The 113,687-nt window shown below is 54.7% G+C and carries 119 protein-coding genes, 2 tRNA genes and 1 other RNA gene (1 of these 122 cut by a window edge); 55 read left to right on the top strand and 67 right to left on the bottom strand.

Features of this window, described 5'->3' with window-relative positions:
• The 8 genes from mzrA to HF679_RS21545 all read left to right on the top strand — a co-directional run.
• Nucleotides 1–234, top strand: the 3' portion of a protein-coding gene (mzrA, locus tag HF679_RS21580; protein ID WP_123756929.1) for an EnvZ/OmpR regulon moderator MzrA. 150 nt of this gene lie to the left of the window's left edge; the window shows 234 of its 384 coding nt (coding positions 151–384); the start codon falls outside the window, past its left edge; it ends in the stop codon at nt 232–234.
• A 149-nt stretch (nt 235–383) separates the two neighbouring features.
• The gene (locus HF679_RS21575; RefSeq protein ID WP_123756377.1) at nt 384–752 is read left to right on the top strand and encodes a DUF1090 domain-containing protein; all 369 of its coding nucleotides are present in this window, start codon (nt 384–386) and stop codon (nt 750–752) included.
• A 45-nt stretch (nt 753–797) separates the two neighbouring features.
• Nucleotides 798–1,103 (top strand): YqjD family protein, encoded by a 306-nt coding sequence (locus HF679_RS21570; RefSeq protein WP_123756376.1) that lies wholly within the window; start codon nt 798–800, stop codon nt 1,101–1,103.
• 2 nt (nt 1,104–1,105) lie between these two features.
• Nucleotides 1,106–1,504: a phage holin family protein gene (locus HF679_RS21565; RefSeq protein ID WP_123756375.1), complete on the top strand. Its 399-nt coding sequence runs from the start codon at nt 1,106–1,108 to the stop codon at nt 1,502–1,504.
• Nucleotides 1,501–1,797, top strand: a complete 297-nt coding sequence (locus tag HF679_RS21560) for a YqjK-like family protein (RefSeq protein WP_123756374.1) — start codon at nt 1,501–1,503, stop codon at nt 1,795–1,797. Before HF679_RS21565 ends, HF679_RS21560 begins: the two co-directional genes overlap by 4 nt.
• Nucleotides 1,798–2,077: 280 nt before the next feature.
• Complete coding sequence (locus tag HF679_RS21555) at nt 2,078–2,470, top strand: DoxX family protein (protein ID WP_004867955.1); 393 nt, start codon at nt 2,078–2,080, stop codon at nt 2,468–2,470.
• A 213-nt stretch (nt 2,471–2,683) separates the two neighbouring features.
• Nucleotides 2,684–3,670, top strand: coding sequence for a glutathione S-transferase family protein (locus HF679_RS21550; protein ID WP_123756373.1), 987 nt, complete (start codon nt 2,684–2,686; stop codon nt 3,668–3,670).
• A gap of 128 nt (nt 3,671–3,798) precedes the next feature.
• The gene (locus HF679_RS21545) at nt 3,799–4,167 is read left to right on the top strand and encodes a DUF805 domain-containing protein (protein ID WP_123756372.1); all 369 of its coding nucleotides are present in this window, start codon (nt 3,799–3,801) and stop codon (nt 4,165–4,167) included.
• Between the two features lie 38 nt (nt 4,168–4,205).
• Here HF679_RS21545 and HF679_RS21540 read toward each other — a convergent pair whose 3' ends face one another.
• Nucleotides 4,206–5,102, bottom strand: coding sequence for a LysR family transcriptional regulator (locus HF679_RS21540; protein WP_123756371.1), 897 nt, complete (start codon nt 5,100–5,102; stop codon nt 4,206–4,208).
• Between the two features lie 104 nt (nt 5,103–5,206).
• Between HF679_RS21540 and HF679_RS21535 the strand changes: the two genes are divergently transcribed.
• Complete coding sequence (locus tag HF679_RS21535) at nt 5,207–5,908, top strand: pirin family protein (protein ID WP_123756370.1); 702 nt, start codon at nt 5,207–5,209, stop codon at nt 5,906–5,908.
• A gap of 24 nt (nt 5,909–5,932) precedes the next feature.
• Nucleotides 5,933–6,100: a hypothetical protein gene (locus tag HF679_RS21530; protein WP_158613270.1), complete on the top strand. Its 168-nt coding sequence runs from the start codon at nt 5,933–5,935 to the stop codon at nt 6,098–6,100.
• 44 nt (nt 6,101–6,144) lie between these two features.
• Here HF679_RS21530 and mscS read toward each other — a convergent pair whose 3' ends face one another.
• The 6 genes from mscS to garP form a co-directional block, all read right to left on the bottom strand.
• Complete coding sequence (mscS, locus tag HF679_RS21525) at nt 6,145–7,017, bottom strand: small-conductance mechanosensitive channel MscS (protein WP_123756369.1); 873 nt, start codon at nt 7,015–7,017, stop codon at nt 6,145–6,147.
• Nucleotides 7,018–7,786: 769 nt separating this feature from the next.
• Nucleotides 7,787–8,165: RNase P RNA component class A (rnpB, locus tag HF679_RS21520), an RNA gene on the bottom strand.
• A 32-nt stretch (nt 8,166–8,197) separates the two neighbouring features.
• Nucleotides 8,198–9,343, bottom strand: coding sequence for a glycerate 2-kinase (gene garK, locus HF679_RS21515; protein WP_123756368.1), 1,146 nt, complete (start codon nt 9,341–9,343; stop codon nt 8,198–8,200).
• Between the two features lie 65 nt (nt 9,344–9,408).
• Nucleotides 9,409–10,344, bottom strand: a complete 936-nt coding sequence (gene garR, locus HF679_RS21510) for a 2-hydroxy-3-oxopropionate reductase (protein ID WP_227540140.1) — start codon at nt 10,342–10,344, stop codon at nt 9,409–9,411.
• On the bottom strand, nt 10,328–11,098 hold the full coding sequence (gene garL, locus HF679_RS21505) for a 2-dehydro-3-deoxyglucarate aldolase (RefSeq protein WP_123756366.1): 771 nt from the start codon (nt 11,096–11,098) through the stop codon (nt 10,328–10,330). The genes garR and garL overlap by 17 nt, the downstream gene beginning before the upstream one ends.
• A gap of 28 nt (nt 11,099–11,126) precedes the next feature.
• Nucleotides 11,127–12,461: a galactarate/glucarate/glycerate transporter GarP gene (gene garP, locus HF679_RS21500; RefSeq protein WP_123756365.1), complete on the bottom strand. Its 1,335-nt coding sequence runs from the start codon at nt 12,459–12,461 to the stop codon at nt 11,127–11,129.
• Nucleotides 12,462–12,856: 395 nt separating this feature from the next.
• On the opposite strand from garP, the gene garD reads away from it, so the two are divergent.
• A complete protein-coding gene (gene garD / locus HF679_RS21495; protein WP_123756364.1) occupies nt 12,857–14,428 on the top strand; it encodes a galactarate dehydratase in 1,572 nt (523 codons plus the stop codon).
• A 52-nt stretch (nt 14,429–14,480) separates the two neighbouring features.
• Here the strand turns inward: garD and HF679_RS21490 are convergent, their stop codons facing one another.
• Both HF679_RS21490 and HF679_RS21485 read right to left on the bottom strand, forming a co-directional pair.
• Entirely contained in the window at nt 14,481–15,428 is a 948-nt protein-coding gene (locus HF679_RS21490) for a sugar kinase (protein ID WP_123756363.1), read from the bottom strand.
• A gap of 10 nt (nt 15,429–15,438) precedes the next feature.
• Nucleotides 15,439–16,269 carry a DeoR/GlpR family DNA-binding transcription regulator gene (locus HF679_RS21485; protein ID WP_123756362.1) on the bottom strand — a complete coding sequence of 277 codons (831 nt, stop codon included), beginning with the start codon at nt 16,267–16,269 and terminating at the stop codon, nt 15,439–15,441.
• A 315-nt stretch (nt 16,270–16,584) separates the two neighbouring features.
• Between HF679_RS21485 and HF679_RS21480 the strand changes: the two genes are divergently transcribed.
• From HF679_RS21480 to HF679_RS21435, 10 genes are all read left to right on the top strand, one after another.
• The gene (locus tag HF679_RS21480) at nt 16,585–17,439 is read left to right on the top strand and encodes a tagatose bisphosphate family class II aldolase (protein ID WP_123756361.1); all 855 of its coding nucleotides are present in this window, start codon (nt 16,585–16,587) and stop codon (nt 17,437–17,439) included.
• A 24-nt stretch (nt 17,440–17,463) separates the two neighbouring features.
• A complete protein-coding gene (gene pfkB / locus HF679_RS21475; RefSeq protein ID WP_123756360.1) occupies nt 17,464–18,378 on the top strand; it encodes a 1-phosphofructokinase in 915 nt (304 codons plus the stop codon).
• Between the two features lie 10 nt (nt 18,379–18,388).
• Nucleotides 18,389–19,801 carry a PTS fructose transporter subunit IIC gene (locus tag HF679_RS21470; RefSeq protein WP_123756359.1) on the top strand — a complete coding sequence of 471 codons (1,413 nt, stop codon included), beginning with the start codon at nt 18,389–18,391 and terminating at the stop codon, nt 19,799–19,801.
• Between the two features lie 10 nt (nt 19,802–19,811).
• Nucleotides 19,812–20,627, top strand: a complete 816-nt coding sequence (locus HF679_RS21465; protein ID WP_123756358.1) for an HPr family phosphocarrier protein — start codon at nt 19,812–19,814, stop codon at nt 20,625–20,627.
• A gap of 177 nt (nt 20,628–20,804) precedes the next feature.
• Nucleotides 20,805–22,076 (top strand): tagatose-bisphosphate aldolase subunit GatZ, encoded by a 1,272-nt coding sequence (gene gatZ, locus HF679_RS21460; protein WP_123756357.1) that lies wholly within the window; start codon nt 20,805–20,807, stop codon nt 22,074–22,076.
• Nucleotides 22,077–22,090: 14 nt separating this feature from the next.
• Nucleotides 22,091–22,558: a PTS galactitol transporter subunit IIA gene (gene gatA, locus HF679_RS21455; protein ID WP_123756356.1), complete on the top strand. Its 468-nt coding sequence runs from the start codon at nt 22,091–22,093 to the stop codon at nt 22,556–22,558.
• A gap of 26 nt (nt 22,559–22,584) precedes the next feature.
• Nucleotides 22,585–22,869: a PTS galactitol transporter subunit IIB gene (gatB, locus tag HF679_RS21450; RefSeq protein WP_112213604.1), complete on the top strand. Its 285-nt coding sequence runs from the start codon at nt 22,585–22,587 to the stop codon at nt 22,867–22,869.
• A 5-nt stretch (nt 22,870–22,874) separates the two neighbouring features.
• The gene (locus HF679_RS21445; RefSeq protein WP_187042365.1) at nt 22,875–24,248 is read left to right on the top strand and encodes a galactitol-specific PTS transporter subunit IIC; all 1,374 of its coding nucleotides are present in this window, start codon (nt 22,875–22,877) and stop codon (nt 24,246–24,248) included.
• A gap of 48 nt (nt 24,249–24,296) precedes the next feature.
• A complete protein-coding gene (gene gatD / locus HF679_RS21440) occupies nt 24,297–25,340 on the top strand; it encodes a galactitol-1-phosphate 5-dehydrogenase (RefSeq protein ID WP_123756354.1) in 1,044 nt (347 codons plus the stop codon).
• 110 nt (nt 25,341–25,450) lie between these two features.
• A complete protein-coding gene (locus HF679_RS21435) occupies nt 25,451–26,224 on the top strand; it encodes a DeoR/GlpR family DNA-binding transcription regulator (protein WP_123756353.1) in 774 nt (257 codons plus the stop codon).
• Nucleotides 26,225–26,252: 28 nt separating this feature from the next.
• On the opposite strand, the gene HF679_RS21430 is transcribed toward HF679_RS21435, so the two are convergent.
• Both HF679_RS21430 and rsmI read right to left on the bottom strand, forming a co-directional pair.
• Nucleotides 26,253–27,254, bottom strand: a complete 1,002-nt coding sequence (locus HF679_RS21430; protein WP_187042364.1) for a Fic family protein — start codon at nt 27,252–27,254, stop codon at nt 26,253–26,255.
• A gap of 4 nt (nt 27,255–27,258) precedes the next feature.
• The gene (gene rsmI / locus HF679_RS21425) at nt 27,259–28,122 is read right to left on the bottom strand and encodes a 16S rRNA (cytidine(1402)-2'-O)-methyltransferase (RefSeq protein WP_187042363.1); all 864 of its coding nucleotides are present in this window, start codon (nt 28,120–28,122) and stop codon (nt 27,259–27,261) included.
• Nucleotides 28,123–28,185: 63 nt separating this feature from the next.
• On the opposite strand from rsmI, the gene HF679_RS21420 reads away from it, so the two are divergent.
• The 4 genes from HF679_RS21420 to dolP are packed head-to-tail and all read left to right on the top strand — an operon-like array spanning nt 28,186 to nt 31,806.
• Nucleotides 28,186–30,264: a penicillin-binding protein activator gene (locus HF679_RS21420; protein WP_154144108.1), complete on the top strand. Its 2,079-nt coding sequence runs from the start codon at nt 28,186–28,188 to the stop codon at nt 30,262–30,264.
• Nucleotides 30,222–30,608 carry a YraN family protein gene (locus HF679_RS21415; protein ID WP_154144109.1) on the top strand — a complete coding sequence of 129 codons (387 nt, stop codon included), beginning with the start codon at nt 30,222–30,224 and terminating at the stop codon, nt 30,606–30,608. Before HF679_RS21420 ends, HF679_RS21415 begins: the two co-directional genes overlap by 43 nt.
• 22 nt (nt 30,609–30,630) lie before the next feature.
• On the top strand, nt 30,631–31,221 hold the full coding sequence (diaA, locus tag HF679_RS21410) for a DnaA initiator-associating protein DiaA (protein ID WP_002918211.1): 591 nt from the start codon (nt 30,631–30,633) through the stop codon (nt 31,219–31,221).
• A gap of 9 nt (nt 31,222–31,230) precedes the next feature.
• On the top strand, nt 31,231–31,806 hold the full coding sequence (gene dolP / locus HF679_RS21405; RefSeq protein WP_123756348.1) for a division/outer membrane stress-associated lipid-binding lipoprotein: 576 nt from the start codon (nt 31,231–31,233) through the stop codon (nt 31,804–31,806).
• A gap of 80 nt (nt 31,807–31,886) precedes the next feature.
• Here the strand turns inward: dolP and HF679_RS21400 are convergent, their stop codons facing one another.
• From HF679_RS21400 to HF679_RS21390, 3 genes are all read right to left on the bottom strand, one after another.
• The gene (locus HF679_RS21400) at nt 31,887–32,924 is read right to left on the bottom strand and encodes a permease (protein WP_174509434.1); all 1,038 of its coding nucleotides are present in this window, start codon (nt 32,922–32,924) and stop codon (nt 31,887–31,889) included.
• A gap of 45 nt (nt 32,925–32,969) precedes the next feature.
• Nucleotides 32,970–33,614, bottom strand: coding sequence for an NAD(P)H-binding protein (locus HF679_RS21395; RefSeq protein ID WP_154144152.1), 645 nt, complete (start codon nt 33,612–33,614; stop codon nt 32,970–32,972).
• Between the two features lie 93 nt (nt 33,615–33,707).
• Nucleotides 33,708–34,145 (bottom strand): YhbP family protein, encoded by a 438-nt coding sequence (locus HF679_RS21390; RefSeq protein ID WP_123756345.1) that lies wholly within the window; start codon nt 34,143–34,145, stop codon nt 33,708–33,710.
• 55 nt (nt 34,146–34,200) lie between these two features.
• On the opposite strand from HF679_RS21390, the gene HF679_RS21385 reads away from it, so the two are divergent.
• On the top strand, nt 34,201–34,485 hold the full coding sequence (locus tag HF679_RS21385) for a GIY-YIG nuclease family protein (RefSeq protein WP_123756344.1): 285 nt from the start codon (nt 34,201–34,203) through the stop codon (nt 34,483–34,485).
• Here the strand turns inward: HF679_RS21385 and HF679_RS21380 are convergent.
• Both HF679_RS21380 and HF679_RS21375 read right to left on the bottom strand, forming a co-directional pair.
• Entirely contained in the window at nt 34,472–34,975 is a 504-nt protein-coding gene (locus HF679_RS21380) for a GNAT family N-acetyltransferase (protein WP_123756343.1), read from the bottom strand. The two genes, HF679_RS21385 and HF679_RS21380, sit on opposite strands and share 14 nt — an antisense overlap.
• Nucleotides 34,969–35,493 (bottom strand): SCP2 domain-containing protein, encoded by a 525-nt coding sequence (locus HF679_RS21375; RefSeq protein WP_123756342.1) that lies wholly within the window; start codon nt 35,491–35,493, stop codon nt 34,969–34,971. The genes HF679_RS21380 and HF679_RS21375 overlap by 7 nt, the downstream gene beginning before the upstream one ends.
• Nucleotides 35,494–35,716: 223 nt before the next feature.
• Between HF679_RS21375 and HF679_RS21370 the strand changes: the two genes are divergently transcribed.
• The 3 genes from HF679_RS21370 to HF679_RS21360 all read left to right on the top strand — a co-directional run bounded on the left by HF679_RS21370 (nt 35,717) and on the right by HF679_RS21360 (nt 38,749).
• Nucleotides 35,717–36,712 carry a peptidase U32 family protein gene (locus tag HF679_RS21370; RefSeq protein WP_154144113.1) on the top strand — a complete coding sequence of 332 codons (996 nt, stop codon included), beginning with the start codon at nt 35,717–35,719 and terminating at the stop codon, nt 36,710–36,712.
• Nucleotides 36,703–37,599: a U32 family peptidase gene (locus HF679_RS21365; protein WP_123756340.1), complete on the top strand. Its 897-nt coding sequence runs from the start codon at nt 36,703–36,705 to the stop codon at nt 37,597–37,599. The genes HF679_RS21370 and HF679_RS21365 overlap by 10 nt, the downstream gene beginning before the upstream one ends.
• A 142-nt stretch (nt 37,600–37,741) precedes the next feature.
• A complete protein-coding gene (locus HF679_RS21360) occupies nt 37,742–38,749 on the top strand; it encodes a luciferase-like monooxygenase (protein WP_123756339.1) in 1,008 nt (335 codons plus the stop codon).
• A 52-nt stretch (nt 38,750–38,801) separates the two neighbouring features.
• Here the strand turns inward: HF679_RS21360 and mtr are convergent, their stop codons facing one another.
• From mtr to HF679_RS21300, 12 genes are all read right to left on the bottom strand, one after another.
• Nucleotides 38,802–40,046: a tryptophan permease gene (mtr, locus tag HF679_RS21355; RefSeq protein WP_187042362.1), complete on the bottom strand. Its 1,245-nt coding sequence runs from the start codon at nt 40,044–40,046 to the stop codon at nt 38,802–38,804.
• Nucleotides 40,047–40,188: 142 nt separating this feature from the next.
• Nucleotides 40,189–42,147, bottom strand: coding sequence for a DEAD/DEAH family ATP-dependent RNA helicase (locus HF679_RS21350; protein ID WP_123756337.1), 1,959 nt, complete (start codon nt 42,145–42,147; stop codon nt 40,189–40,191).
• Nucleotides 42,140–42,220 carry a protein YrbN gene (gene yrbN / locus HF679_RS21345; protein ID WP_099001532.1) on the bottom strand — a complete coding sequence of 27 codons (81 nt, stop codon included), beginning with the start codon at nt 42,218–42,220 and terminating at the stop codon, nt 42,140–42,142. Before yrbN ends, HF679_RS21350 begins: the two co-directional genes overlap by 8 nt.
• Nucleotides 42,221–42,323: 103 nt before the next feature.
• On the bottom strand, nt 42,324–43,208 hold the full coding sequence (nlpI, locus tag HF679_RS21340; RefSeq protein WP_123756336.1) for a lipoprotein NlpI: 885 nt from the start codon (nt 43,206–43,208) through the stop codon (nt 42,324–42,326).
• Nucleotides 43,209–43,316: 108 nt separating this feature from the next.
• Nucleotides 43,317–45,452 (bottom strand): polyribonucleotide nucleotidyltransferase, encoded by a 2,136-nt coding sequence (gene pnp, locus HF679_RS21335; protein ID WP_123756335.1) that lies wholly within the window; start codon nt 45,450–45,452, stop codon nt 43,317–43,319.
• Nucleotides 45,453–45,693: 241 nt separating this feature from the next.
• Entirely contained in the window at nt 45,694–45,963 is a 270-nt protein-coding gene (gene rpsO / locus HF679_RS21330) for a 30S ribosomal protein S15 (protein WP_123756334.1), read from the bottom strand.
• Nucleotides 45,964–46,110: 147 nt separating this feature from the next.
• On the bottom strand, nt 46,111–47,055 hold the full coding sequence (gene truB / locus HF679_RS21325) for a tRNA pseudouridine(55) synthase TruB (RefSeq protein ID WP_123756333.1): 945 nt from the start codon (nt 47,053–47,055) through the stop codon (nt 46,111–46,113).
• Nucleotides 47,055–47,456: a 30S ribosome-binding factor RbfA gene (rbfA, locus tag HF679_RS21320; protein WP_004106092.1), complete on the bottom strand. Its 402-nt coding sequence runs from the start codon at nt 47,454–47,456 to the stop codon at nt 47,055–47,057. Before rbfA ends, truB begins: the two co-directional genes overlap by 1 nt.
• 95 nt (nt 47,457–47,551) lie before the next feature.
• Complete coding sequence (gene infB / locus HF679_RS21315; RefSeq protein WP_123756332.1) at nt 47,552–50,236, bottom strand: translation initiation factor IF-2; 2,685 nt, start codon at nt 50,234–50,236, stop codon at nt 47,552–47,554.
• Between the two features lie 24 nt (nt 50,237–50,260).
• Nucleotides 50,261–51,748, bottom strand: coding sequence for a transcription termination factor NusA (nusA, locus tag HF679_RS21310; protein ID WP_123756331.1), 1,488 nt, complete (start codon nt 51,746–51,748; stop codon nt 50,261–50,263).
• A gap of 27 nt (nt 51,749–51,775) precedes the next feature.
• Nucleotides 51,776–52,228, bottom strand: coding sequence for a ribosome maturation factor RimP (gene rimP / locus HF679_RS21305; protein ID WP_148060396.1), 453 nt, complete (start codon nt 52,226–52,228; stop codon nt 51,776–51,778).
• A gap of 206 nt (nt 52,229–52,434) precedes the next feature.
• A tRNA-Met gene (locus HF679_RS21300) sits at nt 52,435–52,511 on the bottom strand.
• Between the two features lie 454 nt (nt 52,512–52,965).
• On the opposite strand from HF679_RS21300, the gene argG reads away from it, so the two are divergent.
• From argG to HF679_RS21285, 3 genes are all read left to right on the top strand, one after another.
• Nucleotides 52,966–54,309, top strand: a complete 1,344-nt coding sequence (gene argG / locus HF679_RS21295) for an argininosuccinate synthase (protein ID WP_123756329.1) — start codon at nt 52,966–52,968, stop codon at nt 54,307–54,309.
• Nucleotides 54,310–54,478: 169 nt separating this feature from the next.
• Nucleotides 54,479–55,108 carry a winged helix-turn-helix transcriptional regulator gene (locus tag HF679_RS21290; RefSeq protein ID WP_123756328.1) on the top strand — a complete coding sequence of 210 codons (630 nt, stop codon included), beginning with the start codon at nt 54,479–54,481 and terminating at the stop codon, nt 55,106–55,108.
• Nucleotides 55,109–55,588: 480 nt separating this feature from the next.
• Nucleotides 55,589–56,140 (top strand): YfaZ family outer membrane protein, encoded by a 552-nt coding sequence (locus HF679_RS21285; protein ID WP_123756327.1) that lies wholly within the window; start codon nt 55,589–55,591, stop codon nt 56,138–56,140.
• A 41-nt stretch (nt 56,141–56,181) separates the two neighbouring features.
• Here HF679_RS21285 and HF679_RS21280 read toward each other — a convergent pair whose 3' ends face one another.
• From HF679_RS21280 to rlmE, 7 genes are all read right to left on the bottom strand, one after another.
• Nucleotides 56,182–56,583, bottom strand: a complete 402-nt coding sequence (locus HF679_RS21280; protein WP_123756928.1) for a hypothetical protein — start codon at nt 56,581–56,583, stop codon at nt 56,182–56,184.
• 147 nt (nt 56,584–56,730) lie between these two features.
• Nucleotides 56,731–56,817: transfer RNA gene (locus tag HF679_RS21275), tRNA-Leu, on the bottom strand.
• Between the two features lie 9 nt (nt 56,818–56,826).
• A complete protein-coding gene (gene secG / locus HF679_RS21270) occupies nt 56,827–57,156 on the bottom strand; it encodes a preprotein translocase subunit SecG (protein ID WP_100684841.1) in 330 nt (109 codons plus the stop codon).
• Nucleotides 57,157–57,453: 297 nt separating this feature from the next.
• Nucleotides 57,454–58,791 (bottom strand): phosphoglucosamine mutase, encoded by a 1,338-nt coding sequence (glmM, locus tag HF679_RS21265; RefSeq protein WP_123756326.1) that lies wholly within the window; start codon nt 58,789–58,791, stop codon nt 57,454–57,456.
• Entirely contained in the window at nt 58,784–59,632 is an 849-nt protein-coding gene (folP, locus tag HF679_RS21260) for a dihydropteroate synthase (protein ID WP_187042361.1), read from the bottom strand. The genes glmM and folP overlap by 8 nt, the downstream gene beginning before the upstream one ends.
• A gap of 101 nt (nt 59,633–59,733) precedes the next feature.
• Nucleotides 59,734–61,668, bottom strand: a complete 1,935-nt coding sequence (gene ftsH / locus HF679_RS21255; protein WP_123756324.1) for an ATP-dependent zinc metalloprotease FtsH — start codon at nt 61,666–61,668, stop codon at nt 59,734–59,736.
• A 99-nt stretch (nt 61,669–61,767) separates the two neighbouring features.
• The gene (rlmE, locus tag HF679_RS21250; protein ID WP_123756323.1) at nt 61,768–62,397 is read right to left on the bottom strand and encodes a 23S rRNA (uridine(2552)-2'-O)-methyltransferase RlmE; all 630 of its coding nucleotides are present in this window, start codon (nt 62,395–62,397) and stop codon (nt 61,768–61,770) included.
• A 124-nt stretch (nt 62,398–62,521) separates the two neighbouring features.
• Between rlmE and yhbY the strand changes: the two genes are divergently transcribed.
• The gene (gene yhbY, locus HF679_RS21245) at nt 62,522–62,815 is read left to right on the top strand and encodes a ribosome assembly RNA-binding protein YhbY (RefSeq protein ID WP_004139797.1); all 294 of its coding nucleotides are present in this window, start codon (nt 62,522–62,524) and stop codon (nt 62,813–62,815) included.
• 152 nt (nt 62,816–62,967) lie between these two features.
• Here yhbY and greA read toward each other — a convergent pair whose 3' ends face one another.
• Nucleotides 62,968–63,444 (bottom strand): transcription elongation factor GreA, encoded by a 477-nt coding sequence (greA, locus tag HF679_RS21240; protein ID WP_123756322.1) that lies wholly within the window; start codon nt 63,442–63,444, stop codon nt 62,968–62,970.
• A gap of 235 nt (nt 63,445–63,679) precedes the next feature.
• On the opposite strand from greA, the gene dacB reads away from it, so the two are divergent.
• On the top strand, nt 63,680–65,113 hold the full coding sequence (gene dacB / locus HF679_RS21235) for a serine-type D-Ala-D-Ala carboxypeptidase (protein WP_123756321.1): 1,434 nt from the start codon (nt 63,680–63,682) through the stop codon (nt 65,111–65,113).
• A 121-nt stretch (nt 65,114–65,234) separates the two neighbouring features.
• Here the strand turns inward: dacB and cgtA are convergent, their stop codons facing one another.
• From cgtA to rplU, 4 genes are all read right to left on the bottom strand, one after another.
• Nucleotides 65,235–66,413 carry an Obg family GTPase CgtA gene (cgtA, locus tag HF679_RS21230; protein WP_123756320.1) on the bottom strand — a complete coding sequence of 393 codons (1,179 nt, stop codon included), beginning with the start codon at nt 66,411–66,413 and terminating at the stop codon, nt 65,235–65,237.
• A 15-nt stretch (nt 66,414–66,428) separates the two neighbouring features.
• Nucleotides 66,429–67,394, bottom strand: a complete 966-nt coding sequence (locus tag HF679_RS21225) for a DMT family transporter (protein WP_123756319.1) — start codon at nt 67,392–67,394, stop codon at nt 66,429–66,431.
• 95 nt (nt 67,395–67,489) lie between these two features.
• Entirely contained in the window at nt 67,490–67,747 is a 258-nt protein-coding gene (rpmA, locus tag HF679_RS21220; protein WP_003861831.1) for a 50S ribosomal protein L27, read from the bottom strand.
• 19 nt (nt 67,748–67,766) lie between these two features.
• The gene (rplU, locus tag HF679_RS21215) at nt 67,767–68,078 is read right to left on the bottom strand and encodes a 50S ribosomal protein L21 (RefSeq protein WP_004106123.1); all 312 of its coding nucleotides are present in this window, start codon (nt 68,076–68,078) and stop codon (nt 67,767–67,769) included.
• A gap of 260 nt (nt 68,079–68,338) precedes the next feature.
• Here rplU and ispB point away from each other — a divergent pair, with 260 nt between their 5' ends.
• Together ispB and sfsB are read left to right on the top strand one after the other, a co-directional pair.
• The gene (gene ispB / locus HF679_RS21210) at nt 68,339–69,310 is read left to right on the top strand and encodes an octaprenyl diphosphate synthase (RefSeq protein WP_123756318.1); all 972 of its coding nucleotides are present in this window, start codon (nt 68,339–68,341) and stop codon (nt 69,308–69,310) included.
• 199 nt (nt 69,311–69,509) lie between these two features.
• Complete coding sequence (gene sfsB, locus HF679_RS21205) at nt 69,510–69,782, top strand: DNA-binding transcriptional regulator SfsB (protein ID WP_123756317.1); 273 nt, start codon at nt 69,510–69,512, stop codon at nt 69,780–69,782.
• A 70-nt stretch (nt 69,783–69,852) separates the two neighbouring features.
• Here the strand turns inward: sfsB and murA are convergent, their stop codons facing one another.
• The 7 genes from murA to mlaF form a co-directional block, all read right to left on the bottom strand.
• Nucleotides 69,853–71,112 (bottom strand): UDP-N-acetylglucosamine 1-carboxyvinyltransferase, encoded by a 1,260-nt coding sequence (gene murA / locus HF679_RS21200; protein ID WP_187042360.1) that lies wholly within the window; start codon nt 71,110–71,112, stop codon nt 69,853–69,855.
• A 54-nt stretch (nt 71,113–71,166) separates the two neighbouring features.
• A complete protein-coding gene (gene ibaG / locus HF679_RS21195) occupies nt 71,167–71,421 on the bottom strand; it encodes a BolA family iron metabolism protein IbaG (protein ID WP_123756315.1) in 255 nt (84 codons plus the stop codon).
• Between the two features lie 136 nt (nt 71,422–71,557).
• On the bottom strand, nt 71,558–71,848 hold the full coding sequence (mlaB, locus tag HF679_RS21190; RefSeq protein WP_123756314.1) for a lipid asymmetry maintenance protein MlaB: 291 nt from the start codon (nt 71,846–71,848) through the stop codon (nt 71,558–71,560).
• The gene (gene mlaC / locus HF679_RS21185; protein WP_123756313.1) at nt 71,848–72,483 is read right to left on the bottom strand and encodes a phospholipid-binding protein MlaC; all 636 of its coding nucleotides are present in this window, start codon (nt 72,481–72,483) and stop codon (nt 71,848–71,850) included. Before mlaC ends, mlaB begins: the two co-directional genes overlap by 1 nt.
• 18 nt (nt 72,484–72,501) lie before the next feature.
• Nucleotides 72,502–73,053 (bottom strand): outer membrane lipid asymmetry maintenance protein MlaD, encoded by a 552-nt coding sequence (mlaD, locus tag HF679_RS21180; RefSeq protein WP_123756312.1) that lies wholly within the window; start codon nt 73,051–73,053, stop codon nt 72,502–72,504.
• Nucleotides 73,054–73,057: 4 nt separating this feature from the next.
• Nucleotides 73,058–73,840, bottom strand: coding sequence for a lipid asymmetry maintenance ABC transporter permease subunit MlaE (gene mlaE / locus HF679_RS21175; RefSeq protein WP_123756311.1), 783 nt, complete (start codon nt 73,838–73,840; stop codon nt 73,058–73,060).
• On the bottom strand, nt 73,840–74,658 hold the full coding sequence (gene mlaF / locus HF679_RS21170) for a phospholipid ABC transporter ATP-binding protein MlaF (protein WP_123756310.1): 819 nt from the start codon (nt 74,656–74,658) through the stop codon (nt 73,840–73,842). The genes mlaE and mlaF overlap by 1 nt, the downstream gene beginning before the upstream one ends.
• 211 nt (nt 74,659–74,869) lie before the next feature.
• Here mlaF and HF679_RS21165 point away from each other — a divergent pair, with 211 nt between their 5' ends.
• The 11 genes from HF679_RS21165 (at nt 74,870) to npr (ending at nt 82,766) form a co-directional block, all read left to right on the top strand.
• Nucleotides 74,870–75,847 (top strand): calcium/sodium antiporter, encoded by a 978-nt coding sequence (locus HF679_RS21165; protein ID WP_123756309.1) that lies wholly within the window; start codon nt 74,870–74,872, stop codon nt 75,845–75,847.
• The gene (kdsD, locus tag HF679_RS21160; RefSeq protein ID WP_410003350.1) at nt 75,844–76,848 is read left to right on the top strand and encodes an arabinose-5-phosphate isomerase KdsD; all 1,005 of its coding nucleotides are present in this window, start codon (nt 75,844–75,846) and stop codon (nt 76,846–76,848) included. Before HF679_RS21165 ends, kdsD begins: the two co-directional genes overlap by 4 nt.
• Before the next feature lie 14 nt (nt 76,849–76,862).
• On the top strand, nt 76,863–77,429 hold the full coding sequence (gene kdsC, locus HF679_RS21155) for a 3-deoxy-manno-octulosonate-8-phosphatase KdsC (protein WP_123756307.1): 567 nt from the start codon (nt 76,863–76,865) through the stop codon (nt 77,427–77,429).
• Nucleotides 77,426–78,001, top strand: coding sequence for an LPS export ABC transporter periplasmic protein LptC (gene lptC, locus HF679_RS21150; RefSeq protein WP_123756306.1), 576 nt, complete (start codon nt 77,426–77,428; stop codon nt 77,999–78,001). Before kdsC ends, lptC begins: the two co-directional genes overlap by 4 nt.
• Nucleotides 77,970–78,515, top strand: coding sequence for a lipopolysaccharide ABC transporter substrate-binding protein LptA (lptA, locus tag HF679_RS21145; RefSeq protein WP_123756305.1), 546 nt, complete (start codon nt 77,970–77,972; stop codon nt 78,513–78,515). The genes lptC and lptA overlap by 32 nt, the downstream gene beginning before the upstream one ends.
• Before the next feature lie 6 nt (nt 78,516–78,521).
• On the top strand, nt 78,522–79,247 hold the full coding sequence (gene lptB / locus HF679_RS21140) for an LPS export ABC transporter ATP-binding protein (protein ID WP_123756304.1): 726 nt from the start codon (nt 78,522–78,524) through the stop codon (nt 79,245–79,247).
• Nucleotides 79,248–79,294: 47 nt separating this feature from the next.
• Complete coding sequence (rpoN, locus tag HF679_RS21135; protein ID WP_187042359.1) at nt 79,295–80,728, top strand: RNA polymerase factor sigma-54; 1,434 nt, start codon at nt 79,295–79,297, stop codon at nt 80,726–80,728.
• A 22-nt stretch (nt 80,729–80,750) separates the two neighbouring features.
• The gene (hpf, locus tag HF679_RS21130) at nt 80,751–81,038 is read left to right on the top strand and encodes a ribosome hibernation promoting factor (RefSeq protein ID WP_123756302.1); all 288 of its coding nucleotides are present in this window, start codon (nt 80,751–80,753) and stop codon (nt 81,036–81,038) included.
• Nucleotides 81,039–81,108: 70 nt separating this feature from the next.
• Nucleotides 81,109–81,597 carry a PTS IIA-like nitrogen regulatory protein PtsN gene (gene ptsN / locus HF679_RS21125; protein ID WP_123756301.1) on the top strand — a complete coding sequence of 163 codons (489 nt, stop codon included), beginning with the start codon at nt 81,109–81,111 and terminating at the stop codon, nt 81,595–81,597.
• A gap of 45 nt (nt 81,598–81,642) precedes the next feature.
• Entirely contained in the window at nt 81,643–82,497 is an 855-nt protein-coding gene (rapZ, locus tag HF679_RS21120; RefSeq protein ID WP_123756300.1) for an RNase adapter RapZ, read from the top strand.
• The gene (gene npr, locus HF679_RS21115) at nt 82,494–82,766 is read left to right on the top strand and encodes a PTS phosphocarrier protein NPr (protein WP_123756299.1); all 273 of its coding nucleotides are present in this window, start codon (nt 82,494–82,496) and stop codon (nt 82,764–82,766) included. The genes rapZ and npr overlap by 4 nt, the downstream gene beginning before the upstream one ends.
• Before the next feature lie 62 nt (nt 82,767–82,828).
• Here the strand turns inward: npr and mtgA are convergent, their stop codons facing one another.
• From mtgA to HF679_RS21095, 4 genes are all read right to left on the bottom strand, one after another.
• Nucleotides 82,829–83,557 carry a monofunctional biosynthetic peptidoglycan transglycosylase gene (gene mtgA / locus HF679_RS21110; protein WP_123756298.1) on the bottom strand — a complete coding sequence of 243 codons (729 nt, stop codon included), beginning with the start codon at nt 83,555–83,557 and terminating at the stop codon, nt 82,829–82,831.
• Nucleotides 83,554–84,207, bottom strand: coding sequence for an isoprenoid biosynthesis glyoxalase ElbB (gene elbB, locus HF679_RS21105; protein WP_123756297.1), 654 nt, complete (start codon nt 84,205–84,207; stop codon nt 83,554–83,556). The genes mtgA and elbB overlap by 4 nt, the downstream gene beginning before the upstream one ends.
• 231 nt (nt 84,208–84,438) lie before the next feature.
• Complete coding sequence (gene arcB / locus HF679_RS21100; RefSeq protein ID WP_187042358.1) at nt 84,439–86,778, bottom strand: aerobic respiration two-component sensor histidine kinase ArcB; 2,340 nt, start codon at nt 86,776–86,778, stop codon at nt 84,439–84,441.
• An 84-nt stretch (nt 86,779–86,862) separates the two neighbouring features.
• Nucleotides 86,863–87,798, bottom strand: a complete 936-nt coding sequence (locus tag HF679_RS21095; RefSeq protein ID WP_154144120.1) for a TIGR01212 family radical SAM protein — start codon at nt 87,796–87,798, stop codon at nt 86,863–86,865.
• A 675-nt stretch (nt 87,799–88,473) separates the two neighbouring features.
• Here HF679_RS21095 and gltB point away from each other — a divergent pair.
• Nucleotides 88,474–92,934 (top strand): glutamate synthase large subunit, encoded by a 4,461-nt coding sequence (gene gltB / locus HF679_RS21090; protein WP_123756293.1) that lies wholly within the window; start codon nt 88,474–88,476, stop codon nt 92,932–92,934.
• Between the two features lie 9 nt (nt 92,935–92,943).
• Nucleotides 92,944–94,362 carry a glutamate synthase small subunit gene (locus HF679_RS21085; RefSeq protein ID WP_123756292.1) on the top strand — a complete coding sequence of 473 codons (1,419 nt, stop codon included), beginning with the start codon at nt 92,944–92,946 and terminating at the stop codon, nt 94,360–94,362.
• 72 nt (nt 94,363–94,434) lie between these two features.
• On the opposite strand, the gene nanQ is transcribed toward HF679_RS21085, so the two are convergent.
• The 11 genes from nanQ to zapE all read right to left on the bottom strand — a co-directional run bounded on the left by nanQ (nt 94,435) and on the right by zapE (nt 103,819).
• On the bottom strand, nt 94,435–94,902 hold the full coding sequence (nanQ, locus tag HF679_RS21080) for an N-acetylneuraminate anomerase (protein ID WP_154144121.1): 468 nt from the start codon (nt 94,900–94,902) through the stop codon (nt 94,435–94,437).
• Entirely contained in the window at nt 94,899–95,774 is an 876-nt protein-coding gene (gene nanK, locus HF679_RS21075; protein ID WP_187042357.1) for an N-acetylmannosamine kinase, read from the bottom strand. Before nanK ends, nanQ begins: the two co-directional genes overlap by 4 nt.
• Nucleotides 95,771–96,460: an N-acetylmannosamine-6-phosphate 2-epimerase gene (locus HF679_RS21070; protein WP_154144123.1), complete on the bottom strand. Its 690-nt coding sequence runs from the start codon at nt 96,458–96,460 to the stop codon at nt 95,771–95,773. Before HF679_RS21070 ends, nanK begins: the two co-directional genes overlap by 4 nt.
• Nucleotides 96,461–96,509: 49 nt before the next feature.
• Entirely contained in the window at nt 96,510–97,997 is a 1,488-nt protein-coding gene (locus HF679_RS21065; protein WP_123756288.1) for an MFS transporter, read from the bottom strand.
• A gap of 160 nt (nt 97,998–98,157) precedes the next feature.
• Nucleotides 98,158–99,060, bottom strand: coding sequence for an N-acetylneuraminate lyase (gene nanA / locus HF679_RS21060; RefSeq protein WP_123756287.1), 903 nt, complete (start codon nt 99,058–99,060; stop codon nt 98,158–98,160).
• Between the two features lie 140 nt (nt 99,061–99,200).
• Nucleotides 99,201–99,983: a transcriptional regulator NanR gene (gene nanR, locus HF679_RS21055; protein WP_370453888.1), complete on the bottom strand. Its 783-nt coding sequence runs from the start codon at nt 99,981–99,983 to the stop codon at nt 99,201–99,203.
• Between the two features lie 132 nt (nt 99,984–100,115).
• The gene (sspB, locus tag HF679_RS21050; RefSeq protein ID WP_123756285.1) at nt 100,116–100,610 is read right to left on the bottom strand and encodes a ClpXP protease specificity-enhancing factor; all 495 of its coding nucleotides are present in this window, start codon (nt 100,608–100,610) and stop codon (nt 100,116–100,118) included.
• A 3-nt stretch (nt 100,611–100,613) separates the two neighbouring features.
• Nucleotides 100,614–101,252 carry a stringent starvation protein SspA gene (sspA, locus tag HF679_RS21045; protein ID WP_123756284.1) on the bottom strand — a complete coding sequence of 213 codons (639 nt, stop codon included), beginning with the start codon at nt 101,250–101,252 and terminating at the stop codon, nt 100,614–100,616.
• A 312-nt stretch (nt 101,253–101,564) separates the two neighbouring features.
• Nucleotides 101,565–101,957, bottom strand: a complete 393-nt coding sequence (gene rpsI, locus HF679_RS21040; RefSeq protein ID WP_003025138.1) for a 30S ribosomal protein S9 — start codon at nt 101,955–101,957, stop codon at nt 101,565–101,567.
• A 15-nt stretch (nt 101,958–101,972) separates the two neighbouring features.
• Nucleotides 101,973–102,401, bottom strand: a complete 429-nt coding sequence (rplM, locus tag HF679_RS21035) for a 50S ribosomal protein L13 (protein WP_123756283.1) — start codon at nt 102,399–102,401, stop codon at nt 101,973–101,975.
• A 290-nt stretch (nt 102,402–102,691) separates the two neighbouring features.
• The gene (zapE, locus tag HF679_RS21030) at nt 102,692–103,819 is read right to left on the bottom strand and encodes a cell division protein ZapE (RefSeq protein WP_154144124.1); all 1,128 of its coding nucleotides are present in this window, start codon (nt 103,817–103,819) and stop codon (nt 102,692–102,694) included.
• 190 nt (nt 103,820–104,009) lie between these two features.
• Between zapE and zapG the strand changes: the two genes are divergently transcribed.
• The 3 genes from zapG to degS all read left to right on the top strand — a co-directional run bounded on the left by zapG (nt 104,010) and on the right by degS (nt 107,095).
• On the top strand, nt 104,010–104,408 hold the full coding sequence (gene zapG, locus HF679_RS21025; protein ID WP_123756281.1) for a Z-ring associated protein ZapG: 399 nt from the start codon (nt 104,010–104,012) through the stop codon (nt 104,406–104,408).
• Nucleotides 104,409–104,581: 173 nt separating this feature from the next.
• A complete protein-coding gene (gene degQ / locus HF679_RS21020) occupies nt 104,582–105,949 on the top strand; it encodes a serine endoprotease DegQ (protein WP_123756280.1) in 1,368 nt (455 codons plus the stop codon).
• Nucleotides 105,950–106,036: 87 nt separating this feature from the next.
• Nucleotides 106,037–107,095: an outer membrane-stress sensor serine endopeptidase DegS gene (degS, locus tag HF679_RS21015; protein WP_123756279.1), complete on the top strand. Its 1,059-nt coding sequence runs from the start codon at nt 106,037–106,039 to the stop codon at nt 107,093–107,095.
• A 58-nt stretch (nt 107,096–107,153) separates the two neighbouring features.
• Here the strand turns inward: degS and mdh are convergent, their stop codons facing one another.
• Entirely contained in the window at nt 107,154–108,092 is a 939-nt protein-coding gene (mdh, locus tag HF679_RS21010; protein ID WP_123756278.1) for a malate dehydrogenase, read from the bottom strand.
• A gap of 415 nt (nt 108,093–108,507) precedes the next feature.
• On the opposite strand from mdh, the gene argR reads away from it, so the two are divergent.
• From argR to yhcN-B, 3 genes are all read left to right on the top strand, one after another.
• A complete protein-coding gene (argR, locus tag HF679_RS21005; RefSeq protein ID WP_041147448.1) occupies nt 108,508–108,978 on the top strand; it encodes a transcriptional regulator ArgR in 471 nt (156 codons plus the stop codon).
• Nucleotides 108,979–109,331: 353 nt separating this feature from the next.
• Nucleotides 109,332–109,595: a peroxide/acid stress response protein YhcN gene (yhcN, locus tag HF679_RS21000; protein ID WP_123756277.1), complete on the top strand. Its 264-nt coding sequence runs from the start codon at nt 109,332–109,334 to the stop codon at nt 109,593–109,595.
• A gap of 102 nt (nt 109,596–109,697) precedes the next feature.
• Nucleotides 109,698–109,964, top strand: a complete 267-nt coding sequence (yhcN-B, locus tag HF679_RS20995; RefSeq protein WP_123756927.1) for a DUF1471 family stress response protein YhcN-B — start codon at nt 109,698–109,700, stop codon at nt 109,962–109,964.
• Between the two features lie 50 nt (nt 109,965–110,014).
• Here yhcN-B and HF679_RS20990 read toward each other — a convergent pair whose 3' ends face one another.
• The 4 genes from HF679_RS20990 to aaeX all read right to left on the bottom strand — a co-directional run bounded on the left by HF679_RS20990 (nt 110,015) and on the right by aaeX (nt 113,560).
• On the bottom strand, nt 110,015–110,290 hold the full coding sequence (locus tag HF679_RS20990) for a barstar family protein (RefSeq protein WP_123756276.1): 276 nt from the start codon (nt 110,288–110,290) through the stop codon (nt 110,015–110,017).
• A 153-nt stretch (nt 110,291–110,443) separates the two neighbouring features.
• Nucleotides 110,444–112,411 (bottom strand): p-hydroxybenzoic acid efflux pump subunit AaeB, encoded by a 1,968-nt coding sequence (gene aaeB, locus HF679_RS20985; RefSeq protein ID WP_187042356.1) that lies wholly within the window; start codon nt 112,409–112,411, stop codon nt 110,444–110,446.
• Between the two features lie 5 nt (nt 112,412–112,416).
• A complete protein-coding gene (gene aaeA / locus HF679_RS20980; protein WP_123756274.1) occupies nt 112,417–113,349 on the bottom strand; it encodes a p-hydroxybenzoic acid efflux pump subunit AaeA in 933 nt (310 codons plus the stop codon).
• Nucleotides 113,350–113,356: 7 nt separating this feature from the next.
• Nucleotides 113,357–113,560, bottom strand: coding sequence for a p-hydroxybenzoic acid efflux pump operon protein AaeX (gene aaeX / locus HF679_RS20975; RefSeq protein WP_041147453.1), 204 nt, complete (start codon nt 113,558–113,560; stop codon nt 113,357–113,359).
• Between the last annotated feature and the right edge of the window lie 127 nt (nt 113,561–113,687).

The raw sequence follows: 113,687 nt of genomic DNA, 5'->3' as shown, positions 1-113,687 counted from the left end.
GACGGCTTCTCCGTCTGGCATCATCTCGACGCCAACGGCATTCGCTTTAAAAGCATTACCCCTCAAAAAGACGGGCTGTTGATTAAGTTCGACTCCAGCGAGCAAAGCATCGCGGCAAAAGAAGTGCTGGGCCGCGCCCTGCCGCACGGTTATATTATTGCTTTGCTTGAGGATGAAAATACGCCAACAGCATGGCTCTCTCGCCTGCGCGACGTCCCTCATAGATTCGGATAATTACCAAAATTCTGAATATTTTCACACAGTTTGGTGAAATCTCGTTTTACTTACTATGCTTAAGATTGCGGGAGCCGCCGGGCTGACGTTTATCGACTGGATCGGGCATATCTCCCGGATATGCCCTTACACAATGGAAGGTAGCATTCATGAAATACCACGTCGTTCTGCTGCTGGTGATGGGTTCGCTGAGCGCCAGCGCCTTTGCCAACTCCCCGTGTCAGGAAAAAGAGCAGGATATCAAGCGTGAGATCACCTACGCTGAAAAACACCACAATCAGAACCGCATTGACGGCCTGAACAAAGCGCTTAGTGAAGTCAGAGCACACTGCAATGACGGTCAGCTCAAGGCCGATCATCAGCAAAAAATCGCCAAACAGCGGGAAGAAGTGGCTGAACGCCAGCGCGACCTGCAGGAAGCCCGGCAGAAAGGCGACAAGGATAAAATCAGCAAGCGTCAGAGCAAGCTTGATGAAGCGCAACAAGAGCTGAAAACGCTGGAGTCGCGTGATTACTAATCCGTAATTTCTTACGTATATGGAACCACTCTACAGGAGAGAAAGATGCCTAAAGACAACGTTGCAGACGATCTGCGTGCCGAACTGAAAACGCTGGCGGATACCCTGGAAGAAGTGCTGAACTCCTCAGCGGATAAGTCAAAAGAAGAAGTGGGCAAACTGCGTAGTAAAGCGGAAAGCGCGCTGAAAGAGAGCCGCGTTCGCTTGGGTGAAACCAGCGACGCCATCGTCAGACAAACCCGTGAAACCGCTGCTCGCGCCGACGACTATGTCCGCGAAAATCCGTGGACCGGTGTCGGGATTGGCGCAGCCGTCGGGCTGGTGCTGGGTGTCCTGCTGACGCGTCGTTAATTATGGCGGATACTCAACACACGCAAGGCCCAGGCAAGAGCGTTTTCGGTATTGGTCAGCGGATAGTTAGCCTGCTGGTCGAAATGCTGGAAACACGCCTGCGCCTGGTGGTCGTGGAGCTGGAAGAAGAGAAAGCCAATCTCTTCCAGCTGTTCCTTATGCTGGGACTGACGCTGCTGTTTGCCGCCTTTGGCCTGATGAGCCTGCTGGTGCTGATTATCTGGGCCATCGATCCGCAATACCGGCTGAACGTCATGATTGCCACCACCGCCGTACTGCTGCTCAGCTCGCTGATAGGCGGGATCTGGACGCTACGCAAAGCCCGTCGTTCGACGTTCCTGCGCATGACGCGCAAAGAGCTGGCCGAAGACCGGGCGCTGCTGGAGGACGATCGGTCATGAGCAATAAGCAGGAACGTGAACGGCAAAAAGCGCTGCTGCTGCGCCAGATCCAACAACAACGGCTGGATTTAAGCGCCAGCCGTCGTGACTGGCTTGAGGCCACCGCACCGATCGATCGCGGCTGGCAGACGTTCCAGCATCTTCGCTCATGGGCGATGGTCGGCAGCGGTATCATGGCGGTGTGGTCAGTGCGCCATCCGCGGTTTTTACTGCGCTGGACGAAACGGGGCGTCGGCCTCTGGAGCACCTGGCGTATGGTCAAACGTCTGATGCGCCAGCCATCCACTCACTGATCCCCCCTCAGGCGCACCAGCGCCGCTGTACGGCTGATACACCTCATAATCCCTGACGTTCTTTCTCTGTGCCAGCGGGTAGCCGCTGCGTGCAGATACGTTCATTTGGCCTTCCCCTCACCTCTTACTCAGATTCTTTGATAAAGATCTACAGTTTTCCTTGCTAACAATTACTCCAGTGCCTCGCTAATATTCACTCCATCGACAGCAAGCCCGCGTAACTACGCAGGATTGCACTAAAAAACAAAATCGCCGCCCTTTGGGTTTACTGGAGTAAGAAATGAAAAAATTAGAAGATGTTGGTGTACTGGTAGCGCGTATTCTGATGCCAATCCTGTTCATCACCGCAGGGTGGGGAAAAATTACCGGTTATGCGGGCACGCAACAGTATATGGAAGCCATGGGCGTACCGGGCGCACTGCTGCCGTTAACCATTCTTCTGGAGTTCGGCGGCGGTCTGGCAATCCTGTTCGGTTTCCTGACCCGTACCACCGCGCTGTTCACCGCAGGCTTTACTCTGCTGACCGCGTTCCTGTTCCACAGCAACTTTGCTGAAGGCGTGAACTCGCTGATGTTCATGAAAAACCTGACAATTGCAGGCGGCTTCCTGCTGCTGGCTATCACCGGTCCAGGCGCATTCAGCATCGACCGCGTGCTGAATAAAAAGTGGTAAGCGCACTATACCCTAAATAATTCGAGTTGCTTGTAGGCGGCAAGGCCGTAGGGTGAGCCTCATCATCAATGAGGCTCATAATCCCCAGAAGCTTGCTGAAGTCAGTGACTGGGCACCCAGGCAACTTGCAGGATGAAGGGTATATACTGAGTGAACAATAAAGCGAGGAGACATCTCCTCGCTTTTGCTATCTGAAGTCTGAAGGAGGAGAGAATGGGACAATTAATCGATGGCGTCTGGCAGGATACCTGGTATGACACCGCATCCACCGGCGGACGTTTCAAGCGCTCGGTGTCGGCATTTCGCAACTGGCTGACCGCCGATGGCGCGCCAGGCCTCTCCGGTAGCGGTGGTTTTGCTGCCGAAAAAGACCGCTATCATCTGTACGTTTCCCTTGCCTGTCCGTGGGCGCACCGCACGCTGATCATGCGTAAGCTTAAAGGACTGGACCCGTTTATTTCCGTCTCGGTAGTTCACCCCCTGATGCTGGAAAACGGCTGGACCTTCGCTCACGATTTCCCCGACGCGACCGGCGATTCACTGTATCAACACGACTTTCTCTATCAGCTCTATCTGCACGCCGATCCGCACTATACCGGGCGCGTGACGGTTCCGGTATTGTGGGATAAAAAGCAAAACACCATCGTCAGCAACGAATCGGCGGATATCATCCGTATGTTCAATGGCGCTTTCGACGAGCTGGGGGCCACAGCCGGCGATTACTACCCGCCAGCCCTGCGTGAAACCATCGATGAGCTGAACGGTTGGATCTACGACAACGTCAATAATGGGGTCTACAAAGCCGGATTCGCAACCAGCCAGCAGGCGTACGATGAGGCAGTAACGGCGGTATTTGAGTCACTCGATCGCCTGGAGAAGATCCTTGGCGAGCACCGCTACCTGACCGGTAATCAGCTCACGGAAGCCGATATTCGTCTGTGGACTACCCTCGTGCGTTTCGACCCGGTCTACGTGACCCACTTTAAGTGCGATAAACACCGCATCAGCGATTACCCCAATCTGTATGGTTTCCTGCGCGATATCTACCAGATGCCGGGCATCGCAGAGACGGTGAATTTTGCCCATATCCGCAACCACTACTATCGCAGCCATAAAACGATCAACCCCACCGGAATTATCTCCGTCGGCCCGCCGCAGGATCTCAGCGAACCGCACGGCCGGGATCGGCTCTTCAGCTAAACATTCAGGCGCCCGCTGCGGCGCCTGATATTTCATCTGGTGAATATATTTACCCGCCTTCCATTCACGGCTATTCTTATTTCGATCGCTTAGAAAACAAGTGATTGACCGTTAATCGAGGCGTAAAAATGGACTGGTATTTAAAAGTACTGAAAAACTATATTGGATTTGGTGGCCGCGCTCGGCGCAAAGAGTACTGGATGTTTATTCTGGTCAACATCATTCTGACCGTTGTCCTGGGTATCATCGACAAGATGTTAGGCTGGCAGCGCGCGGGTGGGGAAGGCATCCTGACGACGATTTATGGCGTGCTGGTCTTCCTGCCATGGTGGGCGGTGCAGTTTCGCCGTCTGCACGACACCGATCGCTCAGCGTGGTGGCTATTGCTGATGCTGATCCCGGTCATTGGCTGGCTGGTTATCCTGGTGTTCAACTGCCAGAACGGCACGCCGGGAGCGAACCGTTTCGGGCCGGAACCTAAAACGTCATCCTTATAATGACTGCGCTCCTTCTGCGGCAGGAGCGCACCGTCAACTTACTTCCTGGCAAACAGCTTCGGGATCTCTCGCAGACACCATGATTTCGCTTCGCCCATGCTATCGCGGCGCCACGCCATGATAATGTCGATCTCATTGGTATATTCCGGGCTGACTACCCGTAAGCGCCCTTCGGCAATGTCCTGCTCAACCAGCGGATAGGGCATCGTCGCCACGCCTAAACCCGCCAACAGCGCCTGCCGCTTATCTTCAATGGTACTCACCGTCAGACGCGGCTGTTTATCGAGTAATTGCACCGTCAGCACCGGACGTTCACGGGCGGTATCCGCCACCGCAACGCCGCGATACTTAACCCGCGTGACTTCAGAAAGTGGCTCAGGCTCCTGATGGATCGGGTGATCCGGCGCGGCAACGTAGACGTTCATCACCGAATAGAGCTTGCGGGAGTTAATCTCCGACGAGGAGCGAAAATGCATATCCGGCGCCACGACGATATCCGCCCGCCCCTGCTCCAGCCGCTCCCATGCCCCGGCCAGCACTTCGGTTATCACCGACAGCTGGGTATTGGATTTGGTCGCCAGCTTTTCAATCAGCGGGAAGAAATCCTGCGTCGGGACCAGCGCTTCGGTCACGATGGTCAGATGCGTTTCCCAGCCGCGCGAGAGGGCTTCGGCATCGGTGGTGAGCTTATCTGCCGCTTCCAGCAGCACTCGCCCACGCTCCAGCAACATGCGACCAACGTTAGTGAATTTTGTCCGATGACCTGAGCGGTCAAACAGCACCACATCCAGTTCCTCTTCCAGCTTTTGCATCGTGTAGCTAAGGGCGGAGGGCACCCGACCGAGCTCGTCAGCCGCAGCAGCAAAGCTCCCACGCCTGTCGATAGCGTCCATTACACGTAACGCTTCCAGCGTTAATGCTCTCTCTTTAGCCATAAGACTCTCATTCAGGAAATTTGAACATACCAGGCAGAATATCTGGCTAACAATACAGCGTCCATACCTTTACCATTGATTTAGTGTAAAGAGAGGTCAAGAAAATGATTACTACCCGAACAGCCAAACAATGTGGACAAGCAGATTTCGGCTGGCTGCAGGCCCGCTACACCTTTTCCTTTGGACACTACTTTGACCCTAAACTGTTAGGATACGCCTCCCTGCGCGTGCTCAACCAGGAAGTTCTGGCCCCCGGCGCGTCGTTTCAGCCGCGGACCTACCCGAAAGTCGATATTCTGAACCTGATTCTGGAAGGGGAAGCGGAGTATCGCGACAGTGACGGCAACCATGTGCAGGCAAAGGCCGGTGAAGCGCTGCTGATATCGACGCAGCCAGGGATCAGCTACAGCGAGCATAACCTGAGTAAAGAGGGGTCGCTGACCCGGATGCAGCTCTGGCTGGATGCCTGCCCGCAGCGCGAAAATCCGCTAATACAAAAGCTGGCCATCGCCGATGCCCCGTATCAGCTGCTCGCGTCCCCGGACGGCGCGCAGAACAGTTTGCAGCTTCGTCAGCAGGTGTGGATCCACCAGCTCGATCTTGCCGCCGGCGAACACATCAATGTGCAGTTGCACGGGCCGCGTGCCTATCTGCAATCGATTCATGGCACGGTGCATGCCGTTGCTCGTGAAGAAGAGAAGCAGGCGTTGACCTGTGGAGACGGCGCATTTATTCGTGACGAAGCTAACATTACCCTTGTTGCCGATACGCCTTTACGCGCTTTACTGATAGATTTACCAGTGTAATTACAGGAGTGATGGAGTCTGTCAGTGAGTAAGCATAAGAAGAAAGCCGTAAAAGCCGTACCGTCGTCTCAACCTCTGCAGCAAGACGTACCGAAGGTCGCCAGTTTTGGCTATGACGAGATGCTCAGTGAGCTGGAAGCTATCGTTGCAGAAGCCGCCACGCGGCTTCAGGATGAAGAAAACGCCGCCTGATACACTAGATTCGGCCCCAGAAGGGGCCGATTGTGTCGCCAGGTCTAGCCGTGGGGCTGGATCAGTGGATTCCCCGCCGGACTCATCAAACGCACGTCCATGCGTGGCCCTGGCAACAGGATCTGGTGCTCATCTAACGAGTCTTTAATATTTTCCAGCAAGTCGAAATAGGTATCCCAGTATTCACTGTTTTTCACCCACACGCGCACGGTGAAATTCAGCGTTGACGGTCCAAGCTCAATAAGCCGTACCGTGGTGCCGCGGGATTTATCGATTCGCCGTTCATTATCAATAATATCCTGAATAACCGTTTTCACTTCACTGATACGGCTTTGGTAAGCCACGCCTAATAGCAGATCGATACGCCGCCACGGGTGACGTGAATAGTTGACGATACTGTCGGCAATAATTTTTCCGTTGGGAATCACCACTTCTTTGTTATCTACCGTCAACAAGGTTGTCGAGAAGACATGCACCGTTTGTACGACCCCGGAGACGGCGCCTACTTCAACAAAATTACCGGCACGGAAAGGACGCAGCGTCACCAGCAGCACGCCGGCGGCAAAGTTTGAGAGTGAACCCTGCAGCGCCAGGCCAATCGCTAAGCCAGCGGCACCAATGACGGCGATGATGGATGAGGTTTCAATCCCGACCCGCCCCAGGGCCGCCACGATCGCAAATGCCATGGTGATATAACGAACAATTGCCGCAAAGAAATGCACCACCGTGGCGTCGACATTTCGCCGCACCAGAATTTTTTCAATAGCCTTGGATAATAGTTTCGATATTATCTTCCCGACAAACAGCAGTATTATTGCCGCAGCAATATTCCAGCCGAATTGAAAAATAGTATCGCCATGACCTTTCAACCATTCTATGGCAAATTTTACTTGTGGAAATAAAACAAAATTTTTCATATCATCCACGCTCCTGCCGGGCAGCAAAGAATAAAAATACTATCCATTAACCGGTAATACGGCAGAATTCATCCCAGAAATCATTGCGCACAACGGATAGAACAGACCAACACTTATTCTGACAGTATCGCCGAGAGTTCCGTCAAACACAGCCAAAAAAACGTTTAAATTTATACATTGGCTGGTGCGGGTGAATATTTGGGAAATATAAAAAAAGCAGCCGGAGCGATTTAGTGTGAATGGTTGCATGTGTCCGTTAAAGCAAAAACCCCGCCGAGGCGGGATTTTCTTTGAATGGTGAAACTGACCGTTAAGCCGCTTGCTTTTGGGTATAGCGTCGTGGACAGTCATTCATCTTTCCCGCTGTTCAGAAAGCAAAAACCCCGCCGAGGCGGGGTTTTCTTTGAATGGTGAAGCTGGCCGTTAAGCCGCTTGCTTTTGGGTATAGCGTCGTGGACAGTCATTCATCTGCTTTTATCCACCTGACATCGTTTACCTGACATCAGAAAGCAAAAACCCCGCCGAGGCGGGGTTTTCTTTGAATGGTGAAGCTGACCGTTAAGCCGCTTTCTTTTGGGTATAGCGTCGTGGACAGTCATTCATCTTTCCCGCTGTTCAGAAAGCAAAAACCCCGCCGAAGCGGGGTTTTCTTTGAATGGTGAAGCTGACCGTTAAGCCGCTTGCTTTTGGGTATAGCGTCGTGGACAGTCATTCATCTTTCCCGCTGTTCAGAAAGCAAAAACCCCGCCGAGGCGGGGTTTTCTTTGAATGGTGAAGCTGACCGTTAAGCCGGGTTCTGTCGTGGACAGTCATTCATCTAGGCCAGCAATCGCTCACTGGCTCAAGCAGCCTACCCGGGTTCAGTACGGGCCGTACCTTATGAACCCCTATTTGGCCTTGCTCCGGGTGGAGTTTACCGTGCCGCGAACTGTTACCAGACGCGCGGTGCGCTCTTACCGCACCCTTTCACCCTTACCTGATCCCACTTGCGTGGGCCATCGGCGGTTTGCTCTCTGTTGCACTGGTCGTGGGCTTGCGCCCCCCAGGCGTTACCTGGCACCCTGCCCTATGGAGCCCGGACTTTCCTCCCCTCCGCCTGTCTCCTCCGAAGAGGACGACGACGAAGCGGCGACTGTCTGGTCAGCTTCGGCGCGCAGTATAGAAGGTTTGCACCCGGTTGTCATCCCTCCGTCGCCATCCCCACCTGCAATGTCGCCGCAATATTCCGCGACGCATGGTAAATATTGTCCGACGCACCGCGAAATGCCTCTTCCAGCGTCGTTATACCGGTCAGCACGCTGAACACCGCATCAATACCATGCTGGTGAACGATGCCCACATCGCTGGTCAGGCTGCCAGCAATACCAATCACCGGCTTATGGTATTTTTTCGCGACGCTCGCCACGCCAACCGGCACCTTGCCATTAATACTCTGGCTATCCAGCCGGCCTTCGCCGGTCACCACCAGTGAACAATCGAGGATATGCTCTTCCAGATTCAACGCCTGGGTCACTATCTCGATCCCACTGCGTAATTCGGCATGCAGGAACGCCATCAACGCCGCGCCCATCCCACCGGCGGCCCCGGCGCCCGCCACCTGCTTCACATCCACCTGCAGGTCGGCCTGAATGATCTGCGCGTAATGCGCCAGATTATCGTCCAGCTCGCGGATCATCGCTTCGGTCGCCCCTTTCTGTGGCCCAAATATCCGCGATGCACCGCGCTCACCGATCAGCGGGTTGGTCACATCGCAGGCCACGCGGATCGCGCACTCCTGCAGTCGGGCATCAAGCCCGGAAACGTCGATCGAATTGAGATGGCACAGGCTGCCGCCGCCGTGGCCAATTTCGGCACCTTCGGCATCGCACAGACGCGCGCCCAGCGCCTGCACCATCCCCGCGCCACCGTCATTAGTCGCGCTACCGCCAATGCCAATAATGATATTTTTCGCCCCGTGATCCAGCGCCTGCAAAATCAGCTCACCGGTACCACGTGACGTCGTCAATAACGGATTGCGCTGCGCCGGTGGCACCAGCGCCAGGCCACTGGCCGCCGCCATTTCAATAAACGCCGTGTTACCGTCGCCGGAAAGCCCCCAGCAGGCATCAACAGGAACCCCTAATGGCCCCGTCACACAGGCGCTCATCTCGGTTCCCTGGGTCGCGGCGATCATCGCTTCAACGGTACCCTCGCCGCCGTCGGCAAGAGGAACCTTCACGTACTGCGCATCGGGGAAAATTTCCCGAAAACCTTTTTCAATAGCCTGTGCAACCTCAGTCGCCGAGAGGCTTTCTTTATAAGAGTCTGGGGCGATTACGATTTTCATAGTTATGTAGCCTGACAGTGCCGCGCAAGGCAAGAATTACAGGGCGCGCGCCCGCGCCCTTCTTGTTAGCGAGTGACTTCCACTTTCGCCAGTTTTTCGTAGTAGCACGCAAGTGCGCTATGGTCGGCGGTACCCAGACCGTCGGCACGCAGCGCCTGCATCATCTCCATCACCGCCGCGGTCAGCGGCAGCTGTGCGCCCACCCCATGGGAGGTATCCAGCGCATTCGCCAGATCTTTGATATGCAGATCGATACGGAAACCCGGTTTGAAGTTGCGATCCATCACCATCGGCGCTTTGGCATCCAGCACGGTGCTGCCGGCCAGGCCGCCGCGAATGGCCTGATACACCAGGTCCGGGTTAACGCCGGCTTTCGTCGCCAGGGTCAGTGCTTCAGACATCGCGGCAATGTTCAGCGCCACAATCACCTGATTGGCCAGCTTGGTCACGTTGCCCGCGCCAATATCGCCGGTGTGCACCACGGAGCCCGCCATGGCTTTCAGCAGGTCGTAATACTTGTCAAAAATCGCTTTATCGCCGCCCACCATCACTGACAAGGTGCCGTCGATGGCCTTCGGTTCACCGCCGCTGACCGGCGCATCGAGCATATCCACGCCTTTGGCCTTCAGGGCATCGCTGATTTCGCGACTTGCCAGCGGAGCAATTGAGCTCATGTCGATCAGCACCGTACCCGGCTTCGCGCCTTCGATAATGCCGCCTTCACCCAGCGCCACCTCTTTGACGTGCGGTGAGTTCGGCAGCATGGTGATGATCACGTCACACTGTTCAGCAATCGCCTTCGCCGAGGTGGCGGTTTCAGCACCTGCAGCAATCACGTCGGCAATCGCTTCCATATTGCGGTCGGTAACCACCAACGAGTAACCCGCCTTCAGGAGGTTTTTACTCATTGGTTTACCCATGATGCCCAGGCCAATAAAACCAACTTTCATTGTCATAACGTTATCTCTCTCGTATCGATGGTGATTATTTTTTAAAGGAATCAGCTAATTTCTGCGTCGCCGAGCGGAATACGCCAAGGTCGCTGCCGACGGCCACAAATGTTGCGCCCCACTCCAGATAACGGCGTGCATCCGCCTCTACCGGTGCCAGAATCCCGCCAGGCTTACCGTGCTTTTTCGCACTGGCGAAGATGTGCTGGATAGCTTTCTGCACTTCCGGATGCGACGCGTTGCCCAGATGACCTAAGGCAGCAGCCAGATCGCTTGGGCCGACAAAAATACCGTCGACGCCGTCGGTGGCGGCAATCGCATCCACGTTATCCACCCCTTGCTGGCTCTCGATTTGCACCAGGATGGTGATGTTTTTGTTCGATTGCGCGAAGTAATCCGGCACGGTGCCAAACATATTGGCGCGGTGCGACACGGACACGCCGCGGATGCCTTCTGGCGGATAGCGGGTGGAAGCCACCGCATTGACCGCCTCTTCTTTGCTCTCAACGAACGGGATCAGGAAGTTATAGAAACCGATATCCAGCAGGCGCTTAATATTGACCGGCTCGTTGGTCGGTACACGCACCACTGGCGCGCTGGTGCTGCCTTTCAGCGCCATCAGCTGAGGGATAAAGGTTGAGATGTCGTTCGGCGCATGTTCACCGTCCAGCACCAGCCAATCGAAACCGGCCAGGCCTAACACTTCGGTGCTAATCGGGCTGGTCAGCGCCGACCAGCAGCCAATCTGAATCTGATGTGCCGCCAGAGCAGCCTTAAATTTGTTCGGGAAGATATCGTTGTTCATCGCTTATACCTTGTCACTTAACCGTTAATTATTTCTGCAGTTCCATACGCTTGATGTCGCCGACAATAAACAGATAGCAAACCATCGCCATCAGAGCCGAACAGCCGACGAAGACCAGCGCAGCGTTGAATGAGTGCAGCTCGCTCACCAGGTAACCGATAACCAGCGGGGTCACAATGGAGGCAACGTTGCCGAAGACGTTGAAGACCCCACCGCACAGACCGACGATCTCTTTTGGCGCGGTATCCGAAATCACCGGCCAGCCGAGTGCGCCAAACCCTTTACCAAAGAACGCCAGCGCCATTAACGTCACGACCAGCGCGGTGTTATCGGTGTAGTTACACAGAATAATGGTTGAGGCCAGCAGCATGCCGAGAACAATCGGCAATTTACGCGCCACGGTGAGAGAAAAACCGCGTTTAATCAAAGCGTCAGAGAACACGCCACCCAGTACGCCCCCGGCAAAACCACACAGCGCCGGGATTGAGGCCACCAGGCCCACTTTCAGAATCGACATCCCTTTTTCCTGCACCAGGTAAATCGGGAACCAGGTGAGGAAGAACCAAGTGATGGTGTTGATAAAATATTGGCCGAAGAACACGCCCAGCATCATGCGGTTGCTCAACAGCTGCTTGATATAGTGAAGTTTAGGACCGCTGGCCGCCGCGCTGCCCGGCTTTTTATGGTCCATATCGACCACTGCGCCGTTGTCGGAGATGAACTTCAGCTCTTCTTTACTCATACGCGGGTGGTCGGTCGGATTATGGATCAGCTTGACCCACAGACCGGTCAGTACGAAGCCGATAGCGCCCATCACGGTAAAGACATGCTCCCAGCCCCAGGCAAACGTCAGCCAGCCCAGCAGCGGTGAGAACAGCGCGAGGGAAAAGTACTGCGCGGAGTTAAAGATAGCCGAAGCGGTGCCGCGTTCTTTGGTCGGGAACCAGGCCGCTACGATACGGGCGTTTGCCGGGAAGGAAGGCGCTTCCGAGAAGCCCAGCATAAAACGCATGATAAACATGGAGATACCCGCCCAGGCCAGCGGGAACATATCCACAAAGCCCTGCAGGAAGGTGAACAGTGACCAGAAGAACAGGCTGTAGGTGTAGACTTTCTTCGAGCCGAATTTATCCAGCAGCCAGCCACCGGGGATCTGCATCAGCAGGTAGGCCCAGCCAAAAGCGGAGAAAATATAGCCCATTGAGACGGCGCTGAGCTGCAGCTCTTTCGCCACTTCCGTCCCGGCAATAGATAATGTTGCACGGTCGGCATAGTTAACGGCGGTAACAATAAATATAATAAGTAGAATTAAATACCGGGTTGGTATACCTTTTCTTTGTTCTATCGTTGCATCCAGACTCATTTAATATTCCTCAGGTACAGCACACCTACCATTATTTATTTTTGGTGTGGTTTTTTAATTATTCAGAAATCGATATTAAACTTCCTCGATTTACTCATCCGGTGCATTGCAAGCATGATTCAGTATAATCAGCCGGTGCTCATTGAACACTGTGCATATAACCCATAAACAACGATAAAAACCAGTTATTACTGTGCAAGTGCAATAACAAATGGGCGCTGATGCACAGTTCCGGCGTTTTCCCTTGTTGTCGGGTTGGCTCTCGCCACAATGAGTGATTTAGATCACATTTTAAATCCTGAACACCTGACATTCTTTATTTAACAAATCACAGTGGCACCCTTTGAATAACCGCTCTATTTAATTATTCGCACCTTGCTGGAGAATACTGGACAATGGCTGACATTGAAATTAGACAAGAATCGCCGACGGCGTTTTATATAAAAGTACACGATACCGATAATGTGGCGATTATTGTTAACGATCGAGGTTTAACGGCCGGAACGCGTTTCCCTGATGGGCTGACGTTGATCGAGCATATCCCGCAAGGTCACAAAGTGGCGCTGGTCGATATTCCCGCACACGGCGAAATCATCCGCTACGGCGAGGTGATCGGTTACGCCGTACGCGATATCGCACGCGGCAGCTGGATTGACGAATCCATGGTTGAGCTCCCGAGCGCGCCGCCATTAAACACGCTACCACTGGCAACAAGAGTGCCGGAGCCCCTTCCGCCGCTTACCGGCTACACCTTCGAGGGGTACCGCAATGCGGATGGCAGCGTCGGCACCAAGAACCTGCTGGGGATCACCACCAGCGTTCACTGCGTAGCTGGGGTTGTGGATTATGTCGTGAAAATTATTGAACGTGATCTGCTGCCAAAATATCCGAATGTCGATGGCGTGGTTGGCCTTAACCACCTGTATGGCTGCGGCGTCGCGATTAACGCCCCCGCCGCGGTGATCCCTATCCGCACCATCCATAATATTTCGCTGAACCCGAACTTTGGCGGCGAAGTGATGGTGGTGGGTCTGGGCTGTGAAAAACTCCAGCCAGAACGTCTGCTGCAAGGAACCGAGGATGTTCAACCGATTGCCGTCGACAGCGCCAGCATCGTGCGCTTACAGGACGAGCATCACGTCGGTTTTGAATCGATGGTGGAAGATATCCTGCAGGTCGCCGAGCGTCATCTGGCGAAACTGAACGCCCGTCAGCGCGAAACCTGTCCGGCTTCTGAACTGGTGGTCGGCATGCAGTGTGGCGGCAGCGATGCCTTCTCCGGCGTGACCGCCAACCCGGCCGTAGGCTATGCCTCCGATCTGTTGGTTCGCTGCGGCGCAACCGTCATGTTCTCTGAAGTCACCGAAGTTCGCGACGCCATTCATCTGCTGACGCCGAGGGCGATCAACGAAGAGGTCGGCAAGCGTCTGCTCGAAGAGATGGCCTGGTACGATAACTACCTCGACCAGGGGAAAACCGACCGCAGCGCCAACCCTTCTCCGGGCAATAAAAAAGGCGGTCTGGCGAACGTGGTGGAAAAAGCGCTGGGCTCTATCGCCAAATCGGGTAAAAGCGCGATTGCGGAAGTGTTGTCTCCGGGCCAGCGCCCGACGAAACGCGGCCTGATCTTCGCCGCCACCCCGGCCAGCGATTTTGTCTGCGGCACCCAGCAGGTGGCCTCGGGAATTACCGTGCAGGTGTTTACCACCGGGCGCGGCACACCATACGGTCTGGTGGCGGTACCGGTCATTAAGATGGCGACCCGCACCGAGCTGGCAAACCGCTGGTATGACTTAATGGACATCAACGCCGGGACCATCGCCACCGGCGAAGAGACCATCGAAGATGTCGGCCTGAAGCTGTTTGAGTTTATTCTTGATGTGGCGAGCGGTCGCAAGAAGACCTTCTCTGACCGCTGGGGCCTGCATAATCAGCTGGCGGTGTTTAACCCGGCGCCGGTGACCTGATTAACTGAAAGCCTCTCTCCCGCTCGAAGCATGTCGAGCGGGATCCCCCATCTTATTGATGGTCGTTGAGAAAGGCCTCTATCTGCATCTTTGTTGAAGTCCCTTCCATTGGCCCGCGTTGGGCTATCGCCAGAGAACCGCTGGCGTTGGCCCACCTCAGCGCCTCCTGCGGCGATGCACCTGACAGGAACAGGCTGACGAAAGTCGCTCCAAAGCAGTCGCCCGCTCCCGTTGGATCCACTACCGGAACATTAAATCCGGCAACATGATGCGTTTCCTCAGCGCTGAAATAGCTCGCGCCACGCGGGCCGCGTTTAATCACCACATGCTTTACGCCGCGCTTTTGCAGTTTATCCACCAGCACCTGTTCATCCCGTCCTGGATTGAGACCAAAGTAATCCAGTTCGCCGTCGCTTGGCAGAAAGATATCTGTGTAATCAAGAATATATTCAAAGGCTTGCGACATTTCAGGAATGTTGAGCATCTCTTTACGGATATTCGGATCGAACGACACCGTCCCGTTGCGCGCTTTGATATTTTCTATCGCTTTGCGCATCGCATCGATCATGCGAAACGAAAACAGTGATGAACCCATAATATGAAAATGGTTGCACTGGTTAAGCAGGTGGTCATCAATATGGTCGGCGGTTAACAAGCCACAGGCGCTGTTCGGCAGATTAAAAATAAAATCGCGCTGCGCCTGGCTCCGATAGCTGACAAAAGCGCTGCCGGTCGTTGCTTTTTGCAGTATGGCGATACCGTTGACGTTAACGCCATCAGCATCCAGCCGCGCGATATTCATTTCACCAAATGCATCATTACCCACGCAGCTAAAAAGAACTGAACCAAAACCCAGCCTGGCTACCTGGTCGGCAAAAATTGCCGGCGCACCGCTGGGATATGGCCCCCAAAACTCTCCCGGGCGAGAAAACCCCTGGTTCTCTTCTTTCGCCAGAAACTCCACCAGCAGTTCGCCGATGGTGCAAATGGTCACGTTCATCACCACTCCTTCACTTTGCCTTTTGCAAAGCAGGGTTGAGCCATGTCAGGCACTCATTATTGGTATAGCTGTTAGTCAGTCCGGCCGCGAGAAGACGGGAATGATATTCCGCCGCCACCACCTGTGGCGTCACGATGCCGCTCATCTGCCGTAATTCACCAATCGCGTAACGCTTGTCACCATAAACCGGACGGTTCGCCACCACCGCAATAACCCGCTCACTTTGAGTCACCGCTTCACTCAGCAGACGGGCGCTGGCCTCTTGTCTGACGCTTAAGGTGCCATCGTCGGCAATATGGTCGACGGCAATCAACGCGCGTGAAGGGCGATAATGGCCCAGCGCACTCAACGCCAGCTCGCCTTCAACTATTTTGCCGGTATTCCCCAGCACGCCGCCAAGCAGCACGGTTTCACCATTCAGAAACTCCTGTGCCAGTGGCACATGCGCCAGATCGTTTAATAGCAGGCAGAGTTCGTCATAACCTGCAAGGAAGGGGATCACTTTGCGTAAGATAGATCCCTGCCCCAGAAACAGCGTCTCGCTATCTTCGATTTGCGCGGCAATCTGGCGAGCCATTTCAGTTTCCAGCGCCTTATCGGTTATCACTGAGGTTTCCGGAGTCCGGGCGACCGGAGCTCCTGCCTGAGACGTATATATTGCGCCGCCAAAAGAACGTTTCAGGTAACCCTGCTGTTCGAGGTAATTCAGATCGTTACGAATCGTCACCCCGGAGACAGCCAGCATTTCAGCCAGATCATCGACCTTAATCTCTCCGTTTTTGCGCACGATCTCCGCGATGTCTAAACGCCTTTTCAGCAGGCTGGTTGACGGTTTTGCCACAGTGTTGCGCCTTCTTAATGATCTCCAGGATTAACTTTCATTTTTAAATTTCCCCATCACATTGTCAAACGCCACGCTGCCATAAGGCACTACATTGAAAATTAAAACCATTAAATTCAACTAATTAAAAACAACCAGCCCGTTCAAGATACTTTTAAAAAAGAAAACAAACAAGAGCTTATAACTTTCATTTTTAAACAAATATGATTGTTGTGTGCAGTTGATCACAACAATTCGCCGAGACGATCGCTACATTACTTTCAAAACGAAGGTTAAATAAATACATTAACTTACAATATGAAAATAGAGGTATAAATGTACATCATCTCCACGAAAAATATGCTGTCGAAAGCCCAACGCCTCGGCTACGCCGTGCCAGCCTTTAACATTCACAACCTCGAGACGATGCAGGTTGTGGTTGAAACGGCTGCGGAACTACGTTCCCCTCTGATCCTTGCCGGTACCCCTGGTACCTACAGCTATGCGGGAACTGGTAATGTCGTGGCGATCGCTCGCGATCTGGCAAAACTCTGGGATCTACCGCTGGCGGTGCATCTCGATCACCATGAAGATCTCGGCGATATCACTCGTAAAGTGCAGGCCGGGATCCGCTCCGTCATGATCGATGGTTCACACTCTCCTTTTGAAGAAAACGTGGCGTTGGTCAAGAGCGTGGTCGAACTGAGCCACCGCTATGATGCCAGTGTAGAAGCCGAACTCGGCCGTCTGGGTGGCGTGGAAGACGATCTGGTTGTTGATGCCAAAGATGCGCTGTATACCAACCCGGAGCAGGCTCGCGAATTTGTAGCGCGTACCGGCATCGACTCGCTGGCAGTGGCTATCGGTACGGCACACGGTCTGTACGCTGCGGAACCGAAACTCGATTTTGAGCGCCTTGCCGCCATACGCGATTGTGTTGACGTGCCGCTGGTATTACATGGCGCATCAGGCCTTCCGGATAGCGATATCCGCCGGGCAATCTCGCTGGGCGTCTGTAAAGTCAATGTCGCCACAGAACTGAAAATCGCCTTTTCTGATGCGTTGAAACAGTACTTCGCGGAAAACCCAGGCGCCAACGATCCCCGCCATTACATGAAGCCGGCTAAAGCGGCGATGAAAGATGTTGTGCGTAAAGTCATTCACGTTTGCGGCTGCGAAGGCCAACTGTAACTTTCGGATCAAAGGAGCAATGTCGTGATCCATACCCTGACTCTCAATACAGCGATCGATATGAATATCTTTTGCGATCCGTTGCGGCCTTCTGTGGTTAATCGAACCCAGCGCACGGAATATTGCCCAAATGGCAAAGGGGTCAACGTCTCTCTGATATTAAATCATTATCAGCAACCCACCCATGTTATGGGAATTTTCGGTGGTTTTACGGGTCGCTATATTGTTGAAGAGCTACGTCAGAAGAAAATTAAAGTGACGCCGGCATGGGTCTCAGAACCTACCCGAATTAATATATTTATTAATGATGGAGCGGAAGAATACAAGCTTGTTAACCCCGGTGCAAAAATTGATGATGACTGCAAGCAGCAGATTATTTATCACCTGCAATGCGTCGCGCCTGGAGATTATTTAGTGATCAGTGGCAGTTTACCGCCAGGAATGGAAAGCCGGTTTTATGGTGAAATAATCGAACTATGCCAGCAGAAAGGGTGTGAAGTTATTCTCGATATCAGCCATCCGATCCTGCGCCAGCTCCTGGAATTACAGCCGTTACTGATCAAACCCAACAATGATGAACTGAGGGAAATCTTTGACCTGGAGGTCAGCAACCATCAACAGGCAGAGGCGGCGATGTATACGCTTCACCAGTTGGGCGCCCGCAACGTGCTGCTGACCATGGGGGCTGAAGGGCTCTATTTCTCTAACGGTAAAGGGGTATGGTTCTGCTCCGCACCAAAAATTGAGCTGGTGAGCTCGGCCTGTGCCGGTGATGCCGCGCTGGGCGCTTTTCTCAGTCGCTGGCTTAACAAAGAAGATGTCGCTCATGCGCTGGCATTAGCCAGTGCGACCGGGGCTGATGTTGCTGCATCCGCTGGATTAGGAACGTTACAACGCACAGAAGAATTATTACAGCAAATTCAGGTCGTCCAATTATAAAGGTCCGATTATGAAAAAAATTATAGCAGTTACCGGCTGCCCTACAGGTATTGCCCATACGTTTATGGCTGAAGAAGCCTTAAAAACCGCAGCAAAGAAATTAAATATCGATATTAAAGTTGAAACCAATGGGGCTTCTGGCGTTGAAAACGCCATTACCCCAGAAGATCTCAAAAATATTTACGGCGTGATTATCGCCGCAGATAAAGATGTTAATGTTGAGCGTTTTAATGGTCTTCCGGTAATTGAAGTTCCGGTAAAAGAGGCCATTCATCATCCGGCCGATTTAATTAATAAAGTGATCAACGGTCAGGCGACGCTTCGTCAGGGTATATCGTCTTCTCAGGAGTCGACGGAGAAATACGAGCAAGAATCTTTCGGTCGCCAGGTCTATAAGCACCTGATGAGCGGCGTGTCTAACATGCTGCCGTTTGTCGTCGCCGGAGGGATTTTGATTGCCATCTCCTTCTTATGGGGCATCTACTCCGCCGACCCCAATTCACCACAATACAATGTTATCGCCGCTACCTTGATGAAAGTAGGTCAGCAGGCCTTCTCCATCATGGTACCGATATTCACCGCCTATATTGCCTGGTCTATCTCCGGGCGCCCCGGGATGGTGGCCGGCTTCGTTGGCGGACTGCTGGCCAACGCGACTGGAGCTGGCTTTCTCGGCGGGATTATCGCCGGCTTCGCCGCCGGTTACTTTATGTTGCTCATCCGCAATATGCTCAACGGTCTGCCGCGTCAGTATGAGGGCCTGAAGTCTATCTTCATTATGCCGCTCGTTGGCGTGCTGGTGATTGGCGTGATGATGGTACTGCTGGGACAACCGGTCGCCGCCATCAACAATGCCATGATGAACTGGTTGAGCTCATTGCAGGAAGCGAACCCAATTCTGTTGGGTATCGTGGTCGGCGCGATGTGCTCCTTTGACTTCGGTGGCCCGGTGAATAAAGCCGCCTATGTCACCGGCACCCTGCTGCTTGGCCAGGGTAACTACTTCTTCATGGCCGGCGTTTCCGCTGCTTGTATCACGCCACCGCTGGTGATTGCCCTTGCCACCACCTTTTTCCCGAAAGGATTCAGTGAAGAAGAGCGCGCCGCCGGGATGGTCAACTACATCCTCGGTTGTACCCATATCACTGAAGGCGCCATTCCCTTCGCAGCCAAAGACCCTTTACGCGTCATTCCTATGATGATGATTGCTTCATCCATTTCAGCAGTGCTGAGCTATAGCCTGCATATTCAGGTTCCTGCGCCGCACGGTGGATTCCTGATCCTGCCGCTGGTGAGCAAGCCGCTGATGTGGGTGTTGTGTATTCTCGCGGGTTCCGCCTGCGGGGCAGTCATGCTGGGTTGCTGGAGACTATGGCAAAAACGGACCCAGGAAGCGACGGCCCTTGCCGGAGCCATTAAATAAGGAACATGTTATGCAACTGACTTCCGCAGATATCTATTTCGACCATGAGGTCAAAACGAAAGATGAGGCGCTGCAGCACGTCGTCAGGCGTTTAACCGAAGCCGGGCATACCACCCCCGCCTATCTGAACGGTATGCGCGATCGCGAAGGGCAAATCAGCACCTATCTCGGTAACGGTATTGCCATTCCCCACGGTACGCCGCAGAGCCGCGATGCGGTATCGAAAACCGGCGTGAAGGTGCTGGCCTGCCCGCAGGGGGTGGACTGGGGAGAGGAGCAGACGGCCTATCTGATTGTCGGCATCGCCGCCCAGGATAATGAACACCTCGATATTCTGCGCCAGCTCACGCACTCCCTGAGTGACGATCGGGTACCTGGCGCGCTATCGCGCGCCGAGAGCCCACAGGCGGTGCTGGACATTCTGGCGGGTCATATTTTTCCCGCCGAAGGGGAGGAAATCGTGCCGCCCCCCGAGTTTGACGAAGAGGCGACGTTTACCCTGCGCAATCCCCACGGGCTGCACGCCCGGCCAAGTGCCGTGTTGGTAAAAGCGGTGAAACAGTGGCAATCACAAATTCGGGTGGAGAATCTCGACACACGTTCCGCCATTGTCGATGCCAAAAACCTGATGCGGGTAGTCTCTCTCGGCGCAAAACAGGGGCACCGTCTGCACTTTATGGCCAGCGGAGAAGATGCCCACCAGGCGCTGGATGCCATTAGTGATGCCTTTAATGCCGGATTGGGTGAAATCGCCGCTCAACCCCGGCAAACCGTTCAGCCAGTTGAAAAGCCCAAACGAAGCTGGCTTTCACGAATATTCAGTTGAATTTCAATCAATTAACAACGCTCTGCCGTCGTCGCCAGAGCGTTTTTTTTATCCGTAACTTTCGCAACATTACGTTTTATCTTTCTTTTTTTCGGGTTAGATCACAAATCAAAACAAAGGAGTTTGCGACACAAACAAAACATAACGAATATATTCGAAAGGAAACGGAGGATTAAAATGAAAGAAATTATTTCCCGCCACAAAGCAGGCGAACACATCGGCATCTGTTCAGTTTGTTCCGCACATCCGCTGGTTATTGAAGCGGCGTTACGTTTCGATCTGCATACCAACAACAAGGTCCTGATCGAAGCGACATCTAACCAGGTTAACCAGTTTGGCGGCTACACCGGTATGCAGCCTGCAGACTTTCGTGATTTCGTGAATAACATCGCCCAACATGTCGGCTTTCCGTCAGAGCGTATCATTCTCGGCGGCGATCACCTTGGTCCAAACTGCTGGCAAGGCGAGCCTGCTGCCGATGCGATGGAGAAATCGGTCGATCTGATAAAAGCCTATGTCGCCGCCGGCTTCAGCAAAATCCATCTTGATGCCTCGATGTCCTGTGCCGATGACCCGGTGCCGCTGGACCCCGCCGTCGTCGCCGAACGAGCGGCCCGTCTGTGCCAGGCCGCAGAAGAGACGGCAAGTGACGAACTGAAACGCCATCTGACCTACGTAATCGGCACCGAAGTCCCGGTACCGGGCGGTGAAGCCAGCACAATTGGCAGCGTCCACGTAACCCGCGCACAGGATGCGGCAGCCACGCTGGAAACTCACGAAGGAGCATTCCGTAAGCTGGGCCTGGAAGCGGCTCTGGAGCGGGTTATTGCAATCGTGGTGCAGCCTGGCGTCGAGTTTGATCATACGCAAATAATCCATTATCAGCCGGAAGCCGCCAAAGACCTGTCCGCGTGGATTGAACGCACGCCAATGGTCTACGAAGCGCACTCCACGGACTATCAATCACGTCAGGCCTATCGTGCGCTGGTCCGCGATCACTACGCCATCCTGAAAGTCGGACCGGCGTTGACCTTCGCCTTACGCGAAGCCATTTTCGCCCTCGCCCAAATGGAGAATGAACTGGTCGCTCCGGAGTCCCGCAGCCGGGTAATGGAAGTGATTGACGAAGTGATGCTTAACGAACCGGGTTACTGGAAGAAGTACTACCGCCCGACCTGGAGCCAGGCCATGGTGGATATCCACTTCAGCCTGTCCGATCGCATTCGCTACTACTGGCCGCATCCGCGAATCCGTCAAAGTGTTGAGAAATTAATTGCAAACCTGACCGAGACTAAACTGCCGCTGGGCCTTATCAGCCAGTATATGCCGGTGCAGTTTGAACGACTGTCGTTAAACCAACTCGCCGCCGCGCCGCACGATCTCATCCTCGACAAGATTCAGGATGTGCTGCGTGCTTACCGTTACGGCTGTTCATCTGAAATCGCCTGAAGCAAAGAGGATTTATGAGTCAATTATTTGTGCGTACCGGCATTCATTTTAGTTCCAGCCAGCAGGCGCTGGAGCACATTGGCGAAGAGATGCTGGCACGCGGCGTGGTGCACGATAGCTACCCGCTGGCGCTGCTCGAACGAGAAGCAACCTTCCCCACCGGCATCGCGCTGGAGCAGCATGCGGTGGCGATTCCTCACTGCGAGGCGGTGCACGCCAGGTCTCCGGCGATCTATTTGATTCGACCGGATAGCCCGGTTCCCTTCCAGCGTGCAGATGACGACGGTGACATCGACGTTTCGCTGATTATCGCGCTGATTGTTGAAAATCCGACCGCACAGCTCCAACTGCTGCGCCGGTTATTTAGTGAGCTACAAAACCCGACCACGCTTGAAGCATTACTGGCGGCCCCGGAAGCACAGCTGCCAGCGCTGTTTCAGCACGCGATCCTTGAGTCAGAACCCAGCGTTCAGGCTTTATAAAATACTGATAATAAAAGGGGTACCCTATGAAACGTAAAGTCATCGTAGCCTGTGGTGGCGCCGTTGCCACCTCCACCATGGCCGCAGAAGAGATCAAAGACCTGTGCGCAGACCACAACATCGAGCTGGACCTGGTGCAGTGTCGCGTGAATGAAATCGAAACCTATATGGACGGCGCCCACCTCATCTGTACCACCGCCCGGGTCGACAGAACCTTTGGCGACATTCCGGTAGTACACGGCATGCCTTTCATTTCCGGGGTAGGTATTGAAGAGCTGCAGCAAAAAATCCTGAACATCCTTGCGGAGTAACGTCCATGTTTAGCGAAATCATGCGCTATATCCTCGATCTTGGTCCGACGGTCATGCTGCCGATCGTGATCATTATCTTCTCCAAACTGCTGGGGATGAAGCTCGGGGATTGCTTTAAATCAGGTCTGCACATCGGGATTGGCTTCGTCGGTATCGGCCTGGTCATCGGTCTGATGCTCGACTCTATCGGCCCCGCCGCGAAAGCAATGGCTGAACATTTCCAGATTAACCTGCACGTGATTGATATTGGCTGGCCAGGGTCATCCCCGATGACCTGGGCATCGCAAATCGCGCTGGTGGCGATACCTATCGCTATCGCGGTCAATATCATCATGCTGGTCACCCGAATGACCCGCGTCGTGAACGTCGATATCTGGAATATCTGGCATATGACCTTTACCGGCGCGATGCTGCATATCGCCACCGGTTCTTACTGGATTGGTATTCTCGGCGTCGTGGTACACGCGGCTTTCGTTTACAAACTCGGCGACTGGTTTGCGAAAGATACCCGTGACTTTTTCGGCCTCGACGGTATCGCCATTCCACACGGCAGTTCGGCATATTTAGGGCCAATCGCGGTGCTGGTCGATACGATTATCGAAAAAATCCCCGGCCTGAATCGCATTCACTTCAGCGCTGACGACATCCAGAAACGCTTCGGTCCGTTCGGTGAACCGGTTACCGTAGGCTTCGTGATGGGTCTGGTCATTGGTGCGCTGGCAGGCTACGACCTGAAAGGCATTCTGCAACTGGCGGTCAAAACCGGTGCCGTGATGCTGCTGATGCCACGGGTGATCAAACCGATCATGGATGGTCTAAACCCGATAGCCAAACAGGCGCGTAAACGTCTGCAGGCGAAATTCGGTGGACAGGATTTCCTGATTGGCCTCGACCCGGCGCTGCTGCTTGGTCACACCTCGGTAGTCTCCGCCAGCCTGATCTTCATTCCGCTGAGCATCCTTATTGCGGTCGTGGTACCGGGCAACCAGGTACTGCCGTTCGGTGACCTGGCCACCATCGGTTTCTTCGTGGCCATGGCGGTTGCAGTGCATCAGGGTAACCTGTTCCGTACGCTGATTTCCGGGATCATCCTGATGGGAATTACGCTCTGGATTGCGACACAGACCATCGGCCTGCATACCCAACTGGCGGCTAATGCTGGCGCTCTGAAAGCGGGTGGTCTGGTGGCCTCCATGGACCAGGGCGGTTCGCCGATTACCTGGCTGCTCATCCAGCTTTTCACCTGGCAAAACGTGGTCGGCTTTGCCGTCATCGGCGTCATTTATATTGCCGGCGTATTGCTGACGTGGCATCGGGCGCGCAACTTTGCGGCTGCGGAGAAAGCAACCATAGCGCAACAAAGCCCCACCGTTTCTTAATCTCAAGGGGGAGCATTCGCGCTCCCCCGGACATTTCTGGAGAATGTTATGCAATCAGTGGTCATCCATGCTGAGGGGATCGTGCGCGTTGAAGAACGCCCAATCCCAACGCTACAGACGGAAAACGATGTGCTGGTAAAAGTCGTCAGCTCCGGATTGTGCGGTTCTGATATCCCGCGCATTTTTGCCAACGCCGCACACTACTATCCCATTACGCTGGGCCACGAGTTCAGCGGTTATGTTGAATCATACGGTTCTGCGGTAACCGATCTGCAGCCGGGCGATGCTGTGGCCTGTGTGCCACTGCTCCCCTGCTTTGATTGCCCGCAGTGTCAGCGCAACTATTTCTCGTTGTGCAAGCAGTACCAGTTTGTCGGCTCGCGCAGCGAAGGTGGGAATGCGCAATATGTGGTCGTTAAACGTGCCAACCTGTTCCGTCTGCCGGACCAGATGCCGATTGACGACGGCGCGTTTATCGAGCCGATTACCGTGGGCCTTCACGCCTTTCACCTGGCGCAGGGCTGCGAAGGCAAAAACGTCATTATTATTGGCGCAGGCACCATTGGCCTGCTGGCAATGCAGTGCGCCCGTGAACTGGGAGCCAAAAGCATCACCGCCATCGACATCAACCCACAGAAGCTGGAACTGGCCAAAACCCTCGGCGCTACCCGTGTCTTTAACAGTAGGGAGATGAGCGGCAAAGAGATTCAGACGGCACTGGAAGAGATTCAGTTCGACCAGCTGGTCCTTGAAACCGCCGGAACGCCACAAACGGTCGCGCTGGGGATTGAGGTTGCCGGACCGCGCGCGCAGCTGGCGCTGGTGGGTACGCTACACCACGACTTAACCCTGCCTTCCGCAACTTTCGGATACATCCTGCGTAAAGAGCTCAGTATCATCGGCAGCTGGATGAACTACTCTGGACCCTGGCCGGGTGAAGAGTGGCAAACGGCGGCGCGCCTGCTGACCGAAAAGCGCATTCAGCTTGCCCCGCTGATTGCCCATATCGGCGATGCGGACAGCTTTGCTCGCGAAGTCCAGGCGCTCAATGGCGCACCGATGCAGGGGAAAATTCTGCTTAAGCTCTCGTGACCGCCAGAGCCAGCAATCAGAGCTGGCTCACATAACCTTTCGAAAATTATCGTTCACCTTTCGTTACCCTTCGATTACACTAAGTTCAGTTAATTATCAGGCAAATTAATATGAACTCATTTGAGCGAAGGAACAAAATCGTCGAAATGGTCAACGCGCAGGGTAGCGTATTGGTGCTGGACCTTTCGAATCTCTTTGGCATCTCCGAAGTCACGATTCGAGCCGACCTACGGTTGCTGGAAGAAAAAGGGTTACTCACCCGTTTTCACGGCGGTGCCGCCAGAACGGGCAGTAACTTGACCGAGGGAGATAACCTGGAGGTCATACTCGAAGATCGTTATTTGCTGGCCAGCGATCCTAAGAAGCGGATTGCCCAGGCCGCCGCGGCGATGATTAGCGAGGGCATGACGGTTATCCTCGATAGCGGCAGTACAACCCTGCTGATTGCCGAAGCGCTGGTGCGCATGACCAATATTACGGTGATCACCAACAGTCTGCCCGCGGCCTTCACTCTGTCGGAAAATAAAGATATCACCCTGGTGGTTTGCGGCGGTACCGTGCGCCACAAAACGCACTCCATGCATGGCACCATCGCCGAGCGTTCGCTCCAGGGCATCAGCGCCGACCTGATGTTTGTCGGCGCCGACGGTATCGACACCACCAACGGCATCACCACCTTTAATGAAGGCTACTCCATCAGCAGCGTCATGGCCGCCGCCGCACATAAAGTGGTTGCCGTGCTGGACGCCAGCAAATTTAACCGTCGCGGGTTCAACCAGGTTCTGCCGATGGAGAAAATCCACTGTGTGATTACCGATAGCGGGATAACTGAAGAGTATCGTCATGCATTGCAACACACGGCGATTGAGTTGCACGTCGTATAGCAATAAGGCATCAGCCAGGGTGAGCAGGTTAGAGAATTTGCCAGGCTCCCCCTTTCTTCGCCCCCGTACGCTGTAATCGCCCTTTCTGCTGTAATGTCTTCAGATACCGTTCAACGGTTCTGGCGGAAACATTGATATCCAGAGCCATCACCTTTGCGGTGAGCGTCGGTTCGCCAGTCAGAAGCTGAAGGATCCGTTCTTCAACGGCCGTCAACATCGTCACCTTTTCTTCCGACATTTCTTCCGACATTTCTTCCGACAGCGTAGCTGAGTGCCCCATTCCCTCTTGCAGAGCGATGACCATGTTATCCAGCATAAACTCAATAAACTGCGTGCTGTCACTCTGCTTGTCGCACATCCCTAAAACCTGATAATACCGCTCCTGCTGATAATGCATCAGCGTTTCCACCGGCAACCAGGCAAGCTCCGCGCGCCACTGACTAAGAATCAATGTTTGCCACAAGCGCCCCATGCGGCCATTACCATCAGTAAATGGATAAATAAATTCAAATTCGTAGTGAAAAACAGCTCCCGCAATAAGCGGATGGAGGTCGGTGACTTGCATCCACTGCAACAAATCGTCTATCAGGCGTCTGACTTGTGAAGCAGGGGGAGCCATATGGATCAGTTTGTTATCCCTGTAGATCCCCACATCACCGCTACGCAACTGACCCGGATTATCCACCAGCCCCGCCATCAAAATCCGATGAGCCGCAAGCAGATCCATTAGCCGATGACCTTTCCATTCCGCCATTTTTTCATATGCCAGAATGCCATTCCTGACTTCCTGAATATCTTTCGCCGGTGCCAGGACACGCTTTCCCTCCACCAGGGCGGTAACCTGCTCGGTACTGAGACTATTGTATTCTATTGCCAGCGAGGCCTGAATCGTACGAATGCGATTCTCTTTACGTAAAAGGGGTGAAACCCGACCAGTTTGAGCCGACCAGTGCCCTAGTAGCTCTCCGACCTCGACAACCCGATTGAGAATGGCAGGCGTTATGCTAAAAGGTGGCTGATAGCGGCTCATGCGGTTACTCCCCCTGCTGCTCCAGGGCATATTTATACAGCGCGTTTTTCTTCACGCCATGAATTTCGGCGGCCAGGGCGGCGGCTTTCTTCAACGGCAGTTCCGCCTGCAATAGCGCCAGGGTGCGCAGCGCATCGGCGGGCAGCGCTTCTTCCTGCGCTTTAAACCCTTCGACGATCAGCACCATTTCGCCTTTACGACGGTTCTCATCCTCTTTCACCCACGCCAGCAGTTCGCCAATCGGTGCGCCGTGGATCGACTCCCAGGTTTTGGTCAGCTCGCGCGCCAGTACCACGTAGCGGGATTCACCCAGCACCGTACAGATATCTTCCAGGCTTTCCAGCAGGCGGTGCGTAGATTCATAAAAGATAATGGTGCGCGACTCTTCTTCCAGCGCTTTCAGCGTATCGCGACGGCCTTTTGATTTGGCGGGCAGGAAGCCTTCGTAGCAAAAACGATCCGAGGGCAAGCCCGCCGCGCTCAGCGCCGCGATCGCCGCACACGGCCCCGGCAGCGGGACCACGCGGATATTCGCCTCGCGGCAGGTGCGTACCAGGTGGTAGCCTGGATCGTTGATAAGCGGCGTCCCGGCGTCCGAAACCAGCGCTATGTTCTGCCCGTCTTTCAATTTCGCCAGAAGTGTTTCAGCTTTTTGCTGCTCATTATGGTCGTGCAACGCAAATAAACGGGCGTTAATCGCAAAATGCTGGAGCAACAAACCGGTATGACGGGTGTCTTCTGCCGCAATTAAATCAACAGCTTGCAACACCTCCAGGGCACGTTGCGTGATATCAGACAGATTTCCTATCGGAGTGGGCACAATATAGAGCTGTCCCTGAGAATTATCTGCTGATTCGTGTTGTTTCATTGTCTCGTCCGTATTGCCGAATTAATATTGAGCATTGAGCCAAAAAAATATCACTGGATACATATGGTACCGTCAACATTTCTTCGTTCTAAACCCGCGCGTTGTCTGCCCGTACTGCTGGCCGCTCTGATCTTTGCTGGCTGCGGCACCCATACCCCGGATCAAAGCACGGCGTTTTTACAGGGTACAGCACAGGCAGATTCCAGTTATTACCTGCAACAAATGCAGCAAAGCTCGAATGATAGCAAGACCAACTGGCAATTACTCGCCATTCATGCGCTGCTGCAGGAAGGGAAAAAGCAGCAGGCCGTTGACCTGTTCAACCAGCTGCCGTCAAATCTCAATGCGGCACAGGCCCGGGAACAGTCCCTGCTGGCCGTGGAAGTGAAACTGGCGATGAACGATTTCCAGGGCGCCCAGACGCTGCTGGATAAGCTTGATCCGGCCAGCCTGGAGCAACATCAGCAGTCACGCTACTGGCAGGCACAAATCGATGCCAGCCAGGGCCGTCCGTCTATTTCGTTACTGCGGGCGCTCATCGCCCAGCAGCCGCTGCTGACTCAACCGAAACAGCAGCAGCAGAATATCGACGCGACCTGGAAAGCGCTCACCACCATGAACCAGGATCAGGCCAACGCCCTGGTGATCAACGCCGATGAAAACGTCCTGCAAGGGTGGCTGGATCTGCAGCGTATGTGGTTCGATAACCGCAACGATCCCACCATGCTTAAAGCCGGGGTAAAAGACTGGCAGACCCGCTATCCGCAGAATCCGGGCGCCAAAATGCTGCCGACGGCGCTGGTGAATATGCAAAACTATCAACCGGCCTCGGTCAATAAGATTGCCCTGCTGCTGCCCTTAAACGGCCAGGCAGCCGTATTTGGTCGTACTATTCAGCAAGGTTTCGAAGCCGCCAAAAATGGCGCGCCTGCCGTTGCCGGCAGCGCCGTTCCTGCGCAGGTTGCCCAGGCGGTAAATGTCGCAACCAACGACGTCGTCAGCCCTTCTCAGGCCGAAGTGAACGACCTGACCTCCACCGGTACCGCCCAGGCGCCGGTGCAGGCCCCGGCCGCTGACCAGGCCCCGCCGACGACAACACCAGCGCCGGCCACCACCAGCGACGCCACCGCGACCACCGAACAACCTGCGGTCGCCACGCCTGCGGTTCAGGGCGTGGCGGCAACCCCGGCCAACCCGTCGGCAGAGCTGAAAATTTATGACACCAGCTCCCAGCCGATGAGCCAGCTGTTGGCGCAGGTGCAGCAGGATGGCGCGACCATCGTCGTCGGGCCGCTGCTCAAAAATAACGTCGAGGATGTTATCAAGAGCAATACCTCACTGAACGTGCTGGCGCTGAACCAGCCGGAGAAAGTCGAGAACCGCGCCAATATCTGCTACTTTGCGCTGTCGCCGGAAGATGAAGCCCGCGATGCGGCGCGTCATATCCACGATCAAGGTAAACAGACGCCGCTGCTGCTGGCGCCGCGCGGCGCTCTCGGCGATCGCGTGGTAAACGCTTTCGCTAACGAATGGCTAAAACTGGGCGGCGGGACCGTCCTGCAGCAGCGTTTCGGCTCCACCTCCGAGCTCAAATCCAGCGTGAACAGCGGCATTTCATTGACCGGTACGCCGGTGTCAACGTTGCCGTCAGCGCAGGACAGCACCCTCGGCAGCGCGGAAGATGTGCCGGTTAGCAGCTCAGGCGGCGTCGATGCAACCTGGATCCTCGCCACACCAGAGCAGATTGGCTACATCAAACCGATGATCGCCCTGCGCAACGGTAGCCAAAGCGGCGCCACCCTGTACGCAAGCTCCCGTAGCGCTCAGGGCACCGCAGGTCCTGATTTCCGTCTGGAAATGGAAGGGCTGCAGTTTAGCGAGATCCCAATGCTGGCCGGCAGCAATCCGGCGCTGATGCAGCAGGCGCTCTCTGCCGTACGCAATGATTATTCGCTGGCTCGCCTGTATGCGATGGGCGCGGATGCCTGGTCGCTGGCTAACCATTTCTCCCAGATGCGCCAGACCCCGGGCTTCGAGCTGAACGGCAATACCGGCGATCTGACGGCCACGCCTGATTGTGTGATCACCAGGAAATTGTCATGGCTCAAGTACCAGCACGGACAGGTCGTCTCAGCCAACTAACCAAACAGACCGGCGACGCCTGGGAAAACCAGGCGCGTCGATGGCTGGAAGATCAAGGACTTCGGTTTGTCGCCGCCAACGCCCACGAGCGAGGCGGCGAAATTGACCTCATCATGCGCGATGGTGTGACCACCGTGTTTGTGGAAGTGCGCTATCGTCGTAACGCCCGCTACGGCGATGCTGCCGCCAGCATCACGCAAAGAAAACAACAAAGGCTCCTGCAGGCCGCCCGTCTGTGGCTCTCCCGGCATAATGGGAGCTTTGACACTGTGGATTGCCGTTTCGATGTGGTAGCCTTCACCGGAAACGACATCCAATGGCTAAAAAACGCCTTTGGCGAATAGCGTAAATGAATTAAGGGATCCCGTGCTCGATCGAATTAAAGCCTGTTTCACTGAAAGTATTCAAACTCAAATCGCTGCAGCGGAAGCGCTCCCGGATGCTATCTCCCGTGCGGCCATGACGCTTGTGCAGTCGCTGCTTAATGGCAACAAAATCCTCTGTTGTGGCAATGGCACCTCTGCCGCCAACGCACAGCATTTTGCTGCCAGCATGATTAATCGTTTTGAAACAGAGCGCCCTGGTTTACCCGCCATTGCACTAAATACCGATAATGTGGTCTTAACCGCAATTGCCAACGATCGCCTGCATGACGAGATTTATGCCAAGCAGGTGCGCGCGTTGGGTCACGCTGGCGATGTCCTGCTGGCGATCTCCACACGCGGCAATAGTCGGGACATAGTGAAAGCCGTTGAAGCGGCGGTGACCCGCGACATGACCATTGTCGCGCTGACCGGCTACGACGGTGGTGAGCTTGCGGGCCTGTTGGGCCAGCAGGATGTCGAAATCCGCATTCCTTCTCATCGCAGCGCGCGAATTCAGGAGATGCATATGCTCACCGTCAACTGCCTGTGCGATTTGATTGATAACACGCTTTTTCCACACCAGGACGATTAAGGAGAACACATGAAGGCTCTCTCGCCCCTCGCCATCATTCTGTCTGCACTACTGCTACAAGGATGCGTTGCCGCAGCGGTAGTCGGCACCGCAGCTGTCGGCACCAAAGCCGCCACGGACCCGCGTACCGTCGGTACCCAGGTTGATGACAGCACGCTGGAACTGCGCGTCAACAGCGCGCTATCGAAAGACGAACAGATTAAGAAACAGGCCCGGATTAACGTCACGGCTTATCAGGGTAAAGTCCTGCTGACCGGTCAGTCACCGACGTCAGACCTGTCCGCACGCGCAAAACAAATTGCGATGGGCGTCGAAGGGACCACGGAAGTGTTTAACGAAGTTCGCCAGGGCCAGCCGATTGGCTTAGGCACCGCCTCTTCTGATACGTGGGTAACCACCAAAGTGCGTTCCCAGTTGCTGGGCACCGATCAGGTGAAATCGTCGAACGTCAAAGTGACCACCGAGAATGGTGAAGTGTTCCTGATGGGGCTGGTCACCGATCGCGAAGGGCGTGCGGCGGCGGATATCGCCAGCCGGGTCAGCGGCGTATCTCGCGTCACGACCGCCTTTACCTACATCAAATAAGTCCCAGCGCCCGCCCCTTTCCCGGGGGCGGTGTGTTTCGTCGCCCGGACAGGCGTGCAGCGCCGCCTCCGGGAAGATCATCAGATTAACGCCAGTCCACCCACGACAGCACCGCACAATGCCACCAGCCCGCCGGTCAACCACAGCGCTTTCGCCGGAAATGCCTTATGCAGCATAATCAACGACGGCACGCTGACCGCAGGCAGGGTAATCAACAGCGCCAGCGCCGGTGCAAACCCCATTCCCGCCAGCATCATGGTCTGCACGATGGGGATCTCTGCCGCCGTCGGGATCACAAACAGACAGCCGGCAATCGCCATCGCAATAACCCAGAACAGCGTGTTACCGACCACGCCATCGGCATGTGGGAACAGCCAGACTCGGGCGGCGCCAAGCACCAGCACCGCCAGGATATAGACCGGGATCGTACTCCAGAACAGCGTCCACAGCGCGCTCAGCCAGCGGGAGAAAAAGTGCCCCGGTTCGCTCTCGTCGATGACGGGCACGGTTGAAGGTTGCGTTGCCGCCTCTTTCACCCATTTTTGAACCAGCGTCGCGACAATCAGCACCGTCGCCAGCCCCGCCACAAGCCGAATCAGCGCAAACTGCCAGCCCAGTACAAACCCCATGAACACCAGCGTCGCCGGGTTCAGCAGCGGATTGCCCATCCAGAACGCCAGCGCGCCGCCCATCGACACCTGTTGCTTACGCATCCCCGCCGCTACCGGCGCGGCGCAGCAGGTACACATCATGCCGGGAAGCGCGAACAGCACGCCGGAGAGCGTCCCAAGAAAGCGCGTTTGCCCCAGCGTGCGTAGCAGCCAGTTGCGCGGGATCAGGACCTGAATCAACGAGCCGAGCAGGACGCCCAGCACCGCCGCTTTCCAGACCGCCAGGAAGTAGACCAGCGCATAGTCCCATGCCGCTTTCAGCGGGTTGGCGTCAGCCTGAGCGAGGATCGATTTGCCGATGCTGTGGGTTTCTGCGGCCGTAAACGCTTTGCCGTAGTACGGCTGCCATTTAACGATCCACAGACCAACGATCACGACGAGAAAAAAGAGTGCGGGTTTCCACCATTGAAACGGTGTTGCCGCCTGAGATGAAGACTGACCAGCCATAGCATTCCCCAGGAAAAATGTGGTGATAAAGTGAAGCGCAGAATACTACGCTTCGCTGGCCGCAATTTCACGCAGTTTTGCCGAGGGCAGAATCGTGACGCCCTCCCGCGCGGGCGCAAGCGCTTCGCTCAGCATCGCCTGGGCCACATCCCGGGCGCGGATCGATTTCCAGTTCCCTGGCAACAGGCTGAACAACGGCGCCAGCAGCGCTTCGTTGGCCCTGGTTTTTTCGCGTTCACCCAGCAGCATCGAGGGACGCAGGATCGTCAGCTGCTGCCACGGCTGCGCGCGCAACGCCGCTTCCATCTCACCTTTAACCCGGTTGTAGAAAAACATCGAATGCGCATTGGCGCCCATCGCGCTGACCACCAGCATATGCTTTGCGCCAAGGCGCAGGCCCGTCAACGCCGTATCCACCACCAGCGTGTAGTCCGCCTGAACAAACGCGGCTTTGCTGCCCGCATCCCGCCGCGTGGTGCCCAGACAGCAGAACACGATATCGATTGGATCGACCACCAGCGCCAGCGCATCGCTCAGCTGCGGGTCGTGAGGATTGAACACCCCTGCGGCATCCGCCAGCGGACGGCGGGTTGCGGCGGTGATTGCCGTGATGCCCGGCGCCTGCCTCAACATTCGAAGTAAGTGCCCACCAACTAACCCGGTCGCCCCGGTAATCAAGACCCGACTCATCATACCTCCAGAAAAAATCACCCTGCCGCGGCGGCAGCCGCTCTCACCACAGTATGCAGGCAGTATGAGATTCTGCACGCCTGGCGCCGGCTTTTACGCGCTTTCAGCGTCGCGTAGCCAGTGCAGTTTGGTGCCAAAACCCAGGGTGTTATCGGTAAATTTAAGCTCATCGGGACGGATTTCCCAGACCGGCGCGGGCAGCATTCTGGCCACCGGAAAACGGCTGACATAGCGCTTGCGCATCGCCGCTTCCTCGTCGCCAGAGAGGCGGCGGATTTCACCTTTGAACTGGACGCCACGGATCCGGGCGACGGTTTTCGGCTGGCCATTCACGGTACCGGCAACCTGCGCTCGAGGGCCGCTCATCCGCCCGTGTCGGGTGTTATCATCGCTCAGGAGATAAAAGGCAACGCGTTCTGAGTCATACACGTAAAACGCGTTGGCGCACCACAATTCGCCCTCGCTGGCCACACACCAGGTAATAACGTGCTGTTTGCTCAGCCAGCGGCCGATAGCAGCAAGCGTATCCATCTTTACTCTCCAGTATGCTATGGTGCACCCACCTTAACATACCGATCTCACTGCCGTGTGCTGGTTTCTTTATTTGATACGTACCGCCGATAATCGTCTCTATACCGGGATTACGACCGATGTCTCACGCCGTTTTTGCCAGCATCAGGAGGGTAAAGGGGCGAAGGCATTGCGGGGAAAAGGGGCGCTGCAGCTGGCGTTTAGCCAGGAAGTTGGTGAACACTCACTTGCACTACGGCTCGAGTACCGCATCAAGCAGCTAACGAAGCGCCAGAAAGAGCGCCTCGTTGCCGGAGATGGTTCTTTCGAGACCCTGCTGGAGAGTCTCAGAAGCGATTGAAGTGGTCGCTGTACTCCACCAGGCCATGCACACCTTCCAGCGCGTCTTCGGCCAGAGGGCGAACCTGAAATGCCTCGGCGCTATCCGGCCAGCGGCAACGCAGATCGAAACGGGCTGCCGGCTCAAAGCCCAGGCGGCCATACAAGGCCGGGTCGCCTAATGTGACGACGGCGGCGTAGCTAAATTCATTCAGGGAATCCAGCCCTTCGTAAACCAGCTGGCTGCCGATACCCTGTCCGCGGTAGTTTTCGTCCACCGCCAGCGGGGCCAGACCGACCCATTGCAGCTCTTCGCCTTCGACAGTGACCGGGCTGAAGGCAACATAGCCGATAACCTGCCCTTCATCGTCGGTCGCGACCACGCCGAGCGTGATCAGGCCGTCTTCCCGTAAATCGTGCACCAGCTGCGCTTCAGCCTCGTTGCCAAACGTACGACGCAATAAGGCGTCGATTCCCGGTGCATCAATCCCAATTTCAACTCGAATCAGCATGCCTCACCTACCGATGTCTGTTCAGGTTTCTGCGGGCTGCTTAGCCCAGCTTCAACAAAGTCCGCCATTTGCAGCAGCATTACGCGTAGCGCTTTCGGCATCTGCTCCAGCTCGATGGCATCCATCAGGTTTTTTACATACAGCCCCAGCTCGGTATCGCCTTCAATCACCAGTCGACGCTGGAAAAACAGCGTATCCGGATCCTGTTTACGCGCGGCAATCATCAGCAGATCGCTGGCATCGGCGCTGAAGCTCACGTCGGCTTGCGCCATTGAGCTCACCACCAGCCGCCCGTCGCTTACCGAGGTATACCACAGCAAACCGATATCACGCACATTAATACTTAACCAGCGGCCTTCGAGAAAATCCAGCTCGCCATCTTCCAGTGCCTGACGGAACTGCCAGCTTAACACCTGCTCCAGCACCTGACGCTTGAGGGCAAAAGGCGCCAGCTTAACCGGCACGCTCAGTAAAGACGGGCCAAAGTGGACCAGCCGGGAACGCAATTTATCCAACACAAGCCTTACTCCATGAAAGCAATCGTTCCACTATTGTGCCATATCAAATAAACGACATAGCGGCGTAAATCAACAAAATCGCGTCGACAGGTTCCTATTATTGAATCCGTCAATACGCTTTTAACTGCCTCAAATCAAGAATTGTCACCAGAAGGTTAACTAAAATCCCTGCTCATTAACCCTAATTAGCGTCCCTCCGGGCCGCATTTTTCCAGGAAAAATTATGGAGCTGCTCTGCCCAGCCGGTAATCTTCCGGCACTTAAGGCGGCCATCGAAAACGGTGCCGATGCCGTCTATATTGGGCTGAAAGATGACACCAACGCCCGCCACTTTGCCGGTCTGAATTTCACCGAAAAGAAACTGCAGGAAGCCGTCAGCTTTGTTCATCAGCATCGTCGTAAACTGCATATTGCGATCAATACTTTTGCTCACCCTGACGGCTACGTCCGTTGGCAGCGTGCGGTAGACATGGCGGCCCAGCTGGGTGCTGACGCCTTAATTCTGGCCGACATCGCGATGCTGGAGTACGCCGCCGAGCGCTATCCGCATATTGAGCGCCACGTTTCGGTGCAGGCTTCGGCCACTAACGAAGAGGCGGTGCGCTTCTATCACCGTAATTTCGACGTCGCCCGGGTGGTATTGCCACGGGTACTCTCGATCCATCAGGTGAAGCAGCTGGCGCGCACCACGCCGGTTCCGCTGGAGGTTTTCGCCTTCGGTAGCCTGTGCATCATGGCGGAAGGCCGTTGCTACCTCTCCTCTTACCTGACGGGCGAATCGCCAAATACCGTCGGCGCCTGTTCGCCTGCGCGCTTCGTTCGCTGGCAACAAACGCCCCAGGGGCTGGAGTCGCGCCTGAACGAAGTCCTGATTGACCGTTATCAGGATGGGGAAAACGCTGGCTACCCGACGCTGTGCAAAGGCCGGTATCTGGTGGATGGCGAGCGCTATCATGCGCTGGAAGAGCCAACCAGCCTGAATACGCTGGAGCTGCTGCCGGAACTGATGGCGGCAAATATTGCGTCGGTGAAAATTGAAGGCCGTCAGCGCAGCCCCGCCTACGTCACCCAGGTCGCGAAAGTCTGGCGTCAGGCGATCGATCGCTGCAAAGCCGACCCGCAGCACTTTATCCCGCAGTCCGCGTGGATGGAGACGCTCGGCGCGATGTCTGAAGGGACGCAAACCACTCTTGGCGCCTACCACCGTAAATGGCAGTGAGAAACGTGATGAAATATTCGTTAGGGCCGGTGCTTTACTACTGGTCAAAAGAGACGCTGGACGATTTTTACCAGCAGGCAGCCAGCTCCAGCGCCGATACCATCTATCTGGGCGAAGCGGTATGCAGTAAACGTCGAGCCACCAAAGTGGGCGACTGGCTTGAGATGGCGAAAACCCTGGCCGGCAGCGGCAAGCAGGTGGTGATCTCAACCCTCGCGCTTGTTCAGGCCTCTTCTGAGTTAGGCGAGCTGAAGCGCTATGTCGATAATGGCGAATTTCTGATCGAAGCCAGCGACCTGGGCGTGGTGAATATGTGCGCCGAACGTCGACTGCCGTTTGTCGCCGGTCATGCGCTCAACTGCTATAACGCCGTCACCCTGCGTTTACTGCAAAAACAGGGAATGGTGCGTTGGTGCATGCCGGTTGAACTTTCCCGCGACTGGCTGGTGAACCTGCTCACGCAGTGTGAAGAACTGGGGATCCGCGATCGGTTTGAAGTGGAAGTGCTGAGCTACGGCCATCTGCCGCTGGCCTACTCCGCCCGCTGCTTTACCGCCCGTTCCGAAGACCGTCCGAAAGACGAATGCGAAACCTGCTGCATCAAGTACCCCAACGGGCGTAACGTGCTGTCGCAGGAGAATCAGCAGGTCTTCGTCCTGAACGGTATCCAGACCATGAGCGGCTATGTGTACAACCTTGGTAACGAGCTGGCATCGATGCAGGGGCTGGTCGATATGGTACGTCTGTCGCCGCTTGGCAATGAGACCTTTGCCATGCTGGACGCCTTCCGCGCCAATGAAAATGGCGGCGCACCGCTGCCGCTTATCGCCAACAGCGATTGTAACGGTTACTGGAAGCGACTGGCCGGGCTGGAACTGCAATCCTGAAAATAGCTCACTTTGTTAACAACACGTCTCGTTTTTTCATGCAGTATTAACGCTGCAGCTTTTCTGGCCGGCGCATGCTGAATGCGCCAGGCTGGAATAAGACCTTCAATCTGATGACGATGCTGTAACAAAGTGAGCCTTTATGACTGACAAATCTATTCCGTTCTCGGTGCTCGATCTGGCGCCGATCCCGCAAGGAGCCTCTGCGCGAGAAGCCTTCTCCCACTCTTTAGACCTGGCGCAGCTGGCTGAAAAACGCGGCTATTACCGCTACTGGCTGGCGGAGCACCACAATATGGTCGGGATCGCCAGCGCCGCAACCTCGGTGCTTATCGGCTATCTTGCCGCCAACACCACCACGCTGCACCTGGGTTCCGGTGGCGTCATGCTGCCCAACCACGCGCCGCTGGTGATTGCCGAGCAGTTTGGCACCCTGAATACGCTCTATCCCGGACGAATTGACCTTGGGCTCGGCCGCGCGCCGGGCAGCGACCAGCCGACAATGCGCGCGTTGCGCCGCCACATGAGCGGAGATGTCGACAATTTCCCGCGCGATGTTGCCGCTCTGGTGGACTGGTTTGATGCCCGCGATCCTAATCCGCACGTGCGCCCGGTGCCCGGCTACGGGGAAAAGATCCCGGTGTGGCTGCTCGGTTCCAGCCTGTACAGCGCCCAGCTGGCAGCGCAGCTTGGACTACCTTTTGCCTTCGCCTCACACTTCGCGCCGGACATGCTGTTGCAGGCCCTGCATCTCTACCGGACCCAGTTCAAGCCGTCCGCGCGGTTAGCCCAACCGTATGCCATGGTATGCATTAATATCATCGCCGCCGACAGCAATCGTGATGCGGAATTCCTGTTTACCTCGATGCAGCAGGCGTTTGTGAAACTGCGCCGCGGCGAAACCGGCCAGCTACCACCGCCGGTGGAGAATATGCACCAGCTGTGGTCCGCTTCTGAGCAGTACGGCGTGCAGCAGGCGCTGAGCATGTCGCTGGTCGGGGACAAAACCAAGATTCGCCACGGGCTGGAGTCTGTATTGCGTGATACCCAGGCCGACGAGCTGATGGTGAACGGCCAGATCTTCGATCATCAGGCGCGGTTGCATTCGTTTGAGTTAGCGATGCAGGTGAAAGAGGAATTGCTGGGTTAATGTCTGTTTCCGCTTCCCGGCTGGGATGAATACCAACCGGGAAGCGTTGAAATTATTGATAAACAGGCAGGATGTTAAAGCTCGATAAGAAATGGACCACCACGTTTCCGGCACCGAACAGCAGAATCAGCACAATCATCGGCATTCCACCCCAGACGCGAAACTGTGGGCTACCGAAGCGCTTACGTGATGCGCGGGCCAGCAGCGCCGGCACAATCGCCGCCCAGATGGTCGCCGCTAACCCGGCATAACCGATGGCATACAGAAAACCGTCAGGCTGCAGCAGGCCGCCGATCATCGGTGGAACGAAGGTCAGCAGCGCCGTTTTAAAGCGTCCCAGAGCCGAATCATCAAAACCAAACAGATCGGCCAGATAGTCAAACAGGCCCAGCGTCACTCCGAGGAATGAACTGGCAACCGCGAAGTTTGAAAACACGACCAGCAACAGGTCCAGGCTACGGCTGTTGAGCACGCCGCTCAGCGCCTGCACCAGCACATCAATGTTACCGCCTTTCTGCGCGATACCCACAAACTCCGGGCGCGGAATATTGCCCATTGTCACCAGTAACCAGATGACATACAGCCCCAGCGCCAGCAGCGTGCCGTATACCAGACAACGGACGATGGTGCGCGGATCCTTGCCGTAATACTTCATCAGACTCGGCACATTACCGTGATAGCCAAATGACGCCAGGCAAAACGGCAGCGTCATCAGCAGGTACGGCGTGTAGGAGGCATTTTTTTCAGCGACGTTAAACAGCGTGGTCGGTTCAACATGCCCCAGCAGGCTGCCAAAGGTCAGGAAAAAGGTGATGACCTTTGCGCCCAACACAATCGCCGTCATCCGGCTCACCGCTTTGGTGCTCAACCAGACGATAAAAGCGACCAGCAGCGCAAAGCCAAAGCCCGCCGCCCGCGCCGGCACGTCTAGCGAAAGTTCAGAAAACGTATGGTGCAGGATCGAACCGCTGGCCGAAATGTAGGCGTAGGTCAGGATATAAAGGACGAAGGCAATGGAAAGCCCATTAATCAGGTTCCAGCCTTTGCCGAGCAGGTCTTTGGTGATGGTGTCAAAACTGGAACCAATGCGGTAGTTCAGGTTCGCTTCCAGAATCATCAGCCCGGAGTGCAGCATACAGAACCAGGTGAAGACCAGAGCGGCCAGCGACCAGAAGAACCACGCACCGGACATAACCACCGGCAGCGAAAACATTCCTGCGCCAATAATGGTCCCGCCGATAATCACCACGCCGCCAAACAGGGACGGTCGGGTTGCCGTAGTGGTAAGTGTCGCCATTTAACGCAATCTCCAGTCAATCATGCTTTTAGTTATTAACGCGAAGCACTGTACCAGTACACGAGTACAAAAGGAATAAAAAAAGCCCCAATCATCACGATCGGGGCTGTATTATTTACTTTACGCTAGCGGAGTGCGCTAATTACGCATCGCCACCGAAACGACGACGACCAGCGGAATCATCACGGCGCGGTGCAGCTGCATCATCACGACGCGGTGCGCGACCTTCACGACGTTCGCCGCTGAAACGACGACCATCACCACGGCCACCTTCGCGACGCTCACCGCTGAAATTACGGCCGCCTTCACGACGCTCGCCACCGAATGCACGACCGCCTTCGCGACGTTCACCACCGCCACGACGCTCGCCGCCACGGTCCGGACGCGGCTGAGCATCGCCCAGCAGCTGCATGTTCATCGGCTTGTTCAGGATGCGGGTGCGAGTAAAGTGCTGCAGAACTTCGCCCGGCATGCCTTTCGGCAGTTCGATAGTGGAGTGGGTACCAAACAGCTTGATGTTACCGATGTAACGGCTGCTGATGTCGCCTTCGTTAGCGATAGCGCCAACGATGTGACGAACTTCAACACCATCATCACGGCCCACTTCAATGCGATACAGTTCCATATCACCTACGTCACGACGCTCGCGCTTCGGACGATCTTCACCACCACGTTCCGGACGGTCGCCACGCGGGCCACGGTCATTACGATCGTTACGACGTTCGAAACGATCGTCGCGATCGCGGAATTCACGCTTAGGACGCATCGGAGCATCCGGCGGCAGAATCAGCGGACGCTCGCCCTGAGCCATTTTCAGCAGTGCTGCGGCCAGAGTTTCGATATCCAGTTCTTCACCTTCGGCGGACGGCTTGATGTTCGCCAGCAGCGCACGGTACTGATCCAGATCGCTGCTTTCCAGCTGCTGCTGAATTTTCGCGGCGAATTTTTCCAGACGGCGTTTGCCCAGCAGCTCTGCGTTCGGCAGTTCTACTTCTGGAATCGTCAGCTTCATGGTGCGTTCGATGTTACGCAGCAGGCGGCGTTCGCGGTTCTCAACGAACAGCAGCGCACGGCCAGCACGACCCGCACGACCGGTACGGCCGATACGGTGAACGTAAGATTCTGAGTCCATCGGGATGTCGTAGTTAACAACCAGGCTGATACGTTCAACGTCGAGGCCACGAGCCGCAACGTCGGTCGCAATCAGGATGTCCAGACGACCATCTTTCAGACGTTCCAGAGTCTGCTCACGCAGGGACTGGTTCATGTCACCGTTCAGCGCGGCGCTGTTATAGCCGCTACGCTCCAGCGCTTCTGCCACTTCCAGGGTCGCGTTTTTGGTACGAACGAAGATAATCGCCGCATCAAAATCTTCCGCTTCCAGGAAACGCACCAGCGCTTCGTTTTTACGCATACCGTAAGCAGTCCAGTAGCTCTGGCTGATGTCCGGGCGAGTAGTTACGCTGGACTGGATGCGCACTTCCTGCGGCTCTTTCATAAAGCGGCGGGTAATACGACGGATCGCTTCCGGCATAGTGGCAGAGAACAGAGCGGTCTGATGACCTTCTGGGATCTGAGCCATAATTGTTTCTACGTCTTCGATGAAGCCCATGCGCAGCATTTCGTCAGCTTCATCCAGCACCAGACCGCTCAGTTTAGAGAGATCCAGCGTACCGCGCTTCAGGTGGTCCAGCAGACGACCCGGGGTACCGACGACGATCTGTGGTCCCTGGCGCAGTGCACGCAGCTGCACGTCATAACGCTGGCCGCCGTAAAGGGCTACCACGTTTACGCCGCGCATATGTTTAGAGAATTCCGTCATCGCTTCAGCAACCTGTACCGCCAGTTCGCGGGTCGGCGCCAGCACCAGAATTTGCGGTGCTTTGAGCTCAGGATCAAGGTTGTTCAGCAGCGGTAAAGAGAACGCTGCAGTTTTACCGCTACCAGTCTGGGCCATACCCAGAACGTCGCGGCCGCCCAGCAGGTGCGGAATGCACTCAGCCTGGATCGGAGATGGTTTTTCGTAACCCAGATCGTTAAGGGCTTCAAGGATAGGAGCCTTCAGGCCCAGATCTGCAAAAGTGGTTTCGAATTCAGCCATGTAGTACGTGTGCCTCAAAATTAATGGCGGCCAGTCTACATAACTCAACGTGAAAATTTAGAGTAATTTTCATTGAAAAGTGTGAACCGGCTCAAAGTAGGTGTATTAACGAACAACAACGCCCTCACCCGTAAAGGTGATGGCAAACAAAAAATGGGCTGATGTGTGTTCGTCAGCTATTGCTGGTCCGATTCTGCCAGGTCATCTTGCTCCTGGCCCAAGAGCGATAATTCCAACAATGCGTATCGGTGCTCAACGTAGTTGTGAACGTTGTTTGCGACCGCCAGTTTGAACAGTGCCGTAGCGCTGTCCCTGTCCCCCAGACTTAGGTAGTACTTACCTAAATAGAAGTTGGTTTCACTGAGATGCTCAGCGAGCGAGGTGTTATCCGTTGCGTCTGCCTTCAAACGATCCATCAGCGTTTTTTCGCTAATATCGTTAAGGTAGAACTCGACAATGTTCCATCCCCATTGTTCTTTATCCGATTTATCGAAGCGCTGTTTCAGTGCTTCAAGTGCCTGCTTCTCGTCGAGTTTGCGCTCAGCGAGGTAAAGCCACAGACTACGGAAAGGATCATTGGGATCGTCTTGATAAAACGCCAGCAGATCATCTTGCGCTAACTTAGCACGACCGCCGTAATACAGAGCGATGCCGCGATTTAAGTGCGCGTAGTTGTAAGTTGGATCAAGCTCAAGTACAGAATCAAACGCTTCATAGGCAGCATCAAAATTGCCTGCCTGCGTTAAATAAATGCCTAAGTAATTGAATACTTCAGGCATATCTGGTCGGATTGCCAGCGCTTGTGAAAAATCATTTCGCGCTAATGCCCTCAGACCGAGACTATCATACAACACTCCGCGCTCATATAAAAGCTGTGCGCGTTCGTCATCGGTTAAAGCCCGACTGGCAAGAATTTGTTCCATGCGCGCCAGAATCACTTCTTGCTGCAAAGTCGGTTGCAATGGCACCGCGAGGACTGCGTCCTTACGCCAGGCAGAGTTGCTGCATCCTGCCAGCGTGAGAGCTGTCGCCACGAAACACCAGCGCAAAAAAGGCTTCATTTCCCACTCCCGAAGACAACGATTGGATGAACGTCCAGTTCCCCGACTGCAAACAAGGCGTCCTGCCCGTAATAAGCCCTCCGCCAGAGCGGAGGGCAAACGGCAATCTTACTCGCCTTGCTCAGCAGCCGGAGCTTCCGGTGCAGCGGCAGGCTGAGTTTGTTCAGCTGCTTCTTTAATGCTCAGACGAACACGGCCCTGACGGTCAACTTCCAGTACCTTAACCGGTACTTCCTGACCCATCTGCAGGTAGTCAGTCACTTTCTCTACACGCTTATCAGCGATCTGAGAAATATGCACCAGACCTTCTTTACCGCCGCCGATGGCAACGAATGCGCCAAAGTCAACGATACGGGTCACTTTACCATTGTAGACGCGGCCCACTTCGATCTCAGCAGTGATCTCTTCGATACGACGGATAGCGTGCTGTGCTTTGTCGCCATCAGTTGCTGCGATTTTCACGGTACCGTCATCTTCGATTTCGATGGTGGTGCCGGTCTCTTCGGTCAGCGCACGGATAACGGAACCGCCTTTACCGATAACGTCTTTGATCTTGTCCGGGCTGATCTTGATGGTGTGGATACGCGGTGCGAATTCAGAGATATCGCCGCGCGGCGCGTTAATCGCCTGCTCCATAACACCCAGGATGTGCAGACGTGCACCTTTAGCCTGGTTCAGGGCAACCTGCATGATCTCTTTGGTGATACCTTCAATTTTGATATCCATCTGCAGTGCAGAGATACCGTCGCGGGAGCCCGCTACTTTGAAGTCCATATCACCCAGGTGGTCTTCATCACCCAGAATGTCAGACAGAACAACGTAGTTGTCGCCTTCTTTTACCAGGCCCATTGCGATACCAGCAACGGCGGCTTTCACCGGCACGCCAGCATCCATCAGCGCCAGAGAAGCACCACACACGGAAGCCATAGAAGAAGAACCGTTAGATTCGGTGATTTCAGAAACCACACGTACGGTGTACGGGAATTCTTCAGTGGTCGGCATAACGGCCAGCACGCCGCGCTTAGCCAGACGACCGTGACCGATTTCACGACGCTTCGGTGAACCTACCATGCCGGTCTCACCAACGGAGTACGGAGGGAAGTTGTAGTGGAACAGGAAGGAGTCAGTACGCTCGCCCATCAGTTCATCGATGTTCTGTGCATCACGTGCAGTACCCAGGGTCGCGGTAACCAGCGCCTGCGTTTCGCCACGGGTGAACAGTGCAGAACCGTGAGTACGCGGCAGTACGCCGGTACGAACGTCCAGGCCACGGATCATATCTTTTTCACGACCATCGATACGCGGTTCGCCTGCCAGTACGCGGCTACGAACAGCATTTTTCTCGATAGCGTGCAGGATTTCACCCAGTTCGTTAGCGTCCAGGGTTTCGTCTTCTGCAACCAGCGTAGCGATGACTTCAGCTTTGATCGCGTCAATCTGCGCGTAACGCTCTTGCTTGTCGGTGATACGGTAAGCGTCGCTCAGACGAGCTTCAGCCAGTGCAGCAACGCGCGCGTTCAGCGCTTCGTTGACGGCTTCAGGCTGCCAGTCCCAACGCGGTTTGCCCGCTTCTTTCACGAGGTCGTTGATGGTCTGAATAACAATCTGCTGCTGCTCATGGCCAAAGACCACGGCGCCCAGCATCTGGTCTTCGCTCAGCAGTTCTGCTTCGGATTCAACCATCAGTACAGCAGCTTCGGTACCGGCAACAACCAGGTCCAGCTTACTTTCTTTCAGCTCATCCTGAGTCGGGTTCAGTACGTACTGGTCGTTGATGTAGCCAACACGTGCGGAACCGATAGGACCGTTGAATGGGATACCAGACAGGGACAGAGCCGCGGAAGCACCAATCATGGCGACGATATCCGGGTTAACCTGCGGGTTAACGGAAACAACGGTAGCGATAACCTGAACTTCGTTAACGAAGCCTTCCGGGAACAGCGGACGAACCGGGCGGTCAATCAGACGCGCGATCAGGGTTTCGCCTTCGCTTGGACGGCCTTCACGACGGAAGAAACCACCCGGGATTTTACCGGCAGCGTAGGTACGCTCCTGGTAGTTAACGGTCAGCGGGAAGAAGTCCTGACCTGGTTTAGCTTTTTTCTGACCAACAACGGTAACGAATACCGCAGTGTCATCCATGCTCACCATGACGGCGGCACTGGCCTGACGAGCCATCATGCCGGTTTCCAGGGTGACGGTATGTTGGCCGTACTGGAATTTACGAACGATCGGATTTAGCAAGATTCTATCCTTTATATCAATTGGTGACGCTATATCCACGACATAGCATCGTTGACCCGATCTTTTGCATCCTCGCGACTAATGACAACCTTTACCCGTTTCTACAGGTCAAGCCTCTCATTAGCCGCGCGAACCTCTGCACAAAGATCATTAATAGCAACAATACATGAGTTTTTAGTGAATTGCTGCCGCCCGGTCGAAAAAAGGGGCCCTGAGGCCCCTTCTTCTGAAACTCGCAGAATTAGCGACGCAGACCCAGACGCTCGATCAGCGCAGAGTAACGTGCAACATCTTTACGTTTCAGGTAGTCGAGCAGTTTACGACGCTGGGAAACCATGCGCAGCAGACCACGACGGCTGTGGTGATCTTTTTTATGCTCGGAGAAGTGACCCTGCAGATGGTTAATCTGTGCAGTCAGCAGTGCAACCTGAACTTCGGTAGAACCGCTGTCGTTTTCGCCACGACCAAACTCAGAAACGATTTTTGCTTTAGCTTCAACGCTTAGAGACATTTTAAAACTCCAAATTGAAAAGAAAGAAAGGGTGCCGATCTCTAATTCAGCGACCCCCGATGTAACACCCGAAAATGTTAAAACACTTTTGCGGACGTTAAGCGGCGATATTCTACTCGCAGCCGGCTTTTATCGCAAGAACAGCCCTCAAGCTGGGTATTCAACAACCAGGCGACGTGGTGCCACGCGGCCTTCATCGTCAATCTCACCCATCCCGAGAAACGTCCCGGCTTCACCTTCGGTGACACGAACCAGCCCCTGGAACGGCACGCCTGATGTGCGAACCGGGTTACCGTTCTTAAAGTAAACAGCCGATGTTTCTGGAATATTAACCACCGGATAATCCGATGCCGGACTGTCCATCGGCATCAGCAGCGGGTCAAGCAGCTCCGCGGCAGGAATATCCTGCGCGGCGGCCTGTTCGACCAGCGCCTGAAGCTGTTCCAGCGTCACCATCCGCTCAACCGGATATTTGCTGACAGCCAGACGACGCAGGAAAATCACATGCGCGCCGCAGCCCAGCTTCTCACCTAAATCGTCGATAATCGTACGAATATAGGTGCCTTTTGAGCAGTGAATTTCCAGCTCCAGCTCGTCACCTTCATGACGGATAAACAGCAGTTCGTAGACGGTAATCGGGCGGGCTTCACGCGGCACGTCAATCCCCTGACGGGCATATTCGTACAGCTTTTTCCCCTGGTACTTCAGCGCCGAGTACATCGACGGTACCTGCTGGGTTTCGCCACGAAAACTGTCCAGCGCTGCCGCCAGCTGTTCATCGCTAAACGTCAGCGGGCGCTCTTCAACCACCTGACCATCGGCGTCGGAGGTATCGGTGCGCTGCCCGAGTTTGGCAATCACGCGATAGCGCTTATCGGAATCCAGCAGGTACTGAGAGAACTTGGTGGCTTCGCCAAGGCAAACCGGCAGCATGCCGGTTGCCAGCGGATCCAGCGCACCGGTGTGCCCTGCCCGGTTCGCGTTATAAAGACGTTTTACTTTTTGCAGTACATCGTTGCTGGAGGCGCCCTGAGGCTTATCCAGCAGCAGTACGCCGTGCACATCACGACCGCGACGACGAGGACGACTCATTAGTCCTCCTTGCTGTCGTCCGGGTTCACACGACGTTCATCGTCATGTTTCACCACGCTGGTCACCAGGTTGGACATGCGCATCCCTTCGACCAGTGAGTTGTCGTAGAAGAAGGTCAGTTCCGGCACGATACGCAGGCGCATCGCTTTACCCAGCAGAGAACGGATGAAGCCGGATGCTTCCTGTAACGCTTTGATACCCGCTTTAACCGCGGCTTCGTCTTTGTCGTTCAGAAAGGTCACAAACACTTTGGCATAAGCCAGATCGCGGGACATTTCGACGCCAGAGACTGTCGTCATCATACCCAGACGCGGGTCTTTAATTTCACGCTGCAGGATGATAGCAATTTCTTTTTGCATCTCCTGAGCCACACGCTGCGGGCGACCGAATTCTTTCGCCATAATAGATTCTCCAGATAAAGACAAAAAAGGGGCCTTAGCCCCTTTTTAGAATGCGTGCCGGGTGGCGCTGTGCTAACCCGGCCTACCATCAGCAATTAAGCGATAGTACGTTGGATTTCAATGATTTCGAATACTTCGATCATATCGCCAACGCGAACGTCGTTGTAGTTCTTAACACCGATACCACATTCCATGCCGTTACGGACTTCGTTAACGTCATCTTTGAAGCGGCGCAGGGATTCCAGCTCGCCTTCGTAGATAACCACGTTGTCACGCAGAACGCGGATTGGGTTATGACGCTTGATGATACCTTCGGTAACCATACAGCCCGCGATGGCGCCGAATTTCGGCGATTTGAACACATCACGCACTTCAGCCAGACCAATGATCTGCTGTTTCAGTTCCGGAGACAGCATGCCGCTCATCGCTGCTTTCACTTCGTCGATCAGGTTATAGATGACGGAGTAGTAACGCAGATCCAGGCTTTCCGCTTCGATAACTTTACGTGCAGATGCATCAGCACGTACGTTGAAGCCCACCAGGATAGCGTTGGATGCCGCAGCCAGGGTCGCGTCGGTTTCGGTAATACCACCGACACCAGAACCAATGATCTTCACTTTTACTTCGTCGGTGGACAGTTTCAGTAAAGAATCAGAGATCGCTTCCACAGAGCCCTGAACGTCTGCTTTCAGTACCACGTTCACTTCGTGAACTTCGCCTTCAGTCATGTTAGCAAACATGTTCTCAAGCTTGGACTTCTGCTGACGTGCCAGTTTGACTTCGCGGAATTTGCCCTGACGATACAGCGCAACTTCACGCGCTTTTTTCTCGTCACGAACAACGGTCACTTCGTCACCGGCAGCCGGAACACCGGACAGACCGAGGATTTCCACCGGAATGGACGGACCTGCTTCCAGAACTTCCTGACCCAGTTCGTTACGCATTGCACGAACGCGGCCATATTCGAAGCCACACAGAACGATATCGCCTTTGTTCAGAGTACCTTCACGTACCAGAACGGTAGCAACCGGACCACGACCTTTATCCAGGAAGGATTCGATAACCGCACCGCTTGCCATACCCTTACGAACGGCTTTCAGCTCCAGAACTTCAGCCTGCAGCAGGATGGCGTTCAGCAGATCGTCGATACCGGTACCGGCTTTCGCAGATACTGGGATGAACTGAGATTCGCCGCCCCACTCTTCCGGCATAACGCCGTACTGAGACAGTTCGTTTTTAACACGATCCATGTCAGCTTCTGGTTTGTCGATTTTGTTCACTGCAACGACTACCGGTACCTGCGCTGCTTTCGCGTGCTGGATAGCTTCGATAGTTTGCGGCATCACGCCATCATCGGCAGCAACAACCAGAACAACGATATCCGTTGCCTGAGCACCACGAGCACGCATGGAGGTAAACGCGGCGTGACCCGGGGTATCCAGGAAGGTGATCATCCCGTTTTCAGTTTCAACGTGATATGCACCAATGTGCTGGGTAATGCCACCCGCTTCGCCAGATGCCACTTTCGTTGAACGAATGTAGTCCAGCAGCGAGGTTTTACCGTGGTCAACGTGACCCATAATGGTCACAACCGGTGCACGGGCTTCTGCCGCAGCGCCAGTATCACGGTCGCTCATTACCGCTTCTTCCAGCTCGTTTTCACGACGCAGGATAACTTTGTGACCCATCTCTTCGGCAACCAGCTGTGCGGTTTCCTGGTCGATGACCTGGTTGATGGTCGCCATTGCGCCCAGCTTCATCATTGCTTTGATGACCTGAGAACCTTTGACGGCCATTTTGTTGGCCAGGTCACCCACGGTGATGGTTTCGCCAATGATAACGTCACGGTTTACAGCCTGCGCAGGCTTCTGGAAGCCCTGTTGCAGAGAAGAACCTTTACGCTTACCACCTTTACCGCCACGAACGGCTGCACGAGCCTCTTCACGGTCGGCTTTGGATTCTGCGTGCTTGTTACCTTTCTTCTGAGGACGTGCGGCTTTGGCGTTACGGCCACGGCCACGACCACCTTCAACTTCGCGGTCATTGTCATCTTCAGCCTGACGGGCATGCTGAGAGGTGGTCACGTGGTAATCGCTGGTGTCTTCAGTCGGCTCGGCATTCACACCATTTTTCTCATTTTCTTCGGCCATGCGGCGGGCATCTTCCGCAACACGACGCGCTTCTTCTTCAAGCTTACGACGCGCTTCTTCTTCAGATTTGCGCTTCAGCTCTGCTGATTCGTTTTCACGGCGGATCTTTTCAGCCTGGGCGGTTTTGGTCATATCGTCGGTTTGTTGATTGCTCACTTTGTCTTTTTCCGCGGCTTCACGTTTCGCTTTCTCAGCGACTTCACGTTTAGCTTGTTCTGCGGCCTCGCGTTCAGCTTTTAATTGCGCCTCTCGCTTGGCAGTTTCTTCTGCTTCACGATGGGCTTGCTCTTCCGCTTCACGCTGCGCCTGCTCTTCCGCGGCAAGGCGTTCTGCCTCTTGCGGATCGCGTTTCACAAAGGTGCGTTTCTTGCGGACTTCGATTTGTACCGATTTACTCTTTCCACCGGTACCTGGAATATTCAACGTGCTACGCGTTTTGCGCTGCAGCGTTAACTTGTCGGGCGCCGAGCCGTGTTCACGGTTCAGGTGCGACAACAAGGTCTGTTTCTCTTGCGCTGTCACAGAATCATCAGCCGATTTGCGAATCCCTGCATCAGCAAACTGCTGTATCAGGCGATCCACAGAGGTCTGAATCTCTGAGGCCAGCGCTTTAATGGTCACATCTGTCATGCTGTTCCTTCCTGCTACAGTTTATTACGCTTCGTCGCCGAACCAACAAATATTACGGGCGGCCATGATGAGCTCTCCGGCTTTTTCGTCGGTCAACCCTTCGATATCAGCCAGATCATCAATGCCCTGCTCGGCGAGATCTTCCAGCGTACAAACGCCACGGGCAGCCAGTTTGAAAGCCATCAAACGTTCTAAACCTTCCAGATTCAGTAAATCTTCAGCAGGTTTAGTATCTCCCAGGCTTTCTTCCTGAGCCAGCGCCAACGTGGTCAGCGCGTTTTTCGCACGCTCACGAAGTGCTTCAACGGTGTCTTCATCGAGACCGTCGATTTCCAGCAGTTCTTTTACCGGCACATAGGCCAGTTCTTCCAGCGTAGCGAAGCCTTCTTCAACCAACATCGTGGCGAAATCTTCATCAATATCAAGATATTTAGTGAAGGTATCGATCGCCGCGTGGGCTTCAGCCTGATGTTTCGCCTGCAGATCATCAACGGTCATGACGTTGAGTTCCCAGCCGCTCAGCTGCGAGGCCAGACGGACGTTCTGACCGTTACGGCCAATCGCCTGCGCCAGGTTACCCGCTTCAACCGCGATATCCATGGTGTGTTTATCTTCATCAACCACGATAGACGCGACATCAGCCGGAGCCATTGCGTTAATCACGAACTGCGCCGGGTTATCATCCCACAGGACGATATCGATACGCTCGCCGCCCAGTTCGGTAGAAACCGCCTGAACGCGCGCGCCACGCATACCAACGCAAGCGCCAACCGGGTCGATACGCTTATCGTTAGTTTTTACTGCAATCTTCGCACGAGAGCCAGGATCGCGGGCAGCCGCTTTAATTTCGAGCACTTCTTCGCCGATTTCTGGCACTTCAATGCGGAACAGTTCGATCAGCATTTCCGGCTTGGAACGAGTGACGAACAGCTGAGCACCACGAGCTTCCGGACGAACAGCGTAAAGAACGCCGCGAATACGGTCGCCAGGACGGAAGTTTTCACGCGGCAGCATATCTTCACGCAGGATCACGGCTTCAGCATTGCTGCCCAGATCCAGAGTGATGTTATCGCGGTTTACCTTCTTCACCACGCCAGTGATGATTTCACCTTCGTGCTCACGGAACTGATCAACCACCATGGCGCGCTCAGCTTCACGCACTTTCTGCACGATAACCTGTTTCGCGGTCTGCGTGGTGATACGGTCGAAGGTGACGGATTCAATCTGGTCTTCAACGAAGTCGCCAGGATTCATGCTTTCGTCTTCGTAGCGCGCCGCTTCCAGCGTGATTTCGCGCGTTGGCTGGGTCACTTCTTCAACGACCAACCAGCGACGGAAAGTGTCAAAATCACCGCTACGACGATCGATGCTTACACGCACATCGATCTCTTGTTCGTATTTTTTCTTGGTTGCCGTTGCCAGTGCACTTTCCAGTGCTTCGAAAATCTTTTCGCGCGGCAGCGCTTTTTCGTTGGAAACGGCTTCAACAACAGCCAAAATTTCTTTGTTCATCGGGGCCTTTCACCTCAATCCAGACTGTTAAAAGTGGGGAACCAGGTTCGCCTTCTGGATGTTACTCAGCGCGAACACTTCATCTTTGCCTTCAACGGTTACCGTGATCATTTCACCGTCTACCGCTTTGATAATGCCCTGCCATTTGCGACGGTTCTGCACCGCCATACGCAGTACCAGCGAGACTTCCTCACCGGAAAAACGCGCGTAGTGTTCGGCGGTAAACATCGGGCGATCAAGACCAGGTGAAGACACTTCCAGGTTGTAAGCTACGGTGATTGGATCTTCGACATCCATGACAGCGCTGACCTGGTGGCTCACATCAGCACAATCATCAACATTGATGCCATCATCACTATCAATATAGATGCGCAGTGTGGACGTGCGACCGCGAACGAATTCGATGCCGACCAGCTCAAAGCCAAGCGCTTCAACCGGCGCAGTGAGCATCTCTGTTAATTTTTGCTCTAATGTGGACAAACCCACCCCCAAGACATAAAAAAAGGGCGTATCGCCCAGTTATTCTGAAGTCAGATAACAAAAAACCCCGATAAATCGGGGTTTTAGATAACTGAACCCTGCGATCGCAACTGCGATCTGGAACACCTTCCAGGAGAATTCTTTCAAATTCGGCTACGAAGGACCAGGTCCTCACAGTATATTTGAAAAAGTACTCAATGGGAAAGTGGTTGCGGGGGCCGGATTTGAACCGACGACCTTCGGGTTATGAGCCCGACGAGCTACCAGGCTGCTCCACCCCGCGCCTGAAACGTGGCATATTTTACTCTTAATGAGTAAAAGACGCAAATACTGCTGGGATTTGGTACCGAGGACGGGACATAAAATCGTGGTAAAGTTTATTGATAAACCCTATATTTTGTCAACATGTATTTCGTCATGTCCTGTTCCCATTTGTGCTGTCATTTCGCTCTTTTTTAGCAAAAAAGCAATGAATCACTTCCTGTCATCCGCAAAAGATGATTAAATGAAAACTCACAATTAATGCATAAACATGCAATAAAAAGTTGTTCCACTTGATGCTATTGTTACCGCCACTTTGGGCACGGAAAGCGCGCAGTCACCAGAGCAGCGTCAATGTTCGTCACGATTATGTGCGATGTCCGGAAAAAAAACGGCAGGCAGAATAGTCAAATGGGACAGGTTTTACGACTTGATAAACCGAACTCACAACAGTCTATCTAGCAGGGTTTTATTTTATGACGACGATTCTTAAGCATCTCCCGGTTGGTCAACGCATTGGTATCGCTTTCTCTGGTGGACTGGATACCAGCGCCGCACTGCTGTGGATGCGCAAAAAAGGCGCAGTGCCTTATGCCTATACCGCGAACCTGGGTCAGCCGGACGAAGAGGACTACGATGCGATTCCTCGTCGCGCCAAAGAGTACGGTGCCGAAGGCGCTCGTCTGATCGACTGCCGTAAGCAGCTGGTCGCAGAAGGTATCGCCGCTATCCAGTGTGGCGCGTTCCACAATACCACCGGTGGCCTGACCTACTTTAACACCACCCCGCTGGGTCGTGCGGTAACAGGTACCATGCTGGTTGCGGCAATGAAAGAAGACGGCGTGAACATCTGGGGTGACGGCAGTACTTATAAAGGCAACGATATCGAACGCTTCTATCGTTATGGCCTGCTCACCAACGCCGAACTGAAAATCTACAAACCGTGGCTGGATAGCGACTTTATCGATGAGCTGGGCGGCCGTCAGGAGATGTCTGAGTTTATGATCGCCTGCGGCTTTGACTACAAAATGTCTGTAGAAAAAGCCTACTCAACCGACTCCAACATGCTGGGCGCCACCCATGAAGCGAAAGATCTGGAGTTTCTGAACTCCAGCGTCAAAATCGTTAACCCGATTATGGGCGTCAAATTCTGGGATGAGAGCGTAAAAATTCCGGCTGAAGAAGTCACCATCCGTTTTGAGCAGGGTCACCCTGTGGCATTGAACGGTAAAACCTTCAGCGATGATGTTGAGCTGATGCTTGAAGCGAACCGCATCGGTGGCCGTCATGGTCTGGGTATGAGCGACCAGATTGAAAACCGCATCATCGAAGCAAAAAGCCGTGGCATCTACGAAGCCCCGGGGATGGCGCTGCTGCATATCGCCTACGAGCGTCTGCTGACCGGCATCCACAACGAAGATACCATCGAGCAGTATCATGCTCACGGTCGTCAGTTAGGTCGTCTGCTGTATCAGGGTCGTTGGTTTGACTCGCAGGCGCTGATGCTGCGTGACGCGCTGCAACGTTGGGTGGCGAGCGCCATCACTGGCGAAGTCACGCTGGAACTGCGTCGCGGTAACGACTACTCCATCCTGAACACCGTCTCCGACAACCTGACCTACAAGGCAGAGCGTTTAACGATGGAAAAAGGTGACTCGATGTTCTCCGCGGAAGACCGTATTGGCCAGCTGACAATGCGTAATCTGGATATCACCGACACCCGTGACAAACTGTTTGGTTACGCGCAATCGGGTCTGCTGACCGCCTCTTCGGCGACCGGCCTTCCTCAGGTTGAGAATCTGGAAAACAGAGACAAATAAGCTATTTTTCCCTGTGCACTAAGCCGACGCTAATCCGTCGGCTTTTTACTGTGATGTGCTACCATCGATGTGCAAATGACGGCCCGAAAATTTTTACCTGTCGCAATTTCTTATAATTGTTGTCTATAATCAGCCGAATACATTTATCCTTGACCCCGTGAGGATCACAATGAATATTAATCCCCCGGTCAGGCCAAACCAGGCAATCAACCGTCTTCTGGAAATGCTCGAACCGTACGCGACACCAATGAATGTCGTCGCCAGAAAAAGGCTGACCCCAAGCTATAAAGGCAAGACGCAGCTCTATCTTTTAAAAAAAGGTGAGCTATCGGTCATTCGTTCTTCCGACAAATTATTGATTGTGACGGTCTATGAACCGCATCTGTTTGGCGTAGCGGAAATATTGCAACCCAGCCATAGCCATGCCCTGCGCGCTGAAGTCGCCTCCGATGTGTTGCGAATCGACAGCGAGCACGCCATCAAACTGTTCCGCGAACATAATCTGTGGGAAGAGGTCACTCGCCTGCTGGCCTACCACACCTCTTACCTGGTGTATCGCGACGATCTGGTATTACAGCAACGCACCTATTCGGTTATCCGCAATCATCTGATGGAGATGCTGCTGTTACCGGAAGAGACACGCTTACGCGTCTCCATTCTTGAATATATCCAGGACCGTACCCACCTTTCACGCAGCAGTATTCTCAATGTCCTGTCGGCGTTAAAAAAGGGAGGCTACATTGAGTTCGCCCGTGGCGGTTATCTGCAAAACGTAAATTCACTTCCTGAGAAATTCTGATTAGCCATCACGCTATTTATCGCTTATCTATCGTCGTCGCGCCGGGTACCGGCAAGCGAATTTAAATTTAAACAAACAAACGATAACGACAAGCGATAAATACTTTTATTCTGAGCCCCTGTATTTATCACACTGAAAAGTGTACTGAAAGCTGAAAAACAGGCTCAGAAATAGCGATGGTATTCCCTGCTCCGCTCACCAGACGTGCTTCGGTACACAAGTGGACGGAAAGACATGCGCTTTCAGCTATCCCTGAAGACGCATAGCGGATTAAACCGGTCTGATTCTTGATATCACATGTTCCGTTGTCGGAGCACGCCTGCCACGCTTCCAGTCATCAGCAAAGCATAAGTATCGTTCTCCCTGCCGTGCTGGTGATAACGGAAAGCGCTTCAGCTAATAACGATTAAACCCAAAAAACCGTTAATCATTTGCCCGAACGCTCGTATCGGGTATTTTTTTACCTGAAGGAATTCAACAATGAGCATGATCACTCCGAAATCAGTTCTGTTAGTTGCAGCGCTCAGCGCAAGCAGTGCTGCCTGCGCATCCGTCAATTTGCACGGCGAGGCGGGAGAGGAGTTCACTAACCTCTCCGCCAGTTTCGGCGCGGAAGATCCGGGCATGACGTTCAACGGTAACTGGGCACACAGCGATAACGATGGTGATGTTGCCGGGTTAGGCATGGGTTATAACTTCAACCTCGGTCCGTTTCTTTTGACCCTTGGAGGAAAAGCGCTGTACCTGAATCCGAAAGATGGCGATGAAGGCTATGCGGTCGCGATGGGTGGCGGTGCACAGCTGCCGTTGGGGGATTTCTTTACCCTGTTTGGTGAAACCTATTATTCCCCGGATTCCATGTCCAGCGGCGTCGACGACTATGTCGAAGCTAACGCCGGGGTGCGGGTGAACGTTATTAAATCGCTGAGTATTGAAGCAGGATATCGCTATATCGATATGGCGGGGAAAAACAGCCATCGCGATAACACCCTCGCCGATGGTGCTTATGCGGGCTTCAACTTCCGTTTCTGATAGCATGCAAAAGGGATTGCCGCTGGCAATCCCTTATTCACTTAAGCAACCGCGGGTACGGTTTTCAGTAGCCGGTTAATCACCTGCAGGCCTGCAATATTGTTCTCTTTACGATAAACCTCATTCATCGCAGACATCTGTTCCAGTTTCGTCAGTGCGCTATAGACATGGAACGCATCACTGTCTTTATCAAAGATGTCTTTCTTCGAGACATCCTGCAAGTAGTTATCTTTGAGTGACTGGCTCAGGCTACTAATCAGCGCAGTATTATCCTGAAAACAGCTCACGACCGCCTGACCACTTTGTCCTGAAGGTTGTGTATCACTATGTAATACCGGCACCGTTAAGGTATTAATGGTATCGACCGTATCCGCCGATGGCGTGGTACTGCATCCGGACAAACACAGGACGCCTGCAATAATGAACGACCTGAACTTCTTCATCTGCGTCACTTCACCTCTTCTGAATAGATGGGCGCGACTTTAGCGATTACGCAGGGATCAAGACCAGTGAAGAGTTATTTATAAATAAACAAACGCAAACTACAGACGAAAAAAAAGACGCTTTTCAGCGTCTTTCTTTCGGAATATTGGTACCGAGGATGGGACTCGAACCCACAAGCCCGTTAGGGCACTACCACCTCAAGGTAGCGTGTCTACCAATTCCACCACCTCGGTACAGAAATCTTAGTGCGGGATATCGCTGCTCGGCTGTGCCGGTGCTGCGGGTTGAGTCTGCTCAGTTTTCGGCGCGCTCAGGTTATCCCACTCACTTCCTTTATTGGTCTTGTTGCTATTGATATTACCCAGCACCAGACTGATGATGAAGAACAACGCTGCCAGGATACCTGTCATGCGGGTCATGAAGTTACCAGAACCGCTGGATCCAAACAACGTGCCGGAAGCGCCTGCTCCGAAGGAGGCTCCCATATCAGCGCCTTTACCTTGCTGCAGCATGATCAGGCCAACGAGACCAATCGCCACAATAAGGAAAACAACTAAAAGAGCTTCTTGCATAATCAACCTGTTCCTTGCGGATTCGCCGCATACCAATTGCTTCAACCAATAAAGCGGGACGTATTAACGTTTCCCACTGAAGCGGGTGTGAATACTAACCAAAGCGAATGACCTTCGCAAGGGCAATTTCGGTGCATTGTATCAACTGCGGAAAAAAACAGCAAAAAGCGCTTTTGGGTCGAAGAAAAAGGCGGCAAACGCCGCCTTTTTAAACACATAGAACCACATCAACCTACATGATTATCGCCCTGCTCCGGGTCACCCGGCTAAACAGGTCAGCGAAGCACATTGGCTTAATCAGGCGTTTTTCACTGCATCTGCGATCCGGTGCGCAAATTCATGCACCTGCTCTTCGTGCTCACCTTCAACCATCACGCGAATTAACGGCTCGGTACCCGATTTACGCAGCAGCACGCGACCGCGGTTACCTAATGCCGCTTCCACTTCCGCCATGACCGCTTTGACGTTTTCATGCTCCAGCGGATTGCCGCTGCCTTCGGTGAAGCGCACGTTAACCAGAATTTGCGGGAACATTTTCATGCCGCTGCACAAGTCATGCAGGCTCATGTGGTTACGCACCATCGCCGCAACAACCTGCAGGCTGGCAACGATACCGTCACCGGTCGTGGTTTTGTCCAGCAGGATAACGTGGCCTGAGTTTTCGGCACCAATACGCCAGCCTTTTTCCTGCAGCTTCTCGAGGACATAGCGGTCGCCCACTTTTGCCCGAACAAACGGGATCCCCAGCTGCTTGAGCGCCAGCTCCAGACCCATGTTGCTCATCAGTGTTCCCACCGCGCCACCGCGCAGCTGGCCCTGACGCAGCCCTTCACGGGCGATGATGTACAGAATCTGGTCGCCGTCGACCTTGTTACCTTCATGGTCGACCATAATAACGCGGTCGCCATCACCATCGTAGGCAATCCCAAGATCGGCTTTTTCTGCCAATACCCGCGCCTGCAGGGCGCGCACATCGGTCGCCCCGACCTCTTCATTGATATTGAGACCGTTAGGTTCGCAACCCATTGCAATCACCTGAGCACCCAGCTCACGGAACACATTCGGTGCGATGTGATAGGTCGCACCGTGCGCGCAATCAACCACGACTTTCAGGGCATTCAGGCTCAGTTCGTTCGGGAAGGTGCCTTTGCAGAACTCAATGTAGCGGCCGGCCGCATCGACAATACGGCTGGCTTTACCTAACTCTGCAGAATCGACGCAGGTCAGTTCTTTTTCCATTTCGGCTTCGATGGCTTCTTCGACATTGTCCGGCAGCTTGGTACCTTCAATGGAGAAGAACTTGATGCCGTTATCATAGAACGGGTTATGCGAAGCCGAAATCACAATCCCGGCTTCCGCGCGGAAGGCACGCGTCAGGTAAGCCACCGCTGGCGTTGGCATTGGGCCGGTAAAAGAGGCCGACAACCCTGCGGCCGCCAGTCCTGCTTCCAGCGCCGATTCCAGCATATAGCCGGAGATACGGGTATCTTTACCGATGATGATTTTCCGTGAACCGTGACGCGCCAGTACCTTACCCGCCGCCCAGCCCAGCTTGAGTACGAATTCCGGAGTAATAGGTGAATCGCCTACGCGGCCACGGATACCATCGGTGCCAAAATATTTGCGGTTACTCATAACGTTTATTTTCCTTTGTGCTCAGAGTGGCTTCCACCACGCGTAGCGCTTCTACCGTTTCTTTGACGTCATGGACGCGAATGATCTGCGCGCCCTGCATCGCTGCAATTACTGCACAAGCCAGACTGCCGCTGAGGCGTTCCGTCGGTCCGACGTTGAGCAACTGACCCACCATCGACTTACGCGACATACCGACCAACAGGGGGAGACCGAAATGATGGAACTCACCAAGTCGAGCAAGCAGCTCATAATTATGGGAAAGATTTTTACCGAAACCGAATCCTGGGTCGAGCAACAATTTCTCTTTTGCGATGCCGGCCTGCTCGCAGCGCACGATATGCTCGGTGAAAAAGTGGACAACATCGGCAAAGACATCGTCATACTTCGGCGCTTCCTGCATGGTTTTCGGCTGGCCCTGCATATGCATCAGGCATACCGGCAGCCCGGTTTGCGCGGCGGCTTCTAAGGCGCCTGGTTCGGTCAGCGAGCGGATATCGTTAATAATATGCGCCCCTGCCCGCGCGGACTCGCGGATCACTTCAGGTTTCGAGGTATCCACAGAAATCCAGACTTCGAAACGCTGAGCAATAGCCTCCACCACCGGGATAACGCGCGCTAACTCTTCCTCGACGCTGACATCTAACGCACCAGGGCGCGTCGATTCACCACCGATATCAATGATAGTCGCTCCCGCATTAATCATCAGGTTGGCATGTTTTACCGCTTCTACCAGCGAATTATGCGTGCCGCCGTCAGAGAAGGAGTCGGGAGTCACGTTAAGGATCCCCATCACGTGTGGATGGGAGAGGTCGAGGATTGAGCCCTGGGCTGCGAGTTTCATCACGAAATCCCTGAATCAGGAAAGGTTAATAAAAAGAAAAACCCCGGAGCGGCGGACGCCCCGGGGTTTCGATATCTACAACAGCATCAACAGCGGCTAACTTATTTGTCGCCCAGCTGCTCTGACATGGTGCCGCCCGGGTTCGGCGTACGCGGTTCATCGACCGGACGCGGCGCACTCGGCGTACCATTGCTGCCAGAATTATTGCTGCCGTTCGGATCTTCCCAGCCAGCCGGCGGGCGAACGTCACGACGAGCCATCAGGTCATCAATCTGCGGTGCATCGATGGTCTCATATTTCATGAGCGCATCTTTCATCGAATGCAGGATGTCCATGTTGTCGTTCAGAATCTGACGAGCACGATTGTAGTTACGTTCAACCAGTGATTTCACTTCCTGGTCGATGATACGTGCAGTCTCATCGGACATATGCTTCGCTTTCGCGACGCTACGGCCCAGGAAGACTTCGCCTTCTTCTTCCGCATACAGCAGCGGACCGAGTTTGTCAGAGAAGCCCCACTGCGTCACCATGTTACGTGCCAGATTAGTCGCGACTTTAATGTCGTTAGACGCACCGGTAGAAACATGTTCCACGCCGTAGATAATCTCTTCTGCCAGACGGCCACCGTACAGGGTTGAAATCTGACTTTCCAGTTTCTGACGGCTGGCGCTGATAGCATCGCCTTCCGGCAGGAAGAAGGTCACACCCAACGCGCGACCGCGTGGGATAATCGTTACCTTGTGGACCGGATCGTGCTCTGGTACCAGACGGCCGATAATCGCGTGGCCCGCTTCGTGGTAAGCGGTAGATTCTTTCTGCGCTTCCGTCATCACCATGGAGCGACGTTCCGCACCCATCATGATTTTGTCTTTCGCTTTTTCGAACTCAACCATCGAGACGACGCGTTTGTTGCCACGGGCAGCAAACAGTGCCGCTTCGTTGACCAGGTTTGCCAGGTCAGCACCGGAGAAGCCTGGAGTACCGCGCGCAATGATGGCCGCATCGATATCTGGCGACAGCGGGACGCGACGCATGTGAACTTTCAGAATCTGTTCACGACCGCGAACATCCGGCAGCCCCACCACAACCTGACGGTCGAAACGACCAGGACGCAGCAGCGCAGGGTCAAGAACGTCAGGACGGTTAGTTGCAGCGATAACAATGATGCCTTCGTTGCCTTCAAAACCATCCATCTCAACCAGCATCTGGTTAAGTGTCTGTTCACGTTCATCGTGACCACCGCCCAGACCCGCGCCACGCTGGCGGCCTACGGCGTCGATTTCATCGATGAAGATAATGCACGGTGCTGCTTTCTTAGCTTGTTCGAACATGTCACGCACACGGGATGCGCCCACACCAACAAACATTTCTACGAAGTCAGAACCTGAAATTGTGAAGAACGGTACTTTTGCTTCACCAGCGATAGCTTTCGCCAGCAGCGTTTTACCGGTACCCGGAGGGCCGACCATCAGGACGCCTTTCGGGATTTTACCGCCCAGCTTCTGGAAACGGCTCGGTTCACGCAGGTATTCAACCAGCTCACCGACTTCCTCTTTCGCTTCATCGCAACCGGCGACATCAGCAAAAGTGGTTTTGATCTGGTCTTCCGTCAGCATTCGGGCTTTGCTTTTGCCGAAGGACATCGCGCCCTTTCCGCCGCCGCCCTGCATTTGCCGCATAAAGAAGATCCAGACGCCGATCAGCAACAGCATCGGGAACCAGGAAATGAAGATGGAAGCCAGCAGGCTCGGCTCTTCCGGCGGTTCGCCAACCACTTTGACGTTTTTCGTCAACAGGTTATCGAGCAGCTTCGGATCGTTAACCGGAATGTAAGTCGTGTAACGGTTACTATCTTTCTTGGTAACGTTGATCTCACGTCCGTTGATACGCGCTTCGCGAACCTGATCCTGGTTGACCTCCTGCAGGAAGGTTGAATAATCCACCTTACGGCCATTAGACTCGCTGGGCCCAAAGCTCTGGAATACTGACATCAGCACAACGGCAATGACCAGCCAGAGTATTAGGTTTTTCGCCATGTCACTCAAGGGATTAACCTCTTATTACAACTGTGTTAAAAACAGCGTCAGGATACTCTATATCCAGCGTCTTTCAAACTTTCGTTTGAAATCTACCGGTTATGGTTTACGCCCGGTCGCTACAATGTACACTTCACGCGAACGGGCGCGAGAAGAGTCCGGCTTACGAACTTTGACCTTCGTAAACAGGGAGCGAATTTCTCTAAGATACTCATCGAAGCCTTCGCCCTGGAACACCTTCACTACAAAACTACCACCTGGCGCTAATACATCACGAGCCATTCCAAGCGCCAGCTCTACCAAATACATGGCCCGGGGAATATCCACCGCCGGTGTTCCACACATATTTGGCGCCATATCGGACATGACAACCTGTACTTTACTGTCACCTACACGATCCAGTAACGCTTTCAGGACTAATTCATCACGAAAATCGCCCTGAAGGAAGTCCACACCAACGATTGGATCCATCGGTAAAAGATCGCAAGCGATGATGCGGCCGCTGTTTCCGATTTGGGTAACCGCATATTGCGACCAGCCACCGGGGGCAGCGCCGAGGTCAACAATCGTCATCCCCGGTTTAAAAATTTTGTCACCTTGCTGTATTTCATCAAGTTTAAACCAGGCGCGGGAACGTAACCCCTTTTTCTGCGCCTGGAGAACATATTTATCGCTAAAGTGTTCCTGAAGCCAGCGACTTGAGCTGGCAGAACGCTTTTTACCTGTCATTTAACATTCCCATTTCGGGTTCATCATACTTTGCGACGTAAAAATCGACACGGTAGTTTGGCGATATATGGGAGATGGCGGTAGAATGAACCGTTTTCAATCCCAACGTAAGCAAAAAAATACGATGAATCTGAGTACTAAACAAAAACAGCACCTGAAAGGTCTGGCACATCCGCTCAAGCCGGTAGTTATGCTTGGCAATAATGGTTTGACCGAAGGGGTACTGGCCGAGATCGAACAAGCGTTAGAGCACCATGAGCTCATCAAGGTGAAAATCGCATCGGAAGACCGCGAAACGAAAACCTTGATCGTGGAAGCTATCGTGCGCGAAACCGGCGCCTGTAACGTACAGGTCATCGGTAAAACGCTGGTCCTGTATCGCCCAACTAAAGAGCGTAAAATCTCGCTGCCACGCTAAGAATATCCTGAAACTCTACACAACTTTGTGTAAAACGAGGGATTTCTACGGGTAGACGAGCAAAATGCCATGCTCCGGACGTTGATAAAAGGCCGCTATGCGGCCTTTTTCCTTTCTTTACAATCCATCAACATGGTAGCGGGAAATACGGGTTAAAGGTACTCGACCTTAATAATTTCGTATTCGACTTCGCCACCAGGCGTGCGGATTGTCACCACATCATCCTGCTCTTTACCGATCAGACCACGCGCAATCGGTGAATTCACAGAGATCAGATTTTGCTTAAAATCAGCCTCATCATCACCCACGATGCGGTAGGTCTGCTCTTCATCAGTATCGAGATTCAGTACATTGACCGTCGCGCCAAAAATCACTCGCCCGTTATTCGGCATTTTAGTGATATCAATCACCTGCGCATTAGACAGTTTGGCCTCAATATCCTTGATACGACCTTCGCAGAAACCTTGCTGTTCGCGGGCTGCATGATATTCAGCGTTCTCTTTCAGATCGCCATGCTCACGCGCATCGGCAATCGCAGCAATGATTTCTGGACGACGAACGGATTTCAGAAAATCCAGTTCTTCGCGCAGTTTTTCGGCACCACGTAAGGTCATCGGAATAGCTTGCATTTGTTATACCTCTTTATCATTCCTTCATGGAACGGATGCTTCCGTTCCGCAACCGGCCAGGCCATAGGCAGGACAGGAGCAAAAAGAAAACCAACCCGGAAAACATTCCCCAGGTCAGCAGCAATTTTCAATTTGATAAGTATTTTACCCTGAAGTTCACTATGGGTCATCGTTTACTTTACAGGGTATTGCACCGTAGTATGACGGCTCGGTTTCAGGTTGTTAGCGCGAGATTATGCGATTTTCCAGATTTATCATCGGATTGACTGCCGGTATAGCGTTTAGCGCTCAGGCGGCGAATATTGACGACTACATCACCCAGCTTCCCGCGGGTGCGAACCTCGCCTTCATGGCGCAAAAGGTTGGCTCCTCTACGCCGGAGATAGATTTTCACAGTCAGCAGATGGCACTGCCTGCCAGCACCCAGAAGGTGATCACCGCGCTGGCCGCCCTGCTCCAGCTTGGGCCGGATTTCCGTTTCACGACCACCCTGGAAACCAAGGGTAGCCTTGATAGCGGCGTGCTGAAAGGCGATCTGATCGCCCGTTTTGGCGGCGACCCGACCCTCAGACGCCAGGATATTCGCAATATGGTGGCGACGCTGAAAAAAGCCGGCGTCCAGCGGATCGAAGGTAACGTCCTGATTGACACCTCGGTCTTCGCCAGCCATGACAAAGCACCAGGCTGGCCCTGGAACGACATGACCCAGTGCTTCAGCGCGCCTCCGGCTGCCGCTATCGTCGACCGCAACTGTTTTTCTATCTCGCTTTACAGCGCACAGAAGCCTGGCGACCTGGCCTTTATCCGCGTCGCCTCTTACTACCCGGTGACCATGTTCAGCCAGGTGAGAACCCTGGCCCGCGGTTCGTCCGAAGCCCAGTATTGTGAACTTGACGTGGTGCCTGGCGATCTCAACCGCTACACCTTAACCGGCTGCCTGCCGCAGCGTAGTGAACCATTACCACTGGCGTTCGCTATTCAGGACGGCGCCAGCTATGCCGGCGTGATTCTGAAGTCTGAACTGGCGCAGGCAGGGATCACCTACAGCGGAACGCTGCTGCGCCAGACGCTGGCTAACGAGCCGGGCACCGTTCTGGCCACCACGCAATCCGCGCCGCTGCACGATCTCCTGCGGATCATGTTGAAAAAGTCCGACAACATGATTGCCGATACCGTCTTTCGCACCATCGGCCATGCGCGTCTTGGTGTACCAGGAACCTGGCGTGCCGGATCTGATGCAGTGCGTCAAATCCTGCGTCAGCAGGCCGGTATCGATTTGGGCAACACCATTATTGCCGATGGCTCAGGCCTGTCGCGCCATAACCTGATTGCGCCAGCCACCATGATGCAGGTACTGCAATACATTGCCCAGCACGATAATGAGCTTAACTTTATCTCCATGCTGCCGCTGGCCGGTCACGATGGTTCGCTCCAGTATCGTGCGGGGCTGAATCAGGCGGGTGTTGATGGCAAGGTATCGGCGAAAACCGGTTCGCTGCAGGGGGTCTATAACCTCGCCGGCTTTATTACCGCCGCCAGCGGGCAGAAAATTGCCTTTGTGCAGTATTTATCAGGGTATGCCGTACCGCCGGCCGATCAGCGTAACCGACGGATCCCGCTGGTGCGCTTCGAAAGCCGGTTATACAAAGATTTGTACCAGAATAACTAAAGCAAAAGGGCCGCATTGAATGCGGCCCTTTTTGTACATCCTGAATAGCGGCAAAAAGCCTTATACGGGCCGTATCGCGCTCACCCCGACCGCAAGTATGACCGGGGTGCAGTTCAGCAGATTAACGCTTGTAGATGAACTCAACGCCTTCTTCGTCGTCTTCGTCCCAGTCGTCATCCCAGTCTTCGTCATCTTCGACTTCAACTTCGGCTTCTTCAAGCTGCTGACGATGGTAGTCATCCCACATGAACTCGACTTTTTCTGCGACTTTCTCTTCCGGCGCATGCACGATAGGGTTTTCGATGATAAAGGTCATCACGTCCCAGCACAGGTCTTTCACGCCCTGTTGGCTTGCCGCAGAGATCAGGTAGAACTTGTCTTCCCAGCCCAGCGCTTCGGCAATCGCTTTTGCCTTAGCTTCAGCTTCGGCTTTATCCATCAGGTCAATCTTGTTGAAGACTAACCAGCGCGGTTTTTCAGCCAGCTTCTCGCTGTATTTCTCCAGCTCACCGATGATAATGCGCGCGTTCTCGACCGGATCGGATCCGTCGATAGGCTCGATATCGATGAGGTGCAGCAGTACGCGACAACGCTCAAGGTGCTTCAGGAAGCGAATCCCCAGACCTGCGCCTTCCGCAGCTCCTTCGATAAGCCCTGGGATATCCGCAACAACGAAGCTCTTCTCGTTATCCATACGGACAACGCCAAGGCTCGGTACCAGCGTGGTAAACGGATAGTCAGCCACTTTCGGCTTCGCGGCAGAAACGGCACGAATGAACGTGGATTTACCGGCATTCGGCATGCCCAGCATCCCGACGTCTGCCAGCAGCATCAGCTCCAGCTGCAGATCGCGCTTGTCGCCCGGCGTCCCCATGGTTTTTTGACGCGGGGTACGGTTAACGGACGATTTGAAACGGGTGTTGCCCAGACCGTGCCAGCCGCCTTTAGCGACCATCAGACGTTGACCATGTTTGGTCATATCGCCCATGACTTCGCCGGTCCCCTGATCGATAACACGGGTCCCTACAGGCACTTTCACCGAGACATCTTTACCACGCTTACCGGTACAGTCACGGCTCTGACCATTCTGTCCACGCTCGGCGCGGAAAGACTTCTCAAAGCGATAGTCGATCAGGGTGTTCAGGTTTTCGTCCGCTTCCAGCCAGACATCACCACCATCACCACCGTCGCCGCCATCCGGGCCGCCTCGCGGAATATATTTTTCACGGCGGAAGCTAACACAACCGTTGCCGCCATCACCTGCTACGACCAGGATCGTTGCTTCATCAACAAACTTCATTTTACTCTCCGAAAATCATTCGCCTGAGCGGGGCAGCGGTACAACCGCTTCACGCTTACGTAAGCCACCCCAAAGACGGTGGCCTATGGCGGAGTACATCGCGCCCGCAACCACGACAAACGCACCGAGATAACCTAACAGGTTTAACATCGGCCTGGCGAAAACATCGGGCCAGGCCATTGATAATAAATCTGAAAAAAGCAGCGTAAACAACGGCGTTAAGGTAATTAACGCGCTCACCTGCGCTGCCTGCCAGCGCGCCATGGCTTCCGCCAGTGCACCGTAGCCTACCAGGGTATTTAACCCGCAGAAAAACAGGCACGCTAGCTGCCAGTCGCTTAACGCCAGAACCTGCGAAAGCGTTGCCAGGGGCAACAGTGCTATCGTACATAAAGTGTACAGCAAAAAGAGGATCTGCTGTGACGCCAGGCGGCGTAATAACACCTTTTGTGCGACGCCATAGCTGACCCAGACTGCGGCCGCTCCGACGCCGAAAATTACCCCCCACGTGTAATCCGTCAGGCGAGTAAAAATTTCAATCAGGCTGGTGTTAAAAAACATCACCAGCCCGCAAATCAGCATTAGCGCCCCCACGACCTGGGTACCGCGCATTTTCTCCTTCAGGATAAATACGCTGGCCACCATCATGCCGACCGGAGACAGCTGGCCGATCACCTGAGAAGCCGTAGGGCTAAGATATTGCAGGGAAGAGCTAAACAGGATGAAGTTACCGAACAGGCCGCCCGTCGCAATGGCCAACAGAACCAACCAGCGCGGTTTGCGAAAGAGGCGCAGCGGCGGCAGTTTTCCCCTGATTGCCAGGATAGTGCCAAGGCCGATACTCGCCATCAAAAAGCGATAGAACACCACGGTTGGTGGCTCCATCACTTCAAGAACCTGCTTCATTGCAATTGGCAATGCACCCCAGCACATTGCGGTGGTGAGCGCCAAAAGAATGCCAATGCCGGCCTGCTGATTCATACCCGTTTTCCCTGCAGAAAAATATCCGGGATTCTAATGTAAAAAGCCCCGCAACACGTTGCGGGGCTTTAATCCGTTACCGGACCACGAAAAACTTACTCAGCAACGATGCTGATGTATTTACGGTTGTTCGGGCCTTTAACTTCAAATTTCACTTTACCGTCTGCTTTAGCAAACAGAGTGTGGTCACGACCGCAACCTACGTTGGTGCCTGCGTGGAACTTGGTGCCACGCTGACGAACGATGATGCTGCCCGCCAGAACGGATTCGCCACCGAAACGCTTAACGCCGAGGCGTTTAGCTTCTGAATCGCGACCGTTACGAGTTGAGCCGCCAGCCTTTTTATGTGCCATTTAAATCTCTCCTCAGGTCTTAGGCGCTGATGCCAGTAATTTTCACATCAGTGAACCACTGACGATGGCCCTGCTGCTTACGGTAGTGTTTACGACGACGAAACTTAACGATTTTAACTTTCTCGCCACGACCGTGAGCAACAACTTCAGCTTTGATTACGCCGCCCTCAACGAAAGGAACGCCGATCTTGATTTCTTCACCGTTTGCGATCATCAGAACTTCAGCGAACTCAACAGCTTCGCCAGTTGCGATGTCCAGCTTTTCCAGGCGAATGGTCTGACCTTCGCTTACTCGGTGTTGTTTACCACCACTTTGGAAAACCGCGTACATATAAAACTCCGCTTCCGTGCACCTCTTCGTGTGATTCAGAGTGCACTATAAATATTCACAATAGGGCGCGAATATTACGCAAAACGCGAGCCTTTGACAAGAGCGATTAGCGATCAACGCAGAAAAAAAACACAACTTTCACGCTAACGTTTATCTATGGCAATTTTTCAGTACAATCATAGCTTCTTTTAATTCTATCTTAATCCTTCTGTGAACCCACCTGGATTCGCGGTAACAGGACATGTGGCCCGGCTTTTGCGATGAATTTAGAAAAAATCAATGAGTTAACCGCGCAAGATATGGCGGGTGTCAATGCGGCAATCCTTGAGCAACTTGACTCAGATGTTAAGCTTATCAATCAGTTAGGCTATTACATCATTAGCGGAGGCGGAAAACGTATTCGTCCGATGATCGCGGTCCTTGCAGCCCGGGCCGTCGGCTACCAGGGCGACGCGCACGTCACCATCGCCGCGCTGATCGAATTTATCCATACCGCGACCCTGCTGCATGATGATGTGGTTGATGAGTCAGACATGCGTCGTGGCAAGGCGACGGCAAACGCCGCTTTTGGCAACGCTGCCAGCGTGTTGGTGGGCGATTTTATCTATACGCGTTCCTTCCAGATGATGACCAGCCTCGGCTCGCTGAAGGTGCTGGAAGTCATGTCGAAAGCCGTTAACGTCATTGCTGAGGGCGAAGTGCTGCAGCTGATGAACGTCAACGACCCGGATATCACGGAAGAAAATTACATGCGGGTGATTTACAGCAAAACCGCCCGCCTGTTTGAAGCTGCCGCCCAGTGTTCCGGCATTCTGGCAGGCTGTACCGCAGAGCAGGAACAGGCGCTGCAGGACTACGGGCGCTATCTTGGCACGGCATTCCAGCTGATCGACGATTTACTCGATTACAGCGCCGATGGCGAGCGTCTCGGTAAAAACGTCGGCGATGACCTGAATGAAGGCAAACCCACGTTGCCGTTGCTCCATGCCATGCGTCACGGTACGCCTGAGCAGTCTGCGATGATACGTGGAGCGATTGAGCAAGGTAACGGTCGCCACCTGCTGGATGCCGTACTGGAAACCATGGCGGCCTGCGGTTCACTAGAGTGGACCCGCCAGCGCGCGGAAGAAGAAGCGGATAAGGCCATTGCCGTCCTGCAGGCTTTACCGGATTCACCATGGCGTGAAGCGCTTATCGGCCTGGCGCATATTGCCGTGCAACGCGATAGCTAATCCCTCCTCTGCTTCATTCCCGCGCGTTTGCGCGGGAAGTTCCAATAAACTCCAGAACATCACAATTATCTGCCAGACCCTGGCACATTCTGAATATCCACACACTTTACTAGAACTTGTTAGAACTATCGTAATCCTGGGGTATAGTCATTCCGTCGCCTGTTGGCGACGCACTGGATCCTTACCACCGGGAGAATTTATGGATAAGTTCATCGATTGGCACCAAGCAGATATTATTGCTGGATTACGCAAAAAAGGGACGTCGCTCGCAGCAGAATCGCGGCGCAACGGCTTAAGTTCTTCAACACTAGCAAATGCGCTAACCCGGCCATGGCCGAAAGGCGAGCTGATAATTGCGACAGCGCTGGATACCACGCCCTGGGCTATCTGGCCCTCACGTTATCATGACCCTGTCACCCATCAGTTTATCGACAGGACGCAGATGATACGTCAGAAGAAAGAGAGCAAGTGAAGTGAGAAGTGAGAAGTGAGTGTAAAAACAGCCCCCGGACGGACGTCAGAGGGCTGCTGTCATGGCAGGTTTATTCTCCTTTCATGCGCTCGATATTTGCGCCCAGCGCCTGCAGTTTGTCTTCAATACGCTCGTAACCACGGTCAATGTGGTAAATACGATCGACAATAGTAGTCCCTTCCGCGATGCAGCCCGCCAGAACCAGGCTGGCAGAAGCACGCAGATCGGTCGCCATCACCTGTGCACCTGAAAGCTGTGCCACACCATGGCAGATCGCCGTATTACTTTCGATTTCAGCATGCGCGCCCATACGGATGAGTTCCGGGATATGCATGAAGCGGTTTTCGAAAATAGTCTCGGTAATCACACCGGTACCTTCCGCAACCAGGTTCAGCAGCGTGAACTGCGCCTGCATGTCGGTCGGGAACCCTGGGTGTGGAGCGGTACGCACGTTGACGGCCTTCGGACGTTTGCCATGCATGTCCAGGCTAATCCAGTCTTCACCGATTTCGATGTCAGCACCCGCGTCACGCAGCTTGGCCAACACGGCATCCAGCGTATCCGGCTGAGCGTTACGGCACACAATTTTACCGCCGGAGATCGCCGCAGCCACCAGGAAAGTACCGGTTTCGATACGGTCCGGCAGCACGCGATAAACACCGCCACCCAGACGGGCGACGCCTTCGATGGTGATGCGGTCAGTCCCCTGACCCGTAATCTTCGCGCCCAGCGCGTTGAGGAAGTTCGCCGTATCGACGATTTCCGGCTCACGGGCGGCGTTTTCGATAACGGTGGTGCCTTCTGCCAGGGTCGCTGCGCTCATGATGGTCACGGTTGCGCCTACGCTGACCTTGTCCATCACGATATGCGCGCCTTTAAGACGCCCGTTGACCGACGCTTTCACATAGCCTTCTTCCAGCTTGATTTCAGCGCCCAGTTGCTCCAGACCGACAATATGCAGGTCGACCGGACGCGCACCGATAGCACACCCACCCGGCAGTGAAACCTGACCCTGGCCAAAGCGAGCCACCAGCGGCCCCAGCGCCCAAATGGAAGCACGCATCGTTTTAACCAGATCGTACGGTGCACAGAAGACGTCAACCGGACCGGCATCGATCCAGACCGAGCCATTGCGCTTCACGTCGGCGCCGAGCTGGCTCAGCAGTTTCATCGTGGTATCGATGTCTTTCAGTTTGGGGACATTCTGGATCTCAATCGGCTCTTCTGCCAACAGTGCCGCAAAAAGGATCGGCAGGGCTGCGTTTTTCGCACCGGAGATAGTGACCTCGCCCTGAAGGCGAGTCGGCCCCTGAACACGGAATTTATCCATTGATTCTGTTCTCTGTTAAAAATTTACCTATGCTGCAGGGAGCGTCCCGGCAGCTTAAAAGCCGTTTAGTTTGCGGTCTCGTGCCCATTCTTGCGGGGTAAACGCTTTGATCGACAGCGCATGAATGCGGTTGTCGGCAATATATTCCATCAGCGGGGCGTAGATTGCCTGCTGCTTTTTTACCCGGCTCATGCCGTCAAACATCTCACCCACAGCAGTAACCTGGAAGTGGCTGCCATCGCCAGAGACGTGGACTTCCTGAAGGGAGAGTGCGTTCATCAGCACGGTCTGAATTTCATGATTTTCCATGGGTTCACATTTTATCTGGTGGTGAAAATAGCCCAACATCTTAGAGGAAAGTGACGCAGTCTTAAACAAGCAAAAAGTCCCATCTAAAATTTAGAGGGGACTTTCAGGATAACCTTAGCAATAACGCACTGAAAAACTATGGGATCATATCGGCAGGAAGATTGTAGAGGCTGACCAACGTTTGCAGATTTTCGCTTTTGCCCGTCAGTGTCGCTTCCCTGTCCTGATGGCGAATTAACGCCACGAAATGCATCAGCAGCGCCAGCCCGGCGGTATCGACCCGGGTGACTGCATTAAGATCGATGACCGATACGCCATCCGTCGCCTGCGCACGGGCTTCCCAGAGCGGGACCAGCAGATCCTGGTCCAGCTCCCCATGCAGCGCCAGTCGCTCGCCATCGCGAGTCCAGCTCAGCTGCCCGGTCATTATTTTTTCTGTTCCAGGGTGATCGGCTGCGCGGAGATCGATTTCAACTGCGCGGTCAGGCCATCAACACCTTTGGTACGCAGCAGATCGCTCCACTCGTTCTGTTTGGTGGTGATCATACTCACCCCTTCGGCAATCATGTCGTAAGCCTGCCAGTTGCCGGTCTGGGTGTTCTTACGCCACTGGAAGTCCAGGCGTACCGGCGGACGGCCGTTAGGGTCGAGAATCGTTACGCGAATCGGAATAATCGTTGCATCGCCCAGCGGCTGTTCCGGTGCAATCTGATACGTCTGACCGTGGTACATCGCCAGCGCCTGGCCATAGGCCTGCTTCAGATATTCACGGAAGGCCGTAAAGTAGGCTTCGCGCTGCGCCGGGGTCGCATCTTTGTAATAGCGGCCCAGCACCAGTGCACCCGCGTATTTCACCTGGACATAAGGCATCAGTTCCTGATCGACGATGTCACGCAGATAGTTCGGGTTAGCCTGAATCTTCGGCTGTTCGTTTTTCAGGCGATCGAAGGTTTTCTGCGCCGCTTCGTTCATCAGCTTATACGGATTGGTCTGATCCGCTGCCGTCGCAGCGGTCAATGGGGCAATCACCAGCATGGCGATCATCAGTACGCGTTTAAACATATCGTTTTTCTCCTGAAATTAATGCGTCGTGGCAGCCGGCTGCGTTGCGTCAGTATGAGCCGCTTCCGCAGACGAATCATCGCCAGAATTCTTATTGTCACTGCCTTTACTGTTGTAAAGGAACTGACCAATCAGGTCTTCCAGTACCATGGCTGATTTGGTGTCCTGAATTGTGCCGCCATCTTTAAGAATAGACGTCCCCAGTTCAGGGTCTTCAAAACCGACATTCAGCGCCAGGTACTGTTCCCCCAGCAGGCCAGAGGTACGAATCGCCAATGAACTGGTGTCAGGGATATGGTTGTAGCTCTCATCGATATCGAGCGCCACACGCGGCAGATAGGTTTTCGGATCCAGCGTGATGTCCGCGACCCGACCCACCACAACGCCGCCGATACGCACCGGAGAGCGAGCTTTGAGTCCACCAATATTGTCGAAGGTGGCATAGATACGATACGTCGGCTCAGTACGCAGAGACGTCACGTTAGCGGCCTTCAGGCAGACAAACAGCGCTGCCAGTAATGCCACCAGTAAGAACACACCTACCCAGATTTCACTTTTTTTCGTTTGCATGAACTCAATTCCCAAACATCAGCGCAGTCAGCACAAAATCCAGCCCCAGAACCGCCAGCGACGAATGCACTACCGTGCGCGTCGTTGCCCGGCTAATACCGGCGGAAGTGGGGATAGCGTCATAACCGTTAAATAACGCCACCCAGGTCACCGTAACGGCGAATACCAGGCTCTTAATCAGACAGTTAACCAGATCCATCCGCCAGTCGACGGCATTTTGCATCGCGCTCCAGAAGAAGCCGCTGTCGATACCTTTCCAGCTGACGCCCACCAGCGAACCGCCCCAGATCCCCACGGCGACAAAAATAATGGTCAACAGCGGCAACGAAATCACCCCGGCCCAGAAGCGAGGCGAAATCACACGGCGCAGCGGATCGACCGCCATCATCTCCATACTGGAGAGCTGTTCGGTCGCACGCATCAGGCCAATTTCAGCCGTCAGTGCAGAGCCCGCGCGCCCGGCAAACAGCAGCGCGGCAACCACCGGTCCCAGCTCGCGCAGCAGCGACAGCGACACCAGCATGCCTAAACTGGTCTCGGCGCTGTAGGTGGTTAACACCAGATAGCCCTGCAGCCCCAGCACCATGCCGATAAACAGCCCCGACACGATGATGATCAACATAGACAGCACGCCGACGTTATAGAGCTGGCGAACCAGCAGCGGCGCATGCTTACGAAACTCCGGCTTGCCCACGACGGCATTGAACAGCATTAACCCGGCACGCCCGAACGTCGCGGTGGTTTTAATCCCCCGATGCCCGAGTGATGCCAGCAGATTTAGCAGCATCAGTTACTCACTCCCTTGCCGAGTAAATCATGGTGATAGTCGCCCGCCGGATAGCGGAACGGCACCGGACCGTCGGCAATACCGTCGATAAACTGACGAACCCGCGGATCGTCATTTTCCCGCAGCGACTTTGCGCTGCCATGGGCCACGATTTTTTTGTCGGCCACGATATACGCATAGTCCGCAATGCTGAGCACTTCCGGCACATCATGCGACACCACAATACAGGTCACGCCAAGCGTGCTGTTCAGTTCTGAAATCAGCTTCACCAGCACGCCCATGGTGATGGGATCCTGCCCGACAAACGGTTCGTCGAACATGATCAGGTCCGGCTCCAGCGCGATAGCCCGCGCCAACGCGGCACGCCGCGCCATCCCGCCAGAGAGCTCAGAAGGCATTAACTTCGCCGCGCCGCGCAGACCGACGGCTTCAAGCTTCATCATGACGGTGGTATGCAGCAGCGCTTCAGGCAGACGCGTATGTTCGCGCAGCGGGTAAGCGACGTTATTGAACACGTTCATATCGGTGAACAGTGCGCCGGACTGGAACAGCATGCTCATACGCTTGCGCACGGTATAGAGGCGCGAGCGTGACATCCCTGGCACGTTTTCGCCATCAAACAGGATCTCGCCTTTATCGGGCGGGATCTGTCCACCGATCAGGCGCAGCAGCGTCGTTTTACCGATCCCTGATGGCCCCATGATCGCCGTGATCTTACCGCGCGGCACTGACAGCGAGATGTCATCGAAGATCACCCGATCGCCGCGAGAGAAGCGGATACCGCGAACTTCGACCAAATTCGCCAACGTTTGGCTCATAAAATCATCCTTCCTAAACATCCCTCGGGCTAAGCATGGCGCGTACCTTCACCACAAACCCAACATTTTTACAGAATCTTACCTGCCTGGGTTAGCGAAAACTGGCATTTGTTTTACTTTTGACAAACATAAAGTCAAAATTAAGAATTCGTTACGCTGCAGACGGAACAGGACAGCGAAGCGACGATTATACCTGAAGAAAGGACTTTAGATGCTCTTAGCGACGGCTCTGTTAATCATTGGTTTATTGCTGGTAGTCTACAGCGCCGATCGTCTGGTCTACGCCGCTTCAATTTTGTGTCGCATGCTGGGGATCCCGCCGCTGATTATCGGGATGACGGTGGTCAGTATAGGCACCAGCCTGCCCGAGATCATCGTTTCTGCCGCCGCCTCCCTGCACGGGCAGACCGATTTAGCCATCGGTACGGCAATCGGCTCCAATATTACCAATATATTATTAATACTTGGCCTCGCTGCCCTGCTCCATCCATTTACCGTGCATTCTGATATCCTGCGCCGCGAGTTACCGCTAATGTTGCTGGTCAGTTTGCTGGCAAGCTTTGTGCTGTACGATGGACAACTGTCCCGTATGGATGGCCTGTTTTTATTCGCGCTGGCCATTCTGTGGTTGCTGTTTACGATTAAAATCGCCCGCATTGCTGAACGCGAGGGTAGCGATAGTCTGACCCGGGAGCAGATGGCCGAACTCCCGCGGGAAGGTTCGCTTCCGGTCGCCCTGCTGTGGTTGGGCGTGGCCATGATTATTATGCCGATGGCCACCCGAATGGTCGTGGATAACGCCACCGTGCTGGCTAACTATTTTGCTATCAGCGAACTGACCGTTGGCCTGACGGTGGTCGCCATCGGGACCAGTCTGCCAGAGCTTGCAACGGCGATCGCCGGGGCGCGAAAAGGGGAAGATGACATCGCCATCGGCAATATTATTGGCGCTAATATTCTCAATATTGCGCTGGTGCTTGGCTTACCGGCACTGATTGCGCCGGGCGCGTTCGCACCAGAGGCATTTACCCGCGACTACGCGGTTATGATGGTCGTCAGCGTGATCTTCGCCCTGCTGTGCTGGCGCCGCAAACAGCCACCCGGCCGTCTTGTCGGCGCGCTCCTGGTCGGCGGTTTTGTAGTTTGGTTGGCGATGCTGTACTGGGCAGCACCGCTCTTCGTTGAATGACTCGGGATAACATTATGTCGCAAATAGATTTGCCAACGGATTTTGACTTTCAACGGGCAGGACGTGAAGTACTGGACATTGAACGTGAAGGTCTGGCTCAACTCGATCAGTACATTAACGCCGATTTTACGCAGGCCTGCGAAAAGATCTTCCGCTGTAGCGGGAAAGTGGTGGTGATGGGGATGGGCAAATCTGGCCATATCGGGCGTAAAATGGCGGCCACCTTCGCCAGCACCGGTACGCCTTCGTTTTTCGTTCATCCCGGCGAAGCGGCCCACGGCGATTTAGGCATGGTGACACCGCAGGATGTCATCATTGCGCTCTCCAATTCCGGTGAGTCAAACGAGATCCTGGCGCTGATTCCGGTCCTGAAACGCCAGCAGGTGCCGCTCATCTGCATGACCAGTCGCCCGGAAAGCAGCATGGCGCGCGCGGCAGACATTCACCTTTGCGTGAAAGTATTGAAGGAAGCCTGTCCGTTAGGGCTGGCCCCGACCTCCAGCACCACCGCTGCGCTGGTGATGGGTGATGCGCTGGCGGTCGCGCTGCTGGAAGCTCGTGGTTTTACCGCTGAAGATTTTGCCCTGTCGCATCCTGGCGGCGCACTGGGTCGTAAGCTGCTGCTGCGCGTCAATGATATTATGCATACGGGTGATGAAATCCCGCACGTCAACGTCACGGCAACCTTGCGCGATGCGCTGCTGGAAATCACGCGTAAAAATTTAGGCATGACGGCAGTCTGCGACGACGACATGAACATCATTGGTATTTTCACCGATGGTGACCTGCGCCGGGTGTTCGATACCGGCGTCGATATGCGTAACGCCAGCATCGCCGAGGTGATGACACCGGGCGGGATCCGCATCCGTCCCGGCATTCTGGCCGTGGATGCGCTGAACCTGATGCAGTCCCGTCATATCACCTGTGTGTTAGTTGCCGATGGCGACCATCTGTTGGGTGTGGTACATATGCACGATCTCCTGCGCGCAGGCGTAGTGTAAGTAAGGATAAAATAATGAATAATGCTGATGCTCTGCTGGCAACCTGTTACGGACCGGTAAGCGCTGAGTTTATCGAGCGGGCGGCGAAAATCCGTTTGCTCATCCTCGACGTTGACGGCGTGCTGTCCGACGGTCTTATCTACATGGGTAACCACGGCGAAGAGCTGAAGGCGTTTAACGTACGGGATGGTTATGGAGTCCGCTGCGCGCTGACTTCCGGTATTGAGGTCGCGATTATTACCGGGCGAAAAGCTAAACTGGTAGAAGACCGTTGTCAGACGCTGGGCATTACGCACCTGTATCAAGGGCAGTCTGATAAACTGCTGGCATTCCGTGACTTATTAAGCAAGCTGGCGGTCCATCCGGATGAAGTGGCCTACATTGGCGATGACCTGATCGACTGGCCGGTGATGGCAGAAGTCGGGCTGAGCGTTGCGGTGGCAGATGCCCATCCGCTGCTGCTGCCACGAGCGAACTACATCACCCGCATCAATGGTGGGCGTGGAGCGGTACGAGAAGTCTGCGATTTGTTACTCCTGGCGCAGGGCAAGCTGGATGAGGCCAAAGGACAATCAATATGAGTAAAACCAGACGTTGGGTTATTATTTTACTATCGCTGGTCGCGCTGGTCCTGATAGGCCTGAATCTGGCGGGTACGGACGACACGCCGGCACCAGAGGCCAATCCTGCTGACCCAACGTACACCAGCGAGCATACCGATACCGTGGTCTACAGCCCTGAGGGGGCGCTTAACTATCGCTTGATCGCTGAGCACGTGGAGTATTTTTCCGCCGAGGCGCTATCGTGGTTCACCAAACCGGTCATGACGACCTTTGACACCAATAAGGTCCCGACCTGGTCTATCAAAGCAGACAGAGCAAAGCTGACCAACGACCGCATGCTGTATCTTTACGGGCATGTTGAGGTAAACGCACTGACCGCGGACTCTCAACTGCGCAAAATTACGACGGATAACGCCCAGATAAACCTGGTAACACAAGATGTTACCTCCGATGACATGGTGACGTTGTACGGGACAACATTTAATTCTAGCGGCCTGAAAATGCGCGGTAACTTGCGCAGCAAAACTGCCGAGCTGATTGAAAAGGTTAGAACCTCTTATGAAATTCAGAACAAACAAACTCAGCCTTAAGATTGCGCTCGCCAGCGCCATTCTGGCCGCCAGCCTGCCGGCACTGGCCAAAACCGGTGATACCGATCAGCCGATTCACATCGAATCCGATCAGCAATCGCTGGATATGCAGGGCAATATCGTCACCTTTACCGGCAATGTGGTCGTCACCCAGGGCACCATCAAAATCAACGCGGATAAGGTGGTCGTCACCCGTCCTGGCGGTGAAAAAGGCAAAGAAGTGATCGACGGTTATGGTAACCCGGCCACCTTCTATCAGATGCAGGACAACGGCAAACCGGTGAAAGGCCGCGCCGATAAAATGCATTATGAATTGCAGAACGATTTTGTGGTGCTGACCGGCAACGCGCATCTGGAGCAGGTCGATAGCAACATCCAGGGTGACAAAATCACTTACCTGGTGAAAGAGCAGAAAATGCAGGCTTTCAGCAGTAAAGGCGGACGCGTAACCACGGTTCTGGTTCCTTCGCAGCTGCAGGACAAAAGTGGCGATCAGTCAAAGAAAGGTAAGTAATTCGTTATGGCAACATTAACTGCAAAGAATCTTGCTAAAGCCTATAAAGGCCGCCGCGTGGTGGAAGATGTCAGTCTGACCGTGAACTCCGGCGAGATTGTCGGCCTGCTTGGCCCAAACGGCGCCGGTAAAACCACGACCTTCTACATGGTGGTGGGCATTGTGCCGCGCGACGCCGGCAACATTATCATCGACGATGAAGATATCAGCCTGCTGCCGCTGCACGCCCGCGCGCGCCGGGGCATTGGCTATCTGCCGCAGGAAGCCTCTATTTTCCGCCGCCTGAGCGTGTTTGATAACCTGATGGCGGTGTTGCAGATTCGGGACGATCTCAGCAGCGAGCAGCGCGAAGACCGCGCCAAAGAGCTGATGGAAGAGTTTCATATCGAACATTTGCGCGACAGCCTCGGTCAGGCGCTTTCCGGTGGTGAACGCCGTCGTGTCGAAATCGCCCGCGCGCTGGCCGCTAACCCGAAATTTATCCTGCTGGATGAACCCTTTGCCGGCGTGGACCCGATTTCCGTTATCGACATCAAACGGATCATCGAACACCTGCGAGACAGCGGTCTTGGGGTGCTGATCACCGACCATAACGTCAGGGAAACGCTGGCCGTTTGTGAACGCGCCTATATCGTTAGCCAGGGTCATCTGATTGCCCACGGTACACCGCAAGAAATCCTGGAAGACGAGCAGGTTAAGCGCGTGTATCTTGGGGAAGACTTCAGACTCTGATAGGGTAGAGGTTACAGACGTTTTAGCCGGAGATATTTGCCCTGAATATGAAGCAAGGTTTGCAATTAAGGCTAAGCCAACAGCTTGCCATGACGCCACAACTGCAGCAGGCCATCCGTTTGCTGCAGCTGTCCACGTTAGAACTCCAGCAGGAACTCCAGCAGGCGCTGGAGAGTAATCCGTTGCTTGAGCAAACCGATCTTCACGATGAGGTAGAAACCAAAGAGGTCGAGGACCTCGAATCCCTGGATACGGTCGATGCGCTTGAGCAAAAAGATATGCCGGAGGAGTTGCCCCTCGACGCCAGCTGGGATGAGATCTACACCGCCGGTACACCGTCAGGAAACGGCGTTGATTATCAGGACGACGAGCTGCCGGTCTATCAGGGCGAAACGACCCAAAGCCTGCAGGATTACCTGATGTGGCAGGTCGAGCTGACGCCATTCACCGATACCGATCGCGCCATCGCCACCTCTATCGTCGATGCCGTCGATGACACCGGCTATCTCACCCTTCGGATCGAAGACATTGTCGAGAGCATCGACGATGAAGAGATCGGCCTCGAAGAAGTAGAAGCGGTACTAAAACGTATCCAACGTTTCGACCCGGTTGGCGTGGCGGCGAAAGATCTGCGCGACTGCCTGCTGGTTCAGCTTTCACAATATGCGAAAGAGACGCCGTGGCTGGAAGAGGCCAGGCTTATCATCAGCGATCATCTCGATCTGCTCGCCAACCATGATTTCCGTTCCCTGATGCGCGTGACGCGTCTTAAAGAAGATGTGCTGAAAGAAGCGGTTAACCTGATCCAGTCGCTCGATCCGCGCCCAGGCCAGTCGATCCAGACCAGTGAGCCAGAGTATGTCATTCCTGACGTTCTGGTACGCAAGGTTAGCGACCGCTGGGTAGTGGAGCTGAATTCCGACAGTATCCCGCGCCTGAAAATCAATCAGCACTATGCCGCAATGGGTAACAGCTCGCGCAATGATGCCGACAGCCAGTTTATCCGCAGCAACCTGCAGGAAGCCCGCTGGCTCATCAAGAGCCTGGAAAGTCGCAACGATACGCTGCTGCGCGTCAGCCGTTGCATCGTCGAGCAGCAGCAGGCCTTCTTCGAGCAGGGCGAAGAGTATATGAAACCGATGGTGCTGGCGGATATCGCCCAAGCCGTCGAGATGCATGAATCCACTATTTCACGTGTCACCACTCAAAAGTACCTGCACAGTCCGCGCGGTATTTTTGAGCTCAAGTATTTCTTCTCCAGCCACGTAAGCACCGAAGGCGGCGGCGAGGCATCGTCCACCGCCATTCGTGCGCTGGTGAAGAAGTTAATCGCCGCGGAGAACCCCGCGAAGCCGTTGAGTGACAGTAAGCTCACCACCATACTGTCCGAACAAGGTATCATGGTCGCGCGCCGTACCGTTGCCAAGTACCGAGAGTCTTTATCCATTCCGCCGTCCAACCAGCGTAAACAACTGGTCTGACACAACCGATAAGGAAGACACTATGCAGCTCAACATTACAGGACACAACGTCGAGATCACCCCTGCACTGCGCGACTTCGTTAACGCGAAGTTCAGCAAACTGGAGCAGTTTTTCGACCGGATCAATCAGGTCTACATTGTGTTAAAAGTAGAGAAGGTGACGCAAATTGCGGATGCCAATCTGCATGTCAACGGTGGCGAAATCCATGCCAGTGCGGAAGGGCAGGATATGTATGCCGCTATCGATGGTCTTATCGATAAGCTGGCAAGACAGTTAACGAAACATAAAGATAAACTAAAACAACACTAATTGTCCGGGTGTTGCTCTCGCCTGTTACCCGTTTTCATGGGTGGCAGGCAAGGGGCGCTCAGGTGAAATTATGATGAACAACGATTCGGCTCTACAACTGAGCAACGTCCTTAACCAGGAATGTACCCGTAGCCAGGTTCACTGCCAGAGCAAAAAACGCGCGCTGGAAATCATCAGTGAGCTGGCAGCTAAACAGCTAGGTTTACCGCCACAGCTGGTGTTTGAAGCGATCCTCACTCGCGAGAAAATGGGCAGTACCGGGATTGGTAATGGGATTGCCATTCCTCATGGCAAGCTCGAAGAGGATACGCTGCGTGCGGTTGGCGTATTTGTCCAGCTGGAAACCCCGATTGCATTTGATGCCATCGACAACCAGCCGGTCGACCTGCTGTTTGCGCTCCTGGTGCCGGCTGACCAGACCAAAACCCATCTGCATACGCTGTCGCTGGTGGCGAAACGGCTGGCAGATAAAACCATTTGCCGTCGCCTGCGTAGCGCGCAAAGCGATGAAGAGCTGTATGAGATCATCACCGAAGCAGGAAGCAGTGATGATAGTTAACGAGAGTCGCACCTCACTCTTTATCGTACTGAGGAGAAACGGTACATGGTACTGATGATCGTCAGTGGCCGCTCAGGCTCGGGGAAATCCGTTGCCCTGCGGGCGCTGGAAGATATGGGTTTCTACTGCGTAGATAACCTGCCGGTGGTGCTGCTGCCAGAACTGGCCCGCTCGCTGGCCGACAGAAACATATCCGCTGCCGTCAGCATTGACGTGCGCAATATGCCGGAATCACCGGAGATCTTTGAGCAGGCGATGAAAAACCTGCCGGAGACATTTTCACCTCAGCTCCTGTTCCTTGATGCTGATCGTAACACGCTGATCCGCCGCTACAGCGACACGCGTCGTCTGCACCCGCTGTCGAGCAAAAACCTGTCGCTTGAAAGCGCAATTGACGAAGAGAGTGCTCTGCTGGAACCGCTGCGTTCCCGCGCAGACCTGATCGTCGACACCTCCGAAATGTCGGTGCATGAACTGGCAGAAATGCTGCGTACGCGCCTGCTCGGCAAGCGTGAGCGCGAGCTGACCATGGTCTTTGAATCCTTCGGGTTTAAGCATGGCATTCCGATTGATGCCGATTATGTCTTCGACGTGCGCTTCTTACCCAACCCGCACTGGGATCCCAAACTGCGTCCTATGACCGGGCTGGATAAACCGGTGGCTGCCTTCCTTGATCGGCACACGGAAGTTCACAATTTTATTTACCAGACCCGCAGCTATCTTGAGCTATGGTTACCGATGCTGGAGACCAATAATCGCAGCTATCTGACGGTGGCTATTGGTTGTACCGGCGGTAAACATCGCTCGGTCTACATTGCCGAGCAACTGGCTGACTACTTCCGCTCGCGCGGCAAGAATGTGCAGTCTCGCCATCGGACGCTGGAAAAACGCAAATCATGACTGTAAAGCAGACCGTTGAGATCACCAATAAGCTGGGCATGCACGCCCGCCCGGCGATGAAGCTGTTTGAGCTGATGCAAAATTATGACGCAGAAGTGCTGCTGCGCAATGATGAAGGCACGGAAGCCGAAGCCAATAGTGTGATTGCCTTGCTCATGCTCGACTCTGCCAAGGGTCGACAAATTGAGATTGAGGCCAACGGTCCGCAGGAAGCAGAGGCGCTGGCAGCGGTCATTGCGCTGTTCAACGCCGGTTTTGATGAAGATTAGCCTTTCCTGATGCCCTCCCCGGCGGCGCGATGCTGACCGGGGCTCACGCTCCCTGCCCTGCCTCAATCCAGCTTATGCGCCCGCATAAACCCTTCTCCGCCTAACTGACGCATCTGACGCAGGATCCACGCCTGGCGACTACGAATATAGCCGGACGGCGCATCGGCGCGAAAGCGGATCGGATTAGGCAGTACCGCCGCCAGAAGCGCGGCTTCCGAAGCGGTTAGCTTGCTGGCCGGCTTATGAAAAAAACGCTGAGAAGCCGCTTCAACACCAAACGTCCCTTCCCCAAACTCGGCAATATTGAGATAGACGGTGAGGATGCGTTTCTTGCTCCACACCGTCTCAATGCCGACCGTCAGTCCGGCTTCCAGCCCTTTACGCAACCAGCTGCGGCCATCCCACAAGAACAGGTTTTTCGCCGTCTGCTGCGACAGCGTGGAGGCACCGCGCACGCGATTTTCCTGGCGTTGATTGTGAGCCAGCGCTTTTTCTATCGCCGACACATCAAAGCCCCAGTGCTCAGGAAACTTTTGGTCCTCAGAAGCAATAACCGCCAGCCCCATCCACGGTGATATCTCATCCATGCTGACCCAGTCAGAATGAGCGACGTAGTGGAAGTCACCGTGCAACCATGCGCCAACCTGCCGCTCCAGCATGACGGCGGAAAAAGGCACCGGCAGAATGCTAAAGAGGGCGATTCCGCCGCCCCACATCACCACCCCAATCATCAGGATACGGAGCAGCAAGCGTTTTAGCACCCGCAGCGGCGACTGGCGACGAACACTCATGCCGCCAGAACCAGGACGCGGGCCACCAGCTTCTCAATGCCGCTTGCCGCTTCCGCGATGTTCTGCGCCAGCATCCAGGCCGGGGTCGTCACGACTTTGTTCTCTTCATCGACCACGATATCATCGACCGGGCAAGGCACATGTTCCGCGCCCATCTCTTCCACCACTTCAGCAGTATCAAGGTCGGTGCCGATAGTGATGCGCAAAGGCACAGAGAAAATTTTCGGCAGCAGCGCCGGGGCAATGCACATGAAGCCCAGCGGTTTACCGGCTTCATGCATCGCCAGCACCAGCGCTTTCAGGTCACTGTCGACAAGGCACTCGCTGCCCTGTGAAGCGAAGCTGCTGAGATTTTTGGCCGCGCCAAATCCACCGGGAACGATCAGCGCGTCTAACGCCTCGGCCCGGGCGCTGGCCAGCGGTTGGATATCACCACGGGCAATACGCGCCGCCTCAATCAGCACGTTGCGCGTTTCACCCAGCGGTTCGCCGGTCAGATGGTTGATAACGTCCGTTTGGGCCTTATCCGGCGCAAAGCAGATGGCCTGTGCGCCGCCACGGGCAATCGCCAACAGGGTAATGACCGCTTCATGGATCTCCGTCCCGTCATACACGCCACAACCGCTCAGTACCACACCAATCTTTTTCATACGCCCACTCCTTAGTACAACTTACTGAAACCAGTCAAAAATTTTGATTTACTCGCATTGCTTCACATATTTAACTGATTCACGTAACAAATAATTTAAGGTTTGCTATCTTAATGAGCGAGCAAACCGAATCCTCAGGTTGCGCTGCTTATAACTCTGTCTAAAAATTCTGGCGCAACGACCAGTTCCCTGGTGTTGGCGCAGTGTTCGCGCACCCCGGTTTATCCGGGGTCATTTTTTTGGTGCCGACGCCACCCACGCCTTCAACACCGCCACATCGTTCTGCCACTCTGACTTCATCTCTTCAACCCATTCAGCAACGTTATCTGACCACGCCGGCAGATCCGGGGTCTGAATCTGCTGTCCGAGCTGTTGAATATGACGCAGGCCGATAGAGCCCGCCGCGCCTTTGATCTTATGCCCTTCATCGACGATGCCTTTGCGGTCGCGGGCGGTCAGATTAGACTCCAGCACCGCCATGTAGCCAGGCATCATCTTCTCGAACACCGCCAGACCGTCGTTGATAAGCTTCGGCCCGACCAGCTCGATATACTGCTCAAGCATTGGAATATCGAGCACCGAAGAGGCCTTGCTGGTATCCGCCGCCGGGATCTCGATCTCATCCTCTTCCGGAGCATCCCAGAATTTTTTAATAATGGCGGTTAATGCCGGCACCGATAGCGGCTTGCTCAGGACATCGTCCATACCGGCATCGAGATACTCTTTTTTGTTTTTCAGCACGTTCGCCGTCAGCGCCACCAGCGGCGGCAGCTCATCGGCGGCAAAGTGCTGTTTAAGATGCCGGGAAATATCCAGGCCGGTCATATCCGGCAGCTGAATATCCAGCAACACCAGGTCATACTCGCCCGGTTTAAACATCTCCAGCGCCGCGGTACCGGTCATCGCGACATCCACGGTATTGCCCAGTTTCTCCAGCACCGAGCGCGCGACGATCACGTTAAGCTCGATATCTTCGACCAGCAGCACGCTGAGCGCCGGCAGCGGCATCTCATCATCTGTCAGACTGTCTTCTGTCTCTTCCGCCACCGCTGGCGCATGCACGGTCAACGTAAACGTCGCCCCTTGCCCAGGCAGACTGGAGACATTAATGTCGCCGCCCATATTGCGCGCCAGACGACGCGACACGGCAAGACCAATCCCGGTCCCGGTTGCCGGCTTACCGCCGTGGCTGTCTTTTACCTGATAGTACATGGCGAAGATCTTATCCTGCTCCGCCTGAGGAATACCGATGCCGGAGTCTTCTACTTCAAAGTGCAGAATATCTCCTTCATCGTAGCGCACGCGGACGGTGACATTTCCGCCCTGCGGGGTAAATTTCACGGCGTTGCTGATAAGATTCCACAAGATCTGCCGCAGGCGGGTTCCGTCAGTCACCACGTTATGTGGCAACGGCTGCGTCGGGTCCATCACGAAGCGCAGCCCCTTCTGCTGTGCCTGCAGACCAGAGAGGTTTTCGAGGTCGGCCAGGAAACTGGTGAAGTCAACCGGCTGGTTATCCAGCTGAACCTTACGGCGCTCCATCTTATCCATATCGATAATATCGTTGAAAATATTCCCCAACGTCACCGCCGATACATGAATGGTCTTGAGGTATTTTTCCTGCTCGCCGGTCAGGTCGGTATCCAGCAGGATACGGCTCAGCCCGACGATGCCATTCAGCGGCGTACGCAGCTCATGGCTGATGGTAGAAATAAAGGTGGTCTTGTCCCGGCTGGCGCGCTCCAGCGCATCCTGGTAGCGCTTACGTTCGGTAATATCGCGGCCAAAGCCCATCAGCCCCCGGCGTTTACCCACGCGGTCATAGTAAGGGACTTTGCGGATCTCAAAGCAGGCTTTGCGCCCGTCGGGGTAATCCAGCCACTGTTCATAGGTCAGGGAGACGTTATGGCGGAAGACTTTTTCATCCGTCTCGAGGACTTTTACTGCCGCTTCCTCGTTATAGACATCCTGAGGTTTCAGGTGAATAAGCTGCTTTTCGCTTTTCCCTGTCAGCAGCTCCATGGCGCGGTTACAGCCGGAAAACTCTTTGTCTTCATTACGATAGAAAACTAAATCCGGGGACGCATCCAGGAAAGAGCGCAGGAAGGAGGATTGTTGTTCGAGCTGAATTTGCGCTTCTTCACGCTCTTTCATCTCAATCTTCAGCTGTTCGAGGGTTGTTTCGCGCTCGGCTTCCGCTTTCTCACGCTCGCCAATCTCCTGATTGAGCTGGGCGATATTGTCTTTGAGCTGCACGTTAAGCTTCAGGTCGCGCTCGCGCATCTCCTCAAGCTTTTCAACCAGTCGGGAGAGACGCTGCCGCGACTCTTCCAGCTGCTCAACGACCACCGACAGAAAATAGACCGCCCAGGGCGTGATCAGCAGACCAAAGAAGATGGAGCGGATAACATCGATACTTTCGACCTGGCCATGCAGCACCATCGTAACGGCCATCTGTACGACAATCGCCAGCACCACCAGTGCAAGGGCCAACAGCATGGAAAAACGCACCAGACCCAACTTCATCATCAGGTCGACATAGTACTGCGCCAGCATACGGATTTGCTTCATAAGGGATTCCTTCGCGACAACTCCGCACAATAATACCCAATTCTGAGCAAACCGCTGTAAGTTGTGCGAAAAATGCGAAGCTCCCTACTCCTGGAGGGAAGGTGGCGTCCAGGCACGTCCCAGCGCCGAGCCCTGCACGCCGTGCTGATTCAGATAGCGATCGAGTTCTACCATCCCGGTCCAGCGGTTTTCACACCACAGCGGCGCCAGCAGCGTCGGGCGACGGGCGCTGGCGGAAATCCGGTGATAAATCACCTCGGGCGGCGTAGCGCGGATCATCTCGCCGGCGGTGACCGTATACTCCTCCAGCGCAATGGCCTCGAGGCGCCCGGCCTGCCAGGCTTTCGCCATCGTACTGCCGGTCACTATGTGCAGGGGATGCAGCTTGATACCATCGACGCCGGTGTCCACCACCTGCGCCAGGGTTTGCAGGCAATGCTGCTGGGTTTCTCCAGGCAGCCCGACAATCAGATGTGAGCACACTTTCAGCCCGCGTTCACGTGCCAGGCGGGTCGTTCGCTGGTAGCAGGCAAAATCGTGGCCGCGATTAATCCGGTGCAGCGTTTTGTCATGTGCGGTTTGCAGGCCCAGCTCCAGCCACACTTCATAACCCTGCTCGTGGTAGCCGCTCAAGAGATCTAACACCGCTTCCGGGACACAATCCGGGCGGGTGCCGACACAGAGCCCGACGATATTGGCCTGGCTGACCGCCTGCTGATACATATTGCGCAGGACCTGCACTTCCGCAAAGGTGCTGGTATACGCCTGGAAATAGGCCAGATAACGCTTTGCGCGATTCACGCGCTGCGCCTGATGCGCCAGCTGCTCTGCAATAGAAAGGTGCTGCTGCTCTTCGTCAGCAAAAGAGGCCACATTGCAGAAGGTGCAGCCTCCACGACCGATGGTGCCATCGCGATTCGGGCAGCTAAACCCACCATGCAGCGTCAGTTTATGGACTTTTTCGCCATAGCGACGCGAAAGATCCCCACCAAACATATTGACTAATTTTTGTAACTGCATAATCTGATAGACCGGCCTTAAGAAAGGGGCCAAGCCTGCCATTTTTAGCCACCGATGACGATGACCTGGATCAATCGTCAGTGCGGCCGCACACCTCATTGCATAACCACTCAAGATAACTGCAATTTCATTCACCCGTCCGGTAATGACTTTTCCTTATACTTAAGCCCTGGATTGCCATTATCTTCATCAGGGGAAAAAACAGTGTTATTCCCCGCCTCGTGAGAAACAGGCAGACGAATACTCTGCTATAAATAGCCAGTTCAGCATATAACGATAATGATAAGCTATCGATATAGTGAGACAGATCACACTAGAATATGCTTTCCGCTGCGTTTCATTGTTGTTTAAAACTCCTTATTTTCCTTAACAATCATAACATTAAGCACCTCATAGCACATTTTTGTATAAATAAGATTGCCATTTGACGTAAGTGCCGATTCCCGATAAGTTGGGAATCCGCTGGAAGCTTTCTGGATGAGCACTCTGCTCATCATATTTATGCAGTAATTGAGATTCCCTCTTACAGCAAGTCCTCAAACTTGCGTACCGATGCGAAAAGGATTTAAAGAGGGCGAATGCGAGGTGCAAACCACCCCGTCGCCATGCTCTTTCTGTGCCCGTGCGCAATCGGTATCGGAGGGTGTCCCGTAGAGCCTGGGGAGGTTCACTGATATGTTGTACGATAAATCCCTTGAGAGGGATAACTGTGGTTTCGGCCTGATCGCCCACATAGAAGGCGAACCTAGCCACAAGGTAGTGCGTACCGCTATACACGCACTGGCCCGAATGCAGCACCGCGGCGCGATCCTTGCCGATGGTAAAACCGGCGACGGTTGTGGCTTGCTGCTGCAAAAACCCGATCGTTTCTTCCGTATCGTTGCGGAGGAGAACGGCTGGCGTTTAGCCAAAAATTATGCCGTCGGGATGTTATTCCTTAATAAGGATCCTGAACTGGCTGCTACGGCGCGCCGCATCGTTGAAGAAGAATTACAATGTGAAACCCTGTCTATTGTCGGCTGGCGCGATGTGCCGACTAACGAAGGGGTTCTCGGTGAAATCGCCCTCTCCTCGCTGCCCCGTATTGAACAAATTTTTGTTAACGCCCCGGCAGGCTGGCGCCCGCGCGATATGGAACGCCGTTTGTTCATCGCTCGTCGCCGCATTGAAAAGCGCCTGCAGGAAGATAAAGATTTCTACGTCTGCAGCCTGTCGAACCTGGTGAATATTTATAAAGGTCTGTGTATGCCGGCAGATTTGCCGCGCTTTTACCTGGACCTCGCGGACCTGCGTCTGGAATCAGCAATTTGCCTGTTCCACCAGCGCTTCTCCACCAACACCGTCCCACGCTGGCCGCTGGCACAACCGTTCCGCTACCTGGCACATAACGGTGAAATCAACACCATCACCGGTAACCGCCAGTGGGCCCGCGCGCGTACCTATAAGTTCCAGACCCCGTTAATTCCGGATCTGCACGATGCAGCGCCGTTCGTTAACGAAACCGGCTCCGACTCCAGCTCCATGGATAACATGCTTGAGCTGCTGCTGGCCGGCGGGATGGATATCGTGCGTGCCATGCGTCTGCTCGTGCCACCAGCCTGGCAGAACAACCCGGATATGGATCCGGAGCTGCGCGCCTTCTTCGACTTTAACTCCATGCACATGGAGCCGTGGGATGGCCCGGCGGGCATCGTCATGTCCGACGGTCGCTACGCAGCCTGTAACCTCGACCGTAACGGTCTGCGTCCGGCGCGCTACGTCATTACCAAAGACAAGCTGATCACCTGTGCATCAGAAGTCGGTATCTGGGATTACCAGCCTGACGAAGTGGTGGAAAAAGGCCGCGTTGGCCCAGGCGAACTGATGGTTATCGATACCCGCGCGGGCCGCATTCTGCACTCTGCGGAAACCGATGACGATCTGAAAAGCCGCCACCCGTATAAAGAGTGGATGGAGAAAAACGTCCGCCGTCTGGTGCCGTTCGAAGACCTGCCTGACGAAGACGTTGGCAGCCGTCAGCTGGATGACGATACCCTCTCCAGCTACCAGAAACAGTTTAACTACAGCGCTGAAGAGCTGGACTCTGTGCTGCGCGTGCTGGGTGAAAATGGCCAGGAAGCCGTCGGCTCGATGGGCGATGATACCCCGTTTGCGGTGCTCTCCAGCCAGCCACGTATTATCTATGACTACTTCCGTCAGCAGTTCGCGCAGGTGACCAACCCGCCGATCGATCCGCTGCGTGAAGCGCACGTGATGTCGCTGGCCACCAGCATCGGCCGCGAAATGAACGTCTTCTGCGAAGCGGAAGGCCAGGCACACCGTCTGAGCTTCAAATCGCCGATCCTGCTGTACTCCGATTTCAAACAGCTGACCACGATGGAAGAGGAACACTATCGCGCCGATACGCTGGATATCACCTTTAACGCCACCGAAACCACGCTGGCCGAAACGGTGAAAGCGCTGTGCGATAAAGCCGAACAGATGGTACGTAACGGTACCGTTCTGCTGGTGCTCTCCGACCGTAATATCGCTAAAGATCGTCTGCCAGTCCCGGCCCCGATGGCGGTTGGCGCGATCCAGACCCGTCTGGTAGATAAGAGCCTGCGCTGCGATGCCAACATTATTGTTGAGACCGCCAGCGCCCGTGACCCGCACCACTTTGCGGTGCTGCTGGGCTTCGGCGCCACGGCTGTCTATCCGTACCTGGCCTACGAAACACTGGCAAAACTGGTCGATAGCAAAGCTATTGATAAAGCCTACCGCTCAGTGATGTTGAACTACCGTAACGGTATCAACAAAGGCCTGTACAAGATCATGTCCAAAATGGGCATCTCGACTATCGCCTCTTACCGCTGTTCGAAGCTGTTCGAAGCGGTCGGCCTGCATCGTGAAGTATCCGACCTGTGCTTCCTCGGCGTTGTCAGCCGTATCGGCGGCGCGGGCTTCGATGACTTCCAGCAGGATCTGCTGAATCTGTCCAAACGCGCGTGGCTGGTCCGTAAGCCGCTGGCGCAGGGTGGCCTGCTGAAATACGTTCATGGCGGTGAATATCACGCTTATAACCCGGACGTAGTGCGCACGCTGCAACAGGCCGTTCAGAGCGGTGAATACAGCGATTATCAGCAGTATGCCAAACTGGTCAATGAACGTCCGGCCGCGACGCTGCGCGATCTGCTGGCAGTGAATCCTGGCGAGAACGCCATCAGCATCGACCAGGTTGAATCGGCAAAAGAGCTGTTCAAACGCTTCGATACCGCCGCTATGTCTATCGGTGCTTTGAGCCCGGAAGCGCATGAGTCGCTGGCGGAAGCCATGAACAGCATCGGCGGCTTCTCTAACTCCGGCGAGGGTGGCGAAGACCCGGCGCGCTATGGCACCAATAAAGTGTCGCGTATTAAACAGGTTGCTTCCGGTCGCTTCGGCGTTACCCCGGCATACCTGGTCAACGCCGATGTTATCCAGATTAAAGTGGCTCAGGGCGCGAAGCCGGGCGAAGGTGGGCAGCTGCCGGGTGACAAAGTCACGCCGTACATTGCCAAACTGCGTTATTCGGTTCCGGGCGTAACCCTGATTTCGCCGCCGCCGCACCACGATATTTACTCTATCGAGGATCTGGCGCAGCTGATTTTCGACCTTAAACAGGTCAACCCGAAAGCGATGATTTCCGTGAAGCTGGTTTCTGAACCTGGCGTCGGCACCATCGCCACCGGCGTGGCAAAAGCCTATGCCGACCTCATCACCATCGCTGGTTATGATGGCGGTACCGGTGCCAGCCCGCTCTCTTCGGTGAAATACGCTGGCTGTCCTTGGGAACTTGGCCTGGTGGAAACCCAGCAGGCGCTGGTAGCCAACGGCCTGCGTCATAAGATTCGCCTGCAGGTGGACGGCGGCCTGAAAACCGGCCTTGATATCATCAAAGCAGCGATTCTCGGCGCGGAAAGCTTCGGCTTCGGCACCGGCCCGATGGTCGCGCTGGGCTGTAAATACCTGCGTATTTGCCACCTGAACAACTGCGCAACCGGCGTAGCAACCCAGGATGACAAACTGCGTAAGAACCATTACCACGGCCTGCCGTTCAAAGTGACCAACTACTTTGAATTCATCGCCCGCGAAACCCGCGAGCTGATGGCCGAGCTGGGCGTGAAGCGTCTGGTGGACCTGATTGGTCGTACCGACCTGCTGAAAGTGCTGGACGGCTTTACCGCGAAGCAACAGAAGCTGGATCTGAGCAAACTGCTGGAAACCGCCGAGCCGCATCCGGGCAAAGCGCTGTTCTGCACTGAAAGCAACCCGCCGTTTGATAACGGGGTGCTGAACGCGCAGCTGCTGCAGCAGGCAAAACCGTTTGTCGACGGCAAGCAGAGCAAAACCTTCTGGTTCGATATCCGTAACACCGACCGCTCCGTAGGCGCCTCGCTGTCCGGCTATATCGCCCAGACTCATGGCGACCAGGGGTTAGCGGCCGATCCTATCACCGCGCACTTCAGCGGTACCGCGGGCCAAAGCTTCGGCGTGTGGAACGCCGGTGGCGTTGAGCTGCACCTGACCGGTGACGCTAACGACTACGTCGGTAAAGGGATGGCAGGCGGTCTGCTCTCTATTCGTCCTCCGGTGGGTTCTGCCTTCCGCAGCCACGAAGCGAGCATCATCGGCAACACCTGTCTGTACGGTGCGACCGGTGGTCGTCTGTACGCCGCAGGCCGTGCGGGTGAACGTTTTGCAGTACGTAACTCCGGCGCCATCACCGTGGTCGAAGGCATCGGCGATAACGGCTGCGAATACATGACCGGCGGTATTGTCTGCGTACTGGGTAAAACCGGCGTCAACTTTGGCGCAGGGATGACCGGCGGCTTTGCTTACGTGCTGGATGAAGACGGAGACTTCCGTAAACGTGTGAACCCTGAACTGGTGGAAGTGCTGGACGTTGATTCTCTGGCTATCCATGAAGAGCACCTGCGTGGTCTGATTACCGAACACGTGCAGCTGACCGGTTCGTCTCGCGGCGAAGAGATCCTGGCCAACTGGCCGGCCTTTGCAGCGAAATTCGCGCTGGTTAAACCTAAGTCCAGCGATGTTAAAGCACTGTTGGGTCACCGTAGTCGTAGCGCAGCAGAGCTGCGTGTGCAGGCGCAGTAAGGAATTCAGATGAGCCAGAACGTATACCAGTTTATCGACTTACAGCGTGTTGATCCGCCAAAGAAACCGCTGAAGATCCGCAAAATTGAATTTGTAGAAATTTATGAGCCGTTTTCAGAAGGCCAGGCCAAAGCACAGGCAGACCGCTGCCTGTCCTGCGGTAACCCGTACTGCGAATGGAAATGTCCGGTCCACAACTACATCCCTAACTGGCTGAAGCTGGCTAATGAAGGGCGTATTTTTGAAGCGGCTGAGCTGTCACATCAGACCAACACCCTGCCGGAAGTCTGCGGGCGCGTTTGCCCGCAGGATCGCCTGTGCGAAGGGTCCTGTACGCTGAATGATGAATTCGGCGCGGTGACTATCGGTAACATCGAGCGCTATATCAACGATAAAGCGTTCGAAATGGGCTGGCGTCCGGATCTCTCCGGCGTCAAGGCCACCGGTAAAACCGTGGCTATCGTTGGCGCAGGCCCGGCAGGTCTGGCTTGTGCAGACGTCCTGACCCGTAACGGCGTCAAAGCGGTGGTCTTCGATCGTCACCCGGAAATCGGCGGCCTGCTGACCTTCGGTATCCCGGCGTTCAAGCTGGAGAAAGAGGTCATGACCCGTCGTCGTGAAATCTTCACCGGCATGGGCATTGAGTTCAAACTCAACGTCGAAGTGGGCCGGGATGTTCAGCTCGACGACCTGCTGAAAGAGTACGATTCGGTGTTCCTCGGCGTCGGGACCTATCAGTCCATGCGCGGCGGGCTGGAAAACGAAGAAGCAAACGGCGTCTTTGATGCCCTGCCGTTCCTGATCGCTAACACCAAGCAGACCATGGGCTTTGGCGAAACGGCGAGCGAGCCGTACGTCAACATGGAAGGCAAGCGTGTCGTGGTACTGGGCGGTGGCGACACCGCGATGGACTGCGTGCGTACCTCCGTACGTCAGGGGGCATCGCATGTCATCTGTGCCTATCGTCGTGACGAAGAAAACATGCCGGGCTCCCGCCGCGAAGTGAAAAACGCGCGTGAAGAAGGCGTCGAGTTCCAGTTCAACGTTCAGCCTCTGGGCGTTGAAGTGAATGCCAACGGCAAAGTGTGCGGCGTGAAAATGGCGCGCACCGAGATGGGCCAACCGGATGCTAAGGGTCGTCGTCGCGCAGAAATCGTCGCCGGCTCCGAGCACGTTGTCCCGGCTGATGCGGTGGTCATGGCGTTTGGTTTCCGTCCGCACAGCATGGAGTGGCTGGCGAAGCACGACGTTGAGCTGGATTCTCAGGGCCGTATTATCGCCCCGGAAGGCAATGAAAATGCGTTCCAGACCAGCAACCCGAAAATCTTTGCTGGCGGCGATATCGTGCGTGGCTCCGATCTGGTGGTCACCGCCATTGCCGAAGGTCGTAAAGCGGCTGACGGCATCCTGAACTACCTGGAAGTGTAATACCCCAGCCCGGATAAACGACTTATCCGGGCGGAAAGACAATGCCCGTGGGTGAAGACCCACGGGCTTTTTTTATGGCAGCAGCAGATCGGCGCGAACCTTAATCACCACTTTTTTGATGTCAGCAGGGAGTGTCGCCTGGCAACCGGGTTTATGCGGCTCTCCGGGCATAAATACGGCAAACATCTCCGGCTGCAGCGTCAGCACCTGCTCCCCGGCAATGCGCTGGCACAGCTGATAATCCTCTTCTACCCGTGCGTCCTCGCACTCACGTGCTGAGCCTGTCGCACCGTAGTAAATCCGCTCCGTTCCCGACAGCAAAATCTGGATATCGATAAACTGCATGTGCAGTTCGGCTTTCTTCTCTTCAGGGGCACCGGAGGTGAACTGCATGACGTTCATAAACAGGTTATCGCCCTGTAATTCGTAGCTGCCCGGCGCCTTATTGTGCAGGTCGTGGGCCTGCGCCAGCGCAATAGCCCGCACCAGCGCCGTCGGTAACCCAGCCGGCAGCGGCTGCTGTAAATGACCAAAAATCATATCGTTGCTCCTTGTCCCCATAATGCCGCGCCCAACAGCCCCGCATCATGTCGGTAACGGGCTTCCCGCAGCGGAACCTGATAAACCGCGGGCTCTTGTGACAAATATTCCGCCACCAGCGGCAGATAACCGCTGGCCAGGCCGATGCTGCCGCCGACCACCACACAGTCGCAGTCGGTGACGGCTTTAAGATCGGCAATCAGCCGCGCCAGCGCCCGGGCCGAACGCTGGATCAGGGCCTGCGCCTGCGGATGTCCTTCGCGGGCCAGGGCAAAAATCGCCCTGGCATCCAGCCCGCTCAGATCGTCACGGGCCGCCTCGGCGATACCGCGTCCGGAGGCGATCGCTTCAACGCAGCCCCGCCGACCGCAGCCACACGCTGGCCCGTCAGGATCCGCCAGCGTATGACCACAATGGCCGGCCAGACCACCGCGACCGGTATGCAGTCGGCCATGGCTCACAATCCCGCCCCCGACGCCGGTTGAAACGGTGAGAAAGACCATCTCCCCCACCTTCTCCGCCAGCGCATGATATTCCGCCCACGCCGCGGCCTGCGCATCATTGATCGCGATGCCCGGGAGCCCGGTCAGGCCGGACAAACAATCGAGCAGAGGGAAGCGGGCCAGGCCGCCGAGGTTCGCTGGATTAATCGCCGTTAAGATACCGTCCTGAATAATGCCGGTAGAGGCGATAGCAAAACAGGTCGCGCGCCCGGCAAGAGGCGCCACCAGCGTCTCCAGTGCAGCGGCTAACGCCGCGGGCGTCTGACTCGCCGGGGTCGGTATTTCACGTCGTTCGAGAATGTTAAATTCCCCGTCAATCAGCGCGGCAGCCAGCTTAGTGCCACCAATATCAATCGCCAGCGTTGTCATTGCACCGCCTTTTTCAGCGCCGTGTTGTACCACCCACAGATATGTTCCAGCCGGGTGATGGCGGAACCGACTGTCACCGCCCATGCCCCCTGACGCATCGCCTCTGCCGCCTGGGCTGGCGTGTTGTAACGCCCTTCGGCAATCACCCGACAGCCTGCCGCGTGAAGCGCCTGTACCAGGGCCAGATCGGGCTCGTCCGGCGTGTGCGCCGCGGTATAACCCGACATCGTGGTGCCAATAATCTCCGCCCCGAGTCGCTGGCAGAACAGACCATCCTCAACGCAGGAGCAGTCGGTCATCGCCAGCTTGTTATGCTGATGGATTCGCGCCAGCAGCGCCTCGATCGCCACCGGACGCGCGCGCTGGGTGCCGTCGATAGCAATAATATCTGCCCCCGCCAGCGCCAGAGCCTCCACATCCTCAAGGAACGGGGTGATGCGTACCGGAGAATCCTCGAGGTCGCGTTTCAGAATGCCGATAATCGGCACCGTCACCTGGGCGCGGGTTGCACGCAGATTCTCCACACCCTCAATGCGCAATGCCACTGCCCCGGCCTGCTCAGCCGCCAGCGCCATCGCAGCAACAATCGCTGGCGTATCCAGCGGGCTACCGGGGACCGGCTGGCAGGAGACCATTAACCCGCCGTCGATCTCGATGCGGCGATCCAGTTGTTCAAGCAAAGACATAATAACTCCCTGATATCTGTCATGGCCCGGCATCAGCGCCGGGCGTCGGCTACCTGGTTTTCAGTAATCCGCTTTTGTTGGCACCGAATGCCACCGCACCGCTCAGCGGTTTGCCATCAATCGCATCATGGGTACGTACCGCTTCCGGGCGGATCCAGCGTTGCACGCGGGAGGGCATATCCAGACCGATAAGCAGGATCACCACAAAGGTCAGACCGAACGACAGCGATCCCAGCGTTGTGCCCAGATCCATCCGCTGTGCGATCAGCGCCCCGAGAACCGGCGCGATCGCTCCGCCCAGTGCCCCGACGTTATAGGTAAAGCCCAGGCCCGCGGCGCGTTGATCGGTATCGAAATAACCGCCGATCAATTTCGGTAAGATCCCGGAGATCCCCTGCCCCAGCATCTGCTGGAAGAACAGTAACAGGCCCAATACCCACACGTTTGTGCCGCCAATAGCAAACACCGGAATAATCAACAGTTGGGATGCCAGCAGGCTACAGACATAGGCTTTGCGGGTGCCCAGCCAGTCGCCGAGAAAACCGCCCACGCAGCAGCCCACCGCCGCGCCAAAGCCGCTGAAAAACAGCACCTTCGCCACGGTGGTATGGTCGTACGCGAGTTCCGTTTTAAGATAGGTGGGCAAAAGCGCCTGGATCGGCCACGAATAGAGAAAGGCGAACAGGACCACTACCATTAGCGTCACCCCGGTTGGCCAACGCTTGCCGCTGCTCTGTACCATAAAGCTGATAAAGATCGCCGCGCAAACCAGTCCCAATAGCACCACGATGCCGGCATTTTGCAGATCGCCTGCAAAGCAGAACCACAACGCGGTCGCCGCCATCATAGTCAGGAAGATATTGATAACCCGATGCTTTCCGCAGTACAGGATATCCACCATCGTGCGGACCGGCGCCTGGCCTTCATGCTTCTCTTTCCAGTCCTCGGCTTCCGGGATGTTCTTGCGTAACCACAGTGCAAAGACAATCGGCACGATGCCAATGAAAAACAGCGCACGCCAGCCCCAGACCGGCACCACCAGGCTGTAAACCTGTGCCGCGATCACTGCCCCGACGGAGAAACCGGAGATCAAAAAGCCGCTGGCCTTGTTGCGCAGCTGTTTTGGCCAGCTTTCAATGACGTAGGTCGCGCTGGAGCCGTACTCCCCCGCCATGCCCATACCAATCACCAGTCGGGCGATAAACATGGTGGTAAAGCCGGGCGCAAAGCCGCAGGCCAGCGTACCGACAGAAAACAGGATAATACTGGTGACCATTGCCAGCCGGCGTCCGTAGCGGTCACCCATTGCGCCCAGCATCAGCCCGCCAAACCAGCGTGAAATAAAGGCGGCGGAAATCAGGCTGGCCGCCTCAACGGTGGTCAGGCCAAACTCACCCTGAATTTCCGTCAGGACCAGGGCGATTAAGACAAAATCAAAACCATCAAGCAAATATCCCAGCCAGGCGGCGGAGAACGCCCGCCACTGTGCCCGGTTGAGATGGCGATACCACGGGATGTTCTGGGTCGTTGTACTCATTTTACTCTCCCGCGATGGGTCAGACCCACGCTTGGCTTTTGATACCGGATGTCGTTTGCACCACACCCGACACAGACAGTGTTGTTACCCGGACAAGGCGTATTGTGCCGGTGGCCGGGATTATCCCCGCCCGCGCAATGCGGCGGGGCGCGCGTTCGTCTTAACCCAGCTGCGCTTTCTCCTGCTGCAACTGCTGCGCCAGCGCCTTCAGCTCCGGAAGGAACTTCTCATCGACCGGGGAGAACGGTTTGCGGCACAGCGGCTCCGCCACCACATCCATATAATGCAGGACGGTTTTCAGACCGCGGAATACACCGGTTTTGATCAGCAGGTCGATGACCTTGTTGCACTCGCTTTGCAGCCTCTGCGCTTTTGCGATATCGCCGGTCCGCAGCGCCTGCACGATCCCCTGATAGCGCCATCCCATAATGTTGTAGGTGCTACCGATCCCGCCGTCGGCGCCCGCCAGCAGGCCGGAGGCAAAGATCTCGTCATAGCCGTTATAAAGCACCAGATCCGGATGCGCGCGACGGATCTGCTCCATCTGGAAGAGATCGCCCGAGGTTTGCTTCAACGCGCCCACGCCCGGCAAGGTCACCAGCGTGTTGATCTGCTCAAGGGTCAGCTTAACGCCGCTGAGCGCCGGAATGTTGTAGACCACCATCGGTAAGCCATTAGCCGAATCAATAATGGCCTGGTAGTGAGCGCAGTGCTCTTCAAAACTGAAGGGGTAGTAGAACGGCGTAACGGCGGAGACGGCATCGTAACCGTAGTCGTCCGCGGCCCGGGCCAGCTGCTGGCTCTCCAGGGTGCTGACGCAGCCAACGTGGGCAATCAGTGTCATTTTCCCTTTTGCTTCTTCAGCCACGATCTCCAGCACTTCCTGGCGCTCCGCGCTGCTTTGCACAAAAGCCTCGCCAGTCGAGCCGCCAACGTATAACCCATCAATGCCCTGGCTCAGATTAAAGCGCACCAGCCGGCGCAGGCTCTGAGTATCCAGCTTTTGTTGCCCGTCGAACGGCGTAAGCAGCGCCGCCATCACCCCACGTAAATTGACCGCCATATAAACCTCGTTGTGATATTACCTGTGATTAACGATGTACCTTTATACCTGTTATACCAGACAGGTTGCGAGGTAACCTCATACAGAACGCTTATTATGCGATCTGCTTCACTAAACAACGATCCTGACGATCGTCTGGCTTATTTTGTGGGGTGCTTTTTCTGGCCGAAGGCGTGCCAGGTCGCGGAAACGCTATTGAGGTGGCTTTGTAAGGCGCGATCGGCTTCGTCGGGGTCGCGACGCCGAATGGCTTCGACGATGTCGATATGCTGTTGGTAGCTGACGGTATTGTGTTCGTGCAACGCGTGCTCTGGGACTTTCGGTCGTGCGGCGATCAGCCAGTCCAGAAGCGCGACATGGATTGCCATAAAGATCGGGTTCCCGGGGATTTCCGCCAGCACCCGATGGAATTCCACGTCAGAACGGATAAACAGCGCGTTGTCATCAAGCGACTGGCTGTTGATCTTCAATGCCTGCCCGAGTTTATCGATCTGCTCATCACTGGCGTGCTCCGCGGCATAGCGGACGAGGCTGGACTCAAAAAACAGGCGCAGTTGTTCAAAATGAGCAATACCGCCTGGGTGAGACAGGAAGTCTTTCGCCATCCCCGACAGTTCACCAATGATGGTGTCGGCGGAAGGCCGGGAGACGCGGGCGCGTTCGCCATTGCTAATCTGCACCAGGCCTTTACGCTTTAACGCGGCCAGCGCTTCGCGCACAGAAGGACGACCGACGTTGAAAAAGGTCATCAGCTCACGCTCAGACGGGAGTTGCTCACCTTCAGCAAACTCGCGGCGGCGGATCATATTCTCGAGCTCTTCCTCTACCATTTCAGAGAGCTTTTTACGCGCCAGCGGACGGCGGTGCAGGCTGCTACCGATGGCGGACGAGGTTTCTTCTGTCTGGGGATCAAATGCGCTCATAGGGACCATGTGTGATGTGTGACAGCAAGTGACGACGGGATCATCTTACCACAAGAATTCCCTGTGGGCGGCGTAGATAACAGAACAGGCCCCGAAGGGCCTGCAATCTGGCATCCATAACCTGCTGGATGATTATTTCACGACGCGTAGCGCCGGACGGCCACCGCGCGGCGGCGGCGTATCGTCAGGGTCATCGTCATGGTTGTCCGGCTTGTCGCCGTCAATCACCGACATCACCGTCTCGTTTTCATTGCTTACCGATGCGTCGTCATCATTCAGCGTCGTGACGTCTTCATCGTAGGCCGCTTCAGGCTCGAACATGGTACCAGCGCCGTTTTCACGGGCATAGATAGCCAGTACCGCAGCCATCGGCACGGAAACATTGCGCGGGACACCGCCAAAGCGCGCGTTGAAACGCACTTCGTCATTAGCCAGTTCCAGGTTCCCCACGGCACGCGGCGCAATATTCAGGACGATTTGCCCATCGCGCGCGTACTCCATCGGCACCAGTACGTTGGGTAATGTCACATCGACAACCAGATGTGGCGTCAGCTGGTTGTCCAGCAGCCACTCATAGAACGCCCGCAGTAAGTACGGGCGACGCGGCGTTAGCTGCGATACATCCATCGGTTAGCCTCGACCGAGTCGCATTTCACGCTCGGGTTCAGTTAAGGAAGCGAGGAAGGAATCACGTTCAAAGACGCGAGTCATATAGCCCTTGAGCTCCTTCGCGCCAGCGCCAATAATTTCAACACCGAGAACCGGCAAACGCCACAGCAGCGGTGCCAGATAGCAATCAACCAGGCTGAACTCATCGCTCAGGAAGTAAGGTTTCTGGGTGAAAACAGGTGCAATCGCCTGCAGCTCTTCGCGCAGCTGTTTACGCGCGGTTTCAGCCTGGGCAGCGGTACCGGTCTGAATGGTGTTCATCAGCGAATACCAGTCTTTTTCGATACGCTGCATGTACAGACGACTTTCTCCACGCGCAACCGGATAGACCGGCATTAACGGTGGGTGCGGGAAACGCTCATCCAGATATTCCATAATGATGCGGGATTCCCACAGAGTGAGCTCACGATCCACCAGCGTAGGTACGCTTTGATTCGGGTTGAGGTCAATCAGATCCTGAGGTGGGTTGTCCTTTTCCACGTGCTCTATCTCAAAACTAACACCTTTTTCTGCCAGCACGATGCGGACTTGGTGGCTATAGATGTCAGTAGGACCAGAAAACAGCGTCATTACCGAACGTTTGTTGGCAGCGACAGCCATGAAAACCTCCAGGTATATTCAGAATTTTTGTACTGCTACCAACCACACAGGATTGGCCAGATGTAAAAACCCCAGTAGCGTGACGTCATTCTCGTTTGGGTAAAATCACAAAAATGAACGATCACCAGCATTTGGGCAGAAAATTGGATGATAGTTTACCAGATCTTGAAGGCATTGTGGTGAGGGGATTCTGGAAATGCTGAAAAAGTGGTAAGAACAGGTGGTTTTCGGAGGGAAAACGCCAGATTTCTGCATAAAAAAACCCGCCGAAGCGGGTTTTTTCGCAAATTGTTCTGCGTGAGCAGAAAACAATTAACGTTTGGAGAACTGAGGACGACGACGTGCTTTACGCAGACCGACTTTCTTACGTTCAACCTGACGAGCATCACGAGTAACGAAACCAGCTTTACGCAGTTCGCCACGCAGGGACTCATCATACTCCATCAGAGCGCGGGTGATACCGTGACGGATCGCACCAGCCTGACCAGAGATACCACCACCTTTAACAGTGATGTACAGATCCAGTTTCTCAACCATGTCGACCAGTTCCAGCGGCTGACGAACTACCATGCGGGCAGTTTCACGACCGAAGTACTGTTCCAGAGAACGCTGGTTAATAACGATTTTGCCGCTGCCTGGTTTGATGAAAACGCGAGCTGCGGAACTTTTGCGGCGACCAGTGCCGTAATATTGATTTTCAGCCATTGCCTATAATCCCGATTAGATGTCAAGAACTTGCGGTTGCTGTGCCGCGTGGTTGTGCTCGTTACCCGCGTAAACTTTCAGTTTACGGTACATAGCACGACCCAGCGGGCCTTTTGGCAGCATGCCTTTAACCGCGATTTCAATCACACGCTCAGGACGGCGAGCAATCATCTCTTCAAAGGTCGCTTCTTTGATACCACCGATGTGGCCGGTGTGATGATAGTACATTTTGTCTTCGCGCTTGTTGCCGGTTACAGCAACTTTTTCTGCGTTCAGAACGATGATGTAATCACCGGTATCTACGTGCGGAGTGTATTCCGCTTTATGCTTACCGCGCAGGCGACGAGCCAGTTCAGAAGCCAGACGGCCCAGAGTTTTACCGGTCGCGTCAACAACATACCAGTCGCGCTGTACGGTTTCTGGTTTAGCTGTAAAAGTTTTCATTAAAAGCTTACCCAAATAATAAGTTACACGTTGGTGAACACCCAAACGTTTAGTCAGTTGAGGTTCACGCGACATTGTCCAGCAAACCTACCCCTTCGAATAGCCTATGCCGGCACTATAGAAAGTTTTGGGAAAAAAACCTTCTTGTAACGTGGGGTCGCAAGATTATAGAGAAGTCGGGAACAAAGGTCGACCCCTTTATGTGATTAGAAGCAGGTTTTTTCGCCGGTGTCATGCCGTTCTCTTCTGCCTTTCCCTCAGGCAACGCGGCATAAGGGAAAGGTTCTCAGTCAGGGCATATGTGGGCGTTTCAAATACTCTTCGCTTTGCATTTCCTGCAGGCGCGATAAGCAACGCTGGAACTCAAACTTCAGGCGATCGCCCTGATAAATGTCATGCAGCGGAACCGCGGCGCTGACCACCAGCTTGACGTGACGCTCGTAGAATTCATCCACCAGCGCGATAAAACGCCGGGCCTCACTCTCCAGCAGCCCGGTCATCACCGGGACGTCAAAGAGCATCACGGTATGGAACAGGCGCGAGAGCGCAATGTAATCGTGCTGGCTACGCGCATCCACACACAGCGTGGCAAACGAGGCCGCCAGCGTCTGGTTTTCGACGCCAAGCGTCGGCAGCATACGATGGTTGATCTCCAGCGTCGGCGTCTGCTCGCGTTTAGCCCCCGCCAGCGCCAGCCACAGTTTATCCATCTGCTCTTGGGTCTGCGTATTGAGAGGCGACAGCCACAAATGGGCCTGGGTTAAGGTACGCAGGCGGTAATCAATACCGGCATCGACGTTCATAATGTCGCAGTGCTGTTTAATCGCCTCGATGGCAGGCAGGAAGCGAGCACGCTGCAGCCCGTTGCGGTACAGATCGTCCGGCGGAATGTTCGAGGTCGCCACCAGCGTAATCCCACGGGCAAACAGCGCTTTCATCAGGCCGCCCAGCAGCATCGCATCGGTAATATCGGAGACAAAAAACTCATCGAAGCACAATACGTCGGTTTCCGCCTTGAAGCGGTCAGCGAGGATCTCAAGCGGGTCGCTGTGCCCCTGCAGGGTGATGAGTTCCTCATGCACGCGCAGCATAAAGCGGTGGAAGTGCAGGCGCTGCTTACGCTCGCCCGGCAGGCTTTGGTAAAACAGATCCATCAGCCAGGTCTTGCCCCGGCCTACGCCTCCCCACATATAGAGGCCGCGCACGGCAGCGGTATCGGCGGTAGGTTCACGCTTGCCCAGCAGCTTGCCGAATTTTGCCCGTAAACCGCCGCTTTGCGGTACCGGAACGGGTTTATTCTGCAGTTCATGATAGATGGTATCAAGGCGGCTTACCGCTTCTTGCTGGACATCGTCGGGTTGATGGCTGCCCTCTTTGAGAGCGAAAAGGTAACGCGATGTTGGGGACAGGCTTTGCATGATCTAATTGTTATTCCTTGAAAACCGTAATGCTGAAGCTCACGATTGACGAAAAAAAGGCCGTTCTACACTACGCGATGATACGCCAGGATTCCACTTCTGTGGAATTAGCGGTTATAGTGGCACTATCGGGCGCAGGCGGAGAGCCTTACAGCCACCCTACGGAACCACAAAACAACGGGAGATGTACATGACCTGGGAATATGCGCTAATTGGGCTAGTTGTCGGTATCATCATCGGTGCCGTCGCCATGCGTTTTGGCAACCGCAAATTACGCCAACAACAGGCGCTGCAGTTCGAGCTGGAAAAGAATAAAACAGAGCTTGAAGAGTATCGTGAAGAGCTGGTCAGCCACTTTGCCCGCAGTGCAGAACTGCTGGATAACATGGCCGATGACTATCGCCAGCTGTATCAGCATATGGCAAAAAGCTCCAGCAGCCTGCTGCCAGACACCATGGCGGACGCAAACCCGTTCCGCAACCGTCTGGCTGAATCCGAAGCCGGCAACGATCAGGCGCCGGTCCAGATGCCGCGCGACTATTCTGATGGCGCGTCCGGCCTGCTGCGCGGCGGAGCAAAACGCGACTAATCTCTCCCTGACCGCAAAAATATTATCCGGGCGCGTTCCCTGCGCCCGTCTCAACCCTGTATCCCAGCTATTATTTAACCATTGACCGCATTGTTAGCGGGTCAAAAATTCAATAACATCAGACCATTCGGGACGCATTTCCATACACCTCAGGTTACGAGAGCCAGCATCAGATGAAGAAACAGACTTTGCTGTTGAGTGCATTAGCGTTAAGCATCGGGTTATCGCTGTCGGTTTTACCTACGGCTATGGCATCGTTACCCACCCAGATCCCCGGCCAGGGCGCACTGCCAAGCCTTGCTCCCATGCTAGAAAAAGTGCTGCCGGCGGTGGTGAGCGTGCAGGTTGAAGGGACCGCCGCGCCTGCGCAAAATATGCCGGAAGAGTTGAAAAAGTACTTTGGCGACAATGTGCCGCAGGAGCAGGCTCAGCCTTTTGAAGGCCTCGGCTCCGGCGTCATCATCGATGCCGCAAAAGGCTATGTGTTGACCAACAATCACGTGATCAGCCAGGCGCAGAAAATCAGCGTTCAGCTCAACGACGGTCGTGAGTTTGACGCGAAGCTGGTCGGCAGCGACGACCAGAGCGATATCGCGCTGTTGCAAATCCAAAAGCCCAGCCATCTGACGCAAATCGCCATCGCCGACTCCGATAAGCTGCGGGTCGGCGATTTCGCCGTGGCCGTCGGCAACCCGTTTGGCCTTGGCCAGACCGCGACCTCCGGTATCGTCTCGGCGCTGGGCCGCAGCGGGCTGAACCTCGAAGGGCTCGAGAACTTTATCCAGACCGATGCCTCCATTAACCGCGGTAACTCCGGCGGGGCCCTGCTGAACCTCAACGGCGAACTGATTGGTATCAATACCGCGATTCTGGCGCCGGGTGGCGGCAGCGTCGGTATCGGCTTTGCCATTCCGAGTAACATGGCGCAGACCCTTGCCAAGCAGCTTATCCAGTTTGGTGAAATCAAACGCGGCCTGTTGGGTATAAAAGGCATGGAAATGAGCGCAGATATCGCCAAAGCGATGAACATCGACGCTCAGCGCGGGGCATTCGTCAGTGAAGTCCTGCCGAACTCAGGTTCGGCCAAAGCCGGGGTGAAATCTGGCGACGTGATTGTCAGCATGAATGGCAAACCGCTTAACAGCTTTGCCGAGCTGCGCTCGCGGATCGCCACGACGGAGCCGGGAACCAAAGTGAAGCTGGGCCTGCTGCGTGAAGGGAAGCCGCTGGACGTTGAAGTAACGCTGGATAAAAGCACCTCCTCGACCGCCAGCGCCGACCTCATCATTCCGGCACTTCAGGGGGCATCGCTCAGTGACGGACAGATGAAAGACGGCACGAAAGGCGTCACCGTCGATAGCGTAGAGAAAGGAAGCCCTGCGGCTCAGGTTGGCCTGCACAAAGATGACCTGATCATCGGCCTGAATCGCGAACGCATTCAGTCCATCGTCGAGCTGCGTAAAGTGCTGGAGAGTAAGCCGGCCGTTATTGCGCTGAACGTCATGCGCGGGAACGAAAGCATTTATCTGCTGCTGCGTTAATGCGGATTTCCGGACATCGCCTGCCGTGCGATGTCCGGATAACTCGTGCTATGCTGCGCATGTCCATCCATTAACGATATCTGCATCATGCCTGGAAAGTTACTACGTTCTGTACTCATCGGTTTGATCGTCGGGGGCCTGCTGCTCGCCGCGATGCCTTCTTTGCGTAAGTGGCATCTGTCGACGACCACCCAGTACGATAGCGCGGACGAATCGCCCGCCAGCTATAATCCAGCCGTCCGCCGTGCCGCACCGGCGGTGGTGAATGTCTATAACCGCGCGTTGAATGGCACCAGCCATAATCAGCTCACTCTCGGATCCGGCGTTATCATGGATCAGCGCGGCTACATTCTGACCAATAAGCACGTTATCAATGATGCCGATCAGATCATCGTCGCCCTACAGGACGGCCGGGTCTTTGAAGCGTTACTGGTGGGTTCCGATACGCTAACCGATCTCGCGGTCCTGAAGATCAACGCCAACGCTGGCCTGCCGGTTATCCCGATCAACCCTAAGCGGGTACCGCATATCGGTGATGTGGTGTTGGCGATTGGTAACCCCTATAACCTTGGGCAGACGATTACCCAGGGCATCATCAGCGCTACCGGTCGTATTGGCCTGAACCCTACCGGGCGCCAGAATTTCCTGCAAACCGATGCTTCCATTAACCACGGTAACTCCGGCGGCGCGCTGGTGAACTCGCTGGGCGAGCTGATGGGCATCAACACGCTGTCATTTGATAAAAGCAATGATGGTGAAACGCCAGAAGGGATCGGCTTCGCCATTCCGTTCCAGCTGGCCACCAAGATTATGGATAAGCTTATCCGCGATGGTCGGGTGATCCGCGGCTATATCGGCATCAGCGGTCGTGAGATTGCCCCACTGCATGCGCAGGGCGGCGGGATCGATCAGCTGCAAGGGATTGTGGTCAATGATGTAGCACCGGATGGCCCGGCAGCTCAGGCCGGGATCCGCGCCAACGACGTGATCGTCTCCGTGAATGACAAGCCGGCCGTCTCCGCGCTTGAGACCATGGATCAGGTCGCGGAAATCCGCCCTGGCTCAGAAATTCCGGTGATCATTATGCGTGATGACAAGAAGATCACTCTGCATATCGCCGTTCAGGAATACCCGGCCACCAACTAGCAGACATAAAAAAACCGGAGCTGCTCACTCGCTCCGGTTTTTTTAATCCATCACACGCTTATTTGTTGACGAAATCTTCGCCCATAGCGATATCTTTCTTCAGCGTATCCAGCATCCCTTCCAGCGCCTGCTGTTCAAATGCACTGAGCTTACCGATCGGCTGGCGTTCCTCAACACCATTTTTACCGAGCAGCAGCGGCTGGGAGAAGAAGCGCGCGTACTGGCCATCGCCTTCCACGTAAGCACATTCCACCACCCCTTTTTCGCCTTGCATTGCCCGCACTAAGGACAAGCCGAAACGTGCGGCCGCCTGTCCCATCGAGAGCGTCGCCGACCCGCCGCCGGCTTTGGCTTCCACCACTTCGGTACCGGCGTTCTGGATACGTTTTGTCAGATCGGCAACTTCCTGATCGCTAAAGCTCACGCCCGCAATCTGGGACAGCAACGGCAGGATCGTCACGCCGGAGTGGCCGCCAATCACCGGGACTTCGATATCTGATGCCGATTTATCTTTCAGCTCAGCGACAAAGGTGTTCGAACGGATGATGTCCAGCGTGGTCACGCCAAACAGTTTGTTCTTGTCGTAAACGCCCGCTTTTTTCAGCACTTCTGCCGCAATGGCCACCGTGGTATTCACCGGGTTGGTAATAATGCCGATGCAGGCCTGCGGGCAGGTTTTCGCAATCTGTTGGACCAGATTCTTCACGATACCGGCGTTCACGTTAAATAAATCGGAGCGATCCATGCCTGGCTTACGGGCTACGCCAGCAGAAATCAACACGACATCCGCCCCGACAAGCGCTGGAGTGGCGTCTTCACCGGAGAAACCTTTAATTTTCACATCGGTAGGGATATGGCTAAGATCAACCGCCACGCCCGGTGTGACCGGAGCAATGTCGTACAACGAGAGTTCTGAACCTGAAGGCAGTTGGGTCTTAAGTAGTAGGGCAAGCGCCTGGCCAATTCCACCAGCAGCGCCGAGGACTGCAACTTTCATCCTAAACTCCTTATTATGGTTAATATCGTCTTTCGTTATTCCGTCGCCTGGACCTTAATTCACAAGATAAACAATTACAATCAGTATGGTTGAATAATGCGGACTGTTGCGCAGTGATGCATCAGCTTCGCATTTTCATCCTTGAGGGTGACTACCCGGCACAATGCTTTACCGGATCGACTATTGGTTACAATACACCCAGCTTGCTCGGCAAAACAACATCATTCTCATAACATTTAATTTACTTTTACAGCGATTTACGGGCTGTGATGAAGGCATGTTCCTTCGCAGGGTTATTTGCTAAAATATGCCCCCTTCATAACATTATTTACTTTATCCCCTTGCGGATTATTTGCATAAAAATTCATTCTTATGCATAATGATGTTGTTTTTACCACCATAATTTGGGTGACTTATGCGAAGTTCGGCAAAACAAGAAGAACTGGTTAAAGCGTTTAAACTGCTGCTTAAAGAAGAAAAGTTCAGCTCTCAAGGCGAGATTGTCCAGGCGCTGCAGGAAGAAGGTTTCGATAATATTAACCAATCGAAAGTCTCCCGCATGCTGACAAAATTTGGCGCGGTGCGTACCCGGAACGCCAAAATGGAGATGGTCTATTGCCTGCCTGCCGAGCTTGGCGTCCCGACAACCTCCAGCCCACTGAAGAACCTGGTCCTCGACATCGACTATAACGATGCCGTGGTGGTGATTCACACCAGCCCGGGTGCGGCGCAGCTGATTGCCCGCCTGCTGGACTCCCTCGGCAAAGCGGAAGGTATTCTCGGCAGTATTGCCGGCGATGACACCATCTTTACTACCCCGGCCAGAGGATTTACCGTCAAAGATCTGCACGACGCGATTCTGGTGCTGTTCGAACAAGAACTGTAAGCCCCTTCCCTCTGGCGCCCGCCAGGGGGCTCATTCAAAAACGCAGCATTTCTTTAACATTAAGTGTGGTTTTCCGCCTCTATACATTCCTTTACCGAATGAGAGAGTCTAAAACGCACAAAATATCAAATTCACCTATCCATATGATTTTATTCGCTATAACACCTGGTCATGGCGAAAAAATGACATTCCTAATACTTATACGTTATAAAAACGACAATTCCTTGCAATTATTTACTCATAAAACAATTAGCACGGTATTAATATTTTCGGTGATTAGTGTATACTTGATTTTGTGATGAGGGTCACGAAACGAAGAGCCCTCAATAATAAGATTCGACGAGGTGAACATCATGAAAATCAAAACAACTGTCGCTGTACTCAGCGTTCTGTCGGTTCTCTCCTTTGGCGCTTTCGCCGCTGACTCGATTAATAGCGAGCAGGCGCAAGGCCGTCAGTCAATCGGCACGGTTTCCGTCGGCGCGGTGAACGCATCCCCGATGGATATGCATGAAATGCTGAATCAGAAAGCTCAGGAAGAAGGTGCTTCTTCCTACCGCATTATCGAAGCCCGCACCGGTGACCACTGGCACGCAACGGCTGAGCTTTATAAATAAGATTTAACGATTGTCGGTTATTAACTGAATACGAATTTCCCCAGCGGCCCAGGTTCATACGACACCTCCCGCCGCTGCAACATTATGGTTGGAGTAAAGATTATGAAAAGTGCAATGATCATCGCATCCCTGGGCCTGGCTTCCGTTCTCTCCTTCGGCGCTAATGCTGCCGTTAATCAGGTCAGCGCGGAACAAGCTCAAAATCTGCAGTCTATGGGTACCGTGTCTGTTTCTCAGGTAGGCAGCGCCCCGATGGATATGCGTCAGGAACTGGCGGCGAAAGCCGAGAAAGAAGGCGCAAGCAGCTACCGTATTATTGAAGCCCGTACCGGCGATAGCTGGCACGCTACAGCTGAGTTGTACAAATAAACCCTCGTCGTCTAGTCCGACGACTTGCCCCCGCCCTGTCGGGGGCTTTTTTATGCCTGTCTGGCGTTAAAGCGTAGCTCCCCTTCCAGCTCTTCTTCCGCTTCATCAAACAGCAATATCAACGCCCCAAAGCGCCGACGCTGCTTATCACTCAAGTGAATAAACTCAATCTCCAGCGGCAACGGCAGCAGTCCTCCGGTGACCACTTCCCACAAAGAGTCCAGATTATTCACCTTGTCACGATTGAGCGTGAAGGTCCGTGAGAATTCACGATAGAAATCCTGCTGTTCGGCTATATCGTCGAAATCAAAGGTATAGATAGTCATCGCCCGCACCCTGTCAATATCGCGCTATTGTCACCTGTCCCAATACTCTTTCTGCGCCGGGTTTCCACCCGCTCTCCTGTACAGAACGTAAACGTCCTCGACACTTAAGTATAGTGATAAAAAAACCGACGCTTCAGGCGTCGGTTCAGAGGGTTAGCTGTTGGTGAGAGCTTGTTGGTATTTCCGCAGCATCTCTACCAGCCTTCGAACGGGTTCGGTCACCTGTGGTGAGGCTTCCCAGAGCTGCAGTTTTTCCTGATAAACGTCCAGCTCCTCTAACAAGCGAGCGAAATAGCGCCGCCGCTTATCATCATTACTGGCGGACATCACGTGATCGGCGGTACGCCGCAGCTGCCGGTGGAACGCCGACAGATCGTCATTCACCGGTACCGGCGCATCCCGTAGGCGTTGGTGGGCGATAATCAGCGTTAACGCCAGGCGAAAGCGAGCTATATCCCCGGGGAATTTATTCAGCAACAGGAACAGTTGCTGATACAGCGCGGGCAGGTGGTTCTCTTTGCGCCGCGCGGTGTTGGTCGTCAGTGATGAAACCGCAGCCGACACAAACTGATTAAGCAGCACACGTCCGGTACGCGCTTGCGAATTATCCCGCACGAGCAGAATCACCATCAACGCCAGGAAACAACCGACGATCTGCCCCAGCGCGCTATCGAGGAACTGGCTGAATTGAAACTGCATCGGGTTGTCCAGCACCAGGATGTTGATGGTGCTCGCCAGCGCCCCCAGCGATCCCAGTCGCCGTTTTTGGACTTCAATACCAATGAAGAATGCCATGGCCGCCAGACTGAGGCACAGCAACAACATGCTTTGCTGCGTGGCGGGCATAATCACCAGGAAAAACAGCGCCCCGAGCGGTAAAGCGGCCAATGTGCCGTACAGGAAGTCAATTGCCACCATCCTCGGATTAGGCAGGCGCATGGCCAACGACGTGACTACTGCAATCATCACCATCGCCCCGCTACCGGAGGTCCAGCCGGTCCACAGCCAGAACAACGTGCCCAGAATGCAGGAAATAGAAGTACGCCAGAAGTTGACCATCGCATGGTGATGTTCAGCGGACCCCGCCTTCACCACCACTTCTCCCTGCAGCACGTCATCTTCAATCCGGCTGATTCGGGTATTGCCCACCACCCCGCGTTTCAACAGCAGATAACGCGTCGCGGCACCCACCCAGCTGTAGATCGTCACCGGCGTATTGTGTTCCCCTTTCCAGGTCAGAAAGCGGCGCATTCTTTTCAGTTGCCGGTGGACGTCCTGCACGCTCTCTACCGGTTCGGCAAACAGCTCACGATAATCATCAGTCACCATTTCCGGGCGCGAGTTCTGAATAAGGTAGGTTTCACAGGCCTGGGTAATCAGCGTTAACGAGATGGTATTGATCGCCTTCAGCCGCTGGTTGACCTTCGCCCAGCGCGATGACTCCATAATCAAGTTACTGCGCATCCCTTCCAGCGCGCTGGTCCGGCGCACCAGCGCCCCCCAGGCTTTATCGACCACTTCGCTGTCGCCATGCGCCACGCACAGCTGCATCAGCCGGTACTGATCGACCAGCAGGTTATCCAGCTCGAGATCGATCTCTTTCTTAATCGAACGCGGAGAAAATAGCAGGTCGGCGATGATCGCGCTGACAATCCCCACGACAATCTCGCTGCATCGTTCAACGGCGAACTGCGGCGCCAGCATCGGGTCGGTGTGGATGGTGATGATAATGATAAGTGCGGTATAGCCCGCCAGCCCCCAGGCGTAGGAGTTTTCGACCCGCACCAGCGAGGAGATCCAGGTACAAAATCCCGCCCACAAGCAGCACACCAGCATCATCAGCAGCGGCGCGCGAATCATCAAAATAATAATCGTCAGGGCGGCGATACACCCGATAAAGGTCCCGGCAATACGCAGCATGCCGCGATAGCGGATAGCGCCAGAGTAAGGTTCTCCTCCGGCGGCAAACGCGGGGCCGGCGGTCACAATCGCCGCGGTCAGCACCGCCCAGCGTGGGGTTTCCAGCTGAAAGTGGAAACCGACAAACAGCGCCAGCACGACCGCACAGGCTAGTTTAATCGCGAAGCGAAGATGCCGGGATGCAATGGTGAAGATGCCCATGGCGATTAACCAAACTCACGCAGGCGCATCGCCAGTTTCTGGAAGAAGTTAGCCTGGCTGGTATCGCGGTCTTCCTTACCGGTAATCACCACCGTTGCGGTCGTCCCGGCAGGCCACAGATTGCCCTGCTGCTTGTCGAGACGAATACGCACCGGAACACGCTGCGCCAGGCGCACCCATTCGAGGTTGGAATCCACAGAGGCCATCCCTTTCGCATCGACGCTGCTGCTGGCGTTGGTCACCCCGGCGGCAATGCTGTCTACCGTCCCTTTAATGGACAGGCTGCTGCCCAGCGGGGTGATTTCCGCGCGGTAACCCTGACGGACACCTTCCAGCTTGGTCTCTTCGAGATAGGCCACCACGTAGAAGGTGTTTTGTTTAACCAGTGCCACGGCGGTAGAGCCGCGGGTAATGAATTCGCCGTTGTAGACGTTGAGGTTGGTCACCCAGCCATCGGCCGGCGCACGCACCACCGTACGTTCAAGATCGAGTGCCGCCAGATCGCGGGTCGCGACCGCTTTCGCCAACTGATGCTCTACCGTTTGTAAGACGTTGTTGGCCTGGTCAATCTCTTCACGGGACATGGCCTGTACGCCCAGTCGGTTACGACGGCCAGCTTCAACACGCTTTTCCTGAGCCAGCGTCTGGTAGTAGGAGACGTCGGCCTGCGCTTCGGCGAGGGCTTTCTGGTAACGCGGCTGGTCGATCACAAACAATATCTGGTCTTTCTTAACCAGCTGGTTATCCTTGATATTTACCTGTGAAATCAGCCCTGAGACATCAGGGGCGATGGCCACGATATCGGCACTAAAGCGTGCATCACGCGTCCAGGGAGAGGCCGTGTAATAGACCCAGGCGCGAAAAATCGCGACAAACGCCAGGATAACCAGTATCACAGTGATTGCGGTACGGAAGATATTTCTTGTTAGTGTTTTCACATCGACCTCAAACGAACAAACGCGATATCAGATAAAAAAGGCAGCAATATAACGCGGTATTGAAAAGTGCAGGATGCCAGACAAAATCATAGATGCCGGTGGGAACCAGCAGCCGATGCACCAGCCAGAAAACGGCCAGCGATATTAGCAATTCAAAGAAGATCGGCGGAAATGACAAGCCGAAAATCACGATGACAGGGAACAGACTCATGATGACCTTGATAAGAAGCGTACAGGTGGTAGCGTGAAGCGTTTATTATTTAGCTAACAATATAGTAACGTAACCATTGCAGCATGATCTATATTATGTGATCTAAATCACTTTTAAGTCAGAGTGA

Origin of the sequence: Enterobacter sp. JUb54 (assembly GCF_014298075.1) — a bacterium.
Classification (GTDB): Bacteria; Pseudomonadota; Gammaproteobacteria; order Enterobacterales; family Enterobacteriaceae; genus Klebsiella; species Klebsiella lignicola.
This window is presented reverse-complemented; position numbering and strand designations above follow the sequence as displayed.

Bases quoted from the DNA above. Each gene is read 5' to 3' on its own strand.
- HF679_RS21575 (WP_123756377.1), top strand. From the start codon at position 384: ATGAAATACCACGTCGTTCTGCTGCTGGTGATGGGTTCGCTGAGCGCC.
- HF679_RS21570 (WP_123756376.1), top strand. From the start codon at position 798: ATGCCTAAAGACAACGTTGCAGACGATCTGCGTGCCGAACTGAAAACG.
- HF679_RS21565 (WP_123756375.1), top strand. From the start codon at position 1,106: ATGGCGGATACTCAACACACGCAAGGCCCAGGCAAGAGCGTTTTCGGT.
- HF679_RS21560 (WP_123756374.1), top strand. From the start codon at position 1,501: ATGAGCAATAAGCAGGAACGTGAACGGCAAAAAGCGCTGCTGCTGCGC.
- HF679_RS21555 (WP_004867955.1), top strand. From the start codon at position 2,078: ATGAAAAAATTAGAAGATGTTGGTGTACTGGTAGCGCGTATTCTGATG.
- HF679_RS21550 (WP_123756373.1), top strand. From the start codon at position 2,684: ATGGGACAATTAATCGATGGCGTCTGGCAGGATACCTGGTATGACACC.
- HF679_RS21545 (WP_123756372.1), top strand. From the start codon at position 3,799: ATGGACTGGTATTTAAAAGTACTGAAAAACTATATTGGATTTGGTGGC.
- HF679_RS21540 (WP_123756371.1), bottom strand. From the start codon at position 5,102: ATGGCTAAAGAGAGAGCATTAACGCTGGAAGCGTTACGTGTAATGGAC.
- HF679_RS21535 (WP_123756370.1), top strand. From the start codon at position 5,207: ATGATTACTACCCGAACAGCCAAACAATGTGGACAAGCAGATTTCGGC.
- mscS (WP_123756369.1), bottom strand. From the start codon at position 7,017: ATGAAAAATTTTGTTTTATTTCCACAAGTAAAATTTGCCATAGAATGG.
- garK (WP_123756368.1), bottom strand. From the start codon at position 9,343: ATGAAAATCGTAATCGCCCCAGACTCTTATAAAGAAAGCCTCTCGGCG.
- garL (WP_123756366.1), bottom strand. From the start codon at position 11,098: ATGAACAACGATATCTTCCCGAACAAATTTAAGGCTGCTCTGGCGGCA.
- garP (WP_123756365.1), bottom strand. From the start codon at position 12,461: ATGAGTCTGGATGCAACGATAGAACAAAGAAAAGGTATACCAACCCGG.
- garD (WP_123756364.1), top strand. From the start codon at position 12,857: ATGGCTGACATTGAAATTAGACAAGAATCGCCGACGGCGTTTTATATA.
- HF679_RS21490 (WP_123756363.1), bottom strand. From the start codon at position 15,428: ATGAACGTGACCATTTGCACCATCGGCGAACTGCTGGTGGAGTTTCTG.
- HF679_RS21480 (WP_123756361.1), top strand. From the start codon at position 16,585: ATGTACATCATCTCCACGAAAAATATGCTGTCGAAAGCCCAACGCCTC.
- HF679_RS21470 (WP_123756359.1), top strand. From the start codon at position 18,389: ATGAAAAAAATTATAGCAGTTACCGGCTGCCCTACAGGTATTGCCCAT.
- HF679_RS21465 (WP_123756358.1), top strand. From the start codon at position 19,812: ATGCAACTGACTTCCGCAGATATCTATTTCGACCATGAGGTCAAAACG.
- gatZ (WP_123756357.1), top strand. From the start codon at position 20,805: ATGAAAGAAATTATTTCCCGCCACAAAGCAGGCGAACACATCGGCATC.
- gatA (WP_123756356.1), top strand. From the start codon at position 22,091: ATGAGTCAATTATTTGTGCGTACCGGCATTCATTTTAGTTCCAGCCAG.
- gatB (WP_112213604.1), top strand. From the start codon at position 22,585: ATGAAACGTAAAGTCATCGTAGCCTGTGGTGGCGCCGTTGCCACCTCC.
- HF679_RS21445 (WP_187042365.1), top strand. From the start codon at position 22,875: ATGTTTAGCGAAATCATGCGCTATATCCTCGATCTTGGTCCGACGGTC.
- gatD (WP_123756354.1), top strand. From the start codon at position 24,297: ATGCAATCAGTGGTCATCCATGCTGAGGGGATCGTGCGCGTTGAAGAA.
- HF679_RS21435 (WP_123756353.1), top strand. From the start codon at position 25,451: ATGAACTCATTTGAGCGAAGGAACAAAATCGTCGAAATGGTCAACGCG.
- HF679_RS21430 (WP_187042364.1), bottom strand. From the start codon at position 27,254: ATGAGCCGCTATCAGCCACCTTTTAGCATAACGCCTGCCATTCTCAAT.
- rsmI (WP_187042363.1), bottom strand. From the start codon at position 28,122: ATGAAACAACACGAATCAGCAGATAATTCTCAGGGACAGCTCTATATT.
- HF679_RS21420 (WP_154144108.1), top strand. From the start codon at position 28,186: ATGGTACCGTCAACATTTCTTCGTTCTAAACCCGCGCGTTGTCTGCCC.
- HF679_RS21415 (WP_154144109.1), top strand. From the start codon at position 30,222: ATGGCTCAAGTACCAGCACGGACAGGTCGTCTCAGCCAACTAACCAAA.
- dolP (WP_123756348.1), top strand. From the start codon at position 31,231: ATGAAGGCTCTCTCGCCCCTCGCCATCATTCTGTCTGCACTACTGCTA.
- HF679_RS21400 (WP_174509434.1), bottom strand. From the start codon at position 32,924: ATGGCTGGTCAGTCTTCATCTCAGGCGGCAACACCGTTTCAATGGTGG.
- HF679_RS21395 (WP_154144152.1), bottom strand. From the start codon at position 33,614: ATGAGTCGGGTCTTGATTACCGGGGCGACCGGGTTAGTTGGTGGGCAC.
- HF679_RS21390 (WP_123756345.1), bottom strand. From the start codon at position 34,145: ATGGATACGCTTGCTGCTATCGGCCGCTGGCTGAGCAAACAGCACGTT.
- HF679_RS21380 (WP_123756343.1), bottom strand. From the start codon at position 34,975: ATGCTGATTCGAGTTGAAATTGGGATTGATGCACCGGGAATCGACGCC.
- HF679_RS21370 (WP_154144113.1), top strand. From the start codon at position 35,717: ATGGAGCTGCTCTGCCCAGCCGGTAATCTTCCGGCACTTAAGGCGGCC.
- HF679_RS21365 (WP_123756340.1), top strand. From the start codon at position 36,703: ATGGCAGTGAGAAACGTGATGAAATATTCGTTAGGGCCGGTGCTTTAC.
- HF679_RS21360 (WP_123756339.1), top strand. From the start codon at position 37,742: ATGACTGACAAATCTATTCCGTTCTCGGTGCTCGATCTGGCGCCGATC.
- mtr (WP_187042362.1), bottom strand. From the start codon at position 40,046: ATGGCGACACTTACCACTACGGCAACCCGACCGTCCCTGTTTGGCGGC.
- HF679_RS21350 (WP_123756337.1), bottom strand. From the start codon at position 42,147: ATGGCTGAATTCGAAACCACTTTTGCAGATCTGGGCCTGAAGGCTCCT.
- yrbN (WP_099001532.1), bottom strand. From the start codon at position 42,220: ATGAAAATTACTCTAAATTTTCACGTTGAGTTATGTAGACTGGCCGCC.
- nlpI (WP_123756336.1), bottom strand. From the start codon at position 43,208: ATGAAGCCTTTTTTGCGCTGGTGTTTCGTGGCGACAGCTCTCACGCTG.
- rpsO (WP_123756334.1), bottom strand. From the start codon at position 45,963: ATGTCTCTAAGCGTTGAAGCTAAAGCAAAAATCGTTTCTGAGTTTGGT.
- truB (WP_123756333.1), bottom strand. From the start codon at position 47,055: ATGAGTCGTCCTCGTCGTCGCGGTCGTGATGTGCACGGCGTACTGCTG.
- rbfA (WP_004106092.1), bottom strand. From the start codon at position 47,456: ATGGCGAAAGAATTCGGTCGCCCGCAGCGTGTGGCTCAGGAGATGCAA.
- infB (WP_123756332.1), bottom strand. From the start codon at position 50,236: ATGACAGATGTGACCATTAAAGCGCTGGCCTCAGAGATTCAGACCTCT.
- nusA (WP_123756331.1), bottom strand. From the start codon at position 51,748: ATGAACAAAGAAATTTTGGCTGTTGTTGAAGCCGTTTCCAACGAAAAA.
- argG (WP_123756329.1), top strand. From the start codon at position 52,966: ATGACGACGATTCTTAAGCATCTCCCGGTTGGTCAACGCATTGGTATC.
- HF679_RS21290 (WP_123756328.1), top strand. From the start codon at position 54,479: ATGAATATTAATCCCCCGGTCAGGCCAAACCAGGCAATCAACCGTCTT.
- HF679_RS21285 (WP_123756327.1), top strand. From the start codon at position 55,589: ATGAGCATGATCACTCCGAAATCAGTTCTGTTAGTTGCAGCGCTCAGC.
- HF679_RS21280 (WP_123756928.1), bottom strand. From the start codon at position 56,583: ATGAAGAAGTTCAGGTCGTTCATTATTGCAGGCGTCCTGTGTTTGTCC.
- secG (WP_100684841.1), bottom strand. From the start codon at position 57,156: ATGCAAGAAGCTCTTTTAGTTGTTTTCCTTATTGTGGCGATTGGTCTC.
- glmM (WP_123756326.1), bottom strand. From the start codon at position 58,791: ATGAGTAACCGCAAATATTTTGGCACCGATGGTATCCGTGGCCGCGTA.
- folP (WP_187042361.1), bottom strand. From the start codon at position 59,632: ATGAAACTCGCAGCCCAGGGCTCAATCCTCGACCTCTCCCATCCACAC.
- ftsH (WP_123756324.1), bottom strand. From the start codon at position 61,668: ATGGCGAAAAACCTAATACTCTGGCTGGTCATTGCCGTTGTGCTGATG.
- rlmE (WP_123756323.1), bottom strand. From the start codon at position 62,397: ATGACAGGTAAAAAGCGTTCTGCCAGCTCAAGTCGCTGGCTTCAGGAA.
- yhbY (WP_004139797.1), top strand. From the start codon at position 62,522: ATGAATCTGAGTACTAAACAAAAACAGCACCTGAAAGGTCTGGCACAT.
- greA (WP_123756322.1), bottom strand. From the start codon at position 63,444: ATGCAAGCTATTCCGATGACCTTACGTGGTGCCGAAAAACTGCGCGAA.
- dacB (WP_123756321.1), top strand. From the start codon at position 63,680: ATGCGATTTTCCAGATTTATCATCGGATTGACTGCCGGTATAGCGTTT.
- cgtA (WP_123756320.1), bottom strand. From the start codon at position 66,413: ATGAAGTTTGTTGATGAAGCAACGATCCTGGTCGTAGCAGGTGATGGC.
- HF679_RS21225 (WP_123756319.1), bottom strand. From the start codon at position 67,394: ATGAATCAGCAGGCCGGCATTGGCATTCTTTTGGCGCTCACCACCGCA.
- rpmA (WP_003861831.1), bottom strand. From the start codon at position 67,747: ATGGCACATAAAAAGGCTGGCGGCTCAACTCGTAACGGTCGCGATTCA.
- rplU (WP_004106123.1), bottom strand. From the start codon at position 68,078: ATGTACGCGGTTTTCCAAAGTGGTGGTAAACAACACCGAGTAAGCGAA.
- ispB (WP_123756318.1), top strand. From the start codon at position 68,339: ATGAATTTAGAAAAAATCAATGAGTTAACCGCGCAAGATATGGCGGGT.
- sfsB (WP_123756317.1), top strand. From the start codon at position 69,510: ATGGATAAGTTCATCGATTGGCACCAAGCAGATATTATTGCTGGATTA.
- murA (WP_187042360.1), bottom strand. From the start codon at position 71,112: ATGGATAAATTCCGTGTTCAGGGGCCGACTCGCCTTCAGGGCGAGGTC.
- ibaG (WP_123756315.1), bottom strand. From the start codon at position 71,421: ATGGAAAATCATGAAATTCAGACCGTGCTGATGAACGCACTCTCCCTT.
- mlaB (WP_123756314.1), bottom strand. From the start codon at position 71,848: ATGACCGGGCAGCTGAGCTGGACTCGCGATGGCGAGCGACTGGCGCTG.
- mlaC (WP_123756313.1), bottom strand. From the start codon at position 72,483: ATGTTTAAACGCGTACTGATGATCGCCATGCTGGTGATTGCCCCATTG.
- mlaD (WP_123756312.1), bottom strand. From the start codon at position 73,053: ATGCAAACGAAAAAAAGTGAAATCTGGGTAGGTGTGTTCTTACTGGTG.
- mlaE (WP_123756311.1), bottom strand. From the start codon at position 73,840: ATGCTGCTAAATCTGCTGGCATCACTCGGGCATCGGGGGATTAAAACC.
- mlaF (WP_123756310.1), bottom strand. From the start codon at position 74,658: ATGAGCCAAACGTTGGCGAATTTGGTCGAAGTTCGCGGTATCCGCTTC.
- HF679_RS21165 (WP_123756309.1), top strand. From the start codon at position 74,870: ATGCTCTTAGCGACGGCTCTGTTAATCATTGGTTTATTGCTGGTAGTC.
- kdsD (WP_410003350.1), top strand. From the start codon at position 75,844: ATGACTCGGGATAACATTATGTCGCAAATAGATTTGCCAACGGATTTT.
- kdsC (WP_123756307.1), top strand. From the start codon at position 76,863: ATGAATAATGCTGATGCTCTGCTGGCAACCTGTTACGGACCGGTAAGC.
- lptC (WP_123756306.1), top strand. From the start codon at position 77,426: ATGAGTAAAACCAGACGTTGGGTTATTATTTTACTATCGCTGGTCGCG.
- lptA (WP_123756305.1), top strand. From the start codon at position 77,970: ATGAAATTCAGAACAAACAAACTCAGCCTTAAGATTGCGCTCGCCAGC.
- lptB (WP_123756304.1), top strand. From the start codon at position 78,522: ATGGCAACATTAACTGCAAAGAATCTTGCTAAAGCCTATAAAGGCCGC.
- rpoN (WP_187042359.1), top strand. From the start codon at position 79,295: ATGAAGCAAGGTTTGCAATTAAGGCTAAGCCAACAGCTTGCCATGACG.
- hpf (WP_123756302.1), top strand. From the start codon at position 80,751: ATGCAGCTCAACATTACAGGACACAACGTCGAGATCACCCCTGCACTG.
- ptsN (WP_123756301.1), top strand. From the start codon at position 81,109: ATGATGAACAACGATTCGGCTCTACAACTGAGCAACGTCCTTAACCAG.
- rapZ (WP_123756300.1), top strand. From the start codon at position 81,643: ATGGTACTGATGATCGTCAGTGGCCGCTCAGGCTCGGGGAAATCCGTT.
- npr (WP_123756299.1), top strand. From the start codon at position 82,494: ATGACTGTAAAGCAGACCGTTGAGATCACCAATAAGCTGGGCATGCAC.
- mtgA (WP_123756298.1), bottom strand. From the start codon at position 83,557: ATGAGTGTTCGTCGCCAGTCGCCGCTGCGGGTGCTAAAACGCTTGCTG.
- elbB (WP_123756297.1), bottom strand. From the start codon at position 84,207: ATGAAAAAGATTGGTGTGGTACTGAGCGGTTGTGGCGTGTATGACGGG.
- arcB (WP_187042358.1), bottom strand. From the start codon at position 86,778: ATGAAGCAAATCCGTATGCTGGCGCAGTACTATGTCGACCTGATGATG.
- HF679_RS21095 (WP_154144120.1), bottom strand. From the start codon at position 87,798: ATGCAGTTACAAAAATTAGTCAATATGTTTGGTGGGGATCTTTCGCGT.
- gltB (WP_123756293.1), top strand. From the start codon at position 88,474: ATGTTGTACGATAAATCCCTTGAGAGGGATAACTGTGGTTTCGGCCTG.
- HF679_RS21085 (WP_123756292.1), top strand. From the start codon at position 92,944: ATGAGCCAGAACGTATACCAGTTTATCGACTTACAGCGTGTTGATCCG.
- nanQ (WP_154144121.1), bottom strand. From the start codon at position 94,902: ATGATTTTTGGTCATTTACAGCAGCCGCTGCCGGCTGGGTTACCGACG.
- nanK (WP_187042357.1), bottom strand. From the start codon at position 95,774: ATGACAACGCTGGCGATTGATATTGGTGGCACTAAGCTGGCTGCCGCG.
- HF679_RS21070 (WP_154144123.1), bottom strand. From the start codon at position 96,460: ATGTCTTTGCTTGAACAACTGGATCGCCGCATCGAGATCGACGGCGGG.
- HF679_RS21065 (WP_123756288.1), bottom strand. From the start codon at position 97,997: ATGAGTACAACGACCCAGAACATCCCGTGGTATCGCCATCTCAACCGG.
- nanA (WP_123756287.1), bottom strand. From the start codon at position 99,060: ATGGCGGTCAATTTACGTGGGGTGATGGCGGCGCTGCTTACGCCGTTC.
- nanR (WP_370453888.1), bottom strand. From the start codon at position 99,983: ATGAGCGCATTTGATCCCCAGACAGAAGAAACCTCGTCCGCCATCGGT.
- sspB (WP_123756285.1), bottom strand. From the start codon at position 100,610: ATGGATGTATCGCAGCTAACGCCGCGTCGCCCGTACTTACTGCGGGCG.
- sspA (WP_123756284.1), bottom strand. From the start codon at position 101,252: ATGGCTGTCGCTGCCAACAAACGTTCGGTAATGACGCTGTTTTCTGGT.
- rpsI (WP_003025138.1), bottom strand. From the start codon at position 101,957: ATGGCTGAAAATCAATATTACGGCACTGGTCGCCGCAAAAGTTCCGCA.
- rplM (WP_123756283.1), bottom strand. From the start codon at position 102,401: ATGAAAACTTTTACAGCTAAACCAGAAACCGTACAGCGCGACTGGTAT.
- zapE (WP_154144124.1), bottom strand. From the start codon at position 103,819: ATGCAAAGCCTGTCCCCAACATCGCGTTACCTTTTCGCTCTCAAAGAG.
- zapG (WP_123756281.1), top strand. From the start codon at position 104,010: ATGACCTGGGAATATGCGCTAATTGGGCTAGTTGTCGGTATCATCATC.
- degQ (WP_123756280.1), top strand. From the start codon at position 104,582: ATGAAGAAACAGACTTTGCTGTTGAGTGCATTAGCGTTAAGCATCGGG.
- degS (WP_123756279.1), top strand. From the start codon at position 106,037: ATGCCTGGAAAGTTACTACGTTCTGTACTCATCGGTTTGATCGTCGGG.
- mdh (WP_123756278.1), bottom strand. From the start codon at position 108,092: ATGAAAGTTGCAGTCCTCGGCGCTGCTGGTGGAATTGGCCAGGCGCTT.
- argR (WP_041147448.1), top strand. From the start codon at position 108,508: ATGCGAAGTTCGGCAAAACAAGAAGAACTGGTTAAAGCGTTTAAACTG.
- yhcN (WP_123756277.1), top strand. From the start codon at position 109,332: ATGAAAATCAAAACAACTGTCGCTGTACTCAGCGTTCTGTCGGTTCTC.
- yhcN-B (WP_123756927.1), top strand. From the start codon at position 109,698: ATGAAAAGTGCAATGATCATCGCATCCCTGGGCCTGGCTTCCGTTCTC.
- HF679_RS20990 (WP_123756276.1), bottom strand. From the start codon at position 110,290: ATGACTATCTATACCTTTGATTTCGACGATATAGCCGAACAGCAGGAT.
- aaeB (WP_187042356.1), bottom strand. From the start codon at position 112,411: ATGGGCATCTTCACCATTGCATCCCGGCATCTTCGCTTCGCGATTAAA.
- aaeX (WP_041147453.1), bottom strand. From the start codon at position 113,560: ATGAGTCTGTTCCCTGTCATCGTGATTTTCGGCTTGTCATTTCCGCCG.